The sequence below is a fragment of the Bradyrhizobium sp. WYCCWR 12699 genome, from assembly GCF_032144035.1.
Classification (GTDB): domain Bacteria; phylum Pseudomonadota; class Alphaproteobacteria; order Rhizobiales; family Xanthobacteraceae; genus Bradyrhizobium.
Genome location: NZ_JAVTJN010000006.1, coordinates 1 through 111,495, shown reverse-complemented (window position 1 = coordinate 111,495; position 111,495 = coordinate 1). Strand labels below are relative to the sequence as shown.

110 protein-coding genes and 1 tRNA gene (1 of these 111 only partly in view) are annotated in these 111,495 nt (G+C 65.0%); 52 read left to right on the top strand and 59 right to left on the bottom strand.

The genetic code is table 11. From position 1 onward, the window contains the following. The 6 genes from RPS27_RS07370 to RPS27_RS07345 all read right to left on the bottom strand — a co-directional run. Positions 1-544 carry the 5' portion of a CAP domain-containing protein gene (locus RPS27_RS07370; RefSeq protein WP_212068580.1) on the bottom strand. The gene continues 29 nt to the left of window position 1, outside the view, so the window shows 544 of its 573 coding nt (coding positions 1-544); the start codon lies at positions 542-544; the stop codon falls past the left edge of the window. Between the two features lie 83 nt (positions 545-627). Continuing rightward, entirely contained in the window at positions 628-1,722 is a 1,095-nt protein-coding gene (locus RPS27_RS07365) for a serine/threonine protein kinase (RefSeq protein WP_212068581.1), read from the bottom strand. 7 nt (positions 1,723-1,729) lie between these two features. Beyond that, positions 1,730-3,157, bottom strand: a complete 1,428-nt coding sequence (gene trmFO, locus RPS27_RS07360; protein ID WP_212068582.1) for a methylenetetrahydrofolate--tRNA-(uracil(54)-C(5))-methyltransferase (FADH(2)-oxidizing) TrmFO — start codon at positions 3,155-3,157, stop codon at positions 1,730-1,732. Between the two features lie 127 nt (positions 3,158-3,284). Beyond that, positions 3,285-3,437 carry a DUF1127 domain-containing protein gene (locus tag RPS27_RS07355; protein ID WP_007590701.1) on the bottom strand — a complete coding sequence of 51 codons (153 nt, stop codon included), beginning with the start codon at positions 3,435-3,437 and terminating at the stop codon, positions 3,285-3,287. 480 nt (positions 3,438-3,917) lie between these two features. After that, positions 3,918-4,742, bottom strand: coding sequence for a lytic transglycosylase domain-containing protein (locus RPS27_RS07350; protein ID WP_212068583.1), 825 nt, complete (start codon positions 4,740-4,742; stop codon positions 3,918-3,920). A gap of 131 nt (positions 4,743-4,873) precedes the next feature. Continuing rightward, positions 4,874-5,782: a DUF2189 domain-containing protein gene (locus tag RPS27_RS07345; RefSeq protein WP_212068584.1), complete on the bottom strand. Its 909-nt coding sequence runs from the start codon at positions 5,780-5,782 to the stop codon at positions 4,874-4,876. A gap of 334 nt (positions 5,783-6,116) precedes the next feature. Here RPS27_RS07345 and RPS27_RS07340 point away from each other — a divergent pair, with 334 nt between their 5' ends. After that, on the top strand, positions 6,117-6,509 hold the full coding sequence (locus tag RPS27_RS07340; protein WP_211416922.1) for a DUF3597 domain-containing protein: 393 nt from the start codon (positions 6,117-6,119) through the stop codon (positions 6,507-6,509). A 65-nt stretch (positions 6,510-6,574) separates the two neighbouring features. Here the strand turns inward: RPS27_RS07340 and RPS27_RS07335 are convergent, their stop codons facing one another. After that, positions 6,575-6,850 carry a GNAT family N-acetyltransferase gene (locus tag RPS27_RS07335; protein WP_211416923.1) on the bottom strand — a complete coding sequence of 92 codons (276 nt, stop codon included), beginning with the start codon at positions 6,848-6,850 and terminating at the stop codon, positions 6,575-6,577. A gap of 103 nt (positions 6,851-6,953) precedes the next feature. Here RPS27_RS07335 and RPS27_RS07330 point away from each other — a divergent pair, with 103 nt between their 5' ends. Both RPS27_RS07330 and RPS27_RS07325 read left to right on the top strand, forming a co-directional pair. Next, positions 6,954-7,883 (top strand): tetratricopeptide repeat protein, encoded by a 930-nt coding sequence (locus RPS27_RS07330; RefSeq protein WP_212068585.1) that lies wholly within the window; start codon positions 6,954-6,956, stop codon positions 7,881-7,883. 199 nt (positions 7,884-8,082) lie between these two features. Continuing rightward, positions 8,083-8,478, top strand: a complete 396-nt coding sequence (locus RPS27_RS07325) for an SPW repeat protein (protein ID WP_194408004.1) — start codon at positions 8,083-8,085, stop codon at positions 8,476-8,478. 48 nt (positions 8,479-8,526) lie between these two features. On the opposite strand, the gene RPS27_RS07320 is transcribed toward RPS27_RS07325, so the two are convergent. Together RPS27_RS07320 and RPS27_RS07315 are read right to left on the bottom strand one after the other, a co-directional pair. Beyond that, on the bottom strand, positions 8,527-8,802 hold the full coding sequence (locus RPS27_RS07320) for a GNAT family N-acetyltransferase (protein WP_212068587.1): 276 nt from the start codon (positions 8,800-8,802) through the stop codon (positions 8,527-8,529). A gap of 118 nt (positions 8,803-8,920) precedes the next feature. After that, positions 8,921-9,280 carry a hypothetical protein gene (locus RPS27_RS07315; RefSeq protein WP_212068588.1) on the bottom strand — a complete coding sequence of 120 codons (360 nt, stop codon included), beginning with the start codon at positions 9,278-9,280 and terminating at the stop codon, positions 8,921-8,923. 94 nt (positions 9,281-9,374) lie between these two features. Here RPS27_RS07315 and RPS27_RS07310 point away from each other — a divergent pair, with 94 nt between their 5' ends. The 6 genes from RPS27_RS07310 to RPS27_RS07285 all read left to right on the top strand — a co-directional run bounded on the left by RPS27_RS07310 (position 9,375) and on the right by RPS27_RS07285 (position 15,763). Next, the gene (locus RPS27_RS07310) at positions 9,375-9,872 is read left to right on the top strand and encodes a hypothetical protein (RefSeq protein ID WP_212068589.1); all 498 of its coding nucleotides are present in this window, start codon (positions 9,375-9,377) and stop codon (positions 9,870-9,872) included. 105 nt (positions 9,873-9,977) lie between these two features. Beyond that, complete coding sequence (locus RPS27_RS07305; protein ID WP_212068590.1) at positions 9,978-11,585, top strand: acyl-CoA synthetase; 1,608 nt, start codon at positions 9,978-9,980, stop codon at positions 11,583-11,585. 9 nt (positions 11,586-11,594) lie between these two features. Further along, positions 11,595-12,455: a PCC domain-containing protein gene (locus RPS27_RS07300; RefSeq protein WP_212068591.1), complete on the top strand. Its 861-nt coding sequence runs from the start codon at positions 11,595-11,597 to the stop codon at positions 12,453-12,455. A 107-nt stretch (positions 12,456-12,562) separates the two neighbouring features. Next, positions 12,563-13,330 (top strand): AAA family ATPase, encoded by a 768-nt coding sequence (locus tag RPS27_RS07295; RefSeq protein WP_212068592.1) that lies wholly within the window; start codon positions 12,563-12,565, stop codon positions 13,328-13,330. A gap of 910 nt (positions 13,331-14,240) precedes the next feature. Then, positions 14,241-14,807, top strand: a complete 567-nt coding sequence (locus RPS27_RS07290) for an SRPBCC family protein (protein WP_211416931.1) — start codon at positions 14,241-14,243, stop codon at positions 14,805-14,807. Between the two features lie 2 nt (positions 14,808-14,809). Then, on the top strand, positions 14,810-15,763 hold the full coding sequence (locus tag RPS27_RS07285; protein WP_212068593.1) for a cytochrome D1 domain-containing protein: 954 nt from the start codon (positions 14,810-14,812) through the stop codon (positions 15,761-15,763). A gap of 74 nt (positions 15,764-15,837) precedes the next feature. On the opposite strand, the gene RPS27_RS07280 is transcribed toward RPS27_RS07285, so the two are convergent. Next, positions 15,838-16,470 (bottom strand): HAD family hydrolase, encoded by a 633-nt coding sequence (locus tag RPS27_RS07280; RefSeq protein WP_212068594.1) that lies wholly within the window; start codon positions 16,468-16,470, stop codon positions 15,838-15,840. Positions 16,471-16,558: 88 nt separating this feature from the next. Here RPS27_RS07280 and RPS27_RS07275 point away from each other — a divergent pair, with 88 nt between their 5' ends. Next, positions 16,559-16,786 (top strand): DUF433 domain-containing protein, encoded by a 228-nt coding sequence (locus RPS27_RS07275; RefSeq protein ID WP_212068595.1) that lies wholly within the window; start codon positions 16,559-16,561, stop codon positions 16,784-16,786. A gap of 1 nt (position 16,787) precedes the next feature. Continuing rightward, entirely contained in the window at positions 16,788-17,123 is a 336-nt protein-coding gene (locus tag RPS27_RS07270) for a DUF5615 family PIN-like protein (protein WP_212068596.1), read from the top strand. A 12-nt stretch (positions 17,124-17,135) separates the two neighbouring features. Here the strand turns inward: RPS27_RS07270 and RPS27_RS07265 are convergent, their stop codons facing one another. From RPS27_RS07265 to RPS27_RS07255, 3 genes are all read right to left on the bottom strand, one after another. Then, a complete protein-coding gene (locus RPS27_RS07265; RefSeq protein ID WP_212068597.1) occupies positions 17,136-17,459 on the bottom strand; it encodes a hypothetical protein in 324 nt (107 codons plus the stop codon). Positions 17,460-17,505: 46 nt separating this feature from the next. After that, complete coding sequence (uvrA, locus tag RPS27_RS07260; protein ID WP_212068598.1) at positions 17,506-20,481, bottom strand: excinuclease ABC subunit UvrA; 2,976 nt, start codon at positions 20,479-20,481, stop codon at positions 17,506-17,508. A 302-nt stretch (positions 20,482-20,783) separates the two neighbouring features. Then, complete coding sequence (locus RPS27_RS07255; RefSeq protein WP_212068599.1) at positions 20,784-21,476, bottom strand: outer membrane protein; 693 nt, start codon at positions 21,474-21,476, stop codon at positions 20,784-20,786. 581 nt (positions 21,477-22,057) lie between these two features. Between RPS27_RS07255 and RPS27_RS07250 the strand changes: the two genes are divergently transcribed. After that, positions 22,058-22,555, top strand: coding sequence for a single-stranded DNA-binding protein (locus tag RPS27_RS07250; RefSeq protein WP_063194610.1), 498 nt, complete (start codon positions 22,058-22,060; stop codon positions 22,553-22,555). A gap of 356 nt (positions 22,556-22,911) precedes the next feature. Continuing rightward, entirely contained in the window at positions 22,912-25,644 is a 2,733-nt protein-coding gene (gyrA, locus tag RPS27_RS07245) for a DNA gyrase subunit A (protein WP_212068600.1), read from the top strand. Positions 25,645-25,700: 56 nt separating this feature from the next. Here the strand turns inward: gyrA and RPS27_RS07240 are convergent, their stop codons facing one another. Further along, on the bottom strand, positions 25,701-27,554 hold the full coding sequence (locus tag RPS27_RS07240; protein WP_211417490.1) for a potassium transporter Kup: 1,854 nt from the start codon (positions 27,552-27,554) through the stop codon (positions 25,701-25,703). A 180-nt stretch (positions 27,555-27,734) separates the two neighbouring features. Then, positions 27,735-27,992, bottom strand: a complete 258-nt coding sequence (locus RPS27_RS07235) for a hypothetical protein (RefSeq protein WP_212068601.1) — start codon at positions 27,990-27,992, stop codon at positions 27,735-27,737. A gap of 271 nt (positions 27,993-28,263) precedes the next feature. On the opposite strand from RPS27_RS07235, the gene coaD reads away from it, so the two are divergent. The 5 genes from coaD to queA all read left to right on the top strand — a co-directional run bounded on the left by coaD (position 28,264) and on the right by queA (position 31,459). Next, positions 28,264-28,761 (top strand): pantetheine-phosphate adenylyltransferase, encoded by a 498-nt coding sequence (gene coaD, locus RPS27_RS07230; RefSeq protein ID WP_194408021.1) that lies wholly within the window; start codon positions 28,264-28,266, stop codon positions 28,759-28,761. 35 nt (positions 28,762-28,796) lie between these two features. Then, the gene (locus RPS27_RS07225; RefSeq protein ID WP_212068602.1) at positions 28,797-29,360 is read left to right on the top strand and encodes a peptidylprolyl isomerase; all 564 of its coding nucleotides are present in this window, start codon (positions 28,797-28,799) and stop codon (positions 29,358-29,360) included. Between the two features lie 9 nt (positions 29,361-29,369). Then, positions 29,370-29,795, top strand: a complete 426-nt coding sequence (locus tag RPS27_RS07220; protein ID WP_313753947.1) for a hypothetical protein — start codon at positions 29,370-29,372, stop codon at positions 29,793-29,795. Further along, positions 29,792-30,256, top strand: coding sequence for a peptidylprolyl isomerase (locus RPS27_RS07215; protein WP_211416943.1), 465 nt, complete (start codon positions 29,792-29,794; stop codon positions 30,254-30,256). The genes RPS27_RS07220 and RPS27_RS07215 overlap by 4 nt, the downstream gene beginning before the upstream one ends. Before the next feature lie 129 nt (positions 30,257-30,385). Then, on the top strand, positions 30,386-31,459 hold the full coding sequence (gene queA, locus RPS27_RS07210) for a tRNA preQ1(34) S-adenosylmethionine ribosyltransferase-isomerase QueA (protein WP_212068603.1): 1,074 nt from the start codon (positions 30,386-30,388) through the stop codon (positions 31,457-31,459). Between the two features lie 163 nt (positions 31,460-31,622). On the opposite strand, the gene RPS27_RS07205 is transcribed toward queA, so the two are convergent. From RPS27_RS07205 to RPS27_RS07190, 4 genes are all read right to left on the bottom strand, one after another. Next, positions 31,623-32,660, bottom strand: coding sequence for an aspartate-semialdehyde dehydrogenase (locus tag RPS27_RS07205; protein WP_211416945.1), 1,038 nt, complete (start codon positions 32,658-32,660; stop codon positions 31,623-31,625). Between the two features lie 250 nt (positions 32,661-32,910). Then, positions 32,911-33,510, bottom strand: coding sequence for a PepSY domain-containing protein (locus RPS27_RS07200; protein WP_211416946.1), 600 nt, complete (start codon positions 33,508-33,510; stop codon positions 32,911-32,913). 252 nt (positions 33,511-33,762) lie between these two features. After that, entirely contained in the window at positions 33,763-34,506 is a 744-nt protein-coding gene (locus RPS27_RS07195) for a TetR/AcrR family transcriptional regulator (protein WP_211416947.1), read from the bottom strand. Between the two features lie 127 nt (positions 34,507-34,633). Next, entirely contained in the window at positions 34,634-35,818 is a 1,185-nt protein-coding gene (locus RPS27_RS07190) for a patatin-like phospholipase family protein (protein WP_211416948.1), read from the bottom strand. A 216-nt stretch (positions 35,819-36,034) separates the two neighbouring features. Here RPS27_RS07190 and tgt point away from each other — a divergent pair, with 216 nt between their 5' ends. After that, positions 36,035-37,180 (top strand): tRNA guanosine(34) transglycosylase Tgt, encoded by a 1,146-nt coding sequence (tgt, locus tag RPS27_RS07185; protein ID WP_211416949.1) that lies wholly within the window; start codon positions 36,035-36,037, stop codon positions 37,178-37,180. Between the two features lie 64 nt (positions 37,181-37,244). Here the strand turns inward: tgt and RPS27_RS07180 are convergent, their stop codons facing one another. Further along, a complete protein-coding gene (locus RPS27_RS07180; RefSeq protein WP_194408032.1) occupies positions 37,245-37,463 on the bottom strand; it encodes a hypothetical protein in 219 nt (72 codons plus the stop codon). 222 nt (positions 37,464-37,685) lie between these two features. On the opposite strand from RPS27_RS07180, the gene cysK reads away from it, so the two are divergent. Both cysK and RPS27_RS07170 read left to right on the top strand, forming a co-directional pair. Further along, positions 37,686-38,663, top strand: coding sequence for a cysteine synthase A (gene cysK / locus RPS27_RS07175; RefSeq protein WP_211416950.1), 978 nt, complete (start codon positions 37,686-37,688; stop codon positions 38,661-38,663). Positions 38,664-38,666: 3 nt separating this feature from the next. Continuing rightward, positions 38,667-38,909 carry a BrnA antitoxin family protein gene (locus RPS27_RS07170; protein ID WP_100174824.1) on the top strand — a complete coding sequence of 81 codons (243 nt, stop codon included), beginning with the start codon at positions 38,667-38,669 and terminating at the stop codon, positions 38,907-38,909. A gap of 85 nt (positions 38,910-38,994) precedes the next feature. On the opposite strand, the gene RPS27_RS07165 is transcribed toward RPS27_RS07170, so the two are convergent. Continuing rightward, a complete protein-coding gene (locus RPS27_RS07165) occupies positions 38,995-40,425 on the bottom strand; it encodes a caspase family protein (protein WP_211416951.1) in 1,431 nt (476 codons plus the stop codon). Between the two features lie 202 nt (positions 40,426-40,627). Next, positions 40,628-41,503 (bottom strand): DMT family transporter, encoded by an 876-nt coding sequence (locus RPS27_RS07160; protein ID WP_211416952.1) that lies wholly within the window; start codon positions 41,501-41,503, stop codon positions 40,628-40,630. A gap of 150 nt (positions 41,504-41,653) precedes the next feature. Here RPS27_RS07160 and RPS27_RS07155 point away from each other — a divergent pair, with 150 nt between their 5' ends. After that, positions 41,654-42,052 (top strand): RidA family protein, encoded by a 399-nt coding sequence (locus RPS27_RS07155; protein WP_211416953.1) that lies wholly within the window; start codon positions 41,654-41,656, stop codon positions 42,050-42,052. Between the two features lie 51 nt (positions 42,053-42,103). Here the strand turns inward: RPS27_RS07155 and RPS27_RS07150 are convergent, their stop codons facing one another. From RPS27_RS07150 to RPS27_RS07140, 3 genes are all read right to left on the bottom strand, one after another. After that, positions 42,104-42,649 (bottom strand): hypothetical protein, encoded by a 546-nt coding sequence (locus RPS27_RS07150; RefSeq protein ID WP_211416954.1) that lies wholly within the window; start codon positions 42,647-42,649, stop codon positions 42,104-42,106. Then, on the bottom strand, positions 42,594-42,944 hold the full coding sequence (locus RPS27_RS07145; RefSeq protein WP_211417491.1) for a hypothetical protein: 351 nt from the start codon (positions 42,942-42,944) through the stop codon (positions 42,594-42,596). Before RPS27_RS07145 ends, RPS27_RS07150 begins: the two co-directional genes overlap by 56 nt. A 209-nt stretch (positions 42,945-43,153) precedes the next feature. Next, the gene (locus RPS27_RS07140; protein WP_211416955.1) at positions 43,154-43,741 is read right to left on the bottom strand and encodes a formyltransferase family protein; all 588 of its coding nucleotides are present in this window, start codon (positions 43,739-43,741) and stop codon (positions 43,154-43,156) included. A 192-nt stretch (positions 43,742-43,933) separates the two neighbouring features. Between RPS27_RS07140 and RPS27_RS07135 the strand changes: the two genes are divergently transcribed. From RPS27_RS07135 to RPS27_RS07125, 3 genes are all read left to right on the top strand, one after another. Further along, positions 43,934-44,218, top strand: a complete 285-nt coding sequence (locus tag RPS27_RS07135) for a hypothetical protein (RefSeq protein ID WP_211416956.1) — start codon at positions 43,934-43,936, stop codon at positions 44,216-44,218. A gap of 336 nt (positions 44,219-44,554) precedes the next feature. Beyond that, positions 44,555-44,773 (top strand): hypothetical protein, encoded by a 219-nt coding sequence (locus RPS27_RS07130; protein WP_194408041.1) that lies wholly within the window; start codon positions 44,555-44,557, stop codon positions 44,771-44,773. A gap of 160 nt (positions 44,774-44,933) precedes the next feature. Further along, a complete protein-coding gene (locus RPS27_RS07125; RefSeq protein WP_211416957.1) occupies positions 44,934-45,353 on the top strand; it encodes a hypothetical protein in 420 nt (139 codons plus the stop codon). 27 nt (positions 45,354-45,380) lie between these two features. Here RPS27_RS07125 and RPS27_RS07120 read toward each other — a convergent pair whose 3' ends face one another. The 3 genes from RPS27_RS07120 to RPS27_RS07110 form a co-directional block, all read right to left on the bottom strand. Next, on the bottom strand, positions 45,381-45,683 hold the full coding sequence (locus tag RPS27_RS07120; RefSeq protein WP_018317940.1) for a hypothetical protein: 303 nt from the start codon (positions 45,681-45,683) through the stop codon (positions 45,381-45,383). A 146-nt stretch (positions 45,684-45,829) separates the two neighbouring features. Then, the gene (locus tag RPS27_RS07115; protein WP_028144530.1) at positions 45,830-46,057 is read right to left on the bottom strand and encodes a hypothetical protein; all 228 of its coding nucleotides are present in this window, start codon (positions 46,055-46,057) and stop codon (positions 45,830-45,832) included. Between the two features lie 166 nt (positions 46,058-46,223). Further along, complete coding sequence (locus RPS27_RS07110; protein WP_212068688.1) at positions 46,224-46,436, bottom strand: hypothetical protein; 213 nt, start codon at positions 46,434-46,436, stop codon at positions 46,224-46,226. Positions 46,437-46,580: 144 nt separating this feature from the next. Here RPS27_RS07110 and RPS27_RS07105 point away from each other — a divergent pair, with 144 nt between their 5' ends. Together RPS27_RS07105 and RPS27_RS07100 are read left to right on the top strand one after the other, a co-directional pair. Then, the gene (locus RPS27_RS07105) at positions 46,581-47,666 is read left to right on the top strand and encodes an AI-2E family transporter (protein ID WP_212068604.1); all 1,086 of its coding nucleotides are present in this window, start codon (positions 46,581-46,583) and stop codon (positions 47,664-47,666) included. A 142-nt stretch (positions 47,667-47,808) separates the two neighbouring features. Further along, on the top strand, positions 47,809-48,201 hold the full coding sequence (locus RPS27_RS07100) for an NUDIX hydrolase (RefSeq protein ID WP_211416959.1): 393 nt from the start codon (positions 47,809-47,811) through the stop codon (positions 48,199-48,201). 396 nt (positions 48,202-48,597) lie between these two features. Here RPS27_RS07100 and RPS27_RS07095 read toward each other — a convergent pair whose 3' ends face one another. Continuing rightward, positions 48,598-48,837, bottom strand: coding sequence for a hypothetical protein (locus tag RPS27_RS07095; RefSeq protein ID WP_212068605.1), 240 nt, complete (start codon positions 48,835-48,837; stop codon positions 48,598-48,600). Between the two features lie 645 nt (positions 48,838-49,482). Further along, entirely contained in the window at positions 49,483-49,761 is a 279-nt protein-coding gene (locus RPS27_RS07090) for a hypothetical protein (RefSeq protein ID WP_194408518.1), read from the bottom strand. Between RPS27_RS07090 and RPS27_RS07085 the strand changes: the two genes are divergently transcribed. Together RPS27_RS07085 and RPS27_RS07080 are read left to right on the top strand one after the other, a co-directional pair. Then, positions 49,658-52,762 (top strand): DEAD/DEAH box helicase, encoded by a 3,105-nt coding sequence (locus RPS27_RS07085; RefSeq protein ID WP_212068682.1) that lies wholly within the window; start codon positions 49,658-49,660, stop codon positions 52,760-52,762. The two genes, RPS27_RS07090 and RPS27_RS07085, sit on opposite strands and share 104 nt — an antisense overlap. Before the next feature lie 296 nt (positions 52,763-53,058). Beyond that, complete coding sequence (locus tag RPS27_RS07080; RefSeq protein ID WP_212068606.1) at positions 53,059-53,754, top strand: hypothetical protein; 696 nt, start codon at positions 53,059-53,061, stop codon at positions 53,752-53,754. A gap of 53 nt (positions 53,755-53,807) precedes the next feature. On the opposite strand, the gene RPS27_RS07075 is transcribed toward RPS27_RS07080, so the two are convergent. From RPS27_RS07075 to RPS27_RS07040, 8 genes are all read right to left on the bottom strand, one after another. Then, a complete protein-coding gene (locus tag RPS27_RS07075; protein WP_194408050.1) occupies positions 53,808-54,050 on the bottom strand; it encodes a hypothetical protein in 243 nt (80 codons plus the stop codon). 214 nt (positions 54,051-54,264) lie between these two features. Beyond that, on the bottom strand, positions 54,265-54,435 hold the full coding sequence (locus tag RPS27_RS07070; protein ID WP_194408051.1) for a hypothetical protein: 171 nt from the start codon (positions 54,433-54,435) through the stop codon (positions 54,265-54,267). A gap of 155 nt (positions 54,436-54,590) precedes the next feature. After that, entirely contained in the window at positions 54,591-54,953 is a 363-nt protein-coding gene (locus RPS27_RS07065) for a hypothetical protein (RefSeq protein ID WP_211417493.1), read from the bottom strand. 156 nt (positions 54,954-55,109) lie between these two features. Next, positions 55,110-55,463, bottom strand: coding sequence for a response regulator (locus tag RPS27_RS07060; protein ID WP_259209080.1), 354 nt, complete (start codon positions 55,461-55,463; stop codon positions 55,110-55,112). Positions 55,464-56,006: 543 nt separating this feature from the next. Beyond that, positions 56,007-56,420 carry a hypothetical protein gene (locus RPS27_RS07055; RefSeq protein ID WP_313753946.1) on the bottom strand — a complete coding sequence of 138 codons (414 nt, stop codon included), beginning with the start codon at positions 56,418-56,420 and terminating at the stop codon, positions 56,007-56,009. A gap of 408 nt (positions 56,421-56,828) precedes the next feature. Continuing rightward, positions 56,829-56,904 (bottom strand) — tRNA-Lys (locus tag RPS27_RS07050). A 316-nt stretch (positions 56,905-57,220) separates the two neighbouring features. After that, on the bottom strand, positions 57,221-59,887 hold the full coding sequence (locus tag RPS27_RS07045) for a glycosyltransferase (RefSeq protein ID WP_212068609.1): 2,667 nt from the start codon (positions 59,885-59,887) through the stop codon (positions 57,221-57,223). 251 nt (positions 59,888-60,138) lie between these two features. Then, on the bottom strand, positions 60,139-60,729 hold the full coding sequence (locus RPS27_RS07040; protein WP_211416966.1) for a beta-1-3, beta-1-6-glucan biosynthesis protein: 591 nt from the start codon (positions 60,727-60,729) through the stop codon (positions 60,139-60,141). A gap of 352 nt (positions 60,730-61,081) precedes the next feature. On the opposite strand from RPS27_RS07040, the gene RPS27_RS07035 reads away from it, so the two are divergent. Then, positions 61,082-62,641: a beta-(1-6) glucans synthase gene (locus RPS27_RS07035; RefSeq protein ID WP_211416967.1), complete on the top strand. Its 1,560-nt coding sequence runs from the start codon at positions 61,082-61,084 to the stop codon at positions 62,639-62,641. Here the strand turns inward: RPS27_RS07035 and RPS27_RS07030 are convergent. The 4 genes from RPS27_RS07030 to RPS27_RS07015 form a co-directional block, all read right to left on the bottom strand. Further along, the gene (locus RPS27_RS07030) at positions 62,601-62,981 is read right to left on the bottom strand and encodes a hypothetical protein (RefSeq protein ID WP_212068610.1); all 381 of its coding nucleotides are present in this window, start codon (positions 62,979-62,981) and stop codon (positions 62,601-62,603) included. The two genes, RPS27_RS07035 and RPS27_RS07030, sit on opposite strands and share 41 nt — an antisense overlap. Before the next feature lie 88 nt (positions 62,982-63,069). Then, complete coding sequence (locus RPS27_RS07025) at positions 63,070-63,225, bottom strand: hypothetical protein (RefSeq protein ID WP_194408058.1); 156 nt, start codon at positions 63,223-63,225, stop codon at positions 63,070-63,072. 101 nt (positions 63,226-63,326) lie between these two features. After that, on the bottom strand, positions 63,327-63,767 hold the full coding sequence (locus tag RPS27_RS07020; RefSeq protein ID WP_211416969.1) for an MgtC/SapB family protein: 441 nt from the start codon (positions 63,765-63,767) through the stop codon (positions 63,327-63,329). A gap of 137 nt (positions 63,768-63,904) precedes the next feature. Then, on the bottom strand, positions 63,905-65,314 hold the full coding sequence (locus RPS27_RS07015; RefSeq protein WP_212068611.1) for a hypothetical protein: 1,410 nt from the start codon (positions 65,312-65,314) through the stop codon (positions 63,905-63,907). A 169-nt stretch (positions 65,315-65,483) separates the two neighbouring features. Between RPS27_RS07015 and glmU the strand changes: the two genes are divergently transcribed. Together glmU and RPS27_RS07005 are read left to right on the top strand one after the other, a co-directional pair. Then, positions 65,484-66,839, top strand: coding sequence for a bifunctional UDP-N-acetylglucosamine diphosphorylase/glucosamine-1-phosphate N-acetyltransferase GlmU (gene glmU / locus RPS27_RS07010; protein WP_212068612.1), 1,356 nt, complete (start codon positions 65,484-65,486; stop codon positions 66,837-66,839). Positions 66,840-66,886: 47 nt separating this feature from the next. Further along, positions 66,887-67,072, top strand: coding sequence for a hypothetical protein (locus tag RPS27_RS07005; protein ID WP_212068613.1), 186 nt, complete (start codon positions 66,887-66,889; stop codon positions 67,070-67,072). 8 nt (positions 67,073-67,080) lie between these two features. Here the strand turns inward: RPS27_RS07005 and RPS27_RS07000 are convergent, their stop codons facing one another. Continuing rightward, positions 67,081-67,299 carry a hypothetical protein gene (locus RPS27_RS07000; RefSeq protein ID WP_194408063.1) on the bottom strand — a complete coding sequence of 73 codons (219 nt, stop codon included), beginning with the start codon at positions 67,297-67,299 and terminating at the stop codon, positions 67,081-67,083. Between the two features lie 221 nt (positions 67,300-67,520). Here RPS27_RS07000 and glmS point away from each other — a divergent pair, with 221 nt between their 5' ends. The 3 genes from glmS (at position 67,521) to RPS27_RS06985 (ending at position 71,163) form a co-directional block, all read left to right on the top strand. Beyond that, entirely contained in the window at positions 67,521-69,347 is a 1,827-nt protein-coding gene (gene glmS, locus RPS27_RS06995) for a glutamine--fructose-6-phosphate transaminase (isomerizing) (protein WP_211416973.1), read from the top strand. A gap of 84 nt (positions 69,348-69,431) precedes the next feature. Beyond that, the gene (locus RPS27_RS06990) at positions 69,432-70,202 is read left to right on the top strand and encodes a DUF502 domain-containing protein (RefSeq protein WP_211416974.1); all 771 of its coding nucleotides are present in this window, start codon (positions 69,432-69,434) and stop codon (positions 70,200-70,202) included. 103 nt (positions 70,203-70,305) lie between these two features. Next, entirely contained in the window at positions 70,306-71,163 is an 858-nt protein-coding gene (locus RPS27_RS06985) for an NAD(P)-dependent oxidoreductase (protein ID WP_212068614.1), read from the top strand. Positions 71,164-71,173: 10 nt separating this feature from the next. On the opposite strand, the gene RPS27_RS06980 is transcribed toward RPS27_RS06985, so the two are convergent. Continuing rightward, entirely contained in the window at positions 71,174-71,695 is a 522-nt protein-coding gene (locus tag RPS27_RS06980) for an AAA family ATPase (protein ID WP_212068615.1), read from the bottom strand. 136 nt (positions 71,696-71,831) lie between these two features. Between RPS27_RS06980 and panE the strand changes: the two genes are divergently transcribed. Further along, positions 71,832-72,761, top strand: a complete 930-nt coding sequence (panE, locus tag RPS27_RS06975) for a 2-dehydropantoate 2-reductase (RefSeq protein WP_211417494.1) — start codon at positions 71,832-71,834, stop codon at positions 72,759-72,761. On the opposite strand, the gene recG is transcribed toward panE, so the two are convergent. Further along, positions 72,758-74,866, bottom strand: a complete 2,109-nt coding sequence (gene recG, locus RPS27_RS06970; RefSeq protein ID WP_212068616.1) for an ATP-dependent DNA helicase RecG — start codon at positions 74,864-74,866, stop codon at positions 72,758-72,760. The two genes, panE and recG, sit on opposite strands and share 4 nt — an antisense overlap. Before the next feature lie 185 nt (positions 74,867-75,051). Between recG and RPS27_RS06965 the strand changes: the two genes are divergently transcribed. Next, positions 75,052-75,342: a succinate dehydrogenase assembly factor 2 gene (locus RPS27_RS06965; RefSeq protein ID WP_194408069.1), complete on the top strand. Its 291-nt coding sequence runs from the start codon at positions 75,052-75,054 to the stop codon at positions 75,340-75,342. Beyond that, positions 75,339-78,857, top strand: coding sequence for a transcription-repair coupling factor (gene mfd, locus RPS27_RS06960; protein WP_212068617.1), 3,519 nt, complete (start codon positions 75,339-75,341; stop codon positions 78,855-78,857). The genes RPS27_RS06965 and mfd overlap by 4 nt, the downstream gene beginning before the upstream one ends. A gap of 133 nt (positions 78,858-78,990) precedes the next feature. Here the strand turns inward: mfd and RPS27_RS06955 are convergent, their stop codons facing one another. The 3 genes from RPS27_RS06955 to RPS27_RS06945 all read right to left on the bottom strand — a co-directional run bounded on the left by RPS27_RS06955 (position 78,991) and on the right by RPS27_RS06945 (position 83,676). Beyond that, complete coding sequence (locus RPS27_RS06955; RefSeq protein ID WP_212068618.1) at positions 78,991-80,214, bottom strand: GGDEF domain-containing protein; 1,224 nt, start codon at positions 80,212-80,214, stop codon at positions 78,991-78,993. Positions 80,215-80,300: 86 nt separating this feature from the next. Next, complete coding sequence (locus RPS27_RS06950; RefSeq protein WP_211416980.1) at positions 80,301-81,803, bottom strand: class I adenylate-forming enzyme family protein; 1,503 nt, start codon at positions 81,801-81,803, stop codon at positions 80,301-80,303. A gap of 4 nt (positions 81,804-81,807) precedes the next feature. Continuing rightward, entirely contained in the window at positions 81,808-83,676 is a 1,869-nt protein-coding gene (locus tag RPS27_RS06945; protein WP_212068619.1) for an extracellular solute-binding protein, read from the bottom strand. A gap of 259 nt (positions 83,677-83,935) precedes the next feature. Between RPS27_RS06945 and RPS27_RS06940 the strand changes: the two genes are divergently transcribed. Beyond that, positions 83,936-84,754 carry an invasion associated locus B family protein gene (locus RPS27_RS06940; RefSeq protein ID WP_194408074.1) on the top strand — a complete coding sequence of 273 codons (819 nt, stop codon included), beginning with the start codon at positions 83,936-83,938 and terminating at the stop codon, positions 84,752-84,754. 76 nt (positions 84,755-84,830) lie between these two features. Here RPS27_RS06940 and hspQ read toward each other — a convergent pair whose 3' ends face one another. Then, positions 84,831-85,163, bottom strand: a complete 333-nt coding sequence (gene hspQ / locus RPS27_RS06935; protein WP_028136346.1) for a heat shock protein HspQ — start codon at positions 85,161-85,163, stop codon at positions 84,831-84,833. 106 nt (positions 85,164-85,269) lie between these two features. On the opposite strand from hspQ, the gene RPS27_RS06930 reads away from it, so the two are divergent. Next, on the top strand, positions 85,270-86,223 hold the full coding sequence (locus RPS27_RS06930; protein ID WP_211416983.1) for an AEC family transporter: 954 nt from the start codon (positions 85,270-85,272) through the stop codon (positions 86,221-86,223). Positions 86,224-86,244: 21 nt separating this feature from the next. On the opposite strand, the gene RPS27_RS06925 is transcribed toward RPS27_RS06930, so the two are convergent. Next, positions 86,245-87,429 (bottom strand): UbiH/UbiF family hydroxylase, encoded by a 1,185-nt coding sequence (locus tag RPS27_RS06925; RefSeq protein WP_313753945.1) that lies wholly within the window; start codon positions 87,427-87,429, stop codon positions 86,245-86,247. Positions 87,430-87,661: 232 nt separating this feature from the next. Here RPS27_RS06925 and pcsA point away from each other — a divergent pair, with 232 nt between their 5' ends. The 3 genes from pcsA to RPS27_RS06910 all read left to right on the top strand — a co-directional run bounded on the left by pcsA (position 87,662) and on the right by RPS27_RS06910 (position 90,234). Then, complete coding sequence (gene pcsA / locus RPS27_RS06920; protein WP_313753944.1) at positions 87,662-88,429, top strand: phosphatidylcholine synthase; 768 nt, start codon at positions 87,662-87,664, stop codon at positions 88,427-88,429. Beyond that, the gene (locus tag RPS27_RS06915) at positions 88,426-89,184 is read left to right on the top strand and encodes a TerC family protein (RefSeq protein ID WP_211416985.1); all 759 of its coding nucleotides are present in this window, start codon (positions 88,426-88,428) and stop codon (positions 89,182-89,184) included. Before pcsA ends, RPS27_RS06915 begins: the two co-directional genes overlap by 4 nt. 75 nt (positions 89,185-89,259) lie before the next feature. Next, entirely contained in the window at positions 89,260-90,234 is a 975-nt protein-coding gene (locus tag RPS27_RS06910; RefSeq protein WP_194408079.1) for a quinone oxidoreductase family protein, read from the top strand. A 67-nt stretch (positions 90,235-90,301) separates the two neighbouring features. On the opposite strand, the gene RPS27_RS06905 is transcribed toward RPS27_RS06910, so the two are convergent. Further along, positions 90,302-91,492: an acetylornithine transaminase gene (locus RPS27_RS06905; RefSeq protein ID WP_211416986.1), complete on the bottom strand. Its 1,191-nt coding sequence runs from the start codon at positions 91,490-91,492 to the stop codon at positions 90,302-90,304. Between the two features lie 432 nt (positions 91,493-91,924). Between RPS27_RS06905 and RPS27_RS06900 the strand changes: the two genes are divergently transcribed. Then, entirely contained in the window at positions 91,925-92,866 is a 942-nt protein-coding gene (locus RPS27_RS06900; RefSeq protein WP_212068622.1) for a hypothetical protein, read from the top strand. Positions 92,867-92,875: 9 nt separating this feature from the next. On the opposite strand, the gene rimO is transcribed toward RPS27_RS06900, so the two are convergent. Next, positions 92,876-94,201 (bottom strand): 30S ribosomal protein S12 methylthiotransferase RimO, encoded by a 1,326-nt coding sequence (rimO, locus tag RPS27_RS06895; protein WP_211416988.1) that lies wholly within the window; start codon positions 94,199-94,201, stop codon positions 92,876-92,878. A gap of 111 nt (positions 94,202-94,312) precedes the next feature. On the opposite strand from rimO, the gene RPS27_RS06890 reads away from it, so the two are divergent. The 5 genes from RPS27_RS06890 to RPS27_RS06870 all read left to right on the top strand — a co-directional run bounded on the left by RPS27_RS06890 (position 94,313) and on the right by RPS27_RS06870 (position 100,244). Continuing rightward, the gene (locus RPS27_RS06890; RefSeq protein WP_194408083.1) at positions 94,313-94,903 is read left to right on the top strand and encodes an ANTAR domain-containing response regulator; all 591 of its coding nucleotides are present in this window, start codon (positions 94,313-94,315) and stop codon (positions 94,901-94,903) included. Next, a complete protein-coding gene (locus RPS27_RS06885) occupies positions 94,900-96,063 on the top strand; it encodes a CmpA/NrtA family ABC transporter substrate-binding protein (RefSeq protein ID WP_313753943.1) in 1,164 nt (387 codons plus the stop codon). The genes RPS27_RS06890 and RPS27_RS06885 overlap by 4 nt, the downstream gene beginning before the upstream one ends. Before the next feature lie 337 nt (positions 96,064-96,400). Further along, positions 96,401-98,185 carry a NirA family protein gene (locus RPS27_RS06880; RefSeq protein WP_212068624.1) on the top strand — a complete coding sequence of 595 codons (1,785 nt, stop codon included), beginning with the start codon at positions 96,401-96,403 and terminating at the stop codon, positions 98,183-98,185. Next, positions 98,182-99,792: a sulfite reductase subunit alpha gene (locus RPS27_RS06875; protein WP_212068625.1), complete on the top strand. Its 1,611-nt coding sequence runs from the start codon at positions 98,182-98,184 to the stop codon at positions 99,790-99,792. Before RPS27_RS06880 ends, RPS27_RS06875 begins: the two co-directional genes overlap by 4 nt. A gap of 299 nt (positions 99,793-100,091) precedes the next feature. Beyond that, a complete protein-coding gene (locus RPS27_RS06870) occupies positions 100,092-100,244 on the top strand; it encodes a hypothetical protein (RefSeq protein ID WP_198172553.1) in 153 nt (50 codons plus the stop codon). 84 nt (positions 100,245-100,328) lie between these two features. On the opposite strand, the gene RPS27_RS06865 is transcribed toward RPS27_RS06870, so the two are convergent. The 3 genes from RPS27_RS06865 to pxpB are packed head-to-tail and all read right to left on the bottom strand — an operon-like array spanning position 100,329 to position 102,899. Beyond that, complete coding sequence (locus RPS27_RS06865; protein ID WP_212068626.1) at positions 100,329-101,099, bottom strand: LamB/YcsF family protein; 771 nt, start codon at positions 101,097-101,099, stop codon at positions 100,329-100,331. A 34-nt stretch (positions 101,100-101,133) separates the two neighbouring features. Further along, on the bottom strand, positions 101,134-102,171 hold the full coding sequence (locus tag RPS27_RS06860; RefSeq protein WP_212068627.1) for a biotin-dependent carboxyltransferase family protein: 1,038 nt from the start codon (positions 102,169-102,171) through the stop codon (positions 101,134-101,136). After that, on the bottom strand, positions 102,168-102,899 hold the full coding sequence (gene pxpB / locus RPS27_RS06855) for a 5-oxoprolinase subunit PxpB (protein WP_259209411.1): 732 nt from the start codon (positions 102,897-102,899) through the stop codon (positions 102,168-102,170). Before pxpB ends, RPS27_RS06860 begins: the two co-directional genes overlap by 4 nt. Before the next feature lie 256 nt (positions 102,900-103,155). On the opposite strand from pxpB, the gene RPS27_RS06850 reads away from it, so the two are divergent. The 3 genes from RPS27_RS06850 to RPS27_RS06840 all read left to right on the top strand — a co-directional run bounded on the left by RPS27_RS06850 (position 103,156) and on the right by RPS27_RS06840 (position 104,768). After that, complete coding sequence (locus tag RPS27_RS06850) at positions 103,156-103,854, top strand: ribonuclease activity regulator RraA (RefSeq protein ID WP_008564879.1); 699 nt, start codon at positions 103,156-103,158, stop codon at positions 103,852-103,854. A gap of 24 nt (positions 103,855-103,878) precedes the next feature. Beyond that, positions 103,879-104,283, top strand: coding sequence for a cupin domain-containing protein (locus RPS27_RS06845; RefSeq protein WP_028144578.1), 405 nt, complete (start codon positions 103,879-103,881; stop codon positions 104,281-104,283). A 68-nt stretch (positions 104,284-104,351) separates the two neighbouring features. Continuing rightward, the gene (locus RPS27_RS06840) at positions 104,352-104,768 is read left to right on the top strand and encodes a hypothetical protein (protein ID WP_313753942.1); all 417 of its coding nucleotides are present in this window, start codon (positions 104,352-104,354) and stop codon (positions 104,766-104,768) included. A gap of 159 nt (positions 104,769-104,927) precedes the next feature. On the opposite strand, the gene RPS27_RS06835 is transcribed toward RPS27_RS06840, so the two are convergent. The 4 genes from RPS27_RS06835 to RPS27_RS06820 all read right to left on the bottom strand — a co-directional run. Further along, positions 104,928-106,169: a hypothetical protein gene (locus RPS27_RS06835; protein ID WP_212068630.1), complete on the bottom strand. Its 1,242-nt coding sequence runs from the start codon at positions 106,167-106,169 to the stop codon at positions 104,928-104,930. Between the two features lie 23 nt (positions 106,170-106,192). Beyond that, entirely contained in the window at positions 106,193-107,770 is a 1,578-nt protein-coding gene (locus RPS27_RS06830) for a CHAT domain-containing protein (protein WP_212068631.1), read from the bottom strand. Further along, a complete protein-coding gene (locus RPS27_RS06825; RefSeq protein WP_212068632.1) occupies positions 107,767-110,622 on the bottom strand; it encodes a PAS domain-containing protein in 2,856 nt (951 codons plus the stop codon). Before RPS27_RS06825 ends, RPS27_RS06830 begins: the two co-directional genes overlap by 4 nt. Before the next feature lie 380 nt (positions 110,623-111,002). After that, the coding region (locus RPS27_RS06820) for a DUF2147 domain-containing protein (RefSeq protein WP_313753941.1) at positions 111,003-111,495 on the bottom strand (493 nt) is incomplete at its 5' end.

The window sequence follows — 111,495 nt, the reverse complement described above, 5'->3', positions numbered from 1 at the left end:
GGCAGCTGCTCGATTTGGGCTTGGACTCGGATTTGGGCTTGCTCGCGGGCGCGACCTCGCGTTTCACGGCAACGACGGGCTCTTTGTCTTTCTTCTTGCCCTTGCCCTTCGGCTCGTAATCGCCGGCGATCACCATCGCCCAATAAGTGCGCTTGCCGCTGGCGTTCCTGGCGCTGGCGATGCCGACGCGGGAGGCGTTGTGCAGCAGCAGGTTCTTGCGATGGCCGGACGAGTCGATCCACTGTCCGAGCGTCTTCTCGAAATTGTCGTAGCCGTAGGCGATGTTCTCGGCGGCGCGACCCGCACCGGCCGGCGCGACGCGGCGGTTGAACGGTCCGAGGGCGTCATGGCTGAGATCATCCTTCGCCGCCATCGCCTTCGCCTGGTCCATGGCGATGCGGTCCAGGGTGGCGTCGCGGACGACGCGGACTTCGCCGTGCTTGAGTCGGAAGCTGGAGATCAACTCGGCCGGAGAGTCGGCCATCGCGGGCGTGCCCGCAAGCAGCAGTAGGCCGGCGATCATTCCGCCAACCCCACGACGCATCATCGTCCCCCGAATGCCCATGATCCCGCCACGCCCGAATGATCCGACCGCTTCTCTATCGTCAATGTGGACGCTTCAAGGCGCTAGCTTGCCGGCAGATCCGCTTCGAAGTTGAAGCGGTCGCGCAGGTTTTTCCGCTGTTCCAGGATGTCCTTGAGGAAGGCGCGGTCCTGGTCGTTCTTCATCAACGGCTCGATCAGGTCGAGCTGGTTCATGGCAACCAGTTGCAGGATCTCGGTGCGCGGCTTGCCGCTGGTGTCGCGCGGCAGCGCGTGCACGACCTGAATGTGCTCCGGGGGCTTCGGCCCCTTCGCGGCCGTCAGCTCGTTCCGCAACTGGCCTTCGAGCGCGGCCTGGTCCGCCTCGACGAACGCATAGAGACCGACGCCGGAGCGGCGGTCGGCAAACGCGACGATGGCGGTATCGCGCACGGCCGGATTCTTGCGGATCAATGCCGTCAGCACCGGCGCATCATTGACCAGCCGGCGGCCGCCGCCTTCGCGGTCGGTGAAGTTGAACAGGCCGCGCGTGATGGCGCGGTAGACCTTCTTGCCGGTGGCAAGCCACAGGCTCGCGGCAAAGGACTTCTTCGCGAGAATCTTTCGCTCGCGCGGGGTCAGCGCCTCGGGCGCATAGGAGCGCTTGTGCTTGAGCAGATGCCGAAGATCTTCATAGGCGAGGAGGCGATAGAGCCGGCCGCGTCGGTCAAAGCAGGCCGCGAGCTGGAAGTCCGTCACATAGGCCCGGCCATCACGGCCGACCAGCCAGTTCTGCTCCTTGGCAAGATCGTTGTGGCAGATCCCGGCACGGCGCAGCCGGCGCAGTGCCGCCTTGGCGGAACGGAAATAGGCGAGGTCGCCGTGCGGCTTTGCCAGATGCAATGCGGCGCCGTCGACGAAGCCGCGCACCAGCGCCCGCTGTCCCGCCCAGAGCAACTCGGGGCCGATATCGAGGCCTTTGGCGCGCTCCAGAGCGTGCTTCTCGCGCGCGAACAGATGACGCGCCAGCAGGAATGACCACCACGGCACTTCGTCGAGCCGGCGCAGCACGGCGTCGACCTCGCCGCCGTCGCCGCGGAAGCGGCCGCGCTCGACGGTCGAGAACACATCGCGCTTGAGCAGCACGCCCTCGGTCCAGCGCGCCGAGAGCGCCGCGGCGTCGTCTTTGGGGAGGCTCATCTTGGACTCACGCGGCGGCGGCGATGCGCAGGTGATCGGCGATCCAGCGATCGAGATCGGCGAGCGCCCGCGCGCTCATCGCCTGCTTCTTGGCCACCGTCTTCTCGTTGCCGCGCAGGCGCGTGCCGTCGGGCTTCTTGGTCGGCACGGTCGCGAGCGGCGGGAACAGGCCGAAATTGATGTTCATCGGTTGGAACGAGCGCGTGCCCGGTTCGATGGTCTCGATATGGCCGCCGGTGATGTGGCCGAGCAGCGATCCGAGCGCGGTGGTGCCTGGCGGGCTGACCAGCGTCTCGCCGCGCGCATCCGCGGCCGCATAGAGACCGGCGATCAGGCCGACGCTGGCGGATTCCACATAGCCCTCGCAGCCCGTCATCTGGCCGGCAAAGCGCAGCCGCGGCTGGGCGCGCAGGCGCAACTGACTGTCGAGCAGCTTTGGCGAGTTCAGGAAGGTGTTGCGATGCAGGCCGCCGAGGCGGGCGAATTCGGCGTTCTCCAGCCCGGGAATGGTGCGGAAGATGCGCTGCTGCTCGCCGTATTTCAGCTTGGTCTGGAAGCCGACGATATTGTAGAGCGTGCCGAGCTTGTTGTCCTGGCGCAGCTGCACGATGGCATAGGCCTTCGTGGTGGGATCATGCGGGTTGGTGAGACCGACCGGCTTCATCGGGCCGTGACGCAGCGTCTCGGGGCCGCGCTCCGCCATCACCTCGATCGGCAGGCAGCCGTCGAAATAGGGCGTGTTGGTCTCCCATTCCTTGAACTGGGTCTTCTCGCCCGCGATCAGCGCGGCGACGAAGCCGTCATACTGCTCCTTGGTCATGGGGCAATTGATGTAGTCGGCGCCGGTGCCGCCAGGGCCGACCTTGTCGTAGCGCGACTGGAACCAGGCGATCGACATGTCGATGGATTCGCGGTGGACGATCGGCGCGATCGCATCGAAGAAGGCGAGCGCGTTCTCGTCGGTCAGCGCGCGGATGGCCTCGGCCAGCGGCGCGGAGGTGAGGGGCCCGGTGGCAACGATCACGTTGCTCCAATCGGCCGGCGGCAGGCCTGACACCTCGCCGCGGGCGATCTCGATCAGGGGATGGTCGTTGAGGGCCTTGGTGACGGCGGCGGAGAAACCGTCGCGATCGACCGCCAGCGCCCCGCCGGCGGGCACCTGGTTGGCATCGGCGGCGCGCATGATCAGCGAACCGAGCCGGCGCATCTCCGCATGCAGGAGGCCGACAGCGTTGTTGGCGGCGTCGTCCGATCGGAACGAATTGGAGCAGACGAGCTCGGCGAGCCCGTCGGTGCGGTGCGCCTCGGTCATGCGGTCCGGCCGCATCTCGTGCAGCACCACGGGCACGCCGGCTTTCGCCACCTGCCAGGCGGCTTCAGAGCCGGCGAGACCGGCGCCGATCACGTGCACGGGTTTGGATAGGAGGGCTGTCATGGGGCGGACAGGTAGCGCTTTTCGGCGGAGAGTGGAATCGCCGAGATCGAGTTTTCTGCCACCAGATACGACAACGCCCGCACGAGGCGGGCGCTATCGGTCCGTTCCGGTGAGGGCTGAGCGGATATCAGCCCTGATACTGACCGGCGGCAACGCGCGGGATGTCCGAGCGATCAAGGCCGATATCGGCCAGTTCGCGATCGCTGAGCTGGGACAACTCGGCAACATTGCGCTGATAGTCCCGGAAGGCCTGGATCATGCGGATGAGCGAGAGCAGCATAGGTATTCTCCTGTAGTTCGATTCAGCCCTTAGTCGGCCTCATCGTTGAAATGAATATAGAAGAGAGTATTGCAGTGCGGAAGTTCCGATGTTGCGATGCAGCTAAGCGAGCAGCGCATAACGAAGGTAACGGACGATTAACCGGAGGGCGCTCCCGCCTAAAACCTAGCCAGAGGCGTTCGGAAGCAGCTACAAATACCCGTAACATCACGGACTTAGGGGTGATCTTTTGATCTGGATCATAGCGGAAATATGCTGCCCCGGGCCGAGCGGAAGCGGACAAAACAGCGACTGGACCCAACTCTCGCCTGCGTGAGTCGCATAGGTAAAATCGTCTATAAATGAATATTAGTTCAGTTTATGGGGTCGATCGACGCGTGAAAATTCGATTTTCGTGAGATGACGCGCACGGGCCCTCGGCGAGCCAGTGCGTAGAGGGATGGCGCGCGGGGTGTCTGCGGGGCGTTCAGGCCGATGCGCTTAAGGCGCGCGTGCGAGCTGCGTGGCGAAATAGGCGACGGTCTTGGAATAGACCTCGCTCTTGTTCCACTGCTTGAGCACCTCGAAATTCGGGCTGCCCGGCTGCCAATCCTTGCCCTTCTGCCAGCCATAGCCGGCGAGATAATTGGCGGTGGAGGCGAGCACGTCGGGCGCGTTGTGCAAGAGGTCGCGCTTGCCGTTGCCGTCGAAATCGACGGCGTATTTCATCCAGGACGACGGCATGAACTGGGTCTGGCCGAGCTCGCCGGCCCAGGCGCCCTTCATCTCGGCTGGCGCGAGATCGCCGCGCTGGACGATGCGCAGCGCATCCATCAGCTCGGCGCGAAACTGCTCGGCGCGCCGGCAGTCATAGGCCAGCGTTGCCAGCGAGCGGATCGTGGCGAACTTGCCGGTGTTGACGCCGAAATCCGTTTCCAGGCCCCAGATCGCGACCAGGACCTCGCCGGGAACGCCGTAAGTCTGCTCGATGCGCGACAGCACCGAGCCGTACTGCTTCATCCTGTTGGAGCCACGCTCGAGGCGCGGCGGCACCATGCGACCGGAAAACTCCTCGAAGGTCTGGCTGAAGACCTTTTGCGAGCGGTCGCGGTTCAGCACGCTCTGATCCAGCGTCACGCCGGCGAGACCCGATGCGATGGCCTGTTGTGAGATGCCCTTGGCCGCAGCCTCGGTTTTGAACTCCGCAAGCCAGGCATCGAAATTACCCGAGCCGCAGGCGACAGCGGCGAGCGCCGGCTGGGCGGACAGGATGGATGCGGAGAGGGCGAAGGCTGCGAGAGCGAGACGAGAAATCGTCGAGGTCATTCGAGTCAATGAATTCCGTGAAGCGATCTGGCCGGCGGCGCGCAATCTCGGTCGGAACCGCGGCCAAAGCAAGGCGTGAGACAGGGTGCGATCCTGCCCGAGGCCGGGCAGGATCGCATGTCACGATATCGTCAGGCGTCCGTCCTGTTTCGCCAGGGGAAGAGGTTGGCGGGGAAGTCGGCCGCCGGCTTGCGCGGACGAGGCGGCGGGGGCGGCACCGGGCGTGCGCCGGGCTCCGAGACGATCACCTTGCGATAGAGATGCCAGGTGGCATGGCCGAGCAGGGGGATCACCACGGCAAGGCCGAGGAAGGCCGGAAGGGTGCCGAGCGCGAGCAGCACCGCGACGATCAGGCCCCAAGCTGCCATCGGCACCGGGTTCCTTGCGACGACGCGCAGTGAGGTGCTCATCGCCTCGAACGCGCCGGCATGACGGTCCAGCATCAGCGGGAACGACACGGCACTGAGGCAGAGCGCGGCGAGCGCGAAAAGAAAGCCGACGCCGCAGCCGACCACGATCAGCCACCAGCCTTGCTGCGTCGTCAGCACGCGGGTCATGAAGTCCGAGATGCCGCTTGCGCCCTCATAACCGAACGCCGCGACGTAGATCGCCTGCGCAGTTGCAACCCAGGTCACGAACAGAGCGAGCAACAGGGTGCCGAGGCCGAGCATCGCCCCGAACGAAGGCGAGCGAAGCACCTCCATGGCATCCCAGGCACTGGCTTCTTCATAGCGCTCGCGCCGGCTGGACAGCTCGTAGAGACCCAGCGCCGCGAACGGGCCGATCAACGCGAAGCCGGCGGCCAGCGGAAACAGCAGCGGCAGCACCGAATAGCCCATCACCACGCGGGCGAGCACGAGGCCGAGCACCGGATAGATCACGCAGAGGATGATGGCGTGGCTCGGAACGGCCTTGAAATCGTCCCAGCCGCGTCGGAGCGCATCGTGCAGATCGGAGAGTTGGATGGTTCGGATCACCGGTCCGGCCGCATCTCCGGTCCGGCCCATCGTGGGGACATTGCCCTGGTAAAGTGTGGCCATGGTCGCTAGCTCCCTTGCCGAGCGGCCGAATCCACGCCGGCAAACGGCGCGAGCGGCCGCCATTCTTGAGTTTCGCGAGTCCGACCAGACGCGAATTCCGGAAGGCATCGCGAGCTGAACGCAAAGCGTACGCCCATTTCCGAGTCCTGTCCCTCACGCTTGGGTGAAATTCGATGCCGCAGCGCAACTTTCGGCGGCGTCATTCGGTCGTCATTTCGCCGCAGATAAGCTGATGCTGCGTGTCGGTTCGCAGAACTTCGCGGGCGCAATGCAGTGACTTGGTCTATAAGTGCCACTCAAGGCCCTTCCAACGGATCCTTTTCGGGGAGCAGATATGAGCATTTTCGGTAAAATCATGAGCGCGATCTTCGGTAGCCAGCCGGCTTCCGCCGCGCCCGCCGGTGGCGCAGCTTCACCGGCCGGAGCCGCGCCGGGGGCGTCGGCGCCGGCTGCCGCGCCCATGGCAGCGGTCGACGTTGCCGCGATCGTCGACAAGGCGGTGGCCGCGCACAAGGGCGAGAAGCTCGAATGGCGGACCTCGATCGTCGACCTGATGAAGGCGCTCGACATCGATTCCAGCCTTGCCGCGCGCAAGGACCTCGCCAAGGAGCTCGGCTATACCGGCGACATGAACGACTCCGCCAGCATGAACGTCTGGCTGCACAAGCAGGTGATGTCCAAGCTCGCCGCCAATGGCGGCAAGCTGCCGCCCGAGATCAAGCACTGACCGCAAGCACTGACCGAACTCCGGTCGTGCCGGAAGGGCCCGCGATCTCGCGGGCCCTTTTGCTTTCAGGCGACGAGATCCGCGTCCTCCGGATGCCTGTCGAGATAGTCGACGACGAAGCCGCAGCCGGCGATCACCTTCCTGCCGTCGCGCCGGATCAGATCCAGCGCGCCCTTGACCAGCTCGGAGGCGATGCCGCGGCCGCGCAACGCCCGCGGCGTCTCGGTATGGGTGATGATGACCGCCGTCGGGGTCAGCCGGTAATTGGCGAAGGCGATGTCGTCGCCGACATCGAGCTCGAAGCGGCTCCTGTCCTTGTTGTCCCGTACCGATGCGGCCATGCAAGATCCTTCCGACGTGCTGCTTTACCCTGATCTAGGCGTCTGAACCGGCCCTTGCCAAGGTGCGACCAAGGATGGTTGCCGCAAGGGAGATATCCGTAAAATGCGTGTCCGGTTCAGTCTCATGGTCGTGCTTGCCACGCTCACCGTGACGGCGCCGGCTGCGGCCGAAGGCGGCCTGGCCTGGGATGCCTGCGTGGGGCTGACCAGCACGCCGGACCAGCGGGTCAAGGCCTGCTCCACCGTGATCGACACCAAGAGCGAGAGTGGCCGCAGGCTCGCCGGGGCCTATTGCAACCGCGGCCATGGTCTTACCGAGAAGCGCGGGCTCGACGCCGCGCTGTCCGATCTCGACGAAGCGATCAGGCTCGCTCCGGATTATGCCTGCCCCTACAACAATCGCGGCCGCGTCTATTCGTTCAAGCGCGACTACGACCGCGCCATTGCCGATTACGACCAGGCCATCAAGCTCGATCCTTCGTTGGCGCTAGCCTACAACAATCGTGGCGAGTCCCGCTTCAACAAGGGCGACCTCGACGGCGCCCTGACCGATTTCGATGCGGCGATCAAGCGCAACCCGAATTCCGCCATGGCCTATGGCAATCGCGGTCTCGTCTATTACCGCAAGCACGACACCGCACATGCGCTCGCCGACTACACGATGCGGATCAAGCTTGCGCCCGATCTGCTCGGCTATATCGATCGCGGCAACGTCTACCGGGACACCGAGCAGCTCGACCGTGCCGCTGCGGACTATGGCGAGGCCATCCGCCTCGCGCCGACCGACGCGCGCGGCTGGCGCAATCGCGGCATGATCCGCCTCTTCCAGGGTGACAACAAGGGCGGTGTTTCCGATTACGACAAGGCGTTGCAATACGATCCCACGGACGCGTTCTCGTGGAATAATCGCGGGCAGGCCCGTTTGCGGCTTGGCGACAAGCAGGGCGCGATCGTCGATTTTCGGAAGGCGCTGGAGTTGAAGCCCGGCCTGGCGAGCGCGCACGACTCGCTGCGGACGCTCGGAGCGCTATAGCCGCGGTGCGGTAGGAAAGTTATGACCCGCGTAGAGCGCGCGGCCGTCGAAATAATCCGTCATCCTGCTCTTGCGCAGCCGCCCGCGGTTCCCAAGTCTTTTGCAGGACATACGTCCGAATGCGGCCGGCAGGGTCGCGAGACATTCGGAAGTCGTGATCGCCAGCCGCCGACGTGTGCCTCTGTCATAGGAGGGTACGATGTCGGACTTTGGTTTTTTGAATACTCATCGAACGTGGGAAGACTGGTGCGGGATGCTGCTGGGCGCGGTGATCGTGGCCTCGCCATGGTTTCCCGTGCAGGATCCGGCGATTGCCGGACATCAGACGGTGATCCTGAACACGGTGGCAATCGGTCTGGTCGTCTTTGGCATCAGTCAGCTCGAATACGTTGCCCTGCAGCGCTGGCAGGAGGTGACGACGATCCTGATCGGACTGTGGCTCATCGCCTCGCCCTACGCCATGGGCTATTCCGGCGACGGCTTTCTCCGCGTCTATCACACGGGCCTCGGCGCCGTGCTCGTGCTGCTCGGCGTACTGCAGCTGTGGCAGGACTGGGACCTGACTGACCAGGACATGCTCAAGCACGGACAATAGCCGTAGATGTCGGCGAGCCCGCCGGCCGCAGGCGGCGGGTCTGTGTCCCTATCTCGCCACGAGATCCTGATAGTCCGCGTGCTTCTCGATCCACGCCTTCACGAACGGACATTGCGGGATCACCTTCAATCCGGCCGTGCGGACCTGGTCGAGCGCGCCTTGCACCAGCTTCGAGCCGACACCCTTGCCGCCGAGCTCCTTCGGCACGTCGGTGTGCTCGAAGGTGATCACATTGCCGTCGCGCTTGTAGTGCTCAGTCGCAATGTGGCCTTCGACCTCGAGCTCGAAGCGGTGATCGGCCTTGTTGTCGATGATTGCGCTCATGTCGTCTCCGCTCGGCTCTGCGGCGAGGCCGTCAGCATCTTGGGGATCGCCAGTCCTCGTGCGCGAAGTCGTAACGCGCGATCAGGTCGATGGGTTTCCATTGTAACTGCAGTTCGATTCAGTCGGCCGCTTTGGCGAGCCTGGAATCTTCGGGCTGCCGCTGTGGGCGCAAGCAGCCCTGGCAGATGACCAGGGAGCGGTTGACCCTTGCATCCTGCTCGGCCTCGCTGCCGTCCTGCGCCTGCCACCATTCCTTCGAAGGCGGCTGAAGCTCGGCCTGCGACCCGTCGCGCTCGGTTCGAGCCGCGGCGCGTGTTGGTTGCGAGACTGCATGCGGCCGATTGGGATCCTCGCCGGCGCCGTCCCAGGCATAACGCGCAGGCTTGAAGGCAGGATCGGGCGCCAGGCGCGCTTGAGGACCCACTACACATCCGGCGAGCGCCAGCGACAAAAGGAGGAGGGCGGGCGCTTTGACCATGATGGAACACTCTGTACGCGAGGACTGAGAGAGGGTGCGCCGATCATGTTTAAAATTCCCTGAACGATTGCGCTTGCGCCGGCGACCAACGCCCATGCGCCATCTGATGCTTCTGCTTGCCCTGATCGCCTCCGCCGCCCGCGCCGAGGATGCCAGGCCGTTCAATCCGTCCGACTATCCGCCCGGCGTGCAGACGGCACTGCGTTACGCCAACGAGGAATGCACCAGCCAGGACGGCGGCGAGGTGACTTTCGCGCGCGATACGGTGCGCAGGATCGACCTCACCGGCGACGGCCGCGACGACTACATCGTCGATTTCAGCGCGACCAAATGCGGGGACCGCGAGACCACTTATTGCGGAACCGGCGGCTGCGTCATGAAGATCCTGGTGACGCTGCCGGATGGCGGCGTGCGTGAGGTGTTCGACGGCTACGTCCTCCGCTACAGGGTCATCGCCTCGCCGGTGAAGCGCGGCGCCGCGCGCAGCATCCGCTTCGATTTGCATGGCAGCTTTTGCGGCGGCTTTGGTCCACAGGCCTGCATCAAGCAAAAGGTGATTTCAGCAACGCCGTTCGTGTTCAAGCAGCCGTAGGGCTGGTGTGCGGCCGGCGGCCTTGCGGGGGCGCGGGTGATGGCGATAAATGGGCTGCAATGAGCGGGTAGCCCAAGCGCCGTCCGCCCTCGAAGAGGAAGCCCGATGCCGCCCCTGCGCATGTCCCGCCGCGTCATGAATCTCGCTTACATGCTGACCCAGAATGCGCGGCGGCACGGTGCGCGTCCCGGCTTTGTCTGGGGTGACAGGTCCTGGACCTGGCGGCAGATCGATGCACAGGTCTCGGCGTTGGCCGCGGCGCTCGCTGCACGCGGCATCGCCAAGGGCGACCGCATCCTCGTTCATTCCAAGAACAGCGACGAGATGTTCTTCTCGATGTTCGCTTCATTCCGGCTCGGTGCAGTCTGGGTGCCCACCAATTTCCGCCTGATGCCGGATGAGGTCACCTATCTCGCAGAAGCCTCCGGGGCGAAGGCGTTTCTGTGCCATGTCGATTTCCCCGAGCATGCCGCGGCGGTGAAGGGCGGCGCGCTCGAGTTCACCTGGAGCCTCGACGGCAAGGGCACCTTCGGCGAGACCTCGGTTGCGGAGGCCATCGCGGCGCGCGCCGGCGAGCTGGTCGAGAACGTCGCCGTCGAGCACGACGATCCCTGCTGGTTCTTCTTCACCTCGGGCACGACTGGCCGTTCCAAGGCCGCCGTCTTGACCCATGGCCAGATGGGTTTCGTCGTCACCAACCATCTTGCCGATCTCACCCCTGGCGTCACCGAGCACGATGCCTCGCTGGTGGTGGCACCGCTGTCGCATGGCGCCGGCGTGCATCAGCTGGTGCAGACCGCGCGCGGCGTCTGCACCGTCCTGCTGCCGACCGAGAAGTTCGAGATCGACGAGGCGTTCCGCCTGATCGAGAAGCATCGGGTCGCCAATCTCTTCACGGTGCCGACGATTTTGAAGATGATGGTCGAGCATCCCGCCGCCGACAAATACGATCATTCCTCGCTGCGTCACGTGATCTATGCCGGTGCGCCGATGTACCGCGAGGACCAGAAGACCGCGCTGAAGAAGCTCGGCAAGGTCATCGTGCAGTATTTCGGCCTGGGCGAAGTCACCGGCAACATCACCGTGCTGCCGGCGGCGCTGCACGACTCCGAGGATAGTCCGCATGCCAGGATCGGCACCTGCGGCTTCGAACGCACCGCCATGCAGGTCTCGATCCAGGACGACGAGGGTCGCGAGCTCGCGGCGGGCCAAAGCGGCGAGATCTGCGTGATCGGGCCTGCCGTGCTCGCCGGCTATTACGACAATCCCGAAGCCAATGCGAAGGCGTTCCGCAACGGCTGGTTTCGCACCGGCGATCTCGGCCACATGGATGAGGAGGGCTTTGTCTACATCACGGGCCGGGCCTCCGACATGTACATCTCCGGCGGCTCCAACATCTATCCGCGCGAGATCGAGGAGAAGATCCTGACGCATCCCGCGATCGGCGAGGTCGCCGTGCTCGGCGTGCCCGATGCGACCTGGGGTGAGGTCGGCGTTGCCGTCTGCGTCGCGCGCGAGGGCGAGAAGCCGGTGAGCGAAGCGGAGATGGCCGCGTTTCTCTCGCCAAAAGTGCCGCGCTACAAGATGCCGAAGCGGTTCTTCTTCTGGGAGGCCTTGCCGAAATCCGGCTATGGCAAGGTGCCGAAACGCATGGTGCGCGACGAGCTCGAGGCCCGCGGCCTGCTCGATCTCGACAAGACGAAGGCAGGCTGAGTGCAGGCCATGCGGAGCATCATGCAGCCGGGCGCGCCCGTCGCAGAACGCATCCAATGGGTGGAGGCGAGGGGGCGCGCCTTCTCCTTCACGCTTCAAGCAGGTGTCCCGCTGTTGGAGGCCGCGCGGCGCGGCTTTGCGGCCGAAGGTTTTACGAGCGGCGTCCTCAGCTTCCGGCACGGCGTGCTCGGGCCGTTCGCCTATGTCATGCCGGCACTGTCGAAGACCGGCGAGAACGCGGCGTTCTATAGCGACACCTATCGGCCGGATGGGACGACGCACACGAAGCTCGGCAGCCTCACGCTCGGCACGCGCGACGGCGCACCGTTCTTTCATTGCCATGGGCTGTGGACGGAGGCGGACGGCAAGGCCGGCGGTGGCCACATGCTGCCGGACGAGACTGTCGTCGCCGATGCGTTCGAGGTCGAGGCCTTCGGCATCGACGGCGCGATGTTCACCGCCGAGCCTGATCCCGAGACCAATTTCAAGCTGTTCGGGCCGGTGCCCACTGAGCGCACGGGCGCGCGCACGACAAGCCGCGCATTCGCGCTACGGCTGCGGCCGAACCAGGACTTTGCGTCCTGCCTCGAAGAGTTCTGCCGCGCGCAGGGCATCGCGCGGGCGAAGATCCATGGCGGCGTCGGCTCGACCATCGGCGCGCGCTTCACGCACGGCGGGGCGACGGAGCCGTTCGCAACCGAGCTTGCGGTGACGGCCGGGACGATCGCGCCCGGGCAGTCCAGCGTGCTCGAAGCTGCGCTCGACGTCGCGCTGGTCGACTACACCGGCGGCCTGGCGGAGGGGCGCCTGGTCCGCGGCGACAATCCGGTGCTGATGACGATGGAGCTGGTGCTGGAGGTGCTGGATTAGGCTGCAGCCGGAGATTTCGCCAGCGTAGCCTGCCAGTTGCATGGATCTTATGTTCCCGATATGTTCTTTTTTGGGTGTGTGTAGCAGAACGGGCGGAGAGACGGACTATGAGCCGGAGAGGTCATCGCACCATCAACCTGCCGGCGCCGTATCTGAAGCGGGTCTGGCTGGACCCGTCGCGGGTGGGTGATCGCGAGGCCTATCCGTTTTGCCTTCCCATCTTGCCAGATGATTTCGAGCTCAATTTCGACACGGCCATCACGATCATCGTTGGAGAGAACGGCACCGGGAAGTCGACGATCCTCGAGGGCATCGCAGCGCTTGCCGGCTACGACGATGCCGGGGGCGGGAAGGGCTACATGCCGGTCGACCACTCCGAGGCGCGCGAGAGGATGGGCGGCCAACTCGCCAAGGCGCTGCGCGCGAGCTGGCTGCCGAAGATCACCAACGGCTGGTTTTTTCGCGCCGAGAGTTTTTTCTCGGTGGCGCGGTATCTCGACAAGGCCGCGCGCGATGCCGGTCAGGTCGGCCCCGATTTCCTGTCGCATTCCCACGGTGAAGGCTTCCTGCGCTTCTTCGAGGAGCGCTGTCAGCGCCAGGGCATCTTCATCTTCGACGAGCCGGAATCGGCGCTGTCGCCGGCGCGGCAGATTGAGTTCTTGAAGCTGTTGCGGCGCATGGAGGAGTCCCGGATCTGCCAGGTCGTCATGGCGACGCACGCGCCGATGCTGATGGCCTATCCCAACGCGCGGCTGCTGCGGCTCGGGAAATACGGCCTTGAGCCGGTGACGGTGGAGGAGACGGATCATTATCGCTTGATGCGCGAATTCTGTGACGACCCGCACGGCTTCGTGGAGGCGACGCTGGGGGAGTAGATGAGAGTCTTTGACGGTAGTTCTCTCCGCGGTCATTGGGAGGAGCCCTTGCGGCGAAGCAATCCAGAGTCTTTCCGCGGCGGCAGTCTGGATTGCTTCGCTGCGCTGTAATGACGGAGTGGAAGGCAATAGCGCACCCGGGGCAAGAGAGCGGAATTCATCGTCGTATTCGATTCTCAATTGCGCGCGCCGTCCCGTTCTCGCGGCCCTTCGTGCCCGAGCTTTGCGGTCGTTGTTGCCCTCAAAAGTGCCGAGGGCGCAGGGAAGGCCGGGTGCCGGCTGGCACCCGCGGTCCACTGTGCGAAGCGTGTGCTTAAGGAAGCTGCACAGCGGCATACAGGTGAAGCCAAACATCCGGCCTTCCCTGCGCAGTGGGTTGACGGCTTATGTCGTGCTCTCCCCGGGGAGCGTTGCACTATTGCCCCCGTCGCCTTGCGGCTGATCGATGTGCGCACCGGTTGGCCGCCACATCACCGCAAAGCTTGACGCCAGAACCCCGGGCGCCAGGACCACACGATTTTGCCGTACACGGGCTGCGCCTGTCGTATGCGCTCGTTGCCTGCTCACGGAGTGACCCGCCCTGCAAACCGACTGCGCGCGACGCGGCTCGCGTCCACCACCTCTCATCCCGCGTTCGTGACGATCGCGATCCGCCCCTCGGCCCGGGTTGAGGTGGCCAAGACATGCTACATTTCCGAATTCGCGTAAAGCGAATTGTTTTTGGCTGGAAGCATTGACCTCCCGGTGGGGTGTTTTGCCCGACGGGCAGCGCAACAGGTGGTGGGGGTGTGCCGCGCCCCGCCGCAACGGCGCCACGAACCGGTCTCCCCTCGGCCCCAAAATGCGCTAGGATGACCGCAGCGCGCAGTCGAAGTCGCGCATGATCAACGGGACGTATGAGGAAACGAGAATGAGGGTGACGATTGGACGGCGCACGGCCGTGGCTGCGGCGCTGGCTGTCATGGGGGCGGCAGGCTTGACGGCAACCTTTGGCCCGGCCTGGGCCCACGGGCCGACCCGGCAGAAGGTGCGGGAATCCATCGAGATCAATGCGCCGCAAGACAAGGTCTGGGCTGCGATCCGCAATTTCCAGGACATGAGCTGGCTTCCGCCAGTCACCAAGACCACGGGCGAAAAGGGCAACGAGGTCGGCGCGACGCGGACGCTGACTCTGCAGGGCGGTGCGACCGTCGAGGAGGAGCTCTACAAATACGAGCCCGACATGCTGAGCTATTCGTACCGGATCACCAAGGTCGACGTGAAGGTGCTGCCGGTGACCAATTATTCCTCGACCTTGACGGTTTCGCCGGCTTCCGACGGCAAGTCGAAGCTGGAATGGGCCGGCGCGTTCTACCGCGGCTTTCCCAACAACGATCCGCCGCCGGAACTCAACGATGAAGCCGCCAAGTCCGCGGTCAGCGGGCTCTACAAGACCGGGCTCGAGGCGTTGAAGAAGAAGATCGAGAGCGGCAGCTGACCGTGCGCATTCTGGTCCTGGCGGCGCTTGCCGCTAGCCTTTGCCATGCCAGCCTCGGCAGCGCAGCTGCCGAGGAGGCGTTCGTCACCAACCAGCTCAGCGACGATCTGATGGTCGTGGATCTCGCCTCCGCACGCGCGGTGGCAACCATTCCCATCGGCGGCAAGCCGGCGGGCGTGGCGGTCAGCGCGGACGGGCGCTTCGCCTATGTCACGAGCCCCGACGCCAAGGCGGTGACGGTGGTGGACGCCGCGACGCGCCAAGTGGCAGGCCGGATCGAGGTCGGCGGCGGACCGCTTGGCATTGCGGTCGCCCCCGATGGCAAGACCGTCTATGTCGCGGACTGGTATGCGGCGGCGGTGCGGGTGATCGATACGGCCTCGCGCAGCATCGCCGCCAGCATCGCGGTCGGCGCCTCGCCATCGGGCCTTGCAGTGACGCCTGACAGCAAGCTGCTGCTCTCGGCGGACCGCGACGACGACAGCGTCTCGGTCGTCGACACCGCAACACGCCAGCGCAAGGCGATGATCAAGGTCGGCACCCGTCCGTTCGGCGTTACCATAGATGCCGAGGGCAAGCGCGCCTACACCGCCAATGTCGGCTCCGACGACGTCTCCGTGATCGACATTGCAGAAGGTCGCGAGATCGGCCGTGTGAAGGTCGGCATGCGCCCCTATGCGGTGGCGCTGACGCAAGGCCGCGGCTTTGTCACGGACCAATATGGCGGCACCGTCAGCGTGTTCGACCTTGCGAGCCTGAAGCCGGTCAAGCGCATCAATGTCGGCGACTACCCCGAAGGGATTGCCGCGACCGCCGACGGCAAGCGCGTCATCGTCGCGTGCTGGGAAAGCAACACGCTTGTGGTCATCGACGCGACTGATCTGAAGGTGATCGGCGAGATCAAGACCGGCGACGGACCAAGGGCGTTCGGGGTGTTTTTGCGGAGGACGGAGTAGGGGCGCTTGTAGCCCGCATGGAGCGAAGCGAAATGCGGGGACACTGTCCCGGATTGCGCTTCGCTCCATCCGGGCTACGGCACCGTGCATAGCGTCGCCGCAATCTCATCCATCCGCTCGAACACGTGATCCGGCCCCAGCGCCCGCAGCGCCGCCGGCGCAGCATAACCCCAGCCCACCGCACCGCAGGCAATTCCCACGGTTCGCGCCGCCTCGATGTCGCGGACCTCGTCGCCGATCGCGATCACCTGGCTCGGCTCGACGCCCGCGCGCCGGATCACCCGGCGGAATTTCGCGGGCTTGCCGAACAGCGATGCCGCGCAGTCGAAATGCGAAAATAGCACCGCGGCTTCCCCGAGCTTCTCGCGCGCATTGGCCTCGCTGTCGGACGTCACCAGCGCGAGCTGCACGCCGTTCTCTGTCAGCGTCCGCAGCATCGTCTCGACGCCGGCGAACAGTGCGATCTCGGAAGCCGCCTCCGCCTTCAGCCGCCGCGCATGCCGCGCGATCGTTGGCATCTTCCAAAGCGGCACCTCGAGGCGGGCGAGGATCTCACGCGTCGAGGCATGCCGCAGGTCCTCGACGTCCTCATCGGCGACACGGCGAAAATTGAAGCGATCGGCGATGTCGTTGATGACGCGCAGGAACCACGGGAAGCTGTCGGCCAGCGTGCCGTCGAGGTCGAAGATGGCGAGGGCGTAGGGCATGGCGGAGGGAGAAGTGCGGGCGTCGCGCCCGCTGGCGAGGCGCTGACAATGCTATCGGAGATGCTATGTTACCTTCGAGAGGTGGCAGATGTCGGAGCTACTGGCAAGGATTACCGTCGATCCGCAGCGTATGCATGGACGCCCCTGCATTCGCGATCTGCGCATGACGGTCGCCGACGTCTTGGGACTGCTCTCCGCGGGACAGTCGCGCGAGAGCATCTTGGAAGATTATCCGTATTTGGAAGAAGCCGATATCGACGCGTCTCTCGCCTATGCCGCCCGTCAGGTCGATCACCCGATCATAGCGGCGAAATAGCTTGCCTTACCTGGTCGATGCTCAGCTTCCACCAGCACTGGCGGAGGCCATGCGTCGCGCTGGATACGATGCGGCCCATGTTGCCGAGTTCGGGATGGCAAACGCGACCGATGGCGCGATCTGGGATGAAGCCGTTGCAAGATCGGCCGTTCTCGTCACCAAGAATCGCGATTTCTCGCTTCTCCGTGCCGCAAAGCGGCAGGGGCCTATCGTGCTTTGGGTGCGTGTGGGCAACATCGACAATCGCGCGCTGATCCGTCAGCGTGTGAGCGCCATGCCGCGAATCGCCGAAGCCGTCGCGCGGGGTGAAGCGGTCATTGAATTCGTCGGCCAGTAGACTAATGAGCGCTCACCGCAACTTGCGTACGTCAACATTGATGTCGATATCGATGTTCTTGACGCAAGTCTGAGTGCTCCGATGCGAGCTGCCCTCGTGCCAGCGGCCGTCGCGCGCCCGGGCGTTGCTGACATTGGCCAGCTTCAGGCATCGCCATTGTGGCAGCGGTCCGCTGCTTTCGCCGGCGAACTGCCAGGTCAGCACGGCTTCCTCACCGGCCTTGTTGGTGCCGATGATGTGCGGACATAGCTCGCGATGGCGGCCCTCGTAGACACAGGTCACCTGCTGCTCGGCGAGGATCGCGTTGCGGAAGAGCGCGTAGGTTCGGCTCGGCATGGAGAATTTTCCCGGCAGCTTGAGCCGGCCGCTCGAGCGGGTGGCGCTACTCCGCCGCCTCGCTCGTGCTCCGCCGCTTCGGCTTGCGCGCCTTCTTCAGCACCGGCTCCAGGAATTTTCCGGTATAGCTCCGCGGCGCCTTGGCGATGTCTTCCGGCGGGCCCCAGGCGACGATCTCGCCGCCGCCGTCGCCGCCTTCGGGGCCGAGGTCGATGACCCAGTCTGCGGTCTTGATGACTTCGAGATTGTGCTCGATGACGACGACCGTGTTGCCCTGCGCGACCAGCTCGTGCAGCACCTCCAAGAGCTTCTTGACGTCGTGGAAGTGTAGGCCGGTGGTCGGCTCGTCCAGGATGTAGAGCGTGCGGCCGGTGGCGCGTTTTGACAGCTCCTTGGCGAGCTTGACGCGCTGGGCTTCGCCGCCCGACAGGGTCGTCGCCTGCTGGCCGACATGGATGTAGTCGAGGCCCACGCGGTGCAGGGTCTGGAAGGTTTCGCGCACGCGCGGCACCGCCTTGAAGAATTCGGCGGCTTCTTCGACGGTCATGTCGAGCACGTCGGCGATGCTCTTGCCCTTGAACAGGACTTCGAGCGTCTCGCGATTGTAGCGCTTGCCTTTGCAGACGTCGCAGGTGACGTAGACGTCGGGCAAAAAGTGCATCTCGATCTTGATGACGCCGTCGCCCTGGCAGGCCTCGCAGCGGCCGCCCTTGACGTTGAAGGAGAAGCGGCCGGGCTCGTAGCCGCGCGCCTTGGACTCGGGCAGGCCGGCAAACCATTCGCGGATCGGCGTGAAGGCGCCGGTATAGGTCGCGGGGTTCGAGCGCGGCGTGCGGCCGATCGGCGACTGGTCGATGTCGATGATCTTGTCGATGTGCTCGAGGCCCTCGATGCGATCGTGCGGGGCGGCGCCCTCGCTGGCATTGTTCAGCTTGCGGGCGATGGCGCGGTACAGCGTGTCGATCAACAGCGTCGACTTGCCGCCGCCGGAGACGCCGGTGACGCAGGTGAACAGGCCGAGCGGGATTTCGGCGGTGACGTTCTTGAGGTTATTGCCGCGCGCGTTGACCACCTTGATGGTGCGGCGATGGTTCGGCGGGCGCCGCTCCGGCACCTCGACCTCGAGCTCGCCGGTCAGGTACTTGCCGGTCAGCGATTTCGGGTTGCGCATGATCTCGGCGGGCGTGCCCTCGGCGACAATGTGGCCGCCATGCATGCCGGCGCCGGGGCCGATGTCGAGCACGTAGTCGGCGAGGCGAATGGCGTCCTCGTCATGCTCGACCACGACCACGGTGTTGCCGAGGTCGCGCAGCCGCTTGAGGGTGTCGAGCAGGCGAGCGTTGTCGCGCTGGTGCAAGCCGATCGAGGGCTCGTCCAGCACATAGAGCACGCCGGTCAGGCCCGAGCCGATCTGCGAGGCCAAGCGGATGCGCTGGCTCTCGCCGCCGGACAGCGTGCCGGAGGAGCGGGACAAAGTGAGGTAGTTGAGGCCGACGTCGAGCAGGAAGGTGAGGCGCTCGCGGATCTCCTTCAGGATGCGGCCGGCGATCTCGTTCTGCTGCGCGTTGAGCGCGTCGGGCACGGTCTCGAACCATTCGCCGGCCTTCTTGACCGACAGCTCCGAGATCTCGCCGATATGCTTGGCTCCGATCTTGACGCAGAGCGCCTCGGGCTTGAGCCGGAAACCCTTGCATCCCTCGCAGGGCACGTCGTGGAAGTATTTCGCCAGCTCCTCGCGCGCCCACTCGCTTTCGGTTTCGCGGTAGCGGCGGTTGATGTTGGTGATGACGCCCTCGAACGGCTTCTTGGTGTCGTAGGAGCGCACCCCGTCCTCATAGGAGAACTTGATCTCGTCCTCGCCGGAGCCGTGCAGGATCGCGTTCTGCGTCTTCTTGGGCAGGTCCTTCCATTTGGTGGTCAGCGTGAACTTGTAGTGCTTGCCGAGCGCGGTCAGGGTCTGGATGTAATAGGGCGAGGACGATTTGGCCCATGGCGCGATCGCGCCCTTGCCGATGGCGAGCTCCTTGTCGGGAATGACGAGGTCCTCGTCGACATGCTGCTCGACGCCGAGGCCGCCGCAGGCCGGGCAGGCGCCATAGGGATTGTTGAAGGAGAACAGTCTGGGCTCGACCTCTGGAATCGTGAAGCCGGAGACCGGGCAGGCGAACTTTTCCGAGAAGAGCATGCGCTCGGGCCCACTCTTGTCGTGGATCTTGGCGGTCTTCTTTTTCTCTTCGGTGGGGGCCGCCGTGGGGGCGTCGGCGAACTCGACGACGGCAAGGCCCTCGGCGAGCTTCAGCGCGGTCTCAAAGCTCTCGGCGAGGCGCTGGCCGATGTCGGCGCGCACGACGATGCGGTCGACGACGACGTCGATGTCGTGCGGGAATTTCTTGTCCAGCGTCGGCGCTTCCGCAAGCTCATGGAAGGTGCCGTCGATCTTGACGCGCTGAAAACCCTTCTTGAGCCATTCGGCGAGCTCCTTGCGGTACTCGCCCTTGCGGCCGCGCACGACGGGCGCGAGCAGATAGAGGCGGGTGCCCTCGGGCAGCGCCAGCACGCGGTCGACCATCTGCGAGACGGTCTGGCTCTCGATCGGCAGGCCGGTGGCCGGCGAATAGGGCACGCCGACGCGCGCCCACAGCAGGCGCATATAGTCGTAGATCTCGGTGACGGTGCCGACGGTCGAGCGCGGGTTCTTCGATGTCGTCTTCTGCTCGATCGAGATCGCGGGCGACAGGCCGTCGATCTGGTCGACGTCGGGCTTCTGCATCATCTCCAGGAATTGGCGCGCATAGGCCGAGAGCGATTCGACGTAGCGGCGCTGGCCCTCGGCGTAGATGGTGTCGAAGGCGAGCGAGGATTTGCCGGAGCCGGAGAGGCCGGTGAACACCACCAGCTTGTCGCGGGGAATTTCGGCATCGATGTTCTTGAGGTTGTGCTCGCGCGCGCCACGGATCGTAATTGCGCGCAGGCTGGAGCCCGCGTTCTGTTGTTGGCGCTTCGCCTTGATCACTTCATCCATCCCGCTGGTCCTCAAGGAATCCAAAGACGCGCGATCGCGCCAATGATGAAGGCGCGCTTCGCCCGGAACCGGGATCGGCGCCGATGGGGTTATCAGCGAACGTAGGAAGAACGCGCGCGGATTTCCAGAGGGAGTTGCGAATCGTCAACGGAATGTTGGCGCGCTGGCGGCATCTGGCAGCAGGCGGGCGCGGAACTGTAGAACGCGGCAGGCGAACGAGCGGGCAAACAACGAGCAAGGGCAAACAAAAAGGCCGGCACAAGGCCGGCCTTTCGTAACGCGGGTAGCGTTTAAGTCGAAGCTCAGTACTTGGCGACGACCGGGGCGCCGAAGTGATAGTTCACGCCGACCTGCACGGTGTGGAAGTTGAGCGTGCCGGTGGGCAGGGCGCCCGAGAAGTAGGTCTCGCCGCCGAGGCTGCGATAGAGGTACTCGCCCTTGACGGTCCAGTTCGGAGCGAAGAACGCTTCGACGCCCGCACCGACGGTCCAGCCGGAGTGGAACTTGCTGTCGGAGATGGTCACGCCGAGAGCGCTGGCGCTCAGCTTGTTGTCGATCCAGGCATAGCCACCCGTGCCGTAGAACAGCACGTTGTTGACGGCCCAGCCGATACGGCCGCGAACGGTGCCCATCGCATCCGTCTTCGAGCTCAGGGTCGCCGTGGCAACACCGAAGCCGGGGACGAGGACCGGACCGGTGACCGACGCGCTGACGTCAGCCCACGCAGCATCGGCCTCGAGGCCGAACACGACGTTGCCGGTCTGCCAGTTGTAGCCGGCGGTGCCGCCGACAAAGCCGCCCTTCATCTTCGGGTCGCCCGAAGCGTTTTCCCAAGCGCCGCCACCGACGGCACCGAGATAGAAGCCGGTCCAGTTGTAGACCGAAGCCATCGGAGCGACCGGAGCCTTGGTGTAGGGGCGCGCCGCGAGATCAGCAGCCGAAGCGGGGGCCGCCAGAGCGAACAAACAGGCCGAAGCCAACAAAACCTTTTTCATTTTCAACTAATCCCAGTCCCAGTTTCTGTTGTTGCCTTCCGCGGACGGAAGGGCAGCGGACTCAACGGCCCAACTGATGCCGTGCTTACACCACTGAAGCCGCAAGTTGTGTATCCGAAAAGCCACAGTGGTCGGAAAGGTGATGGTTACTGACTTATTTAACCCCTGAATCCCGCCCTGCCTGAAGAGGAGGGCGCGAGCTAGATCGTTCAATCATCCAAGGATATCAGAGAGATATTCGTTCTTGACGAGTGGCAGGCCGCCCAGGGTCATTCGGGCTGATCATGCCGATGTCGCAATTCCGGCGATGCGCTTAGAACGTGTGAGGCTCCAGGCAGAGCGGCCGGGAGGTTCCCGAGCCGGTGAAAGTTAGAGTGCGCGTGGCGCTCTGTTCGGTGCCCGGCCAGAAAGAACAAATCTGGAACGTGGCGAAGGTCGGTGCTATATGTGGGGATAACCTTGGGGGTGGTGGGCTGAGCGGCGCCCGCAAGCGTATAGGGTCGCCTCAACAGGGCGCAGAGGAACGCGGGCAGCGTGCTCGGCCTTTTGAAATCAGGTGGCATTCGGAGTGGAGAGCGGCGATGGCGGGAAGCGTCAACAAGGTCATTCTGGTTGGAAATCTCGGCAAGGATCCTGAGATCCGCCGCACCCAGGACGGGCGGCCGATTGCGAATTTGAGCATCGCCACCTCGGAGACCTGGCGCGACAAGAATACTGGCGAACGCAAGGAGAAGACCGAGTGGCATCGCGTCGTGATCTTCTCGGAGCCGCTTTGCAAAATCGTCGAACAGTATCTGAAGAAGGGCGCCAAGGTTTACATCGAGGGCGCGCTTCAGACCCGCAAGTACACCGACCAGAGCGGTGTCGAGAAGTATTCGACCGAGGTCGTGCTCCAGGGCTTCAACTCGACGCTGACGATGCTCGACGGCCGCAGCGGCGGCGGTGGAGGCGGTAGCTTCGGCGACGAACCGGGTGGTGATTTCGGCTCGTCAGGACCCGTCAGCAGCGCGCCGCGCCGTCCCGTGGCCGCCGGCGGCGGTGGCCGCAACAGCGACATGGACGACGATATCCCATTCTGAGGACGGTCTGACGATAGGGGGGGGCGCCGGCAGGTTGGGCCGCGCCTGCCACGTCGTGTCAGCAAACCCTACTAATCGACAGAGCGGGCTCGGGATTTCCGGGCCCGCTTCATGTTTGGGTTGAACTCTGACCGCGCCGGGCAACCAGACCGAAGAGGTGCGCGCCACCGCGCGATCATTGAGGTGGCCGAAGTGATTTCGAAGGGCCTGGCCATGCCCATCCGAGACACTCGTTGCAAGGCCGTAAGCTATTGGAAAAATAAGCGGAAAAAGCGCTTCCCTCGAGCCCGCAAGGGTGGCTATCAGGGCCCCGATGCGCTATATGATTCCCAGATAAAACCTCACCGGATTTCCCCTTGGCTGACGACGACGACAAGCCCGGCGACCAGCCGGCGCAACCCTCGGATATTCGCCCCGTCTCCATCTTCGAGGAGATGAAGAAGTCCTATCTCGACTACGCCATGAGCGTGATCGTGGCGCGGGCGCTGCCTGATGCCCGCGACGGCCTGAAGCCGGTGCACCGCCGCATCCTGTTCTCGATGAACGAGCAGGGGCACACGCCCGACAAGAAGTACGTGAAGTCCGCCCGCGTGGTCGGTGACGTCATCGGTAAATATCATCCGCATGGCGACCAGTCGATCTACGACGCCATGGTCCGGATGGCGCAGGACTTCTCCATGCGCGTGCCGCTGATCGACGGCCAGGGCAATTTCGGCTCGGTCGACGGCGATCCCGCGGCCGCCTATCGTTACACCGAAGCGCGCCTGACCAAGGCGGCGCTGGCCCTGCTGGCCGACATCGACAAGGACACCGTCGACTTCCAGCCGAACTACGACAACAACGAGACCGAACCGTCGGTCTTGCCGGCCAAGTTCCCGAACCTCCTCGTCAACGGCGCCGGCGGCATCGCGGTCGGCATGGCGACCAACATCCCGCCGCACAATCTCGGCGAGGTCATCGACGCCTGCATCGCGCTGATCGACAACCCCGCGCTGACCATCGACGAACTCATCAACATCGTGCCGGGACCGGATTTTCCGACCGGCGGCGTCATCCTTGGGCGGCAAGGCATCCGCTCGGCCTATCACCTCGGCCGCGGCTCGATCGTGATGCGTGGCAAGGTCGCGATCGAGACCATCCGCAAGGAGCGCGAGGCGATCATCGTCACCGAGATTCCCTACCAGGTGAACAAGGCGACGATGGTCGAGCGCATCGCCGAACTGGTCAAGGAAAAGAAGATCGAGGGCATCGGCGACCTGCGCGACGAATCCGACCGCGAAGGCTACCGCGTGGTCATCGAGTTGAAGCGCGACGCCGTGCCGGACGTGGTGCTGAACCAGCTGTACAGGTTCACGCCGCTGCAGACCAGCTTCGGCGTCAACATGGTGGCGCTCGACAGCGGCCGTCCGCGGATCATGCATCTGAAGGACCTGCTGGCCATCTTCGTCGACTTCCGCGAGCGGGTCGTCACGCGGCGCACCAAGTACCTGCTGGCCAAGGCGCGTGATCGCGCCCATATCCTCGTTGGTCTCGCGATCGCGGTCGCCAATATCGACGAGATGATCCGCGTGATCCGGACCTCGCCCGACCCGACCACCGCCCGCGACACCCTGATGTCGCGTGACTGGCCGGCCAAGGACGTCGAGGACATGCTGACGCTGATCGACGATCCGCGCCACCGCATCAGCGCGGATGGCACGATCCGGCTGTCGATGGAGCAGGCGAGGGCCATTCTCGACCTGCGCCTTCAGCGCCTGACCGCCCTCGGCCGTGACGAGATCCGCGACGAGCTCGACAAGCTCGCGGGCGAGATCGCCGATTATCTCGACATCCTGCGCTCCCGTGCCCGCGTGCTCGAGATCATCAAGACCGAGCTCGCCGAGGTGAAGGCCGAGTTCGCAACGCCCCGCCGCACCGTCATCATCGAGCAGGAAGGCGAGGTCGAGGACGAGGACCTGATCCAGCGCGAGGATATGGTCGTCACCGTGTCCCACGCCGGCTACGTCAAGCGCGTGCCGCTGTCGGCCTATCGGGCGCAGCGCCGCGGGGGCAAGGGCCGCGCCGGCATGCAGACCCGTGACGAGGATTTCGTCTCGCGCCTGTTCGTGGCCTCCACGCACACGCCGGTGCTGTTCTTCTCCTCGCGCGGCCAGGTCTACAAGGAGAAGGTCTGGCGCCTGCCGATGGCCGCGCCGAACGCCCGCGGCAAGGCGCTGATCAACATCCTGCCGCTGGAGCAGGGCGAGCGCATCACCACTATCATGCCGCTGCCGGAGGACGAGTCCACCTGGGGCAACCTCGACGTGATGTTCGCGACCACAGGCGGCAACGTCCGGCGCAACAAGCTGTCGGACTTCGTCGACGTCCGCCGCTCCGGCATCATCGCGATGAAGCTCGACGACAATGAAGCGATCGTCGACGTGCAGATCTGCACTGAGCGTGACGACGTGCTGCTGACCGCCGCCGGCGGCCAGTGCATCCGCTTCCCCGTCACCGACGTGCGCGTGTTCACCGGGCGCACCTCGATGGGCGTGCGTGGCATCGCGCTCGGCGAGGGCGACAAGGTGATTTCGCTGGCGATCCTGCGCCACGTCGAGACCACCTCGGACGAGCGCTCGGCGTATCTGAAGATGCGCCGCGCGGTCGCCGGCGAATCCGGGGCCGAAGAGGCGCAAGTGGACGCCGAGGCCGAGGAGACATCCGGCAGCTTCCAGCTCGCGCAGGAGCGTTATGCCGAGATGTCGGCGCAGGAGCAGGTTGTGCTCACCGTGTCGGTGAACGGCTATGGCAAGCGGACCTCGTCCTACGAGTACCGCACGACGGGCCGCGGCGGCAAAGGCATCGTCGCCATGAGCGTCAACAACCGCAACGGTAATCTGGTTGCCTCGTTCCCGGTCGAGGATGCAGATCAGATCATGCTGGTCACCGACAAGGGCCAGTTGATCCGCTGCCCGGTCGAAGGCATCCGCGTCGCCGGCCGCTCGACACAAGGCGTGATCGTGTTCGACACCGCCGAGGACGAGCACGTGGTCTCAGTCGAGCACATCACGGAAGAGGCGGAGAGCGGCAACGGGGCGAATGGCGAATAGCGAGTGGCGAATGGGGGGCTTCCCTATTCGCTATTCGCCACCCACCATTTGCGCAGTCAAATCTCCAGCTCCGTGCCGAACTCCACGACCTGCTTGGTCGGCACGCCGAAGAACGCGGCCGAGCGTTCGGCGTTGCGCTGGAGGAAGGCGAACACGCTTTCGCGCCAGACCCACATGCCCGGCACGTCTTCGCGCGGGATGATGGTCTCGCGGCCGACGTAATAGGTGATTTCGGAGAGATCGATGCCGGCCAGCTTGCCCTGGCGGCAGACCAGCTTCAGCCCTTCATAGATCGTCGGATTCTGCATGAAGCCGTAATGCAGAACCACGCGGGTGATGCCGGGGATGATCTCGATCACCTCAGCGCGTTCCTCGTCCGCGATGTGCGGCAATTCCTCGATCAGCACGGTGACCAGCAGCACGCGCTCGTGCAGCACGCGGTTGTGCCTGACGAACTGGGTGAGCGCGAGCGGCACGCCGCGCGGCGCGGAGGCCAGGTACACGGCGGTCCCGGGCAGTCGCGCATGGCATTTGTTGACCGCGGTCTCGATCAGGTCCTCCTCGGGCTGGCGCAGCCGGGCGCGTGCCGCCTCGACCAGCCTCACGCCGGCCCGCCAGGTCAGCATCAGGAAGGCGACGAGGCCGGCGAGCAGCAACGGAAACCAGCCGCCCTCGAACAGCTTGATCGAGTTGGCCGAGAAGAAGATCAGATCGATGACGAAGAAGAAGCCGTTCACGGCAACGACCAGCCAGGGCGAAAAGCCCCACTGGATCGCGACCAGCGCGGCGAGCAGCGTGGTGATCGCCATCAGCAGCGAGACCGCAATGCCATAGGCGCCGGCGAGGGCGTCCGAGGAGCCGAAGCTCAGGACGGCGCCCAGCGTTGCAGCCGCAAGCAGCCAGTTCACCAGCGGCACGTAGATCTGGCCGATCGCATCGCTCGTGGTGTGGCGGATCTGCATGCGCGGCAGGAAGCCGAGCTGGATCGATTGCTGCGTCAGCGAGAACACGCCGGAGATGATCGCTTGCGAGGCGATCACGGTCGCGATCGCGGAGAATGCGACGAGCAGGTAGTGCAGGGCGTCGGGGCAGAGCTGGAAGAACGGGTTCTCGATCATCGTGGGATCGGTGATCAGCAGCGCGGCCTGGCCGAAATAGTTCAGCACCAGGGCGGGCAGGCAGATCGCGAACCAGGCCAGCCGGATCGGCAGGCGACCGAAATGTCCCATGTCGGCATACATGGCCTCGCCGCCGGTCACCGCGAGAAAAGCCGCGCCGAGGATTCCGAACGAGACGTGGAAGTCCTGGTGGATCAGGAAATTGAACGCATAGAACGGGCTGAGCGCCGCCAGCACCGCCGGCGCCTTGACGATGCCGTGGATGCCGAGCGCGGCGAGCACGACGAACCAGGCCAGCATCACCGGCCCGAAGATGCGGCCGATGAAGCCGGTGCCCTGCTTCTGCATCATGAACAGGCCGATCAGGATGACGACGGTCACGGGCACCACGGCGGGCGCGAGCGAGGGGGCATCGACCTTGAGGCCCTCGATGGCGCTGAGCACCGAGATGGCCGGCGTGATAGCGCCATCGCCATACAGCAGGGCGGCTCCGATCAGGCCGACCACCAGGAGATGGGCACGCCAGGTGCCGGGCTGGGCGTGGCGGGCATGCAGCAGCGCCAGAAGCGCGACGATGCCGCCTTCGCCGCGGTTGTCCGCACGCAGGATCAACAGCGCATATTTGAGCGAGATGATCAGCAGCAGCGCCCAGAGGATCAGCGAGGCGACGCCGAGGACAGCGTCGTGACTGAGCGTGCCGCCATGGGCGGCCGCCTTGGCGGCTTCCTTCAGGGCGTAGAGGGGGCTGGTGCCGATATCGCCATAGACGACGCCGAGGGCGCCCATGGTCATGGCGAGCGGCAGCGGGTCAGGATGGTGGCCGGAAGCGACTGCGGGCGTACTGGACAAGGGCGGCCCCCCAATGGGATCGCGCCCGACGGGCCATTCCGCCGGGCGCGAGCATCACGCAGTCTGCGATGGGGCGTCGCAAAATTCCATCAGGATTATATGACGCGAAGCTGACAGACCCGACTACGGGGTCCGGTTGGCGGTCACGAGGCGGGCCTCGCGGATGGTCGCCTTGGTGCCGGCACGGCGCAGGCAGGACGCCTCGAAGTTCGGCCAGGCCTGCTGGGAGCAGTCCTTTCCGACGGTGCGGATATCGAGCCGGTCGCTCTTGGCCAGCGGCTGCGGCACGCTGGCTTCGACGGTCGGGGCAAAGCCGGGCAGCAGGGTGAGGGCTGCGGCAACACATGCAGAGAGAGCGATCGCTGAAAGAGCCTTGATCATTTGACAGTCCCCTGTGATGCGGCCGCCTACGCCCAGTGTGCGGCCCGTCATTCGTTGGCCGGATTAGTAACCATGGCCAGTTTCCGGACGTCTTCGCCGGCGCGGGAAATGGTTTCGTGTCCCCGCCGGTTTGTTTCGTGGCTGCTCTCAGGACGAAACAAACCGGCCGTCGCCGACACGGCCGCCGGGATATTCTGCCGGAAACGGCCAAGGAGAGGCCGAGGAACCCGCCCGGCTTGCCGGCCCGGGCCGGGCGCGGTAGGAGGGGGCCATGCCGCGTATTGCCTTCTATCCGGGTTCCTTCGACCCCATCACCAACGGTCATCTGGACGTGGTCCGGCACAGCGTATCGCTGTGCGACAGGCTCGTCGTCGCGATCGGGGTCCACCCCGGCAAGAAGCCGCTGTTCTCGACCGAGGAGCGGCTCAAGATGCTCCATGACGTCTGCGGGCCGGTGGCGGCCAAGGCCGGCTGCGTGCTCGAAGCCGTGACGTTCGACGACCTGTCGGTGACCGCGGCGCGCAAGCACGGTGCGACCATCATGATTCGGGGCCTGCGCGACGGCAGCGACCTCGATTACGAGATGCAGCTCGCCGGCATGAACGAGGCGATGGCGCCGGAAGTGCATACCGTCTTCCTGCCGGCCTCTCCCATGGTTCGCCCGATCACCGCCACTTTGGTGCGCCAGATCGCCGGCATGGGCGGGGACGTCTCGACCTTCGTCCCGCCGATTGTTGCGGCCCAGCTCAAGGTAAAATTCGCCGGATAACGGCGCGCTTCCTCTTTCTCTGATCCGGAGTTGTCATGATCCGAATTCTCGCAGTTCTTGCCGCGCTCGTGTTCGCGGTGCCCGCGGTGGCGCAGCAATTGCCGGCCAACCTCGACAAGGCCAACGCCATCGTCATCGACAGCACCAAGGGCCGCATCGTCATCAAGCTGCGCACCGACATCGCGCCCCAGCATGCCGAGCGCATCAAGCAGCTCGCGCGCGAGGGCTATTACAACAACGTGCCGTTCCATCGTGTCATGGACGGCTTCATGGCGCAGACCGGCGACGGCGAGAAATTCAACGGCACCGGTGGATCGAAATATCCGAACCTGAAGCAGGAATTCTCCAAGGTGCATTTTGCCCGCGGCATCGTCGGCATGGCCCGGCGCGGCGACAGCGTCGACAGCGCCAACTCGCAATTCTTCATCATGTTCGCCGACGGCGGCAGCCTCGACAACCAGTACACCGTGGTCGGTGAGGTCGTGCAGGGCATGGACGTCGTCGACAAGCTGAAGAAGGCGCCGCCCGGCTCCCCCAGCGGCGCCGTGACCGATCCCGACAAGATGGTGAAGGTGCAGGTCGCCTCCGACATCAAATGAGAGGTGGCGATGGCGCGCCGTGGCAAAAAGCTCATCGTAGCTGCCGCGGCGCTCCTGCTTGGCCTCTCCGGCGCGGCCGCCGAGGACGCGAAGGTCAACACCATCCAGGACGTCTTCCAGCATCTGCGCACCTGTTGGAAACCGCCGCCGCCCGCCAGGGCCCGCCCACTCGACATCACCGTCGTCGTGAGCTTTAACCGGGCCGGAAACATTCTGGGCCATCCGAGGATTACCTATGAATCCGCGGAGGCCTCCGACAACGACCGGCTGCAATACCGGATCGCGGTGATGGAGGCGTTGCAACGCTGCACACCGATGCCATTTACCGATGCAATGGCCGGCGCCGCCGCGGGACGTCCATTCGCGATCCAGTTCCGTAACCGCAAAACGTCGCCTGACAAGACTTCACCCCCAACGCAAGAGAGACGAGCATGAGCGTCACCGAAAACACCCTGATCCTCGAGACCACGCAGGGCCCCGTCACCATCGAGATGCGGCCTGATCTGGCGCCCGGCCACGTCGCGCGCATCAAGGAACTGGTCCGCGAAGGCTTCTACGACGGCATCGTGTTCCACCGCGTGATCGACGGCTTCATGGCGCAGACCGGCTGCCCGCAGGGCACCGGCACCGGCGGCTCCGGCAAGAAGCTCAAGGCCGAGTTCAACAAGGAGCCGCATGTGCGCGGCACCACCTCGATGGCGCGCGCCGCCAATCCCGATTCCGGCGACAGCCAGTTCTTCATCTGCTTCGACGACGCCCGCTTCCTCGACAACCAGTACACGGTGTGGGGCAAGGTGACCGAGGGCATGGAGAACGTCGACAAGATCAAGCGCGGCGAGCCCGTCCAGAATCCCGACAAGATCGTCAAGGCGCGGATGGCGGCGGACGCCGCCTGATAGCGGTCATTCCGGGGCGCGCCTAAGCGTGAACCAGGGTGCGCAATTGCGCACCTGAGAATCTCGAGATTCCGGGTTCGATGCTGCGCATCGTCCCGGAATGACGCGAACCAAGGCGCGACAGCGCTCATGCGCACCGATCTCTTCGATTTCGACCTGCCCGCCGAGCGCATCGCATTGCGCCCGGCGAGCCCGCGCGACTCCGCGAAGATGCTGGCCGTGGAGAACGGTGTGCTGCGCGATCAGGTGATTGCCGACCTGCCGCAATGGCTGAAGCCGGGCGACCAGCTCGTCGTCAACGACACCAAGGTGATCGCGGCGCAGCTGAAGGGCCGGCGCATCGGCCGCGAGACGGAGCCCAGGATCGAGGCAACGCTGATCAAGCGGCTCGACGGCTCGCGCTGGCAGGCGCTGGTGAAGCCCGCCAAGAAGCTCGTCGCCGGCGACCGGGTCCGCTTCGGCAATGAAGGCAAGGTCTGCCTGCTCGGCCATCTCGACGCCGAGGTCGAGTCCAAGGGCCTTGAGGGCGAGGTGACGCTGTCGTTCTCGTTCCACGGCCCGGCGCTGGACCAGGCCATCGCCGATCTCGGCAGCCCGCCGCTGCCGCCCTACATCGCCTCCAAGCGCACGCCCGACGATCAGGACCTCGCCGACTACCAGACCATGTTCGCGGCGAACGAAGGCGCCGTCGCCGCGCCGACGGCGGGCCTGCATTTCACCCCGGCACTGGAGCAGGCGCTGCGCGCGCGCGACGTGGGCGTCAACAGGGTCACGCTGCATGTCGGGGCAGGGACGTTCCTGCCGGTGAAGGTCGAGGACACCGAAGCCCACAGGATGCACGCCGAGTGGGGCACAATCTCGGCCGGGACGGCAGAGCGTCTCAACACGGCGCGAAAGAATGGCGGCCGTATCGTCGCGGTCGGCACCACGTCATTGCGGCTGCTTGAGAGCGCCGCACGCGAGGATGGCACCATCCAGCCCTTCGCGGCGGAGACGTCGATCTTCATCACTCCTGGCTATCGCTTCCGCGCCGTCGATATCCTGATGACCAATTTCCATTTGCCGAAGTCGACGCTGTTCATGCTGGTGTCGGCCTTCTCGGGGCTCGAGACGATGAAGGCGGCGTATGCGCACGCCATCGCGAACGGGTATCGGTTTTATTCGTACGGGGATGCGTGTTTGCTGTTTCGAGCGAACGACTGACGTTACGCCGCAGGGTGGGCAAAGCGAAGCGTGCCCACGTCTTTTCTGGATGCGGAGAGGGATGGCGGGCATAGCACCATGCCCACCATCTTTTCATGATCGAGACAGTTGGTGGGCACGCTGCGCTCCGCCCGCCCTACGATACCGGTTGCTACGACATCGACTATGCCATCACGCGCTGCGGCAGCAACTCGGCGATCTGCACCGCGTTCAGCGCTGCGCCCTTGAGCAGCTGATCGGCCGCGATGAACATCGAGATCGAATGGCCGCTGGGGTCACTCAGATCCTTGCGGATGCGGCCGACCAGGACGTCGTCCTGGCCCGAGGCGTCGATCGGCATCGGGAAGTAGTTCCTGGCGCGGTCGTCGACGACCTTGACGCCGGGAGCCTGCGCCATGATGGCGCGGACCTGGTCCTCGCTGATCGGCTTCTCGCATTCGAAGGTGATGGCCTCGCAATGTGCGCGCAGCACCGGCACGCGCACGCAGGTGACGCCGATCGCGATTGTCTCGTCTTCGAAGATCTTGCGGGTCTCCTTGATGACCTTGGTCTCCTCGTCGTTGTAGCCGGTCTCGGGATCGACCGCGGTATTGTGGTTGAAGAGATTGAAGGCGTAGGGGTGCGGCATCACCTTCGGCGTATAGACCTGCCCGTTGAGATTGGCGCGGGTGGATTCGACCAGCTCCTCCATCGCGGCGGCGCCGGCGCCGCTTGCGGCCTGGTAGGTCGAGATGATCACGCGCTTGATGCGGTTCTTCTGGTGGATCGGCCACAATGGCACCAGCGCGGTGATCGCCGCGCAGTTCGGGTTGGCGATGATGCCCTTGTGATCCCTGATGCGGTTCGCGTTGATCTCGGGGATCACCAGCGGCACGTTCGGGTCCATGCGGAAAGCGGAGGAGTTGTCGACCACGACCGCGCCGGACTTGACGGCGATCGGCGCATACTTCTTCGAAATGCTGCCGCCGGCGGAGAACAGGGCGATGTCGACACCCTCGAAGGACCGCTCGGTCAGCTCCTCGATCACGATCGGCTGACCGCGGAACGACACCGTCTTGCCGGCCGAGCGGGCGCTGGCGAGCGCCTTGAGCTTGCCGACGCGGAAGCCGCGCTTGTCCATGGTGGCGATGAATTCGGCGCCCACCGCACCGGTGACGCCGACAATCGCGACGACGGGATCGTTACTCACTTTGTCCTCCATTGAGATTTGCGAACAAGACAACAAAAAAGCCCCGGTCCATCGAGGGCGGGGCTTGCCGTAGAGCTGATGCGTTTAAGTCGACGACTTACGTGCGCACGCCTCCCCGGGCCCCTGAGGCCGTGGTGGTTTTGGTCGTGCGTTTGGTGGTCGTGAACATGGCGGCGACTTATGCGGGAGAGTCTTGCGGCCGTCAATGGCTTTTCGTTCCCGGCCGATGCCGGGGGCGAAGCCTGCCGCTATCTAGCAGCCGCTATTTCCTGGCGCCCGGGGGCTCCAGGATGACCTCCTTGAGGTCGTCGCCGCTGATCACGACGATCGCGAAATTGAGCCGGCCGCGTTCGCGCACGAGGCCACCGCTGATCGCCTTGCCCGAGGCCGCGCGCTCGGCAACACGCACGGCATCCGCGAGACGGTGCCTGATCGCACCGAGGGCCGCAAGGTTGCTGCGATCGTCGTTGTCGAGCTCGGCGAGGGGGAGGGCAGCTTCTCCGCCGACGAGTTCGCCCGTCGCTGCATTGATGGTGTGGCGCCAGATCCGGTCGTTGTGCAGGGTCTTCACGCGATACACCGGCACGCCGGCGGCTCCGTCAAAACTCACATCCGCCGTGGTGGCGCCGGCGTGACGGGCTTCGGCGATCGCCATGGCCTGGCTGATCGAGATCGACGAGCTGCGGAAACGCTCGATCTCGCGGCTGACGGCTTGGCGGTCGGCCTCGGCATCACCATCTGCATCGCTGTGAAGGGCAGTCGGCGTGCCCGCGGTCACGATCGCCCGGGCGGGCGCGGCGAGGAGCAGGGCGGACAGGCCGATCGCCAGCAGTCCTGAAGTCCATCGTTCGGCTGTCGTCATGCTCGAAACCCTCGACCAGCGAGTGTGCCGGATGATCGTAAAGAATTCGCGGCCGGCCTTGGGCGTCGGCCGGCCGCGGAGCGACGCACCGGGCTGTACCCGGCACGGCGATCTCAGCGGTACGGGCCACCTTTGGGGCTGGTGAAAAAAGCGGTCCGTATCGCTTATAACTAAACCATACCGTATCGTTTTATTTGGGTCAACGGCTCGTTCCGTGTCGCCATGGGGATAGATCGTGCGTTCACGGAAATGTCAGCGTGAGGGGCGGCGGCGTGGCGCGGCTTTGGTGTTCTGGACGCGGTCCGCAGGTCCGAGCGCGCCGGCCAGGAACAGCTTGATCGCGACGCGCATCCGCTTCTCGGCGGCCTTCATCTCGAGGGCCGTTCCGAAGGTCGCCAAGCGATGGGTGTGACCAACGACCACGTCGAGGAATACCTCGGCCGCAATGGTGGTATCCTCGACATCGAGCGCGCCTTGCGCCACCAGGTTGTCGAAGAAGCGCGCGGTGGTGGCGACCGCCTTGAGCCAGCCTTCCTCCTTGCCGAGCTTGGCGACATCAGGGAAATTGATCGCCTGCGACGTCATCATGCGACTGAAGGCGACGGCGTCCGGACCGCAGGTGAACGTCAGCATCTCGCGTCCGATCTCGATCAGCCGTTGCTCGACCGGGATGTCCGAGGCGCTGGAGAGCTGCGTCTCGGCGGCTGCCGACAACGGCGCGAGCCAGCGCGCGATCTCGCGCCTCAGCACGGCGGCGAACAGGCCGCGCTTGTCGCCGTAGCGGGAATAGACGGTGGGCTTGCTCACCCGCGCCGCTTCCGCGACCGCGTCGAGCGAGGTTGCGTCGAAGCCGCGATCCAGGAACAGGCGGGTGGCGACCTCGATCAGCCGCTGGTCGCGCTCGATCGCGGCGGTCTTCGTCGGCCGGCCGCCGCGCGACTTCGGCACCTCGCGCCGCGGCGCAGCCGCTCTCGTCCTGGTCGCAGTCAATCCCATGCCCAATGATTCCTGCGCGTTTCTGACAGTCGTCATTCGCTCTATATCGCGCAGGAGTCGATGCGTCATCGCGAATCTGGCCGAATTGGCCATATCGTCAACGGTTTCGGCAGGGCGGCGTTCCGTCTCACGGCACCGTCGAGCTCCAGGCCTGACCCGAAGCGGCCTTGTCATATCCATATTGATAGAGCGCCCGCATATAGGCGGTGTCGAAGCCTTCCGACGGCGGTGGCGGATAGTCGCGCGCGATGTAGGAGAGATGAAAGCCGAGACGGTTGCGCTTGGCGAAGTCATAGGTCGAGAAGATGATCGAGCGCGTCTGTGACTGGGTGATCGCCGACAGGCTGCGCGAGGCGACATCGATGGTGCCGTTGGAGACGAGCTCGAAATTGCGTTCGATCTTCTTGTTGACGAGGATGTAGATGTCCATCCTCGCGCTGCCCGGCAGTCGGTTGCCCTGGAATAGCAGCGCTTCCGGCAACGTCAGCACCGGCGCGGTCACGCCACCGTCGACATGCATCTCCTGAAACTTGCGGCCCTGGCCCTCGGCGTCGATCATGATGGGCGGAAAGACCAGGGGAATGCTGGCGGAGGCCGCCATCACGTCGCGAAACAGCTTGACCGCTTCGGGCGTGCCGACCGCGGCGATCTTGCCCATGTCCCAGATCGCGGTGCGCTGGGTGTCGAGATCGGTCGTCACCACCAACAGCTTCCGGCCCTTGGCGTTTTCGCGCGCGACTTGCGCCACGATCTCCGGCCCGACATAGCGCGCCACGAGCTCGCGCAGCCGCGTGTTGCCGAACAGGCCGGATCCGAACAGCACGCGCATGATGCTGGGATCGCTGAGCAGGCTTTCCGCGATGCCGCTGGTGTAGACCTCTCTCAGCGTGTCGTCGTATTGCGAGCCGAGGAACGCGAACGGCGCGATCAGGCCCCCGGTGCTCACGCCCGAGACGACGGAGAAAGTGGGGCGGGTTCTCGCCGCGGTCCAGCCGTTGAGCACGCCGACGCCGTAGGCGCCATCAGCGCCGCCGCCGGAGAGCGCCAGATAGGACTTCGTCGCGTAGCTGGTGTCTTTCTCGAAGCTGAATTTGGTAACGGGGTCGTCGGCGTAGCGCCTGAGGCCGTCGATATCGAGCACGCGCGAGGTGCTGGCTTCTGCGGCCGTATAGGGCGTGCGGGGCAGGGAGGTGCAGGCGGCGAGCGCCAGGCTGCACGTCAGGACCAGGACTCCGATCAGGCGGCGGCCTGCCTGCCTGATCCGGTCACGGGAACGGCCAGGGACATCAGTCGAACACGAAGCAAGGGGCATTGTCGGTGGCTGGCGATCACACGTTTGACGCCGTCGGCGCGTTTAGCCGCAGCATCTCGTCCAGCCCCGTGGTAAAACTACACGGTATCGTTTTGTTTAACAAGACTGGCGGGGTGAATATTCGCGGCGATTGTGTCCCAGTCTGAGGCACCGACTGGCCGCTGCGCAGGTCTATGCGGGTTGATCGGCTTCCTCCGACACGCAATAAGCACGGCCATGAATCCCGACAATGACCTTCCCAATCACTTTGAGTTGCTCGCCACCGATGGCGCCGCGCGCACCGGACGCCTGACCACGCCGCACGGCGTGGTGCGGACGCCGGCCTTCATGCCGGTCGGTACCGCGGGTGCCATGAAGGGCATGCACTGGCGCGAGGTCCGCGATGCCGGCGCCGACATCGTGCTCGGCAACACCTATCATTTGATGCTGCGTCCGAGCGCCGAGCGGATCGCGGCACTCGGCGGCTTGCAGCGGTTCACCGGCTGGAACGGTCCGATGCTGACGGATTCCGGCGGCTTCCAGGTGATGTCGCTGGCGGACCTGCGCAAGATCAGCGAGCACGCCGTCACCTTCCGCTCGCATATCGACGGTGCCAAGGTCGAGCTGTCGCCGGAGCGCTCGATCGAAGTGCAGCGCCTGCTCGGCTCGGACATCGCCATGCAGATGGACGAGTGCGTGCGGCTGCCGGCCGAGCACGCCGACATCGAGCGCGCGATGCAATTGTCGCTGCGCTGGGCCGAGCGCTCGAAGCGCGCCTTCGAGAGCGCTCCCGATGGCTACATGCTGTTCGGCATCGTGCAGGGCGGCGACGTGCCGCAACTGCGGCATGCGAGTGCGCAAAGCCTGACCGCGATCGGCTTCCATGGCTATGCGATCGGTGGCCTTGCCGTCGGCGAGCCGCAGGCAGTGATGCTGGCGATGATCGACGAGACCGCGCCGGTGCTGCCGAAAGAGCGTCCGCGCTATCTGATGGGCGTCGGCACGCCCGACGACATCCTCGAAGCCGTGAAGCGCGGCATCGACATGTTCGATTGTGTGATGCCGACGCGCAATGGCCGGCACGGCGTCGCCTTCACCCGCTTCGGCCAGGTGAACCTCCGCAACGCGCGCCACGCCGACGATCCGCGCCCGCTGGATGAGGAGAGCTCATGGCCGTCGACGCGCAACTGCGCGCGCGCCTATCTGCACCATCTCGTCAAGGCGGGCGAGACGCTCGGGGCGATGCTGTTGTCCGAAATCAATATCGCTTACTACCAGTTCCTGATGCTGGGCATCAGGGACGCGATCGCACAGGGAAAATTCGAGGAGTTCTATCAGCGTACGCGCGAGGACTGGGCGAAGGGCGACATCGCCCCGCGCTAGGGCAAAGCATGATCCGGAAAAGTGTGAAGCGGTTTTCCGACGAGATCATGCTCGGGCAATGACGCTAGTTGCACACGAACCGGGTCTTGACGGCATGCTTGGTGACGAAGCCATAGCCGCAATTATCGCAGGTCCAGAGATAGCTGATCATTTGGTCCGAGACGTAGGCGGATGCTTCGGCGGCGACCATGGAATCGGCGCAGACGGGACAGGTGGGCAACTCGCTGCAACGCGGATCGCGGTTCGGCGCGACGGTCGACAACACTTCAGCAACTGCTGACATCGTGGTGACCTCCCTGCTTTGAGACATAAGTCTAACATAAGCAGAAGCTGTTGACGAGGTCGCAACACAAATGCGTTGGTTTTCTGATGTTTGCAGCTCACGCGATTTTGCGATGCAGCGTATTTAACATGTGCCGCATTGCCGCTTGCGCGTCGCCGCAAGCTGTCTGTAACTGCGCAAGAGCGCGATAGAACTGCAAATCGTCGCCATAGGGAGTTCATCATGGACGCATCGTCCAACACGGGTGCAGCGCACCAACCCGGCCGTGGCCGGATCTATGACTCGATCGTCGAGGCCTTCGGCAACACGCCGATCGTGCGCTTGCGTCGGCTGCCCGGAATGCACGGCGTGAATGCGACGATTTTGGCTAAACTTGAATATTTCAATCCAGCCGCAAGCGTGAAGGACCGCATCGGCGCGGCCATGATCATCGCGATGGAGAAGGCCGGCATCGTCAAGCCCGACACCGTGCTGATCGAGCCGACCTCCGGCAATACCGGCATTGCGCTGGCCTTCGTGGCGGCGTCGCGCGGCTACCGCCTCAAGCTGGTGATGCCGGAATCGATGTCGATCGAGCGGCGCAAGATGCTGGCCTTTCTCGGGGCCGAACTGGTGTTGACGCCGGCCGCGCAAGGCATGAAGGGCGCGATCGCCGCCGCCGAGGAGCTGTTGAAGACGACGCCGAATTCGGTGATGCCGCAGCAGTTCAAGAACCTCGCCAATCCCGAGGTGCACCGCCGCACCACCGCGGAGGAGATCTGGAACGACACCGCCGGCAATATCGACTTCTTCGTCGCCGGTGTCGGCACCGGCGGCACGATCACCGGCGTCGGCCAGGTGCTCAAGCCGCGCAAGGCCTCACTTCGCGTCGTCGCGGTCGAGCCGGAGGAGAGCCCGGTGCTGTCGGGCGGGCAGCATACGCCGCACAAGATCCAGGGCATCGGCGCCGGCTTCGTCCCTGACATCCTCGACCGCGCGGTGATCGACGAGATCGTGAAGATCAACTCGACGACGGCGATCGAGACCGCCCGCGCGCTGGCGCGGCATGAAGGCATTCCGGGCGGCATCTCGTCTGGAGCTGCGATTGCGGCTGCGCTTGAGATTGGCAAGCGGCCGGAAGCCGCCGGCAAGACCATCCTGGCGATCGTGCCGTCCTTCTCCGAGCGGTATCTTTCGACAGCCTTGTTTGAGGGGATCTAGGACATGGCGGACCAACCACCGCGGCGGCCGCGCACGCTCGGCGATGCCAGGACTGAAGCTGAGGCAGCGTTCAAGAAGGTGACGGCCAAGGTCGCCGCGGCGCCGCCCAAGCAGAACGTCGCTCCCGGCATCAAGGAGCAGGTCACGCTGCGCATCGACCAGGACGTGCTGGAGTTCTTCCAGGAAGGCGGCCCCGGCTGGCAGGACCGCATCAACGAGGCGCTGCGAAAGGCCGCGGGGAAGTAGAGCGCCAGCTCTCACGTGCGAGAACGGTCAACGAAAAAGCCCGGCGCGAGCCGGGCTTCTGTGGTTCTTGGATCGGCATCTCGCCTCAGCGACGGAACATGCCGCCCATCATGCCGCCGACGACGCCGCCGACGAAGGCCGCTCCGGCGGCATCGCCGGGATTGCTACGATGGGGCGCCGGTGCCGGCGCGCTGCTCTGGGCCGGGGCGCTGGCGGCGCGCCGGCCGGGCTTCTGGCTGGTGTCGCTCGCGGTCGCCGGGGCAGCCACGATCTCCGAGAGCAGGGCCTTGTGCTGGAGCTTGTTGAGGTAGCCCGATGCGGGATAGCCGCGCGCCGTCTGCCAGCGCTTGAGCACGGATCGCGTCTCGTCATCGAACACGCCGGTCGGCTTGGTGTCGAAGCCGAGCGCCGTCAGTCGACGCTGCACGTCGCGGCGCTTGTTCTTGTCGAGGCCGGCCTGGTCCTCCGTGACCTGCGTGGCCTCGTCGGTGAAGGTTGCGGGATCGACACCGGCGTTGAGCGTGCGCGTCGCGGTCGAGGGGCCGCTCTTGATGGCGGCGAGGCGCGCCAGCGCCAGCGCCTTGAACTGACCGTTCGGATAGGCGGAGAGGTAGGCGTTGAGCTCCTCAGGCTTGTTGGACTCCTTCACCGAGCGCCAATATTCGAGCTCGACGCCGTCCGAGCCGCCAGCCGCAGCCGGCATCATGCCGGAAGCGGTCGGGGCCGCATTGGCGACCTGCGTGGTCGGGGCCTGGTTGAGATAGACCGAGCCGGTCAGGTTGGTGTGGCCCCAGGGCAGCTGACCCTTGCGGGTCTCTTCATTGACCTGGGCGCGCACGGACGTCATCGCCTGCTGGATCTCGACCCCGGGCTTGGTGATGTTGTCGATCAGCGCACGCGTGAACGGGCTGTTGTTGCCCTCCTGACCGTCGAGCGCGGTCTGGCCGGGGCCGGTGGCGAATGCGATCAGGGTGCCTTCACCGGATTTCATCTCGGCAAGACCGCTCTGCACGTTGACGCTGCGGGTCGCGGAGTTCGACTTGATCTTGGCGGCGAACGGATTGTCGCGGCAGGCATCGAGGAAGACGAGCTTGACCTTGGCATCGCCCATGGTCTGCTCGAGCGTCAGGTCGATGTTGATGGCAGCGCCCAGCTTGACGTCCATCTCCGACTTGATGTCGGCGTCGACGGGCAGCAGGTAGTTCGTGCCGCTCACGGCGATACCGTGGCCGGCATAATAGAACAGCGCGATGTCGGAGCCTTGCGCCTTGCGCCCGAAATCGAGCAGCTTTTCCGTCATCTGGTCGCGGCTGAGATTGGAGCCTTCGATCACCTCGAAGCCGACATTGCGCAGCGTCGATGCCATCGCCTTGGCGTCGATCGGCGGGTTCGGCAATTGCGCGACGTTCTTGTAGGAGCCGTTGCCGACGACGAAGGCAACGCGGCGGTCAGCTTTCGCGGCACTGACCGACAACGCCATGCACATCAGCGAAGCGAGGAGGGTGAGATAGCGCATTCTGAAATCCCCAGAATCGAATTGCAGGCAGCAACGAATTGGCAACGAACCTACACGAAGTGCCCGACCTCGCGCCACCCAAAGGGCAGGGACGTTCTGTTCAACCCGCTGCTGTGTGGCCGAATGTGCACGGTGGAGCGCCGCTCCAACGTGATCCAAATCACATGGCCACTTGATTTTGTCGCACGAGGCGGCGCGAGGTTCATTGCGCGCGGGCGGAAACCGCCGGCACCGACTTCAAATTCAGGAGGTTGCCACACAGGATCAACGCGGCGCCGAGCACGGTCCAGCCGTCGAGCCGCTCGGAATAGAGCAGCCAGCCGGCCGTCGCAGTCAGTGGAACCCGCAGGAAGTCCATGGGAACCACGATCGTCGCATCCGCATACCGGAGCGCACTGGCGAGGCAATAGTGCGAGAAAGTGCCGCAGACTCCAATGACGAACAACCAACCCCACAAACGAGGCGACGGCCAGATCCACACGGCAAGCGTCGGCAGCAAGCCCACGACGGCCTGCACCACGATCATCCAGAACAGGATCGACAATGCGGTTTCGGTCCGGGTCAGCGACTTCGCCAAGATCATGGAAATGCTGAAGCCGATCGCAGCCCCGAGCGCGATCAATTGACCCGGATTGATCTCGCTGGTGGCGGGCCGCACGATCATGACGACGCCGACGATGCCGAGCGCGACGGCGGCGATCTTCCAGAGCGTCATGCGTTCAGACAGGAACGTCGCGGCCAGCACGGCGGTCCAGATCGGCATGGTGAATTCAATCGCGACGACCTGTCCGATTCCGATCAGCGTCAGTGCATAGAACCAGCCGAGCTGGGCAAAGTAGTGGACCCCATTGCGCGCGAGGTGCTGCGGCAGGCGCTTGGTCGCGACCGCCTTGAAGCCACCGGCGCGGTAGATGATCGGGAGGAGGAGCGTGAACCCGATCACCGAGCGCACTTCCATGATCTGGAAGACGTTCAGCTCGCGCGTGGTCTCGCGCCCGGCAACCGCCATGACCAGCATCAGCGACAGCCAGCCGGCCATCCACAGTGCAGCCATCGTTTTGGACGGTGTCGTGCTCATCGGCGCTGATTGCAGGAGAATGGAATGTGAAAGGACGGCCGGTATCGGCGACATCGCTGCCGTTTGCAACGTCCAAATCTGCGGATGCAGCGATGCAGGAGGTCGTGCTAGGCATCATCGAACAACGACAAAATCGGGAGAGCTTCGCTCATGCGCATCTTGCAGCCGGCCGAATGGAAGAAACCGCGTGGCTTTTCCCATGGCGTCGTGGTCGAGGGGCCGGGTCGCTGGGTGGTCCTGGCGGGCCAGACCGGTGGCGACGACACCGGCAATTATGCGCCCGACATGGCGGCGCAGGTCGAAGGTGCGCTGAGGCGGATCATCAAGCTTCTGGGTGAGGCCGGCGCAGGACCCGAGCACATCGTCCGCCTGACCTGGTACCTGACCAGCCGCAGCGAATATGAAGCAGCCGGTGCCGGCATTAGCGCTGCCTGGAAGGAAACGCTCGGGCGCAATTTCCCGCCCTCGACGCTGCTCTATATCGGCGGTCTCGTGGACGAGCGGGCCAAGGTCGAGATCGAGGTCACGGCGTTCGTGCCGGACGCATAAAAAAATCGATCCGGCGCAGGGGCCGGATCGATTGTCAGATCAACTGCCGTGCTATTTCGACAGCGAGATATTGGCGCCGCGGAACTGGCTGTCCGCGCGCATGGTGACGGTCTGCCTGTTGCCGCTCGTCTTCAGCCCTATATTGGCATTGAAGCCGGCGGCCGAGGCGACCACTTCGAAGTTCCCGCCGCCGCCGCGGCCCTGGAGCGAGCCGGAGATATTGCGGCTAGCCTCCGACCAGCTGCCGGTGATGGCGCTGCCTTCAGCCTTGACGCTGGCTGCGAGGTTGAACTTGTAAGCGTCGCTGGCGCAGGTCAGCGACATCTCCATGGTCGGACCGATCGGGGCGTATTTGGCCCGGCAGCGGATTCGTTCGGTCGAACCGTCGTCCAGGGTCACGGTGCCGGTGCCGCTCCAGCTGCCTGCCATCGGGGCGAAAGGGCCGGACTGGGCATTGCTTTCGGAGGTGACAATTCCCGCCGCAAACAAAACGGCGGCCGCCATCAGCAGCCGCCGGTTCCGGCCGTGAGCCTCGATTGGTTTATTGGCGCGACGCTTCCCATCGCCCGCTGCACGGTATGCCTGCAGATGCTCCATTCCACTTCCCCGATCCGGCGTTGCCGCTGAGTTGACCGTTAGCATATGCACCATTGATCGAAACCTTCACAAGTCCCCCACTGCCGATGGTGCCGGAAACGTTAGCGCCGGGGGCAGTGATCCTGCCGTCAGCAACCGTCAGCATGGAGCTCGCAGTCGGCTCGCAGGAGCCGCTCTTGGTCACGATCGTGACCTGCCAATTGCCGTCATAGGGGGTCTGGGCAAAGGCGGAAGCGGCGAGGGTGCCGGTGAAAACTGAAGCGGCACAGAACACCGCAATGCGAGCAAAACGCATAAAATTCCGTCCTTCAATGTGTCTGATATGCTGCCGCTTATCTGGACCAAATGTGACGGAAATTTGTTGCAATGCCCAATCGAAAATTGTTCCTGCGGAAACAATGGTTTATTTGCGTTTCCTGGTTCGATTTTCCAAGCAGAATCAACGCGGCTTCACGTTAAGGGTAAACGTCGGGCAGAGAGCTTCAGGACAGGATTCGAAAGGCTTCACTGGAGGCTTGGCGCGGAGGTCGCGAACTGCTCGTCCTGAGTCTTGGCGGGCAGCGCCTTGTGGACCTTGGCGTAGTCGATCACATCGGCCAGCAGCTTGAGGCCGAGCGGCGCCAGCGCGCGCTCCCAGAGCTCCCGCGCCGTCTCACCCTTCTTGACGAAGCACCAATCCTGGGCGGCGATGGCACCGGCGTCCATGCGGTCGGCGAGATGGTAGATCGTGCCGCCGGCGATTGGATCACCTTCCTTGATGGTCCATTCCACCGCAGCCTTGCCGCGATGCCGCGGCAGCAGCGAGGGGTGATAGCCGATCCCGCCGAGCTTGGCGGCGGCGAGCGCGTCCTTGCCGATTCGAGCGTGGCTGTGCGCCGTGATGATCAGGTCGGTATCGGGGGCAATCTCGGAAGCGACCACCAGCTTCGGATTGGCCTGTACCACGACCTCGATGCCGGCCGCACTGGCGGTCGCAGCGAGGCGATCCTCGGCATCGGCCACCACGACCCGAACGATTGAGACGCCGTGCTCCCGGAGCATGTTCAGGGTGGTCACGCCGAAATGGCGGGAGCCGACGAGGGTAATGCGCATGGGTTTCCGATCCGGTCTCGCAACTGCGTCGTCCCCCGATAACACGTCCGGCCGCCCTGTCACCACCCGCGCAGCGTTAGCAGGGGTTATCAACAATGCGCCGGGGTGCGGGCTGCGACGAACACCATGATTGCGCAGCGAGCCGTTCCGGTGCTTCCATGGCGGGCATAGCACCGGGTTAGGAGCGAGCTCATGCGAAGCGCCTGGTTTTTCCTTCTCGCGGCATTGCTCTCGGTCATGCCCGCCCATGCAGGCGGGCCGTACCCGGCCGTGCCGCCGGAGACCGGGATCGCGCCATTCGTGGGGCCGACCTGGGACAGCTATCGTTGCGCGAGAGGTCCGGTGACCAATTTCTATCATCGCGCCTATTACGGCGAGGAGCCGCCGGCGCTCTATCGCGGCTACGCGTACCGGCCGTACTACCGCTACAGCGCCTACCGCAGATTGCCGCGCACGTACTTCTGCGTCACCGATTAGCGGTGCCGCGCGGCCCCGGTCGGCGGAAAGCAGCCGATAAGTCGGTTCCTGTGTTTCGTTTTTAACCGAGCCGAGCTGGGCGGGCTGTTAAGAGTGCGTCCACCGGGGCTGGCGACATTTCAACCCGCATTCGTTTTCGAACCCGGCTTGGGCCGCTGACGCAATCGTCAGCGGCCTTTTCATGCCGCAAACCGCGAAATCATCGAATGGTAACGCGATCTCAATCAGCCCGGCGTATCGACGAATCCGTCGCGGATTTGTATTGCGTACCGCGACATCGAAAATGTCCCGCCGGCGTGGGTGCGCCGCGCGGGCCTTTTCGTCGGGACAAATTTCATGCCGCGCGCCATTGAGCAGATCGTCGACAGCTATGTCCGGCTGAAGAACCGGCGTGGCCTCGATGAGTTGATGATGCACAGGCAGCGGCTCGCGGTGGAACTGAAGAGCAAATCCGGCTACGATTTCAGCCTGCCGATCGGCCAGATCGACGAGGAGATCGCGATCATCGAGGCAGGCCTCAGCCGGCTCAAGTCCGAGAATTCCACGGAGATCTAGCGCAGCCTGCGAGGCAGGCTCACGCGAGAGTCGAGGGACGCATCGTCGCAGTGCGGCGGCCGGTTCATGCATGGTTCAGGCCGGCCGTGTCTCAATGCTCAAGTCGTTTCGTGGGACACGAATCCTGCTAGGCTGGTCCCCGTGATTTGGAGGAGACGTCATGATCGAGCTCGCGCTGGCTGGCCTGATTGCTTTTGCAACCGTGCCGGCGGCATCGCCGGCGCCCATGGTGGAGCAAGTTCAGTTCAGAGGGGGGCCTGGCGGACAATGTCCGGACGGCTATGATTTCAACCACTCGAACGGCCGCTGCTATCCCAACAATTATCATGCGCCGGGCGTCTACACCGGGAATTCCGGACAAGGCTATGGACGCCGCGCCGGCCAGTGCCCGCACGGCTACGACTACAATTACTCGACCGGCGAATGCTATCCGAACGGTGCGCATGCGCCCGGAGCCTACGCACGCCCCGAGCCCTACGGACGCCGCGGCGGCCTCTGCCCGCACGGCTACGATTACAATTATTCGCAGGGACAGTGCTATCCGAACGGCGCACGCGCGCCCGGCATGTACCAGCGCTAGCTGATCGCGGACCGGCGCGCTTGTCGCTCAATCGCGCCGGCCGCCGTCGATCACAGTGAACAGCGGCCGCGCCGGGGTCGGCTCGACCAGCAATTCCTCCACCAGCGCGGTTGCCGCGTCGACATATTTGCGTGTCGGCTTGTCGAGTGGGCGCTTGGCCTCGTCGTCGAGCGCGATCTTTGCGGCTTCGACCAGCTTGCGCATGCGCGCCGCATGGTCGTCGCCCGCCGTCAGCGTCGCGCGCGCCAGCGAGCGCAGCACGAACAGCTCACCTTCGAGGCGAAGCAGGCGGTCATTGAGCCTGGTAAGGACGGCGTTGAGGTCGGCCATGATTGCGGGTTCAGCGCGAGGATCCGTTCTGATCTAGCGGCGATCGGTGAACGGAATCCAAACGGCGCCGGTGCAATTGGGCCCATCCTGCGGTCCGTCTCGGACGACCGTGCGCCGCAATCCGAGATGCGCGCGGGACGGACAGCCTACCATTCGACGTCAGCCCAGCGCCTCCCGAACACGGGTGGCCGCGTCTTCACGGCTTGCCAGCCGAAGAAATGATGCTTGCCGGACCAGGCGTGCACCACGCCGCTGCAGATGCTGCACTTGAAACTGCCGGTATGGGCTTCGCTGTGTTCTTCCCTGGTCGCGGTGTAGTTCATGCCGCAACCCGCACAGGTGAATTCTTCGATCGTCCAGATGCTGTTGGCCATTGCACGCAATGCTTTTGGTGACCCCGATGGCACGGTAGTCACGGGCGTTTGCAGCGGCGTAAACCGGTGCGGGAAAATCCGGTTAATGGGCGTTAGCCAAGGCCGCGTGACGTCGGATGCAGCCGCAGTCGCGGGGCCTGCGCGATCGGCGCGGCCTTCACCCGGATCAGTCGCCGCTTCGCATGTCCCGGTCGATGCGCATTTGCACGCGCCTGATCGCGAGCAGCGCCAGCCTTCCTTGCACCCGCCCGGAGTGGACCTTGCCGCCGATCGCATAGGCATAGCGCCAATAGCCGGGCGCGGCATTCGGCCTCAGCGAATAGCGGATACCGCGGTGCATGCCGGCGCATGCATCGGACTGTCCGGGAGGGCGTGTCATCGTCTTTCGAATGCGGAATGGCCCCGATGCGTTCCTAATCGTGGGCCCGTCCGGTTCCCGTCGGCTTGACGCCGGATGCGTTGCTGGCAATAACGGCTGGGCCTCGCAAGCACCGGAAGTTGCGTTCATGCCGCAAGGAAAGCTGTGCCCGTGAAAAGTCTCCGTCAGCTCCTGACGGGAGAGGACGTCATCCAGCTCGTGATCCGGCTCGGCCTGCTCGCCCTGCTGATCATCTGGACCTTCCTGATCATCCGCCCGTTCGTGCCGATCCTGGCCTGGAGCGGCGTGCTCGCGGTTGCGTTCTATCCGGCCTTCAGTTGGGTCGCCAAGGCCCTGGGCGGCCGGCCCAAGACAGCAGCACTGATCTTGACGCTGATCACGCTCGGCATCGTCATCGGTCCGGCGACCTGGCTCGGCATCAGCGCGGTGGACGGGGTGCGCGAGCTGGCGCATCAGCTTGGCACCGGCGACCTGGCGCTTCAGGCCGCGCCCGAGCAGCTCAAGACGTGGCCGCTCGTCGGTCCCTGGCTCTACGAACTCTGGGACCAGGCCTACACCAACGTCCGCGCTGTGGTGCGCGAGGTGGCGCCGTATCTCCAGCCGCTGGCGGGCCCGTTGCTTTCGCTTGCCGGCGATGCCGGCGTCGGCACGCTCCAGTTCCTGGTCTCGGTGTTCGTGGCCGGCTTCCTGTTTCCGCATGGGCCGCGGCTGGTCGCGGCCGGACGCGGCTTCCTGTTCCGTATCGTCCCCGAGCAGAGCGAGCATTTCCTGTCGCTCGCGGGCGCGACCATCCGCGCCGTGGCGCAGGGCGTGATCGGCGTGGCGATCGTGCAGGCGCTGCTCGCCGGCATCGGATTCAAGCTCGCCGCCGTGCCGAGCGCCGGCCTGCTCGCCTTCATCGTGCTGCTGCTCTCGATCGTGCAGATCGGCGCGTTCCTCGTGCTGCTGCCGGTCATCATCTGGATCTGGACCGCCAAGGACGTCACCACGGCGCTGCTGCTCACCGTGTTTCTCGTCCTCGTCGGTTTCATCGACACCATGTTAAAGCCGCTCGTCATGGGGCGCGGGCTGACCACGCCGACCATCGTGATCTTCGTCGGCGTGATCGGCGGCACGCTCGCCCACGGCATCGTCGGCCTGTTCATCGGACCGATCATCCTGTCGGTGGCGTGGGAAATGATGATGGCCTGGATCAGGACCGAGGACCGGGCAGGGGCGGGCACGGACTGATCTTTCCGCCATCGACGCAATCTGCCCGCGGTACCGTATCAGGACCCGAGGCCTCGCAGCCTGTGATCAAAGCGTGCCGCGAACTTGTCTGTTCGACTAGACAAGTTACGATCGGGACGATTCTGTTTCAACGACGGCAGCAATGGCGAAGTCTTCCAAGCTGGTTGCCGCGAGGCGCGGCAAGGTATTGTTGGTCCGACGCCGGTCGGACGGCCTGTGGATGTTTCCGGGCGGCCGCAAGCGTGCGCGCGAGTCCGCGAAGGATTGCCTGCGGCGGGAGATCAGGGAGGAGCTTCCCAAGCTGAAGCTCGGCAGGATCAGTCTCTGGAAAGAAGTGAAAGCCAGGAACAAGCGCTCCGGCCGCAAGATGAGCGACGCGATCTTCATTGCCAAGACGGCCAAAGGCAGGCTGTCGATCGGCGACAAGAAGGAGATCGACCGCGCGGCCTGGCAGAAGCCGCGCGGCATCCGCCTGACCGCGACCTCGCGCTACATCCGCGACCGCCTGTTTCCGAGGAAGCAGAGGCGGAGGTGAGCTAGTCCTCGCGTCCCGCCGATCGCGTCCGTCCGGCGAACCTCCTCGACTGCGTCGGGCTTTGCGTGCATTGCGCATCGCGCGCTTGATGAAGGGATGCTGGGAATCCTCGGCGAAGAACAGCACCACTTCGCAACTCGGACATTGCCTGGAATAGCCGTCCTGCAACCGCCCCGCGCGATCGCGAAACACGTTCTTGCACCGCGTGCACTGAATCTGGACCGAACTCATGCGCGGACAACAATGACTTCTGAAAATGGATATTCAGCTGATCCCAAATGTCTGAAGAAAGCTTGAATGCCGCGGGGCTGGATGTCGCAGAGCGCGCGCGGCCAAGCGCCGTCGGCCGGCCGCAGCCGGCATCGGAAGAATCCGGTTCGACGAGGCCGCCGGCTGTTATTGCTTGGCCGCTATCGTCTCCAGGCAGTGGTTGAGAAAGGCGGTGCGATCCCTCGGCAGCACCTTCTCGAGATCCGCCTTCAGCGCGCATTCGCGCTGGCGCAGCTGCTCGGCCCGGCGCTTCTCGGCGGCCTCGCGATATTCGGGAGCGACTTTGTTGGGATCGACCAGCGCCTGCGTGCGGGCCGGTGCCGTCGCAAGGACTGCGATGGCGGCGATGAAAAGGAATTGTTTCAAATGAGCCTCCGTAAAAGCGGCATGGTAGCGCGCCGCGCGGGCGCGCTCAAATCAGCGGCGCGGTATCCCGCTCCGGCCCGATTGCACGGGGCGAGCGGGCCGGCGGTCCGAAGAGCCTTTCGCCGGCTTTGGAACGACTTGGCGTGACAGGCGTCGAATCCGCGCTCTCGGCCCAGCCCCAAGCCCCCCTAAAGCCTCGGGCCGCGAGAAAACCTTCCCCACAAAGGTTGGCGACCTCAGGGGCCCCCGCGCTGAGGTCGTTTGTTTTGCTGCGAGGTGTGTGAACCAGTTCACACGCGCGCGGTGAAATCGCTGCTATGAAGACGTCATTGCTTGACCAGTTCATTTTGCTCGAAACGCCCCAGCGTGGCTCCAAGCGCTGGGGTTTTTCGTTTCTCTCCGGGCGCAGAATGTTTACAATCGCGCCAAGCGTCGCATCGACAGACGCAGCTCCCGCACCGCGCTAGTTCCGTTCCAAGAGCTCGATCGACCAGCCCTTGTGCCGGGATCGTTGCGCCGTGCCGAACGTTGCCGCCACAGGGGTGCGTTCACGGGGCAAATCTCATATGCATGGCGCGAAGTCGCCGAATCGAAAACGAAGGCGGCTGGCGTTCAGTTGACGACGGTTTACGACCAGAAACGGATTCAAGTGAGGCTTACCAAGAAGGCGCGGGTGGCCAAGAAGTCGCCGAACAAGAGGTCGCCGAAGAAGACGTTGCCGAACAGGACGTCGACAAGCAAGGCGCAGCCAATCAGGACGTCGCCAAGGACGAGCAAGGCGGTGCAGCGCGCCTCGATCTCGTCGTCGTCGCCGCTCGGGGTGCTGGCTCTGCATCTGCTTGCCCAATGGAAGCAGTCCGGACGCAGCGGCATCGTTTTTCTCGCCGAAAACGAGAACAGGGCGGAGCGGCTGGGCAGCGTCATTCACGCCCTCGACCCCTCCTGCGAAGTCCTGGTGTTTCCGCGCTTGAACACCTTGCCGTTCGACCAGCTCGAGCCGTCGCACGAGCTCGCGGGGCGCAGAGCCTCCGTCCTGGGGCGCCTCGCGAAATCCAAGAAGCCGCTCTTTCTGGTCTCGACTGCGGAAGCCGTGATGGAGCGCCTGCCGCCGCCGGCGAGCCTGTCGCGCCTCAGCGTGAGCTTGAAGGTGGGCGGCACCTTCTCCGAGCGCGAGCTCGAGACGCGTCTTGAATCCCTCGGATACGATCTCGACGACGAGCCGGATTATCCGGGCGGCGCGCTGTTCCACGGCCAGACCTTCGAGATATTCCCCGCGGGCGCGCTGGGGCCGTTCCGGATCGAGCATTCCGATCGCGCGATCAAGCGCATCGTGGCGTTCGATCCGAATGAACACAGGATCATCTTCGAGACCAAGGAGCTTCTCGTCGATCCCATGTCGGAGCGGCTTGGCCTTGCCGGGAAACGCGGCAAGCGTGCGACGCTCTTCGACTATTGCGGGCGTGCCAAATGGATCGCCGACGCCGGGGTTCCCGCGCATGCCGACGTTTGGCTCGATACCATCGAGGAGGCCGCGCCGCGCGCCGAGCGTGAGCGCGAATATCTCGGACGGCGCGATTGGAAGCAGCTTTCCAGGGGCATGAAGGTGCTGCCGCGCGCAGCGTCCTTCCAGACCATCCCGGAATTTTCGAAGCTGACATCCGCCAGGAAGGCGCTGCGTGCGTTCGTCGAGGAGACGCGGCGGGCAGGTTCGCGCCTTCTCCTCGTCGCTGCGCAGGAGGACGATCTGCGCGTGATGGAGCGCATGAGCGGCCTCAAGGCGCCGCGCTGCGACGACTGGGAGGAGGCGGCGAGCGGACGGAACGGCGAGGCGGCGCTGCTGGCCGATCTCGATGCGGGCTTCATCGTGCCGGGCAAGAAGCCTCTCGTCGTCGTGACGGCCTCCGACGTGCTCGGCAGCCGGGCGCATCATCCGCAGCCGATGGCGCGCGCCTGGAGCACGGCCTTCGACCATGCCGATGTGCCCGAGCAGGGCACGGTGGTCATCCATCTGCAGCGCGGCCTCGGCGTGCTCGACGGCCTGCAGACCGTGAACACCGGCGGTGGCGCGCTGCGCGAGATGATCCGCCTGAAGTTCGCCGGCGACAATGCGGTGCTCGTGCCGCCGCCCGATCTTGCCCTGATGTGGCCCTACGCGGCCGAGCTCGGCAAGCTGGCCCTCGACAAGGCGGACGGCAGTACATGGTGGGCCCGCCGCACCGCGGCCGAGCGCGAAATCCAGGTCGCCGGCAAGGCGCTCGCCAAGCACATCAGCCAGCGCCGCCGGAGGCGCGGCGAAAAGCTGGTCCCGCCGGGATCGGCCTATGAGAAGTTCGTCGCGCGTTTCCCTTACTTCACGACGACCGACCAAGCCAAGGCGATCGCCGACGTGCTGGACGATCTCGCCTCCGGTCATCCCATGGACCGGGTGATCTGCGGCGACGTCGGCTTCGGCAAGACCGAGGTGGCGCTGCGGGCGGCGGCGGCCGTGGTGCTGTCGGGCAAGCAGGTCGCGATCGCCGTGCCGACGACGGTGCTGGCGCGCCAGCATGTCGCAACCTTCCAGAAGCGCTTTGCGCCGTTCGGGATCGAGGTCGGCAATCTGTCGCGGGCAACCTCGGGCGCGGAGCTGCGGGAGACCAGGGAGGGCCTGCGCAGCGGCCGGATCAAGGTCGTGATCGGCACGCAGGCGCTCACCGGCAAGGACGTCAAGTTCAGCGATCTCGGCCTCGTCATCATCGACGAGGAGCAGCACTTTGGCGCGGCGGAGAAGGCCAAGCTCGCCGGCCTTGCCAAGAACGTCCATGTGCTGATGATGAGCGCGACGCCGATCCCGCGCACGCTCGCCGCGGGTCTTGCCGGCTTCCGCGACCTCAGCGTGATCGCCTCGCCGCCGGTGCACCGGCTGCCGGTCGCGACCCGGATCGCGCCGCTGTCGGATGCCGCCATCGCCTCGGCGCTGCTGCGCGAGCAGCGGCGCCATGGCCAGAGCTTCCTGATCTGCCCACGCATCCAGGATCTCGATCCGATGCTGGCGCGGGTGCAGGCGGTGGCGCCCGACCTGCGCATCGTCTGCCTGCACGGCAGATTGGCGGCGGACGAGATCGACGACCGCATGATGAGCTTCGTCGAGGGCAGGGCCGACGTGCTGCTCGCGACCAACATCGTCGAGAGCGGCCTCGACATTCCCCGCGCGAACACCATCGTGGTCTGCTGGCCGGAGAAATTCGGCCTCGCCCAGCTGCATCAGCTGCGCGGGCGCGTCGGCCGAAGCGGTATCCGCGCCTTCGCTCATCTCCTGACCGAGACGGCGTCCGGACAATCCGAGAAGCGGCTGGCCGTGCTCGAGGAGTTCAGCCGCCCCGGCGCGGGCTTTGCCATCAGCGAGCGCGACCTCGATCTCAGAGGCGCGGGCGATTTGTTTTCGGAGCAGCAATCGGGTCACGTCCAGGTGTTCGGGCCGGTGCTCTACAGCCACTTGCTGAAGATGGCCTCGGAGAAGCTCGACGAAGGGCAGGCGGTGTGGGTGCCGGACCTGAACCTGCCGGTCGCGGACATGCTGCCGGAGACCTATGTGCAGTCCGAGCCGGTGCGGCTCGAGCTCTATGCGCGCGCCGCACGTTGCACGGATGAGGACGACCTCGAAGACCTCGAGGAGGAAACCGCCCGCCGCTTCGGACCCTTGCCGAAGGTCGCGCGCGACTTCTTCGCTGCAGGAAGGCTCAGGATCGAATGCAAGCGCAGAGGCATCATCCGCCTCGATGTCGGCCCTGAAGCCGCGGCCGCGACGTTCCTGCCCGGACGCCTGCGGAAGTCCCGAGGCAAGTCGCTGCAGCGCGACGGCGATCGCGTCGTCTATCACGCCAAGATGCAGGACGCGCCGTTCGAGCGGGTGCAGGAGCTGCTCGAGCTGCTGGACGAAGGCTAGGCGCCAGGCAAAATTGCGAAAACAACCCCATGCACAGTAGCTAAGTAGCGCTGGCACAAGGCTTTTTGAATCGGGCGGGAAGGGGGCGTTTGCTCCGTCGGGCAAAACAGGATGCTCGCCAGGCCCCGTACTCGAACGGGGACGCCGCGCACGTCAGCCGGCCCAGCCGCTAACGTGGAATTAATTCAAAATGCTCACAATTTTAGGCAGTTGTGTAAGGGTGCTGCGTACAAGGACTCGTCGTAAGGGCGTTCCAAGGGCGGCTGCCTGTTGCTCGCTCATTGGGGTCCACGCACGTGACCACGACATTCGAAACGGCAAGCTTCGTCGAAGAGCTCGACGCTGTCGCCTTGGCCGACGCGGCCTCAACGCATGAATCCGAAATTCCCGAAGCTCCGGCGCCGGTCAAGCGATCCAGCCGCAAATCGATCCTGGCCTTCTCGGTATGCGCGCTGGCCATCAACGGCGCGGCGGCCATCTATACCTCGCCAACTGACTTTTCATCGCTGAACGTCAGCCGATTGGCCGAACTGTTCCCGCGCCGCGAAGCGTCCGAGCCAAAGCCGGATCCGGTCGTCGCGGCCCTGAAGGACATTCAGGCGGCCCAGCAGCAACACACGGCGTTGCTGCAGCAGAACAATCAGGCAGCGGATCAGAACTCGGTGATGCTGCAACAGGATTCAATGCTGCTGCTGTCGCTGCGCCAGAGCATCACGGACGAACGGGTCGATGTCAGGAAGATATCGTCGCAGCTGTCCATGCTGATGGCGAAGATCGATACACTGCAAAGCACGATGACGATGTCGGACGTCACGTCCTCCATTCGAAAAGCGCATGCGCGCTACGGACTGTCCGCCGCGATGCGCAAGCGGATGGTTCGGGAGCCCAAACCCGTAGGGCCTGTAGGGCCTGTAGCGCCTCTGGGGCCCGTGGGGCCGGTCTCGGTCGGAGGCGCTCCGCTGAGTGTGCCGGCCGCGACGCCTGAGAGCTGAAGCCAACGTCAAGCTGATCGGCTACGGACGACGTCCGCGGCGGATCGGCGCCGTCACTTCAGGGCGTGATCGATCTTGTGCGCCAAATGCCCGGTGTCGTGATCGCGGCGCAGCTGGCTCAGCGACGTCTCGTTCAACTGGGTCAGGATTTCGCTGAGCTGCGTCGCATCGGGATACCCCGCCGCAAAACTCTTTCCATAGATCTTGCGCAACGTGCCGACCAGCGTGTTGCCGTGCTTCTTGCTGATCGAGCCGTCCTTGTCGCGGTGGCGGCCGTCCAGCCCCGGTTCCTTCATGGGTCTCTCCCGTACGGCGTCTGAAGCGCCTGGAGAGAGCCTGCGCTCAAACCGGTGAACTGGCAATGGCACGGCGCGTCCAGCGCGGTTCGGCCACTACCACGCGAAGAGCGCGCTTAACCTGACTGCTAAGCCGTTAAGCAATACAGCGCTGGCTGGACAATGCCTCGTCGAATCTCGGCCGAGCCGGACAACGGGAGGAGATCGCTTGGGATCAGGCGGCCTGCTCTTCGAACGAGGTGTAGACCCGGCCGGCGGGATCGACGACCTGAACGTCCCAGCAACCGTCCTCGACTAGCTCCCTGGCTTTCTTGAGGGCGGCGGCGAGTGAAGGCCGCTTGAGGCTGACGATACCCGCCGTGTCGAAACCGTTGATTTCAAACATGCCGCTCCTCCGGTTTGGGTGCGAATCCTACACGTTTCGGGCGGGTTGTCAGCGGGTTTTTGGTGGGGACGAGTGGCCCCGCTCGGAACCTCCGTGCGAGACATCTGGCACTCCTGCCAAAGGTTTGCGGAAGGCCCTTCGTTCCCGGGATCGCGTCAGGCGGCCCCGCGCAAGGGCAGCGCCAGCTGGAAACCGAATGGACGTGACGAATTGGCGCGGATGAAGGCCTCAAGCGCAGGCGATAAGTCGATACCGTCTTGGACCGCGCGATCAGCCAGCGCGTTGGCGATGTCTTCGGTGGCGTCGCGCGACCAGCCCTCGATGGCGTTGAAGGTGACGATCTTGAGGGGGTAAGCGTATTGCCCGGAGAGCAAGTCCCGCAGCACCGTTTCGCGGTCGGTATCCTGCTCGTCCGTCTCTCGCCAGGCGCAACCGGCACGCGCGCCGAAGTCCTCTAGAACGAGGTAGATATCGCGGTCCAGGCGATCCAGCGGCACGATCGACGGTGAATGACGCATACGCAACTCCTACTCTCAGGTAAGGAAATTGCTGCGGCAGGCTATCGTTCCGCGATCGACTGCGGGCGCGGGCCTTTTTCGAGGCCGGCTTGGCGCAATTGACGGCCGGCAATTGTCAATCGGCGCGCATCGACGGCGGCCGGCTGGGGCCTGCGACTACTTGCCGGTGAGCGACGTCATCGCATCCAAAAGACGTTCTAGTCTGAACGGCTTCTGCAGCATGATGCTGCCTGACACCGGCCGCGGAGCGGAGTGCGTGTACCCGGTGGCGTAGATGACCGGCATGCGCGGATTGGATTGCCTACACTGGATGGCAACGTCCCAGCCCGTCAGCGAACCTGCCAGCTTGATGTCAGTAAACAATAGATCGGGCGCCGCTTCGGCGCAGAGCTGAAGCGCGCGCTCGCCGCTATCAGCTTCCATGACCTCGTGCCCATGCGTCTCTAGGATGTCGACCACCACATCCCGGATCAGGTCTTCGTCTTCGGCTACAAGAACGCGCAAAATCATCCTCCGTCGCGCTCTTCGTCCACGACGTGAGGACCTATGCGCAGAAAACGCGGTCCCGGCGAGTGGGGCCGCTTCCTCCGGCTCGGCCGACGAGCCAGCGAGATTTAAGCCAGGGTAAGGGCCTTTGTTCCTGTCTAACTGCTGAGCCGTCTAGTCGACCGATCGATTCCGAGTAGGTCGGAACGGCGCCGATTACAGGCCATCGTGGCTGCGGACACCCAAGCTGCTCTGCAGAGCCTAGGTGAGCGGGATGGTATCCACCCGCAGGCAGGGACGGCACTGGTAGGCGTGCACCGCGGGAAGCGTGAAGATGGCCGGCAGTGTCGCCAAAAACGTCATCGGCCGTCTGCACTTGGAGCAGATCAGAACGGGCGGACTGTCTTTCGCTACGCAGATCATCGCCAAAATGCCCAAGGAAGGAGGGCACATTAGGCGCATGCTGCGGGGAGTTCATCTCGGGGTGACTACTGGAGTCTATCGGAATCTGGCGCGGTTATTTGCGCACGAGGCAAAACCTGTCCTGCGCGCTGCCTGGACAGGTCGTCAACTGCCCTTGGCGCCTGACGATGGCTTGTAGCGAGCTTCCAACTCCGGGAACGGCTCATAGGGAGGATAGCCACATTGGAGTTTTGCGTTGACCGAAAGAATGGCCGGCGGCGTGCCATCATCATAGATAGCGATCAGATGATGCTGGAGGATCAATCCGTCGCCGAATCTAAATTTGGAGCCAATCCGGACGCAGACACTCCACCTGCCTATGCCCGGGCGGGGTGGAGTGATGGCTGCGCTTATGATTTCGTCGGCGTTCCAAAACGTATTCTTCACCGCGAGGATCGCTGCCTTCGCATCCGGCGGGCGCGGCTCGCTTGCAGTCACCTGCGAGCCGGCCGGTTGATGACTGGTCGTCTGGCAGGCAGATAATGCAGGAAGTGCAACGAGTGTGGCTGCGGCTAGCATTCTCGCAATATGCAACTGAAACTCCCACGAGCGAGCGCATGCCCACATTGCATTAAACATCTGGCGACGTATTGAGGTTGAACAACACGCCGCAGTAGAGCGCAAGATCTAGCTTTTGGTCGTCACTTTGGCGCCTGCCGAAGTCTGATTGGCACCCATAGGGCAACGTCAGTACGGCGTGGAGGATTGCGCGCGAGTCGGCGCGAGTTCAGGCTGAAGGCTTCTACCGCCATAGCGACCAGCCCGGGATCGGCACCATCGCGATCGCGGCCAGAGTAACGGTCGGTCCGCTCGGTTCAGTTTCGGACGTGCCGCCATAGACCTTGGGCCGGTCCCGACGAGTGTTACCTTGACGTACCCGGATGCGACGAGGAGGTCGTCCTTCGCTGCTAAGTCAATGATCAGGCTTGGTGAGCGCGCTGGGGCTCGAACCCAGGACCCCGTGATTAAAAGTCACGTGCTCTACCGGCTGAGCTACGCGCTCCCATGGCCGCTGATGGCTTTGACGAAGGTCGCCATCGTGTTCGGACATTCGAGAAGCATGTCTTGCCGCTACGCGCGATTTGCGTCGCGGGGAAAAACCGGCTGTTTCCGGATCATGCTTTCGGCCTGCGCTGTGTAGGGGGAGTGGCTGCGCAGGTCAATAGTGCGGGGCGCTGCCGAAACTCATGGCAGCAGCGGGGATTTGCTCGCAGTCTCCGCAGCTTAGGCCGGAATTCTCAACCCGATTGGCGGGCCACCATTCACGTCGAAGAGCTCGTGACTTTTAATCACGAGGTGTCAACCGGCCGGGACGCCCGTCAGTTGGTCTCCCGCCGCACTTCGTTCGGCACTGCCTGCGGCGCGCCGACGGGGGGCAGTGCGACGGGGCGGAGGCCGATCAGCTCGGCGGTGCGGATCGCGCTGTCGCGCCAGAACTGGAACGAGTTGATGCGGCTGAGCTCGAGGATGGCGATGGCGACGGCGGCCAGGAACGGCAGGCTCTGCAGCACCAGCACGCCGGCGAAGATGTAGATCTCGGTGATCTGCCGGAAACTGTTGGAGGCGATCAGGACGCCGGCGCCGACCAGGAGCAGGGTGCCTATCACGGCCTCCCAGAACGCCTGAAACTCGATCGACATGCGGCTGAGACCGCCCTTGGAGGTGCGGGCGAAGGCGATGTGCTCTGTGATGAGGCCCTGCGCCACCGCGCGCGACACCGTCCACTGCACGCTCATCGCCGCGATCATGGCGCCCAGCATCTGGCCGGGCTTGATGGCGACGCGGGCGCGGTACATCGACAGGAAGTGCACCAGCGAGACGATGAAGGCGCCGATGATCGGCAGCGTCAGGATCTTGTCGGGAATGGCGATGTCGGCGAAGGCGACGATCGGCACCCAGACGAGATTGAGCAGAGCCACCACAACGCCGAGGCTTTCGGCACCCAGCCAGTTCAGCCAGCCGAGGCCGTATTCGCGCTTCTGGTCGGCGGTCAGCCGGCTCGCGCCGGGCAGGAAGCGGCGCCAGTGCTTCTTGACGATCTGCAGGCCGCCATAGGCCCAGCGGTGGCGCTGCTTCTTGAAGGCCTCGTAGGTGTCCGGCAACAGGCCCGCGCCGTAGCGGGTGTTAGTGTAGTGGGTGGTCCAGCCGAGCTCCTGGATCGCGAGGCCAAGATCGCTGTCCTCGCAGATCGTGTCGGACGACCAGCCACCCGCCATGTCCATCGCGGCGCGGCGGATCAGGCACATCGTGCCGTGCACGATGACGGCGTTGAGCTCGTTGCGCTGGACCATGCCGATGTCGAAGAATCCGGCATATTCGCCGTTCATGATGTAGTGCATGATCGACAGATCGCCGTCGCGGTGCTCCTGCGGCGCCTGCACGAGGCCGACGCGCGGATCGGCGAAGGCGGGCACGAGGTCCTTCAACCAGTCGGGCTCGACCACATAGTCGGCATCGAGGATGCCGATGATCTCGGCATCCGCGGCAGTGCGCTCCATCGCGATGCGCAGCGCGCCGGCCTTGAAGCCCTGCACCTTCTCGGCGTTGATGAACTTGAAGCGTTCACCAAGCGCGCGGCAGTGATCCTGGATCGGCTGCCAGAACGCGGGATCCGGCGTGTTGTTGATGATGACGACGCATTCGTAGTTCGGATAGTTCAGCCGCGACAGCGCATCCAGCGTCTGCTTCAGCATGTCGACCGGCTCGTAATAGGCCGGAATGTGGATCGAGACTTTCGGGCAATATCCTTCGGGCACGTTCTCGACCGGCTTGTCCCTGGTGATCAGCCGTTGCGGCGGCCGGCCGAAGGCGACCGCGGCGATCTCGTCGATGCGCGCCATCGCGATGAGGACGAGAGGAACAAGCAGGATCATGCCGAGCGTCAGCGCGAAGGCCGAGCCGAAGATGAAATAATGCCCGTTCCAGAACGCGAACACGGTCGCCGCCCAGGCGCCGACGCCGTTGGCTGTCGCCGACAGCAGGAACGCCTGTTTCGCGGTCGGCTTTTCAATCCGCAGGATCGGCAGCGACAGGAGGATGCCGACCAGCAGCGCGATGCCCATCAGCTTCCAATAGTCGGGGTTCTCGACCGGGCCGGTCCAGGCGAATTTCGGCTCGCGGCTGGCGTTGAGGATGCCCCAATACGGACCGACGCCGCCTTCGAAATACTTCCAGGGCTGATCGATGGCTTCGACGATGTTGTAGTCCATGCCAAGCGCGTCGGCGCGGCTGACGAAGTTGCGCAGTGTCAGGGCTTGCTGGAACGGACCAGGGTCCGCGTTGCGCAAATTATAACCCGCGCTCGGCCAGCCGAATTCGGCGATGACGATGCGCTTGCCCGGAAACTGATTGCGCAAAAGATTGTAGCGATCCACAGCCTGGTCGACCGCTTGGTCCGAGCGGAAATTTTCCCAATAAGGCAGGACGTGCGCGGCGATGAAATCGACGTTGGAGCCGAGCTCGGGATTGTCGCGCCAGATGTTCCAGATCTCACCGGTGGTCACGGGCACGCGGACCGCGGCCTTGACCTGCTTGATCATCTCGATGAGGTCTTCGACCTTCTGCTCGCCGCGATAGATCACCTCGTTGCCGACAACGACGCCGTTGACGTTGCTGTTCTTGCGGGCGAGGGCGATCGCGGCCTCGATCTCGCGCTTGTTGCGATCCTTGTCCTTGTCGATCCAGGCGCCGACCGTGACCTTGAGGCCGAACTCGGCCGCGATCGGCGGCACCAGTTCCACACCGCCCGTGGACGAATAGAGACGGATCGCGCGCGTCATGGTCGACAGCGTCTTGAGGTCGGCGCGGATTTTCTCGACGGTCGGGATGTTGTCGATGTCGGGGTGGGCCGAGCCCTCGAACGGCGCGTAGGACACGCTCGGCAGCAGGCCCTTGAAATCGGGCGCGGGTTCCTTGTCGCGCAGGACCCCCCATAGTCCAGCGTGAAGCGCAGACACAAGCAACAAAACGGCGGCGACAACGCGCATCGCGGCTAAACCAAAAGGGGCTGAGGGGGCAGGGAAGCGGATCCGACCCCGAGATCCGACCAAGTCCGCGGCAAAGGGAGCATATCTCCGCCGCGCGGTTTCACAACTGTCATGGCCTCATGTCCTTATGAGGGCATGGCCTTTTTCGAACGACGCGCGGCAGTGCCAACCGCGTCTATGGCCGATCGTTCCTGAACGAGAGCTGAAACGACCGAGTCTATTTAGGATCCAAGTCCGTTCGAGATCTTGGGCTATTTCGGGGGCGCCGGCGACGGGCTTGCCGCAGGCGAGGGGCTCGCGGCCGGCTGCGGCTGCGCATTGTTGGCGGCCGGAGCCGCCGGCTGGGCGGCCGAGGCCGCCGCCTGCTGCGGCTGGGCCGCCGGGTTGATCCAGCAGGCGTGCACGCGGCTGTCCAAGGTCTCGGCGACCTTGGGGTCGATCTGGCCGCCGAACCGGGTCAGGCAGCGGAACGCGGCCTGGATATGGCCGCCGGGGCAGCCGAAGCGGTCGTAGAGGTCGAGATGGCGGAACGCGGTATCGAGGTCATCCCGCCACATCAGCCGCACCACGCGCCGGCCGAGCCAGACGCATTCGGGATTGCCGCCCGGACCGTTGATGACCTGGGCGGCTTCCGCGAACTCGTCGGTGCGGCGCTGGTTCTGGGCGGCATCCTTGGCGGCGTCGGCAGGCTGGGCGGCGGCCTTGCCCTGATCCGGGGCCGGCGTGCCGCTCTGGGCGGAGGCGCCACCGAGACCGGCGAAAACGAGAAGGCAGGAGACGGCCAAGGTGGCGGCGAACTGCCGCAGGACCGCATTTCGTGACTCGAACACCCGTTGCCGCATGAAATCCCCAATGTATGCGCTGGCCGTCCGCGTCAGGATCCCGCGGACGCGTCGGTGATGGCGTCCAAATGGGTCTCCAATGCGGCGGAAAAGTCTTTCGGAGTCCATGACCTGTATTTGGAATTTTGTCCAGCAAAGTCACGATGCTAGGCCTTGGTCGAACGGCCGCAGCCCGAATCCTTGGAGGAGAATCGGAACGCTCGAATGGATTGGCATCTGGGCACCCGCTTGGACCCCCCTTGGCAGACGGCGTGCAAGCAGGTAATCGACGGACCCTTCGCGGAGGACGGAACCGATTTCTCTTCGTACGCCACTGGCGCTTCTGCTCGTTTCACTGGGTGCGATTGCTGCCGTGTGGTGGTGGTTGGCGACGCCGATCACGCTCGCGCGCGCCCCGATCGATCCCGCGGACAAGGTCCAATGCGTCTCCTACGCGCCGTTCCGCGGCGAGCAGACGCCGCTGGAGGCGTGGACCCATATCGACGCCGAGCAGATCGAGCAGGATTTGCGCCAGCTCAAGGAGATCACCGACTGCGTCCGCACCTATTCACTGGAGAACGGGCTCGACCAGGTGCCGGCCATCGCCGCCAAGGTCGGCGGACTGAAGGTGCTGCAGGGCATCTGGCTCTCCAGCAACCGCACCAAGAATTATGAGCAGGCCGGGCTCGCCATCCGCCTCACCAAGGAATTCCCCGGCATCATCACGGCGGTCATCGTCGGCAACGAGGTGCTGCTACGCGGCGAGATGACGATGGCGGACCTCGTCTCCATCATCCGTCTGGTGAAGACGCAGGTCAGCGTGCCCGTCACCTATGCCGACGTCTGGGAGTACTGGCTGAAGAACCGCGAGGTCTATGACGCCGTCGACTTCGTCACGATTCACATCCTGCCCTATTGGGAAGATTTCCCGATCAAGGCGAAATTCGCCTCGGCCCATGTCGAACAGATCCGTGAGCGGATGGCGGTGGCGTTTCCCGGCAAGGAAATCCTGATCGGCGAGACCGGCTGGCCGAGCGAGGGTCGCATGCGCGACGGCGCGCTGCCGTCACGCGCCAACCAGGCGCGGGTGGTCTCGGAAATCCTGGCCCTGGCGAAGGCGCAGAAGTTCCGCGTCAATCTGATCGAGTCCTACGACCAGCCGTGGAAGCGCAAGCTGGAAGGCACCGTCGGCGGCTATTGGGGCCTGTACGACTCGGTGCGCCGGAGCCTGAAATATCCGCCGGGCGAGCCGATCAGCAATTTCCCCTACTGGAAATGGTACATGGGCGCGGGCATGGGCCTGTCCGTGCTGGTGTTCGCGGTCGCCCTCATTACGCTGCGCCGGCGGCCGTGGACGCCGCGCTTCTCGGCCTGGCTCGGGGTCGCGATCTCGGCGACGACGGCGGGGAGCCTGCTCGGCATCGGCGCCGACAAGATGTATTACGAGAGCTACGGCATTGGCGGCTGGCTGCTCTGGGGCGCGCTGCTGCTCGCCGGCATCCTGTCGCCGATCTTCTGCGCGCAGGCCATGGTGATCGGCCGCAGCCTGCCGACCTTCCTCGACCTGCTCGGTCCGCGCGAGGGGCGGAAATGGTCGAAGCTCACCGCCGTGCTGGGCCTGACGCTCGCGGTGGCGGCGGTGATCGCGGCCGCGACCGCGCTCGGCTTCGTTTTCGACCCGCGCTACAAGGATTTTCCCTACGCCGCGCTGACGATGGCGGTGGTGCCGTTTGCGCTTCTGATGCTGAACCGGCCGCAGACCGGCCAGCGTCCGATCGCGGAATCGGTGTTTGCGGGCGTGCTGGCGCTGTCGGCGGTCTTCGTGCTCTTCAACGAAGGCCGCGACAATTGGCAGTCGCTGTGGACCTGCGCGATCTATCTGCTGTTCGCGCTCACGCTGTGGCGGGCGCGGGCCGAGCAAATCCAAGAATGAACAGGCCGATTGCAAGGCCCGACAGCACGACATTGTAGAGCACGATGCCGAGGCCGGCCGCGATGATGCCGACCGTCAGCAGCACGATCGACGGCCGCATTAGGTTCAGCATCGCAACCACCAGCGCAACGATGCCGAACACCGAATTCTTGAACAGCACGGTCGAGACTGAGCGCCCCTTGCAGATCAGCGTCTGAAGCCCGGCGTCGCAGGCGAGTGCGACCTGCGACAGCTCGATCGCGAGGTAACGCAGATAAAGTGCATAGCCGACGGATGCGAAGCCGACGACGATCAGGAACTGCACCTGGTAGGGCGTGAGGCGGAAGGGCTTTTTTGTCATGGCGGCAATATGGTCGGGATGGCGGGGGCAGGCAACAGGGCAGGTGACGTTTCTTGTCCGGCTGGCTTAGGGCGTGTGCGATGAGCCGTCAGAGCCGGCTTTGCGTCCGGCTCTGTTCCGCCAGCCGGCGCTCGTATTTTTCAGCCAATGCGAGCAGTCGCTTCCGGATATGGGGATCCGCCCGGTCCGCCAGCTCTCGGATCAACGCCAGCTGCTCCCGCAGGAAATTCGCGTCCGCCGTCATCTCCGCTCCGAATCAAATCCGTCGCGGATCATGCCGGGTTACGTCGGCTTCGTTCGTATCATTTGGTACGCTCGCCCGACCGGCGCGCGCCGGCGGCCAGGCTATTTCAATCCCAACCGGCGCTCGATCCAGCCGAGAACGAACAGCACGAGCAACGTGACCGTGATCGCAGCGCCGACGAGGAGCCAGGCTCCCAGCGCGCATGCAATTCCGAGCCCCGCCGCGATCCAGACGGTCGCCGCCGTCGTGAGGCCGTGAACGGTCTTCGCCTTGGCATCGTGCAGGATGACGCCTGCGCCAATGAAGCCGACGCCGGTCAGCACCCCGGCGACGACGCCCTGAATGACCCGGGAGATCGCATCCGGATGGTCGCGCAGATTCTGAAACTCGATCACGGAGATCGACACGAGCGCGGAGCCGAGCGCCACGAGCGAGAGCGTCCGCATTCCCACCGGCTTGTCGTTCATGTCGCGGTCGATGCCGATCAGCAGGCCCGTACCCGCCGCAACGAGAAGTCTCAGCACATCGTCAAGTTCGTTCATGGGATTCCGCGAGTTTGGAAGGAGACGCGACGCGTGGAGCGCGCCGTGAATGAACGCAAATCCGCGGCAAATGGGCAGCGCGGATCGCAGCGTCCGATCGCCGCATGCAAGCGGTTGCCGTCGAGATGGGCGGCGTCCTACCGCCTGAAGAAGGATGTCAGTGTCGATGCCGCCGACGCGGTCTCCGGCTTGGCCGGTGCTGGCGGCGCTGCGGGCGGTGGCGCGGGCTCCTCGCGCTTCGACGATCGCTTTGAAGAATAGCCACGGCGGCGCTGCGGCTTTTCGGGCTTGGCGCTGGGCGCGGGCGCGGTTTCGGCTTGCGGGGCCGCGTCCTGGTTTTTCTCCGTGTTCTTCTCTTGAACCCTGTCCTGAGACTTTTCCTGTCCCTTCTCCGCCTTTTCCGAGCCGCGCATCGACAGGCGCTGGCCGTCGAACACGGTGGTCTCGCAATGACGGTTGCTCTCAGCGAGGCTCGCGCAGAATTTCGCGGCGGCGGCGGCGTTGACCAGGGGGCCGGCGCCCAAGCGGAGCTGCATTCCGAGCCCGGTATTGCCTTCCTTGATCATGATGATCGGTCGCAGCGCCGCGATTTCCGGATTGGATTTGGTCACGCCGCGCCAGAGCGCGCGCAGGCCGTCCACCGAATTGGCACCGCCGAGATCAATCGCGAAGCGCGTCTGCTGAACCGCGATCGCGGGGGACTCGCTCTCGGTTGCTTCTGCTGGCTTGGCGGCTGCCACGACGGCTTCGGTCGGACCGGGTGTCGGCTCGATCTTCTTCTCGGAAACCTTCTCGTTCGTCTCCGGCTGCATCAATTTCGATGCGGCCGGATCGGGCGGCGCCATGATCGACTTGGACGGTACCAGCGAGACGGCCGGCAAAGCTGAAGTCATGGAAGGCGACTGCTGGACTAGCGAGGCGGCAGCGGCAGTCTGCGGCGGCGGGCTCGGCGGCTCCTTTGCAACTTCCTTCAGCGTGTCCCTGGATGCTTCCTTGGAAGTATCTCTGGACGTGTCCTTGGAGGTGTCTTTGGACGTCTCCTTGGCAGCCTCGGTCCGAGGCTTGTCGGCGGCGGCAGCAGGCGTCGAGGCTACCGGTGCGACGCTCGGGGCTGCGGGCCCGGCATCCTGTGCCTTACCGGCCTGCGGTGCCGCAGTGGTCTGCTTGGCGATGGCGCCGGTGACGGAATCGAGCCCTTGCTCCAGCACGGTGACGCGCGAATACAGCCGGTCGCGATCGGTATTCAGCGTCTCGATGGCGGCAGTGAGCCGGCGAGCCTCGTTCTGGCTCTCCCTGGTGAGCAGCTGGAGCCGGTCGGCCTGGCGCGCCAGATCGGCGGACGCAACCTGGTCGCGCCGCCAGCCGAGCTGAGCCTGATTGGCCATGACCGCGATGGTGACGGCGGCAACGGCCGCCACGCCCCACGAGCCGAGCCGCCACATCATGCGGCGGTCGAATGCGCCTTCCTCAGCCACAAGTCCGGAGAATAGCCCGCCGGTCTCCTTGGTGCCGAAGGCATCCGCCAATGGGTCGGAATCCTTTGCCATGAACGTTAAGTGCCCAGCCCCGAAGCTTCCCCGAATCAATCAGGGAACATTAACAGGAAAACCCCGTCGCACTTGAATTCCGGGCGTTTGCGGGGGTAGCAAGGCGAGACCCTTTGCGGGTGGCCCGCCCGTCGCGCCAAATGATTCGGCCGTATCTGACAGGATTTCGATGACCGCCCGTTCCAGCCTCACGATCGTGCTCGCCGCCGGCGAAGGCACGCGCATGCGATCGAGCCTGCCGAAAGTGCTGCATCCGGTCGCTCACCAGACGCTGCTGGCCCATGTGCTCGGCGCGGCGCCCAAGGGAATCGGCAGCTCGCTCGCGGTCGTGATCGGTCCCGACCACCAGGCGGTCGCGGACGAGGCCAAGCGCATCAGGCCCGACGCACTCACCTTCGTGCAGGCCGAGCGGCTCGGCACCGCGCATGCGGTGCTGGCGGCGCGCGAGGCGATCGCGCGAGGCGCGGACGATCTTCTGATCGCCTTCGGCGATACGCCGCTGATTTCGGCCAAGACCTTTGCACGGCTGCGCGCGCCGCTCGCCAAGGGCGCTGCGATCGCCGCGCTCGGTTTTCGCGCAGCCGATCCCACGGGTTACGGCCGCTTCATCGTCGAAGGCGACCGCCTGGTCGCGATCCGCGAGCAGGCCGACGCCAGCGAAGCCGAACGCAAGATCGATCTGTGCAATGCCGGCGTGATGGCGATCGACGGCCGCCGGGCGCTTCAAATCCTCGGGCAGATCGGCAATGCCAATTCTAAGGGTGAATATTATCTGACCGACGCGGTCGAAATCGTCCGCAAGCAGGGATGGGAGTCCGTGGTGATCGAGACCAGCGAGGACGAGGTGCGCGGCATCAATACCAAGGCGCAGCTTGCGGAAGCAGAGGGCGTGATGCAGGCGCGGCTGCGCAAGGCGGCGATGGAAGCCGGCGTCACGCTGATCGCGCCGGAGACGGTTTATCTCGCCGCCGACACCGTGTTCGGCAAGGACGTCACCATCGAGCCGTTCGTGGTGATCGGCCCCGGCGTGTCGATCGCCGACGGCACCGTGATCCATTCCTTCTCGCACATCGTGCAGACGACGCTCGGCAAGAACGTTTCGATCGGCCCCTATGCGCGGCTGCGGCCCGGCACCTCGCTCGGCGACGGCGCGCGGATCGGCAATTTCGTGGAGACCAAGGCGGCGACGCTGGAGGCGGGCGTCAAGGTCAATCACCTTTCCTATATCGGCGATGCCACCGTGGGCGCCAACTCCAACATCGGCGCCGGCACCATCACCTGCAACTACGACGGCTTCAAGAAGCACAAGACGGTGATCGGGCAGGGCGCCTTCGTCGGCACCAATTCCTCGCTGGTCGCCCCCGTCAAGATCGGCAACGGCGCCTATATCGGCTCGGGCTCGGTGATCACACGCGACGTGCCCGACGATGCCATGGCGCTGGAGCGCAACCAGCAGACCATCCGCGAGGGCGGCGCGGCGCGCTACCGCGAGATGAAGACGGGCGGCAAGAAGCCGGAGAAGTAGGCGGCCGCGTGCCGATTGCTGTTCGGTGTTGCCAAGGCGACGCGCTCATGGATGAGGACTTCGTCGACGATACGATCGCATTCCTCGTCAAGCACGTCGTCATGCCGCCCGGACGATGGGTGTTGGAACAGTTCGGCGAGCGCGACCCGACCGAGGTCGCATCCCTGGTCACCGGGCTGACGTTCTGGGCGTTCGTCGTTTTCCTCGTGTTCGCCCTGGTTCTCGGGTGGTGAGGCGTCCGCTATTCGTCGTCGGCGAATTCGGAGAAGATCGCGCGGGTCAGGCGCCAGCCGCGCGGCTTGGCGCGCTTGACCGGCTCACCTTCCGGATGCTTCAGGAAGACCGGCTTGCTTTCCTTGCCGCGCTGGGGCGGCGGCCAATGCGCAAGGTGCGTGCCCGTGGTCTCACTGGCGCGCACGGACATCGATGACAGACCTTTGCGGTCGGACGAGCCTTTCATGGCTTTGCTCTCCTGCACCGGAATCGTTGGTCAAACATGTTGACAACAAGTTAACGCACGCGGTTTAAGGCCGGCCAATTCGACGCAGGCGAAGCTCGGGTCGCGGTCCAGGCTGTCTCAATCAGCAATAATTATTGAGTATATGGTTCCCTGGGAATTTCGCTAAAAACCGGGCGCGTCGTTTAGGCGATTTTTCGACGATTTGGGGGATAGTGATCCGCATGTGCGGGATTGTCGGCATTCTCGGGCGCGAGCCGGTTGCAGAGCAGCTGGTGGATTCGCTCAAACGTCTCGAATATCGCGGTTACGATTCGGCGGGCGTTGCCACGCTCGAAGGCAAGCATCTCGAGCGCCGCCGCGCCGAGGGCAAGCTGAAGAACCTGGAGAAGCGGCTCCAAGCCGAGCCGCTCAAGGGCACGACCGGCATCGGCCACACCCGCTGGGCCACCCACGGCAAGCCGACCGTCAACAACGCCCATCCGCACGCGACCGAGCGCGTCGCCGTGGTCCACAACGGCATCATCGAGAATTTCCGCGAGCTGCGCGAGGAGCTCGAGAAGAAGGGCACGGTGTTCCACACCGAGACCGACACCGAGATCGTGCTGCACCTCGTCGACGATCTGCTCGCGCGCGGCAACAAGCCGGTGGAGGCGGTGAAGCTGGCGCTGGGGCGCCTGCGCGGCGCCTTCGCGCTCGGCTTCATCTTCGCCGGCGACGACGATCTCATGATCGGCGCCCGCAACGGCCCACCGCTTGCGATCGGCTATGGCGACGGCGAGATGTATCTCGGCTCCGACGCCATCGCGCTCGGCCCGTTCACCGACACGATCAGCTATCTCGAGGATGGCGACTGGGTCGTGCTGACACGCAAGAGCGCTGATATCTTCGACAAGGACGGCAACGCCGTCCAGCGCGACAAGATCAAGCACGCCGCCTCGACGTCGCTGGTCGACAAGGCCAATTACCGTCACTTCATGGCCAAGGAAATCCACGAGCAGCCGGAAGTGGTCGGCCACACGCTGGCGCGCTACGTCGACATGGCGACGGAGCGGGTCTCGCTGCCGGTCAAGCTGCCCTTCGACTTCAAGACCATCCAGCGCATCAACATCACGGCGTGCGGCACCGCGAGCTATGCCGGCTTCGTCGCAAAATACTGGTTCGAGCGCTTTGCGCGCCTGCCGGTCGAGGTGGATGTCGCCTCCGAATTCCGCTACCGCGAAGCGCCGCTGCGCAAGGGCGATCTCGCCATCTTCATCTCGCAGTCGGGCGAGACCGCCGACACGCTGGCGGCACTGCGCTACGCCAAGGCCGAGGGCGTGCACACGGTCGCCGTCGTCAACGTGCCGACCTCGACGATCGCCCGCGAGAGCGAGACCGTGCTGCAGACGCTGGCCGGTCCCGAGATCGGCGTCGCATCGACCAAGGCCTTCACCTGTCAGCTCATGGTGCTGGCCAATCTTGCGATCGCCGCCGGCAAGGCGCGCGGCGAACTCTCCGACGAGGACGAGACCAAGCTGGTCCACGGTCTCGTCGAGGTCCCGCGCCTGATGGCGGACGCGCTCACCACCGAGCTCCAGATCGAGAAGCTCGCGCACCGGATCGCCAAGTCGCGCGACGTGCTCTATCTCGGCCGCGGCACCAGCTTCCCGCTGGCGCTGGAAGGCGCGCTGAAGCTGAAGGAAATCTCCTACATCCACGCCGAGGGCTATGCCGCCGGCGAGCTCAAGCATGGACCGATCGCGCTGATCGACGAGACCATGCCCGTCGTCGTCATCGCGCCCTACGATCGGGTGTTCGAAAAGACGGTCTCCAATATGCAGGAGGTCGCCGCCCGCGGCGGCAACATCATCCTGATGACCGACGCCAAGGGTGCGGAAGAGGCGACGGTCGAGTCCCTCGTCACCATCGTCATGCCCGACATGGCGGCGGCTTTCACGCCGATGGTCTACGCCGTCCCCGTGCAGCTGCTCGCCTATCACACGGCTGTCGTGATGGGCACCGATGTCGACCAGCCGCGTAATCTCGCGAAATCGGTGACTGTGGAATAGGCAGACGGGATATCAGTCGGTCGCGGTCTTCCAAAACCTGCTAGAAGACCCTAGCTTGTATGCTGCGACCGACCTGGAACCCGAATGACCCCCCGCGACGACGCGCCTGCGCCTCTTGATCCCCTGCCGGAACCGCATACCGGCCTGATGGGCCGCTTCCGCAATTACTTTCTGACCGGCCTCGTCGTCACAGGGCCGATCGCCATCACGCTGTATCTGGTGTGGTGGTTCGTCACCTGGGTCGACGGCGTGGTGCGGCCATTCGTGCCGCTGGCCTACCGGCCGGAAACGTATCTGCCCTACGTCATTCCCGGCTGGGGACTGGTTGTCGCATTCTTCACGCTCACACTGGTCGGTTTCCTCGCGGCTAACCTGATCGGCCGCACGCTCGTTGACGTCGGCGAAACGTTTCTTGGCCGGATCCCGGCCGTGCGCGCCATCTACCGTGGCCTGAAACAGGTGTTCGAGACGCTGTTCTCGGGCAAGGGCTCGAGCTTCCGGAAAGTGGGCCTGGTCGAGTTTCCCTCGCCGGGCATGTGGTCGATCGTGCTGATCTCGCAATCGCCGAATGAAGAGGTCGCGCGTAGCCTGCCGGGGCAGGAGGAGCACGTCTCGGTGTTCCTGCCGTGCTCGCCGAACCCGACCACCGGGTTCTTCTTCTATGTGCCCAAGAGCAAGATCGTCGAGGTCGATATGAGCACGGAGGATGCCGCGACGCTGATCATGTCGGCCGGCGTGGTGCAGCCCGGCTCGGCACCAGATCCGAAGAAGGCCGCGGCGCTTGCCGGCATGGCGAATGCCGCGCGCATCGCCAATGCGTCGGCGATTCGGCCCGAGCCTGCGAAGGTGGAGTAGGGCCATTCCCGCGCGGGATGGCCGCCGGTCACGCTGCCTTCGCATCCTCTGCTATTCTCCGGTGACCTGAGCGCCTCGCTCGGAATTCGATCTGGAGTGCATGATGTCCAAAACCATCGCGATCCTCGCGCCCGGCGCCATGGGCAGCGCCGTCGCCCGCCGTCTCAGCGAGCATGGCGCGCGGGTGTTGACGTCCTTGAAGGGGCGGAGCGAGGCGACGAAAAAGCGCGCAGCAGACGCCGGCATGATCGGCGCCGAGGACGAGGCGATTGCGGACGCCGACATCATTCTTTCGATCGTGCCGCCGGGTGAAGCCGTCGCGCTGGCCGAGCGGCTGGCGGCGCTGATCGTCAGGCGTGAGAACAAGCCCATCGTCGTCGATTGCAACGCCGTCAACGTCGACACCGTGCAACGGATTGAGGAGATCATCGGCTCGGCGCAGGCGCCCTTCGTCGATGGCGGGATCATCGGCTTTCCGCCGCAGCCGGGCGGCAAGAGTCCTGCGTTCTACGTGTCCGGGGAGCACGCCAAGGACGTCGCGGTGCTCAAGGATTTCGGTCTCGACGTGCGGATCGTCGAAGGCCCGGTCGGCGCGGCGTCCGCTTTGAAAATGTCCTATGCCGGCATCGTCAAGGGCCTCGCCGGCATCGGCTCAGCCATGGTGGTCGCGGCCACCAAAGCGGGCGCGGCCGATGCGCTGCGCGACGAGCTGGCACTGAGCCAACCCGCGATCCTGGCCCGGCTTGAGGTCGCGCTGCCGGACATGATTCCGAAAGCCTATCGCTGGGTCGCGGAGATGCGGGAGATCTCCGGTTTCCTCGGGCCCGACCATCCGGCCAGCCAGATCTACGAGGGCTTTGCGCGCTGGTTCGAGCATCTGGCGGAAGACGCGAAGGGCGAGGCGGTGGATGCCGAACTGATGAAGGCATTTGCCGCGGGGATCGCGCGGAAGAAAACCTGATCGGATGGACTCACTCACCATTCACTGAAACCGAGTCCAGAAAGCCCTGAATGTCCCGGTCGCGCCTCAGGCGGACCACGGGGACATCGGGGCCGTGCTGCAAGCGCTCGGCCTCGATGACGGGCACGCGCTCGGTGTCGTAGCGCCATGCCTCCTGCATCACCTTCCAGTCGAACTGTTCCGGGCATCCCTCCGGCAGATCGGGCCGCCTCGTATCGCGATTGAACGCCGAGCGCCAGAGGATGCGCCACTGGCAGAGCCAGCGCGGACGGTCGATGACAACGAGAATATCGGCGCGTGCGATCGTGAGATCGAAGGCCAGATCCGAGAAGCTGCCGTCGACGATCCAGGCGTCGCCGGCGATGGCTTCAGTGACATTTGCCCGAAAGCTCGCCTTGTCCGATGGCTTCCAGCCCGGCCGCCAATAGAGCACGTCGAGATGCACCACGGGCAGGCCGAGCTTGCGCCCGAGACTCAGGGCGAGGCTCGTCTTTCCGCTGCCCTGGGAGCCAACGACAATGATCCGGCGCATCGCGAGAAGGTTTCACGAAAGCGGCCGCGGCGGAAGGGGCGGTCTGCTACAACAGCTTTATCCAAGCCGTCACGGAGGAGACGCTGCGGAGCGCATCTGCTATTGTCTTTGCGGTTCCTCTGCAACGGGAGTTCGAATGAGAGTGCTGGTGATCGGCGCTGGCGCGCTCGGCGGCTATTATGGAGCTTGCTTGGTTCGAGCAGGCCGCGACGTGACCTTCCTGGTGCGCGGGACGCGGGCCGAACAACTGCGCCTGAACGGACTACAGGTCGTGAGTCCACACGGCGATTTTGCCGTGCAGCCGAGGATCGTTCTGACGAAGGACCTCAAGGAGCCATTTGACGTCGTGCTCGTCGGGGTGAAGGCCTACTCGCTCGATGACGCGATGACCCAATTTGCGCCCGCGGTCGGCCCGAGCACGCTGATCTTGCCGATCCTGAACGGGCTGAAACATGTCGACGCTCTCGCCGCACGTTTCGGCGCCGCGCGCGTCCTCGGTGGTCTCGCGAACGTCAGCGCCGGGCTAGATGCGGATGGCAGGGTGGTTCAGTTCATGGCCAACCAGACCATCGTTTTCGGCGAGGTCGAGGGAGCGCTGAGCGAGCGCGCGCTCGCATTGGAGGGGCTGCTCGACGTTCCCGGCATCGACGTGCGTGCCAGCGAAGCGATCATGCAGGACATGTGGGAGAAGTTCGTTCAGCTCTCGACGCTCGCCGGCATCACCTGCCTGATGCGCGCCAGCATCGGAGATATTCTGGCCGTGCCGAACGGCGAGCAGTCCATTTTCCGCTTGTTCGCCGAATGCTGCGCCGTTGCGACGGCGTCGGGTTTCGAGCCGCGCGCTCCCTTCATCGAGTTCGACCGCAAGCTCTTCACGACGCTGGATTCGCCGCTGAAGGCCTCGATGCTGCGCGACATCGAGCGTGGTTCGGTCACCGAATCCGAGCACATCCTTGGCGATATGGCGAACCGCGCCCGAGCGCTCGGCATCGAGACGCCGCTGCTGGATCTGGCCCGCGCGCATGTGTCGGCCTATGAAGTGGGGCGCCGAAGAGCCGCGAGCTAACCTGCTCCGATCAGCGGGATCGCCTCGTCGCGCTCGTAAAGATACAGCAGGCAGCGCAACGCCTCGCCGCGCTCGCCCTTCAGCTTCGGATCGTCTTTCAGGATGCGCAGCGCCTCGTCTCTCGCCTGGGTGATGAGCTGGCCGTGGACCTCCGAGCGCGCGATGCGGTAGCCGGGCAGGCCGCTCTGGCGCACGCCCAGCACGTCGCCTTCACCGCGCAGCTTCAGGTCCTCCTCGGCGATGCGAAAACCGTCGGTGGTCTCGCGGATCACCTTGAGCCGGGCCTTGGACATCTCGCCGAGCGGCTCGCTATAGAGCAGGATGCAGGTCGAGGCCTCCGAGCCGCGGCCGATGCGGCCGCGCAACTGGTGCAGCTGGGCGAGGCCGAAACGCTCCGCGTTCTCGATCACCATGATGGTGGCCGCCGGCACGTCGACGCCGACCTCGACCACGGTGGTGGCAACCAGAAGGCCGATCTCGTGGGCGGCGAACTGGCCCATCACGCGGTCTTTGTCGGTGCCCTTCATCTGGCCGTGAACGAGGCCGACACGATCACCAAAACGCTTTTGCAGGCTCTCGAAACGCTTGGTCGCGTTGGTGAGGTGCTCGGTGCCCTCGGCCTCGGATTCCTCCACCAGCGGGCAAATCCAGTAGACCAGCTTGCCCGTGTCGAGCGCGCGTCCGACGCCGTCCATGACCTCGCCGAGCCGGCTCATGGCGACGGCGCGGGTGTCGATCGGCTGACGACCTGCGGGCTTCTCGCGCAGCTCGGAGATGTCCATGTCACCGAAATAGGTCAGCACCAGCGTGCGCGGAATCGGTGTGGCGCTGAGCACCAGCACGTCGACGGCTTGCCCCTTCGACGTCAGCGCCAGGCGCTCGCGCACGCCAAAACGGTGCTGCTCGTCGACGATGGCGAGCGCGAGGTCTTTGAAGATCACGTCGTCCTGGATCAGGGCGTGGGTGCCGACGAGCAGATCGATCTCGCCTGCTTCGAGCTGCGTGATGATCTCGCGCCGCTCCTTGCCTTTCTCGCGGCCGGTGAGGATCGCGACGCGCATGCCGGCCCGTTCGGCGAGCGGGGCGATGGTCTTGATGTGCTGGCGCGCCAAAATTTCGGTCGGCGCCATCAGTGCGGCCTGCTTGCCGACCTCGGCGACGGCGGCGGCCGCGAGCAGCGCCACGACCGTCTTGCCCGAGCCGACGTCGCCCTGCAGCAGGCGCAGCATGCGCACCGGCTGCTGCAGGTCCTCGGCGATCGCCGCTGCGGCGCTGCGCTGGGAGGGCGTCAGCGCATAGGGCAGGGCGTCGATGATCTTGTTGCGGAGGTGATCGTCGCCGGCATTGCGCACGCCGGCGGGGCGGCGGAGTTGCGCGCGGATCAGGGCGAGCGCGAGCTGCCCGGCCAGGAGTTCGTCGAAGGCGAGGCGCGACCAGAATGGTTGGTCGGGCAGGATGTCCGTCAGCTCGACAGGCTGATGCACCCGATTGAGCGCTTCGGCTATCGGCGGAAAATGACAGCGTCGCATCACCTCCGGGCTGATCCATTCCGGCAGCGCCGGCAGCTTCTGCAGGGCCTGCGCGATCGCGCGGCGCAGCGAGCCGAGCGCGAGGCCTTCCGTCAGCGGATAGACCGGATCGATGCCGGAGAGTTTCGAGATCGCTTCCTCGTCCAGCACGCGGTCGGGATGCACGATCTGCGGGATGCCGTCGTACATCTGAAGCGTGCCGGAGACGTAGCGCTTCTCGCCGACCGGCAGCAGCTTCTCGACATAGCCCGGCTTGGCGCGAAAGAAGGTCAGCACGACGTCGCCGGTATCGTCGCTGGCGTAGACCAGATACGGCGCGCGCGAATTGCGCGGCGGGGGCGGGCGGTGACGGTCGACGGTGACCTCCAGCGTCACCATGGTTCCCTGCACGGCGTCGCGGATCTTCGGCCGCGCCCGGCGGTCGATCACCTGGCTCGGCAGATGCAGCAGGAGATCGACCAGCCGCGGCGTCTCGTTGCGGCTGAGCAGGTACTGCAGCAGCTTGTCCTGCTTCGGACCGACGCCGGGCAGGCTGGTCACGGCAGCAAACAGCGGATTGAGCAGGCTTGGGCGCATGGATGCGAATCTAGGATCGTTTCGGCCCGTCTTGCCCGGCTTTGTGCGGGGCATCCACGTCTTTTTTCGTACCCTGCGCTGGCCGCTGGGCCATGCCAAATCGAGGGCTGACACGGCCCGGTCGAATGGCTATATCAACCCCGCCCGGCACGTCCGGGCTTTCTGCGTTTGACTGGATTTGAGACATGACGGGAACGACACGATCGAGCAGCGGGCTGGACGATCGCCGCAAGCGGCTTTTGTTCCGCTGCTGGCACCGCGGCACGCGCGAGATGGATCTGATCCTCGGCCGCTTCGCCGATGCCGAGATCGGCCACCTGTCGGATGACGAGTTGACCCAGCTCGAGGCGCTGCTCGAGGTCAACGATCCCGATCTCTATGCCGCCATCACCGGCGACAAGGTGCTGCCGGCTGACGTCACCGGCGCATTGTTTGCCCGCATCAAGGCCTATCCGATCGCGGACGGCGGCGTATGAAACAGGGCATGAAATCGCCGGCCGAGCTGCTTGCGCCCGGCCGAGCGCTGACGCTTGCCAATGTCGCGGAAGGCGCCGAGGGGCTCGTCGTCTCCGATCTCGCGCGCGCCATTGCGGCGCGGCCGAAGAAGCCGGCCGTCAGCCTGGCGGTGATCTGCCGCGACGGTCCGCGCATGCAGCAGCTCGAACGCGCGCTGCAATTCTTCGCGCCCGATCTGCCGGTGCTGACCTTTCCGGCCTGGGACTGCCAGCCCTATGACCGCGTCTCGCCGCATGGCGGCATCCTGGCGCAACGCCTGACGACGCTGGCGCGGCTTGCGTCCCTGACCGGCAGCGACAAGCCGCTGATCGTGCTGACCACGGTGAACGCCGTCGTGCAGCGCGTGCCCGCGCGCGAGCTCGTCGCGGCGCAGGCGCTGTCGGTTGCCCCCGGCAATGTCGTGCCGATGGACACCATCGTCGCCTGGCTGGAGCACAACGGCTACAACCGCTCCTCGACCGTGCGCGAGCCCGGCGAATATGCCGTGCGCGGCGGCATCCTGGACCTGTTTCCGGCGGGCCTCGACCAGCCCGTGCGCTTCGACTTCTTCGGCGACAGCCTGGAATCGATCCGCAGCTTCGATGCCGAGACCCAGCGCACGCTGCTCGACATGCGCTCGCTCGACCTCGTGCCGGTCTCCGAATTCCAGCTCGTCACCGACACCATCCGGCGTTTCCGCATGGGCTATGTCGCCGAGTTCGGCGCGCCCGAGCGTGACGATGCGCTGTACGAGGCCGTCAGCGAGGGCCGCCGCCATCCCGGCATGGAGCACTGGCTGCCACTGTTCCAGGACCGGATGGACACGCTGTTCGACTATCTGCAAGGCGCTCCGATCGCGATCGAGCCGCAGGCCGAGGACGCCGTCCGCGAGCGCTTCAAGCAGATCCAGGACTATTACGAGGCCCGCCGCGATGCGATGGAGCATCCCGGCGGCGGCGCGATCTACAAGCCGCTGCCGCCCGATCGGCTCTATCTCACCGGCGAGGAATGGACCAAGCGCGAGAGCGAGATGCCGCTGGTGCGGCTGACGCAGTTCTCGGTTCCGGCCGATGGGACTGGCGTCGTCGACGCCGGTGCGCGCAAGGGCCGCGACTTCGCGCCGGAGCGCAACGACACCACGGTCAACGTGTTCGAGGCCGTCGTCAGCCACGTCATGGCGCTGCACGCCCAGCGCAAGAAGGTCGTGATCGCGCTGTGGAGCGAAGGCTCGCGCGACCGCATGACCTCCATGCTGCGCGACCACAAGCTGACCCATACCACCAGCGTCAACTCCTGGCGCACGGTGCAGGCGACCCCGCGCAACGAGACCATGCTCGCCGTGCTCGGCCTCGAGAGCGGTTTCGAGACCGACGAGATCGCCCTCATCAGCGAGCAGGACATCCTCGGCGACCGCCTGGTGCGGCCGCGCAAGGCCAGCCGCAAGCTCGACAATTTCATCTCGGAGGTGACGAGCCTTGCCGCCGGCGACATCGTCGTCCACGTCGATCACGGCATCGGCCGCTTCGTCGGCCTGCAGACGCTGGACGTAGCCGGCGCGCCACACGACTGCCTCGAGCTGCATTATGCCGCCGAGACAAAACTGTTTTTGCCGGTCGAGAACATCGAGCTGCTGTCGCGCTACGGCTCCGACCAGACAGGTGTCGAACTGGATCGCCTGGGCGGCGGCGGCTGGCAGACCCGCAAGGCGAAGCTCAAGAACCGAATCCGCGAGATCGCCGGCGAATTGATCAAGATCGCGGCCGCGCGCCATTTGCACGAGGCGCCCAAGCTCCCGGTGCAGCCCGGCCTCTACGACGAATTCTGCGCACGCTTCCCCTATGACGAGACCGAGGACCAGCTGGGGGCCATCGAATCCACGCTGAAGGACCTCGAGCTCGGCCGCCCGATGGACCGGCTGATCTGCGGCGACGTCGGTTTCGGCAAGACCGAGGTGGCCCTGCGCGCAGCGTTTGCCGTGGCGCTCGAGGGCAAGCAGGTCGCGGTCGTGGTGCCGACCACGCTGCTCGCGCGCCAGCACGCAAAGACCTTTACCGAGCGCTTCAAGGGCTTTCCCGTGAACGTGGCGCAGGCTTCGCGCCTGATCGCGACCAAGGAGCTCAACCTCGTCAAGAAGGGTATCGCCGACGGCTCGGTCGATATCGTCGTCGGTACTCACGCGCTGCTCGGCAAGGCCATCAAATTCCGCGACCTCGGCCTCGTGATCGTCGACGAGGAGCAGCATTTCGGCGTCACTCACAAGGAGCGTCTGAAGGCGCTGCGCTCCGAGGTGCACGTGCTGACACTGTCGGCAACGCCGATCCCGCGCACGCTGCAACTCGCGCTGACCGGCGTCCGCGAGCTCTCGATCATCGCTTCTCCGCCCGTGGACCGCCTTGCGGTGCGCACCTTCGTCGCTCCGCACGACCCGCTGATGATCCGCGAGGCATTGCTGCGCGAGCGCTATCGCGGCGGCCAGGCGTTCTACGTGGTGCCGCGCATCGACGACCTCGCCGAGGTCAAGGATTTCCTCGACAAGAACGTGCCCGAGATGAAGGTCGCGGTCGCACACGGGCAGATGCCGCCCGCCGTGATCGAGGACATCATGACCGCGTTCTACGACGGCAAGTTCGACATCCTGTTGTCGACCACGATCGTCGAGTCCGGCCTCGACATCCCCAACGCCAACACGCTGATCGTGCACCGCGCCGACATGTTCGGCCTCGCCCAGCTCTATCAGCTGCGCGGCCGGGTCGGCCGCTCGAAGCTGCGTGCCTATGCGCTGTTCACGCTGCCGGCGCAGCAGAAGATCACCGCGCAGGCCGAGCGCCGGCTCACCGTGCTGCAATCGCTGGAGACGTTGGGCGCCGGCTTCCAGCTCGCTTCCCACGACCTCGACATCCGCGGCGCCGGCAATCTGCTCGGCGAGGAGCAGTCCGGCCACATCAAGGAGGTCGGCTTCGAGCTTTATCAATCGATGCTGGAGGAGGCGATCGTCAACCTCAAGGCCGGCGTGTCCGAGCCCGCCGCCGACCGCTGGTCGCCACAGATCACCATCGGGATGCCCGTGCTCATTCCCGAGGACTATGTCGGCGATCTCTCGGTGCGGCTGTCGCTGTACCGGCGGCTTGCCGATCTCGACACCGAGGAGGAGATCGAGAACTTTGGCGCCGAGATGCGCGATCGCTTCGGCGTTCTGCCCGACGAGGTGCGCTACCTGTTCAAGGTCGCCGCGATCAAGGCGTTCTGCCGCAGGGCCAATGTCGAGAAGATCGACGCCGGCCCGAAGGGCGCCGTCATCGTCTTCCGCGACAATTCCTTCGCCCATCCCGATCGCCTGGTGAGCTTCATCCGCAGCTACGGCCAGGCCGCCAAGGTGCGCCCCGACATGAAGGTGGTGTTTTTGCAGGACTGGGAGACACCGGAGGAGCGGCTTGCCGGCACGACGGAGATCATGCGGCAGCTGGCGCAGCTCGCGGAGAGCAAGAAGGCGGCGTGAGGCTCTTTGTGTCCCGGACAAGCGCAGCGAAGCGGAGCGCAGAGCCGGGACCCGGTTTTTGGAGGCAATGGTGGGCCCCGGTTCTGCAGCGCACCGCGAAGAGCGCTGCGCTGTGCCCGGGGCACGAGAGCCGTTACGACGCCGCCCGTGACGCGTCCGCCGACAGCCGGGCCAGCAGCGACCGTGCCGTATCCGACGGCGACAGCGAGTCCACGCTGACGACGGGCTCGCTGCGCATCTCGTGCTTGCCGTTCGAGGTATGCCGCATCACCGCCGACAAACGCCGCGCGATCATATGCGCGGTGCGGAAGTCGGTCTCCGCGAACACGACGATCACCGAGCCGTCCTTCTGCGCCACGCCGAAATCCATCTGCCGCATCAGGCGGCTTAAAATACGCGCGGCGTCGAGTTGGGCGCGGGAATTGCCGGGGTCGAAGGCGAAGCGTGCGACCGAGAGGCCGCCTCCGCGCGCCAGTGTCTGCTCGACCGCCTTGGCGAAATCGCGGGCGAAGGCTTCCGCCGTCAGCAGGCCGCTGCGCGGATCGAGCCAGCCGCCGGCATCGATCGAGCGCAGTGTGCGGCTCAATTGGGCTTCCATCGCGTGCTGGCGGATCAGCGGCAGCGCATTGGCCGCGACCCTGGCCGGCTCGCCGGGGATCAATTCGAGATTGGGCAGATCGTAGGTCTGCGTCAGCTGGTGCGCGGTGACGACCACGGGCAGGCTGCGAAAGCGGGTGTCCTCGGCAAGCACCGTCAGAAAGGCGTCGGTGACGCGCGCGGTAAAGCCCTCGGCAAGGACGACGCCGTCGAGGTCACGGGTGTTGAGGTGTTTCGCGGCGGCCTCGATCGAGAGCGCGCCGACGACGCCGACGCGTTCGCCGAGCGCGACGGAGAGTGCGGGGTAGGCCGCGCCGCGGCCGATCAGCAGCACGGTGGCATCGCGTGCGGGGTCACCCTCCGGCAGCGCGACTTTCACTTCGGGCAGACGGCGCAGCACCGTGGCGTGCAACGTGCGCACGCGTAGCGCAGCGCGAAGCCGTGCGATCAGGCGGTCGGGATGGCCGCCGCGCGAGGAAAAAGGCAGGGCGTTGTGAGGCAGCGTGCCCGCCGCATCCACGGCGACGAAAGGAAGGTAGGGCGATTGCTCGGCGATCTTCCTTGCGAGCGATGCCATATGCGGCTCGTGTCCGCCCGACATCATGGCGAGAATCGCGGCCGGCTGCACCTCTTCGACCGCGAGTGCCGCGCTGGCCCAATCGATATCGACCACGGGAAACAGCCGGGCCTCGTCCAGCGCCCCGACGAATGGCGGCCGATCGGCATTGGACACAAAGAGGATCGGGCCCGCCTGGGACATTCGACAAACTCTGATCACGCGACAGATGCCGCGCAATCTAGTTTGGCCGCCTTAATGCGGCGTCAACGTTCCAGGCGAAACTGCGCCTAGATCGGCCCGGAGCGGTCGCGAAAAGCTTCGACCATCAAAGGGTTAAGCCCGAGCTCGCTGAGCGCCTCGCGGGCGCGCGCATTGTCCTGGGCGCGCCCGGCCAGCCTGTGGCCGGACAACCGGTCGGGCAGCGCGGTGAGCAGCGCGCCCTGGCCGAGCCGGCGTGCCCATTCCTGCAAATCGTTCGAGAGGAAGCGGTAGCCGCCGACGGCCATGATGCCGGATGGTGGCGCGGTGATGCAGATCGCGCCGCTCGGGCGGTCGAGCCGTGCGGCATAGCCGGTGTCGACATAGTCGCGCGGCGGTTGCGCCGTCAGGGTGTCGCCGACCGGCTGGGGTGGGGCATAGGCTGCGATCGGCACCATCGCGCCGCGCAGGCCGAGGGTACCCTTCGGCGTCAGCAGGATCTCGCCGGCAATGGACGAGCCGGACTGCTCGCGCGGAGCACCGTGCGGTCCGGGCATCACCGCGACCGGCATGCCGTCCTCGCCGCGGCGGGCACCGAACAGGCCGGCTTCACCGAACAGATAGACGTCGGTCAGCGGCGCATGGGGCGCGATCCATGCTTCGCTCGCCGCCACTTGCTCGGGCGCGCGCCACAGGCCGATGACGTTGCGCAAGGAAGGCATCCGCGCCGCCAGGTCGGAATCGCCGAGCCGCAGCGCGAGCTGCGCCGGCGCGATCAGCACCTCGCATTCATGCTCGTTGATCTGCTGCTCCAGCACCTCGTTCTCGAAGGGATGATGCAGCGCCAGCGCGCCGCCCGACAGCAGCCACACCGCGAGCGAGGAGGCGAGGCCGGCGAACGACATCGGCGCGAAGGCCGCCATCACCGTCGCGCCCTGCCTGATGTCGGCTTCGAGCGACATCGCGAGCCCGCCGGCGATCAGGCTGAAATGCGGCCGCGGGACCGGACGAAAGCCTTCCGCGGTGACGTCGAAGGAGATCATCGCCGCCTTGCGGCCGTCCTGGATCACGGTGCGCGTGGTGCCGGGTGGGCGGGCCAGCACGTCGTCGAGCGACGCCATGCCTTCGGGCAGATCGGTCCCGAAGCCGCAGACGTAGCGGATCGAGAAGGCCTCGGCCGCCGCATGCATCGCGAGGTCGGCATAGCTGACGCCGTCGACCTTGCTCATGGTGACGATGGCGCGAGCCGCCGTCCGGTTGAGCGCGGCGGTCAGTTCCGCATGGCGCCACAGCAGCGGCAGCACGGCGACGACGAGGCCGGCACGATGGGCGGCGAGCACCGTCAGCACGAACTCGACGGTGTTGGGCAGCTGGATCGCGATGACGGAATTGGCCGGCAGGCCCGATTCGACGAAATGGGCCGACAGCGCCTCGATGGCCGTGTCTGCCTCGGCGTAGCTCATTCGCCGCGGCTGGTGCCCGGTCACGCGTGCCTTGTTGAGGGGATCGAGCAAAGCGGCCGCGTGCGGCTGCCGGGTCAGCGTGCGCTGAAACAGCGTGTCGAGCGTCGGCGATGCGGCTGGCTGGTTCACGGCGTCACTTTGCTTGAGTGGCTTGCGGCTGCCCCTTCGACCACCAGGTCTCCGGCAAATAGCCTGAGAGCGAGGTGGCCTTGGGCCGTTCTATCCGATTCCAGCGCGCGATCCATTGTTCGGATACGTTAAACAGGGGGATTGTGTAGAAGCCCGCGATCAGAGCCCGGTCGAGCGCCCGCACCGACGAGACGAACTCCGTATGTTCACGGGCCTCGAGCAGGGCGGCGATCATGGCATCGACCGCCGGATCCCTGGCGCCCATGTAGTTGCGAGTCCCCGGATTGTCCGCGGCCGCGCTGCCCCAGTAGAAAGACTGCTCGTTGCCGGGCGACAGCGACTGGTCCCAGCGGTTCTGGATCATGTCGAATTCGTAAGCCAAACGGCGCTGGTCGAACTGCACGGGGTCGACCGACCGCACGCTCGGCTCGATGCCTGCGCGCTTGAGGTCGCGCTGGAACGCGAGCGCGATGCGCTCCTGGTCGCGGGTCGTGACCAGTATCTCGAAGCTGAAGGGCGCCTTGGTCGCGCGGTTGCGCAGCACCGTGCCGTCGAGATCGTAGCCGGCCTCGGACAACAGTTTCAGCGCCGCGCGCAACGTGGTGCGGTCGCGTCCCGATCCGTCGGTCACGGGAAGGCGGTAGCTGCCGTCCATGATGTCGGGTGGAATTCGAGCGGCGAACGGCTTGAGAAGCTCACGCTCGCGCGCGTCCGCTGGCCGGCCATAGGCCGACAGGTCGGATCCGGCGAAATAGCCGGCAACACGCGAATAGAGCCCGAAAAAGTAGTTGCGGTTGACCAGTTCGAAGTCGAACAGCAGCGTCAGCGCCTGGCGCACGCGGATGTCGGCGAAGATCGGCCGGCGCGTGTTGAACACCAGGAATTCGGATGGCTGCGGCAGGCCCGGCTTGACGGTGTCGCGGATCACTTCGCCGCTTTTTGCGGCGGGAAAATCGTAGCCGTCGTGCCAGCGCAGCGGCTCGTGCTCGACGCGGAAATCGTAGAGGCCGCGCTTGAAAGCTTCGAACTGGCCGTTGGCCTCGCGAAAATAGTCCAGCCGGATCTCGTCGAAATTGAAGAGCCCGCGGTTGATTGCGAGGTCGCGGCCCCAATAGTCGGGATTGCGAGTGAGCGTCACGCTGGCGCCGGGTCTCACGGCCGTGACACGATAGGGGCCGGAGCCAATCGGGCTCGTCAGCGTCGTTTCCTCGAAGGTCGCGACATCGACCGCGTGCTTGGGCAGGATCGGCATCAGGCCGAGGATCAGCGGCAGCTCGCGATCATTCGCGCCGGTGAGGTCGAAGCGGACGGTGAGTGGATCGGTCGCCTCGGCCTTGGCGACCTTGGCGTAATACTGCCGGTGGTTCGGCCGGCCGTGGTCGCGCAGCAGCTGCCAGGAGAACAGCACGTCCTCCGCAAGCACAGGCTTGCCGTCGGAGAAGCGGGCGCGCGGATCGAGACGGAACGTGACGAAGCTGCGCTCGTCGTCGGTCTCGATGCTCCTGGCGAGCAGGCCGTAAAGCGTGAACGGCTCGTCATTGCCGCGGGCCAGCAGGCTTTCGACCACGTAGCTCCGCATCTGCTGCACGGCCAATCCCTTGACGATGAAGGGATTGAGGCTGTCGAAGGTGCCGAGAACGCCCCAGGTCAGGCGGCCGCCCTTGGGAGCATCGGGGTTGGCGTAGGGCATATGGCTGAAATCGGCAGGCATCGCCGGCTTGCCGTGCATGGCGATGGCATGGGCCTCCTCGGCGCGTGCGGCGCCTGTCGACGGTCCACTGACAAGGGCCAAGCCAAATACCGAGGCCATCACCAGGGCCAGGACGCAAAGGCGGACACCGGGGCCCTCGAAGCGGCGTTGGAACATGAACATCAGCACACGTTGATTCGAAGACCCGCGGGTCTGAATCCTATCACAGGGAATTCACTGGGCTGAGCTTGCGGCGTGGCCAAAGGCGCTTGTCGGCATTGATCTTTTCGTCGGCCACGTTAAGAAGGCACCCAATCGCGCAAGAGCGTCGAGCCCGTCACTTATCCGCCTCAATTGACGGGGAGAGAGCCGCGCCCAAGGCGGCCAGGTTCGGCGCTTCGGAGCGGTTCGGGCACTTCCCGTTCAGAAAGGGTTTTCCGCAATGAATTTCCGTTACTTGGCCGCGTCCGTCCGGCCGCGCGGGCGACTTCTCGCCTTGTTGACGGCGACGGCGTTGGCCGTCCCGTTTGCCGCCGAGGCCCAAACCCCGGCACCGGCCCCCGGCGCGCCCAAGGCGACTCCGGCCCCGAAAGCGGCTCCCAAGGCTGCCCCCAAGGCTCCGGCGCCGGCCGCTCAGGCCCCGGCCCAGCAGGCTCCGGCCCAGGGCGCTCCGGCGCAGCAGGGCGCGGCCCAGCCGGCCGACCAGCAGATCCAGCTGATCTACGCTCCCTGGACCAAGTTCTGCCTGAAGGGCCAGGACGCCAATGCCAAGCAGGTCTGCTTCACCGGCAAGGACGGCCGCATCGAGTCGGGCCAGCCGGTCATCGCCGCCGTCATCATCGAGCCGGAAGGCGAGCCCAAGAAGATCCTGCGCGTGACGCTGCCGCTCGGCATGCAGCTCGTGCACGGCACCCGCATCATCGTGGACAGCAACGCGCCGCTGCAGCAGCCCTATGTGATCTGCTTCCAGAACGGCTGCATGTCGGACTACGAAGCGACGCCCGAGCTCATCAACAACATGAAGAAGGGCCAGAATCTCGTTGTCCAGGCGATCAATGCCAACGGCGCGCCGCTGACCCTGCCGCTGCCGCTCGCCGGCGAATTCCAGAAGGCTTATGACGGTCCGCCGACGGACCCGAAGGTGTTCGAGGAAACCCAGAAGAAGCTGCAGGAAGAGCTGCAGAAGAAGGCTGACGAGCAGCGCAAGAAGCTCGAGCAGCAGGGCACGCCTCCGGGTGCACCGCCCGCGGGTCAGAAGTAATCGGACCCAATCCCGGACATGAAAAAGGCGCTCGTTTCGAGCGCCTTTTTTGCTGGCCGCTGTCGGCGGAGAAATCCTAGTTCAGCGAGGGATTGCGCGGGCGATAGCCGCCATCCTTGTTCTTGATGAAGATCTCGGCCACCTGGGAATGCCGGACCGGCTCGCCAGATTCATCCGGCAGCAGGTTCTGCTCGGAGACGTAGGCGACGTATTCGGACTCCGCGTTCTCCGCGAGCAGGTGGTAGAACGGCTGGTCCTTGTGGGGCCGCACCTCCTCGGGGATCGACAGCCACCACTCCTCGGTGTTGTTGAATTCCGGATCGATGTCGAAGATGACGCCCCGGAACGAGAAGATCCGGTGGCGCACGACCTGTCCGATCTGGAATTTGGCGGTCCGCGCTTTAATCATTCCCCGTCGATAGACCAGGATTGTGGCCGATGCTAGTGGCCTCATCTGGAATTAGCGTTCACTGAAGGGGCGGATAGCCCCCAATTCTTCAGAAAACACTTCATCAATGGTCGATATCCTCAATCTCGCGCTACCTTATTTCGGCCTGATCTTCGTCGGTTTCGCCTGCGGCAAGGTCAAATCCCTGCCGGAATCAGGCCTCGCCTGGATGAACTTCTTCCTGCTCTACGTGTCGCTGCCGGCGCTGCTGTTTGCGATCATGTCCAAGACGCCGTTCTCGGAATTGAACAACCCGCCGTTCCTGGTCGCGACCACGCTGTCCACCGTCGCCGCCTTCACCCTGGCGCTGGTCGTGGGCAAGGTTTTCGGCCGGCTGACATTGCGCGAGGCGACGCTTGCGGGTCTCTCCGGCGGCTACGGCAATATCGGCTATATGGGGCCGGGGCTGGCGCTCGCCGTGCTGGGGACCAAGGCCGCGGCGCCGACCGCGCTGATCTTCTGCTGCGACAGCATCTTCCTGTTCACCATCGTGCCGCTGCTGATCGAGCTCTCCGACCGCGACCATCCCTCGATCGTGCACGCCTTCGGCGTCGTGCTGAAGCAGATCGTGCTCAACCCGCTGATCATGTCCGCTTGTTTCGGCGCGGCCTTCGCATCGCTGCATCTCGAGATGCCGGTCGCGCTCGATCGCACGATCACCTTCCTGCAGAACGCGGCGGCCCCGACCGCGCTGTTCGTGCTCGGCGTGACCGTGGCGCTGCGCCCATTCGACCGCGTGCCCTGGGAGGTGCCGGGCGTGATCGCCATCAAGCTGCTGTTCCACCCGCTCGCGGCATTCGGCTTGATGCTTGCGTTCGGGCCGTTCGCGCAGCCCTGGGCCGCGACCGCCGTGCTGATGGCCTCGCTGCCACCGGCGCTGAACGTGTTCGTGATCGCCCGGCAGAACGATGCCTGGATCGAATCCGCCTCCGTCGCGGTGCTGCTCGGCACCTTTGCATCCGTGGTCACGCTGACCAGCGTGATGTGGCTGCTCCAGACAGGACGGCTGGCATTTCCGTGAGCGGGCTTAGCGGCGCCAGAACTACCTTCGCCAGGTCGGCGTCAGGCCCTCGCGCATCGCAAGACGGCGGAGCGGGCCGATGGCGCCGAGCAGGTGCATGCCGACGGCACGGACCGGCTGCAGCGGCAGGAAATCGTTGAGCAGGGAGCGGTTGGCGATGTCGATCGCAAAGGTCCGGCTCAGAATGTCCGGGCGCCGTGCGCGGTCGTAACGCTTGAGCACCTCGTCCGCGCCGGGATCCTGTCCCGCAATGACGGCTTCGCCGGCGAGCCGGGCGATGTCGGCGGCGTCGCGCAGGCCGAGATTGAGGCCCTGGGCGCCGATCGGGGGAACCACATGGGCGGCTTCGCCGACCAGCGCGATGCGGTCGCGGCCAAAGGATTTGGGGCGTTCGATCGCCAGCGGGAACAGGTTGCGCCCGGGCTCCACACTCATGCGTCCCAGGATCGAATGCGACTGCTTCTCGACCGCGGCGGATAGCTCCGCATCATCGAGGCTCCGCAGCCGCTCGGCCTCGGCAGGAGCCGAGACCCAGACGACGCTGGAGCGGTCGCCGGGCAGGGGCACGAACACGCAGGGACCGTGCGGCGTGTGGAACTCGGTCGAGACGTTGCGATGCGGCCTGACGTGGCCGACGTTGAAGGTCAGCGCGGTCTGGGACAGCTCGCGCCGCGTCACCGCGATGCCGGCGGCCTCGAGGCACAGCGAATGCCGGCCGTCGGCGCCGACCACGAGGCGGGCGACGAGAAACTGCGCGGAGGCCGTGCGGATTGCGACGTCGTCGGCTTCGATCACGACGCTTTCGGCCTCGTCGTCGAACCGGACGAGATTGGGCAGCTCCGCCGCGCGCTCTTCCAACGCCAGCATCAGCGAGCGGTTGTCGATGTTGTAGCCGAAGGCGTCGAGCGCGATTTCGTGACAGGAGAACCGGACCTCGGGGCTGCGGAACAGCCGGCCGGTGTCGTCGACGAGGCGCATGACCTCGAGGGCGGCCGCCTTGTCCCTGCAGCGCGACCAGACGTCGAGCGTCTCCAGGAAGTCGACGGAGGCACCCAGTAACGCGGTGGTGCGGTTGTCGGCATAGGGAACGCGCCGCGCCACCAATGCGGTCCGGGCACCCGCCTGCGCCAGGGCGATCGCCGCGGCAAGTCCCGCCGGCCCGCCGCCGATCACGGCGGCGTCATGAAGTGTCGATGCGTCTATCATGGAACGACAATTGACACGCCCGGCGGCAAATTCAAGCCCGACTATCTCCGCCGTCATTCCGGGGCGCGCCGTTGGCGCGAGCCCGGAATCCATCGGGCCGCAGAGACGGTTGAAGAATGGATTCCGGGCTCGACGCTTCGCGTCGCCCCGGAATGACGATGGGGGTACAGCGAGTTCGCGCTCCTGAGGATTTTGCCTCGTTTTATGGCCAATTGTGCGACGGCGCGCCGCAATGGCGGATGTGCAAATCGGCCTCATTCTGATAGCAGAAGCCATGGATAGCCAAGAGGATTCCCTGAAGCCCACGCCCGCGATCCGCGCCGCGGCTTTCTCGGTGCACATCTTCACCGCGTTCGGCGCGGCAATCGCGCTGCTCGCGATGCTGGAAGCCGTGCGCGAGCACTGGGCGGCGATGTTTCAATGGCTGGGCGTCGCGCTGATCATCGACGCGATCGACGGTCCGATCGCGCGCCGGCTCGACGTCAAGAACGTGCAGCCGAACTGGTCGGGCGACGTGCTCGATCTCGTGGTCGATTTCGTCACCTATGTTTTCGTGCCGGCCTATGCGATCGTGGCCAGCGGCCTGCTGCTGCCGGTCGCAGCGCCCTTGCTCGGCGTCGCCATCATCGTCACCAGCGCATTATACTTCGCCGACCTGCGCATGAAGGCGGACGACAATCACTTCCGCGGCTTCCCGGCGCTGTGGAATGCGGCGGCGTTCTATCTGTTCCTGCTGCACTGGCCGCCGCTATGGTCGACGCTGCTGGTGACCGCGCTCGTCGTGCTGACCTTCGTGCCGTTCCACGTGCTGCATCCGGTCCGTGTCGTGCGGCTGCGCTGGCTGACGATGTCGCTGATCGCGATCTGGGCGGTGCTCTGCCTCTACGTGCTGGAGATGGATTTTCGGGTCGGCGCCGGCGTCACCATCGTGCTTTGCGCCATCGCGCTCTGGATCAGCTTCAGCGACGCCTTGATCCGCCTCGTCAGATCCTTCGCATGATGCACCTCATCACCAGCCCCGAGGCCTGGGCCGCGCTGCTGACATTGACCGCGCTCGAGATCGTGCTCGGCATCGACAACGTCATTTTCATCTCGGTGATCGTCTCGCGCATCCCGGAGAAGCAGGCGCATCGCGCCCGCCAGATCGGGCTGACGCTGGCGCTGGTGTTTCGCCTCATCCTGCTCAGCCTGCTGGTCTGGCTGATCGGCCTGACCGCGCCGGTGTTCTCGGTTGCCAATCAGGACTTCTCCTGGCGTGACCTCATCCTGATCGGCGGCGGCCTGTTCCTGATCGCCAAGGCGACGCACGAGATCCACGCCGAGGTCGAGGCCGATGACGACAGTAGCGACCAGAAATCCGGCGGCAGCGCGTTCTTCTGGGTGATCGTCCAGATCATCATCATCGACATCGTGTTCTCGCTGGACTCGATCATCACCGCGATCGGCATGGCGCAGGACATCGAGATCATGATCGCGGCGGTCGTGATCGCCTGCCTGATCATGTACATCTCGTCGGGTCCGGTGGCGCGATTCGTCGCAGAGCATCCGACCACGAAAATGCTCGCGCTGGCCTTCCTCGTGCTGATCGGCGTCGCGCTGGTCGCGGACGGATTCCAATTCCATATTCCGCGCGGCTACGTCTATTTCGCCATTGCGTTCTCGGCGGCGGTTGAATTCTTCAACGTGCTGGCCAAGCGCAATCGCAGGAAGACCGGCAAGAAAACCGGGAAGAAAACCGGCGAGCCGTCCGCGTAGCCGTTCCAGCTGCCATCGAGTTGACAAGGCGGGCGCGATGTCTTTCGCTGGCCCTGGAGAAGAGGAGGTCAGGTGATGACCAAAGCGGTCCGTGTGCACAAGGTCGGAGGCCCCGAAGCCCTGGTCTATGAGAGCGTCGACGTGCCAGCGCCTGGTCCCGGCGAGGTGCGGATCCGCCAGCATGCGGTCGGCCTGAATTTCATCGACGTCTATTACCGCACCGGTCTCTACAAGGCCCCGGGACTGCCCTTCATCGCCGGCAACGAGGCCTCGGGCGAGGTGGTCGCGGTCGGGCCCGGTGTGACGCATTTCCATCCCGGCGATCGCGTCGCCTACTACCACAATCTCGGGGCCTATACCGGCGAGCGCAACATTCCCTGGGAGAAGCTGGTCAAGCTGCCCGACCACATCACCCACGAGCAGGGTGCCGTGCTGATGCTGAAGGGGCTGACCGTCTGGTATCTGCTGCACAAGACCTTCAAGGTCGAGCCGCACCACCGCGTGCTGATCCATGCCGCCGCCGGCGGCATCGGCCTTCTAGCCTGCCAATGGGCGAGGGCGCTCGGGGCGCACGTCATCGGCACCGTCGGCTCGCGCGAGAAGGCCGAGCTCGCCGAAGCCAATGGCTGCGACCACGTCATCCTCTACAACGAGGAGGACTTCGTCGCCCGCGTCAAGCAGATCAGCCGCAACGAGGGCTGCGACGTCGTTTATGACGGCGTCGGCAAGGCGACCTTCCCGGGCTCGCTGTCCTGCCTGAAGCCGCGCGGGATGTTCGTTTCCTTCGGCAATGCCTCGGGTCCGGTGCCGCCGTTCTCGATCGCCGAGCTCAACAATCACGGCTCGCTGTTCGCGACGCGGCCGAAGCTCAACGACTATGTCGGCACGCGCAAGGAGCTCCTGGAAGGCGCCGACACGCTGTTCGCCGCGGTCATCAACGGCAAGCTGCACGTGCCGATCAACCACGCCTACGCCCTCAAGGACGCGGCGAAAGCGCATATCGATCTGGAAAGCCGCAAGACCACGGGCGCGTCGATCTTGAAGCCTTAGTGTCGTGTCCCGGCTCAGCAGCGCACCGCCGAAGAGGCGCTGCGCTGCGTCCGGGGCACAAGCGGCTCTACGCCACCCGCCGTGCCGCGCCGGCCTTGGTCAAGATCCCGTCGAGACAATCGATCATCTCGGCGATCTCCGCCTTCGCGACGTTCAGCGCCGGCATGAAGCGCAGGGTGTCGACCTGCGGGGCGTTGAGCAGCACGCCTTGCTCGAAGGCCTGCGCGACGATGCCGGGTGCGATCGGCAGCTTGAGGTCGAGCGCGAGCAACAGGCCGCGTCCCCGCACGCCGCCGAGGCCGTGCCGGGCCGAGACCTTCTGCAGCTCGCTTTCCAGCAAGAGGCCGGTCTCGGTGACCTGTTTCAGGAAGTCCGGCTGGCCGACCTCCTCGAGCACTGCGAGGCCCGCGGCGCACATGATCGGATTGCCGTTGAACGTGCCGCCCTGATCGCCATGCTCGAAGCAGGAGGCGCGCTCGGTCGCGAGCAGGGCTGCGAGCGGGACGCCGCCGCCGATGCCCTTGCCGAGCGTCATGATGTCGGGCGAGATGCCCGTGTGCTCATAGTGGAAGAGTTTCCCGGTGCGGCCCATGCCGGTCTGGATCTCGTCGAAAATGAGCAGCAAGCCGTGCGCCTCGGTCAGCGCGCGGAGCTGCTGCAGGAACGCATCGGTGGCGGGCCACACGCCTGATTCACCCTGGATCGGCTCGAGCATCACGGCGACGGTGTTGTCATTGATCAGCGCTTCGACCGAGGCGATGTCGTTGAGCTTGGCCTTCTTGAAGCCCGCGACCTTCGGCTCGAACAGCGGCTCGAACGCCTTCTTGCCCGAAGCCGACATCGTCGCCAGCGTCCGGCCGTGGAAGCCGCCTTCGAAACTGATGATCTCGAACGCGCCGCCCTTGTGCAGGCTGCCATATTTGCGCGCGAGCTTGATCGCGCCTTCGTTGGCTTCCGCGCCGGAATTGGCGAAGAACACCTGGTCGAAGGCGCTGCCGGCGACCAGCGCCTGCGCCAGCTTCAGGCTCGGCTCGTTGTAGAAGGCCGGGCTCGGCGTCAGGAGCCGCTTCGCCTGGGCGCCAAGCGCGTCGGCGACCACCGCTGGGGAATGGCCGAGGCAGTTGACGGCCCAGCCCTGCACGAAGTCGAGATAGCGCTTGCGGCTGTCGTCCCAGAGGTAGGAGCCCGCGCCGCGGACGAACACGGCCTTCGGCCGTGCGGTGATGTCCATCAGCGCGTCGTACGGATGCGTCGTCATGTCGAACTCCTCTGGAGGCGGGTGGAAAAGGGGCGCAAAAAGCAGAAAGGCCGCACCTTGCGGGTGCGGCCTTCTCGAAAAACTCGGCTGAATTCAGTGGTTCAGCGGCGTCCTCGGACATGGCGCACCCTCTCGTCGTCGCGGGAGCGACGGCGGAGCATCTCGGTGCGCAGGTTGGTCCGGGCGTTGATCATGGGGCGCGGCAATACATGCGGAGGGCAGGGCTTGTCAAGCGGTCGTTTTGCGGATGCTCGCCGAGCGTGTGCGGTTGCACGCGGTTCATGCGAGAGGGATTTCGCGCGCAGTTCGTCGATAGTCGTGAGAAACCATCCCGTCGCTGGCGCGTTTGTGATCGAAGGATGCGACTTGGTTCGAACCGAACGTAATTCGGCTCAGACCAAGATTGGCGGGACCAACGAGACAGTTTCAGCCTTGTCCGATACGCCTTATCCAATCGACCTCGACAGCATTCGCGGCGCATTTCCGCCGGGCATCGAAGCGCCCCCGCTGCTGGTCGACTTTGCCACGTGGCTCGACGGACGCCCATGGGGCAGCGTCGGCCGCTTTGCGCTGCAAGGCCAGTTCTCCGATCATGCGCCGATCGTCGACGGCAGTCCCTTGCGCGATCGGTTTTCGTTGTTCATGCGGCTGCCGGATGGTTCGGCCGTCGGCGGCTGGTACGGCGCAGGTCTCGACCGCGACAACCCGCCGATCGTGGGGCTGGGGTCGGACGGCGATTACGAATTGCTGGCGCCGAGTCTCGATGGTCTGCTCGCCAAACTGACGTCGCAACAATTCGACAATGCCTGGAGCGATCTCAAGCCGCATGACGAAGTCGAGTGCCAGACGGTCGAGCTCGCACAGTGGCTCGCCGGACGGCCGCATGGCGAGCCGACAACGCCCGAGGAGACGTCATCGGAGCTGCCCGATTTCCGCGGCTTCGTGGAGAAGTGGAGCCGGGATCGCGAAGACTATTGGGCCAATCATCGGCTGATGGCCGAGCTCGGCTGGCGGCTGGCCGCCCATTTGCCGAAGGGCAAGAACCCCTGGGACAAGACCCGTTTCGAGGTCGCGATCGTCGGCAAGCAGTACCAGGCGCGCGTGCTGTCGCGCGGGCCCCAGCCGTTCGCGGAAGCCGCTTCAATCGAATCCCTGCTGCGCGATCTGCGCGAGGAGATGCGCCGCGCGCAGCCCGAGCTTGGGCTGTGGTACGCGATGAATTTCGGCCTCTATGCGGACGGCCGCGTCATGCCCAGCTTCGAATACGATGTCCGCCCGACGATCGAGGGCGAACCGGCGCTGCTTGCTGAAGCCAAGGCCGATCTCGCCCGCGCCCCGCGCCCGGAGCGCTGGGTGCCGAAATGGCTGGCGTGACGGAGTGCGTCAGAAACCCGCGACGCTGCCGTGCAGATCGTATTGATCGGCGCGCTCGATCTTGGCGGTGACGATCTCGCCGACGCGCAACGGACGGCGGCTCGTGAGGTACACCGCGCCGTCGATCTCCGGCGCATCGGCCTTGGAGCGGCCCTTGGCGACAGTCGGTCCGACCTCGTCGATGATGATCTGCTGGCGCGTGCCGACCTTGCGCTTCAGCCGGCGCGCGGAGATCTTCTGCTGGCGGGCCATCAGCGCGTTGTAGCGCTCCTGCTTGACCTCTTCCGGCACCGGGTTCTCGATCGCGTTCGAGGTCGCGCCGGCAACGGGCTCGTATTTGAAGCAGCCGAGGCGATCGATCTCGGCCTCATCGAGCCAGTCGAGCAGATAGGCGAAGTCGGCATCGGTCTCGCCGGGGAAGCCGACGATGAAGGTCGAGCGAAGTGCGAGATCGGGGCATTCCTCGCGCCAGCGCTTGATCCGCGCCAGCGTCTTGTCCTGCGCGGCCGGGCGCTTCATCGCCTTCAGCACGTCGGGGCTCGCATGCTGGAACGGGATGTCGAGATAGGGCAGCACCTTGCCCTCGTTCATCAGCGCGATGACCTCGTCGACATGCGGGTAGGGGTAGACATATTGCAGGCGGACCCAGGCGCCGAGCTCGCCGAGCTCGCGCGCAAGGTCCAAAAATCTGGCGCGGACCTGGCGATCCTTCCACGGGCTCTCGGCATATTTGAGATCGACGCCGTAGGCCGAGGTGTCCTGCGAGATCACCAAGAGCTCCTTGACGCCTGCGCCGACGAGGCGCTCGGCCTCGCGCAGCACGTCGTTGGCGGGGCGCGAGACCAGATCGCCGCGCAGCTTCGGAATGATGCAGAACGTGCAGCGGTTGTTGCAGCCTTCGGAGATCTTCAAATAGGCGTAGTGGCGCGGCGTCAGCTTGATGCCCTGCGGCGGCACCAGATCGACGTGAGGGTTGTGGGCCGGCGGCAGCGCGCGATGCACCGCGTCCAGCACGCTCTCATATTGCTGCGGCCCGGTGATGGAGAGCACGCCGGGATAGGCCTGCTCGATTTGCTCGGGCTCCGCGCCCATGCAGCCGGTCACGATCACCTTGCCGTTCTCGGCCATGGCCTCGCCGATCGCCGAGAGCGATTCCTGCTTCGCGCTGTCGAGAAAGCCGCAGGTATTGACGATGACGATGTCGGCTCCGTCATGCTTGCGGGCGAGCTCATAACCCTCCGCGCGCAGGCGCGTGATGATGCGCTCGGAGTCCACCAATGCCTTGGGACACCCGAGCGACACGAAGCTGACCTTGGGCGCAGCCGTCTGATCCATATCCAAATCTGCCTGATTGACCGGCCTGAGCTAGTCCCAATTGCCCACAATTACAACCCTTTGCAGGACGTTCCGGCGTGCTATGGATGAATCACCTGCCGTGAGTGAGCCATGAGCGCCGACCAGTCGCCCAAAATCGTGATCGTCGACGAAAGCCCGATCCGGGCTGCGATCCTGGAGGACGGGTTGCGGGAGGCCGGATTCACTGAGGTCGTCCATATCCGCGAGATGCAGAGCTTGCTGGCCCGTATTTATGCGGTGGATCCCGACATCATCCTGATCGATCTGGAGAACCCCAGCCGCGACGTGCTGGAGGCGATGTTCCAGGTCAGCCGCGCCGTGAAGCGGCCGATCGCGATGTTCGTCGACCAGAGCGATTCCGCCTCGATCCAGGCCTCGGTCGAGGCGGGGGTATCCGCCTACATTGTCGACGGGTTGAAGAAGGAGCGCATCAAGCCGATCCTCGACCTCTGCGTGTCCCGCTTCAATGCCTTCGCCAAGCTGCAGGAGGAGCTGGAGCGCACCAAGTCGCAGCTCGAGGACCGCAAGATCATCGAGAAGGCCAAGGGCATCCTGATGAAGGTGAAGGGACTGACCGAGGACGAGGCCTACGTGCTGCTGCGCTCCACCGCGATGCGCGAGAAGAAGAAAATCGGCGAGATCGCCCAGTCGATCATCACCGCGTCGGAGATGCTGAAATGACCGCCCCCCTGCGCATCGGGTTCATTCCGCTGGTTGATGCCGCCGCGCTGATTGTCGCCGTCGACAAGGGATTTGCCGTTGCCGAAGGGCTCGACGTCGAGCTGGTCCGCGAGGTCTCCTGGTCCAACGTCCGCGACAAGCTCAATATCGGCCTGTTCGACGCCGCGCATCTCCTGGCGCCCGTGGCGATCGCGTCCTCGCACGGGCTCGGCCACGTGAAGGTGCCGATCGCCGCGCCCTTCAACCTCGGTATCAATGGCAATGCGATCACGGTGTCGCCGGCGCTCCACGCCGCGTTGATGGAGGAGATCGACGGAGACCGTTTCGATCCGATGGCTACGGCGAAAGCGCTCGCAAAGGTGGTGGCCGAGCGGCGCAAGGCAGGTGCCGAGCCGCTGACCTTCGGCATGACCTTCCCGTTCTCGACCCACAATTACCAATTGCGGTTCTGGATGGCTGCGGCCGGCGTCGATCCCGACGAGGACGTGCGCCTCGTGGTGCTACCGCCGCCCTACATGGTCGACAGCCTCAAGAGCGGCCATGTCGATGCGTTCTGCGTCGGTGCGCCCTGGAATTCGATCGCCGTCGATCTCGGCATCGGGCATATCCTGCATTTCGTCTCCGACATCCTCGACCGTGCAGCGGAGAAGGTCTTGGCAGTGCGCCAGGTCTGGGCCGACAAGCATCCGGACGTGGTCGCGCGCCTGGTGCGTGCGGCGGTGAAGGGGGCCGAGTTCATCGAAAATCCTGCGAACCTCGCCGAGGCAGCGCATATCCTGGCGCAGCCCGAGCGGATCGGTGTCGATGCCGAAGTGGTCCAGCGCACACTGACTGGACGCCTGAAGATTTCCCCTGACGGTACCTTCCGCGAGAGCGGCCGCTACCTCCTGGTGGGGCGGGAGGAGGCGGGGCGCCCCGATCCGGTTCAGGCCGCCTGGCTCTATGCACAGATGGTGCGGTGGGGGCAGACGGCGCTCACGCCGGAGGGCGTCAAGACGGCCATGGCCGTGTTCAGGCCCGACCTCTACGATGCTGCCCTCGGTCGCCGGCCGCCTGAGCAGGCTCCCGCGGCGTTCGGCGCATTCGCCGGCCCGGTCTTTGATCCCGGCAACATCCGGGGGCATCTCGAGGCCTTCGAGGTCGGGCGTTGGAAGGCTTGATTCGGGGTTGCCTATTTTTTGCGCTGATGAGCACATCGGCTAAATTTTGAGCCGCGTGCTCGAATTTCGTGAGCCGCGCGGCCACCGGGATGTTCCCGACCCTCGCGTAATCATCTGAAATCACTGAGCTTCCGTTTTGCTCCAAGCTGGCACGCAACTTGAATGTTGCAGTGCGGCCAGCTTGTCACAGGTGCCTGCTGAGCCAAGTCCCGCAGCAACGAAGCTGATCGGACCGCTGGGGTGGCGAAGCCGGCTCTTGGAGCCAGCCTAGGTCCTCGCGGGTCGCGCAATGTCCGTCGATGCCACCCAGGTGGCCGCAGGAGCTTCGTTACCGACCATGAAAATCGATACGCTCGCAGTCGACTTTACCGACGAGCAGAAACGTTATCTCGAAGGTTTCACGACCGGTCTGCAGATCAGCCGGGTCGGGCGCGGCCTGGGTGGAGGCGGCGGCGGCAAGGCGAATGCCGAGCCTGTTGGCCCCGATGCCGTGCACATCAAGGCGCAGGACAAGGTGATCGCGTCGGGCAAGAAGCTCGCCGACCAGGAGAAGTTCAAGCGCGACGAGCATCCCTTCGATGCCTATCCGCGGCTGCGCCAGCAGGCACTCGACAATGCGCCGCCGAGCCCGGCGGACAATTTCCGCTGGCGCTATTACGGCATCTTCTACGTCGCGCCGACGCAGGACTCCTACATGAGCCGGCTGCGGATTCCGAACGGCATCATGAAGCACTGGCAGCTGTCGGGCCTTGCCGATCTCGCCGACGAGTTGTGCGGCCCCTATAGCCACGTCACGACGCGCGCCAATCTCCAGCTTCGCGAGATCCCGCCGAAGCATGCGATCAGGCTGCTCGAGGGCATCCAGGATCTCGGCCTGTGCTCGCGCGGCTCCGGCGCCGACAACATTCGCAACGTCACGGGGACGCCGACGGCCGGCGTCGATCCTCAGGAAATCATCGACACGCGCCCCTATGCGCGCGAGTGGCACCACCACATCCTCAACGACCGTTCGCTGTACGGCCTGCCGCGCAAGTTCAACGTCGCCTTCGACGGGGCCGGCAGGATCGCGGTGCTGGAGGAGACCAACGACATCGCGTTTACGGCGTATGAGGTGAAGGACGGTTTCGGCGTCGAGCCGGGCGTCTGGTTCCGGCTCGGCCTCGGCGGCATCACCGGGCACAAGGATTTTGCGAAATATTCCGGCATCATCGTCAAGCCGGAGCAGGCGACCGCCGTTGCCGACGCCATCGTGCGCGTGTTCATCGAACATGGCGACCGCACCAACCGCAACAAGGCGCGGCTGAAATACGTGCTCGACGCCATGGGCCATGACGGCTTCCTTGGGCTGGTCGAGGAGCGGCTGAAGACGCCGTTCACGCGCGTGCCGGAGGAGGCATTTGCGCCGCGACCGGCCGCCGACCGCATGGCCCATGTCGGCGTGCACAAGCAGAAGCAGGATGGCCTCAACTGGATCGGCGTGTCGCTGACGCTCGGCAAGCTCAGCTGCGACCAGATGCGGGGCCTCGCCAAGATTTCGCACGACCTCGGCGACGGCGAGATCCGCCTGACCGTCTGGCAGAACCTGCTGATTTCAGGGGTGCGCGATGAGAACGTCGAACTCGCCATTGCAGCGATCAAGCAGATCGGGCTCGCGGTCGAGGCCTCGCACATCCGCGCCGGCCTGATCGCCTGCACCGGCAATGCCGGCTGCCGCTTCGCTGCCGCCAACACCAAGCGCCATGCCGCCGAGATCGGCGACTGGTGCGAGCCGCGCGTTGCGATGGACAAGCCGCTCAACATCCACGTCACCGGCTGCCACCATTCCTGCGCGCAGCATTACATCAGCGACATCGGTCTGATCGGTGCGCGCGTGCCGGTGAATGAGGACGACACGGTCGAGGGCTATCACCTGTTCACCGGTGGCGGGTTCGGCCCCGACGCCGACGTCGGGCAGGAGGTCTATCACGACCTCAAGGCCGAGGACGCGCCGAAGACGGTCGAAAAACTGCTCAAGGCCTATATCGCCCATCGCTCGTCGCCTGACGAAACCTTCCTCTCCTTTGCGCGCCGCCATGACGGCGAAACACTGCGCAAGCTTGCTGATGCCGAGGTGTCCTCATGAACCAGATCACGCCTCCGCCCAGGCTCGATATCATTCCCGCCAGCGCACCGTTCTCCGATGCGCAGCGCTCCTGGCTGAACGGCTTCTTTGCCGGGCTGCTGTCGCCTGACGTCGCCGCGCCGCTGTCGGCCGAGCAGGGCGCAGCCGTCATGCAGGGCGCAGCCGGTGACGGCGACGACGGCGAAGCGCCCTGGCACGACCAGACCATGCCGATCGCCGACCGCATGAAGCTTGCGGAAGGGCGCCCCGTCCGCCGCAAGATGATGGCGGCGATGGCGCAGCAGGATTGCGGCCAGTGCGGCTACAATTGCCACGACTATTCGGAAGCGATCGCCAGTCGCAGCGAAGCACGGCTCAATCTCTGCGTCCCCGGCGGCAAGGAAACCGCGCGGATGCTGAAGTCGCTGTACGAGGAGCTCGACAAGGCCCCGGCAGCCAAAGCGGCGGACAAGCCTGACGCTCCGGCGCCGGCCGTGACGGTCACGATCGCAGAACCCGGCCGCTCGCGCGACAACCCTGTGGCCGCGACCTTCCTGTCGCGCCGCTTGCTCAACAAGGGCAAGTCGGAGAAGGAAACCTATCACATCGAGTTCGATCTCTCCGCGAGCAAGCTCGACTACATCGTCGGCGACAGTTTCGGCGTGTTTGCGCGCAACGATGTCGGCCTCGTCGACCAGATCATCGCGCTGCTTGGCGCCTCCCACACCACCAAGGTCAACGGCAAGACGCTGCGCGAGGTCTTGATCGACGACGTCTCGCTGTCGCCGGCACCCGACACGCTGTTCGAGCTGATCTCCTTCATCACCGGCGGCGCGGCGCGCGAGAAGGCGCGTGCGCTGGCACAGGGTGAGGATCCCGATGGCGATGCCGCGACGCTCGACGTGATGGCGGCGCTGCAGAAGTTCTCCGGCACGCGGCCGCATCCGGAGGCCTTCGTCGAGGCGCTGGAGCCGCTGCAGCCGCGGCTCTATTCGATCTCGTCCTCGCACAATGCGACGCCCGGAAAGCTGTCATTGACCGTCGATTCCGTGCGCTACATCGTCGGCAAGCGCAAGCGGCTCGGCGTTGCCTCGACCTTCCTCGGCGAGCGCATCAATGAGGGCGAAGAGCTCAAGGTCTATGTGCAGAAGGCGCACGGCTTCGGCCTGCCGCAGGATCCGAAGACGCCGATCATCATGGTCGGCCCGGGCACCGGCATCGCCCCGTTCCGCGCCTTCCTGCTCGACCGCAAGGCGACCGGCGCGCCCGGCAAGAACTGGCTGTTCTTCGGCCACCAGCGCAGCGATTGCGACTTCTTCTACCAGGAGGAGCTCAATGCGATGAAGACCTCGGGTCTGCTGACGCGCATGTCGCTGGCCTGGTCGCGCGACGGCGAAAAGAAGTTCTACGTTCAGGACCGCATGCGCGAGGTCGGCCGCGAGGTGTGGACCTGGCTCGCCGAAGGCGCGCATCTCTACATCTGCGGCGATGCCAAGCGCATGGCCAAGGACGTCGAGCGTGCACTGGTCGACATCGTCGCCCAGTTCGGCGCGCGTTCGACCGACGAGGCCGTCAGCTTCGTCGCCGAGCTGAAGAAGACGGGTCGTTTCCAGGCGGATGTCTATTAGGGACGACTTCGTGGGGTGGGTTAGGCGTAGCCCACCTCTTCTGCCACGGCCGATGCAGAAGTGGTGGATGACGCCTTCGGCTGATCCTCCCACCGAAAGCTGTCATCCCGCCGCCATCGATCTCGGTTCCAGCTCGGTCGGATCTTAACGAAAAAGATTCTTGGAACCGGCGCTTGGAAAGAATTTGCACCTGCAAGAGGGCTTTTGGAGAGAACCCTCATCGCTATTTGCTCGGAAGTCTTGCCTGATACCCCGGTTGATCCCTCATAATCCCGCAAATGGGGCGTTGGAGATCGACCATGCGCGAACTATCGGCGGAAGCCAGGTTGCACTTTTACGCGCGCTCGCTCTCGCGGCAGACCAGAGCGAACGCCCATCATCTGGCGCTTTACAGCGCGTTTGCGGTAATCGCGGCCATCGTGCTCGGGTCGTTGTCGGTGCACCCGTTTTAGGATGTCGTTCCGGGGCGGCGAAGCCGGACCCCGAACCTCGAGATTCCGGATCTGATGCTGCGCATCATCCCGGAATGACCATCATCACGCCCCGCGCTTGAACGGCGCGACCTCGATCCCCGCATCCTTCAACGCCTGACGCAGGGTTCGCGCGATCTCGACGGCGCCGTGGGTGTCGCCGTGGATGCACACCGTGTCCGTGCGCATCTTGATCACCTTGCCCGTCACCGAGACCACTGCGCCGTTCTGCACCATGCGCACCACGCGCTCGGCAATCGCCTTGGCATCATGCAGCACCGCGCCGGGCTTCTTGCGCGCGACGAGGTTGCCGTCGTCCTCATAGGCGCGGTCGGCGAACACCTCGTGCACCATCGGCAAATTGGCGTCCTCGCCGGCCTTCACCAGCTTGGAATTGGCGAGCACGACGAAGATCAGGCTGGGGTCGACCGCTTTGATCCCCGCGGCGATCGCCTTCGCGGTCATGTCGTCCTCGCAGGCGACGTTGGAGAGCGCGCCATGCGCCTTGACATGCGTGACCTTGTGCCCGGCCGCGGTCGCGATCGCCTGCAGCGCGCCGATCTGGTAGGCGACGAGGTTCTCGATCTCGGAGGCTTTGAGGCCCGCGATCGGATGCCGGCCGAACCCATGCAGGTCGCGATAGCCGGGATGGGCGCCGACCGAGACGCCGCGCGCCTTCGCAAGCTCAACCGTCCGCCGCATGATGTCGGGATCGCCGGCGTGGAAGCCGCAGGCGACGTTGACCGAGCTTGCGAGCTCGATCATCGCGGCGTCGTTGCCCATCTCCCACGCGCCAAAACCTTCCCCGAGGTCGCAGTTGAGATCGATCGTCTTCATGGGTGCTCTCCGCCTTCCGGTCTTGATGTTACGCTTAAGGCTCCGCGGTGACCTGCCAGGTGCCGGCATCGATCGCGTTCACCGCATGGCCGGCAACGTTGGCATCGCTGAGCGCCTCGATATTGAGCGCGACGCTGTCGGAGGAGCGCAGGCGATCGGGCAGGGCGCGGATCAATTGCGCGAACTTCTTCGCCTCGTCCTGTGCCTCGGCCATGCTGACGGCCTTGAAACGAAACGCCGTTCCTGCCGAGGTCTGTGCGAGGCGGCCGACATCGGCCGTGATGATGGTTGCGATCTTCGGATAGCCGCCGGAGGTGCCGCGGTCCATCATCAGCGCGATCGGTGCGCCGTTGCCGGGGACCTGGATGCTGCCGTTGACGGTGCCGTCGGAGACGATGTTGTGGCCGTGCAGATGCTTGATGGCGGGGCCTTCGAGCCGGTAGCCCATGCGATCGGAGGTCGCCGATATCTTCCACTCGCTGTCCAGGAACAGCGCCTTGTTGGCGTCGTCGAACTCGTCGTCCTGCGGCCCCAGCAGAACACGGATCGGGCCGCTCACGGGCTTCGGCGATTCGATGCGCATCTCGCCCGCGCCGCTCGCGGCATGGACGTTGAATTCGTCGCCGGCCTGGAGCGGGCGCGGGTAGGGGCTGCCGAGGCCGGCGCGGGCATTCACCGCGAGACTGCCGAACACCAGTTCGCCCGTGATGGCGCCTTCGATCGCCAGATAAGTGAAGGCGCCGCCGCGGGCAAAGCCCAGCGTCAGCGTCTCGCCGTCCTTCAGCGTCACCGAACTGTCCATGGCAACGGGGTTTCCGGCGACATCCGCGTTGCGCGGCGCGCCTGAAATGGCGACGCGCACGGCGCCGTCGCGGGCGGTGAAGGCGGCGCCGAACGGTCCGATCTCGACGGCGGCCGCGAACGGTTCGTTGCCGACGAGCGTGTTCGCCGCAGCCAGCGACAGCCGATCCATCGCGCCGCTGACTGTCAAGCCATAGCGCTGCGCGCCGAAGCGGCCGCCGTCCTGGACGGAGCTTGCCGGGCCGATGCTGGCGACGACGAGCCGGCTCATGCGACCACCTGCTCGGCGACGAGCTCGCCGGCCTCCGCGGCGCGATCCAGCTCCTCGAAGGTCTTGTGGTCGATGGCGAAGAACGTCACGCGATCGCCGGGTTCGGTCAGGAAGGTCGGGTTGCGATGGAGCTGATAGGTTCGCACCGGTGTGCGGCCGAGCAGATGCCAGCCGCTGGGGGCGGCGAGGCACTGGATGCCGGCCTGGACGCCGCCGATCGAGATCGTGCCGGCAGGCGTCAGCAGCCGCGGATTTTGCCGCCGCGACATGTGCAGCGATTTGTCGAGGCCGCTGAGATAGGACCAGCCCGGCGTGAAGCCGATCATGGCCACCTTGTAGTCGCCGCCGGCATGCCGGGCGACGATGTCGTCAGGCGTGGTGCTCAGCGCCTTGGCGACATCCTCGAGGTCGATGCCGTGCTCGCCGCCATAGGCGACGGGAATGCGCCAGCGGCGCGCCTTGGTCGCCGGCGGCGGCGGCTGGATTGCAATTGGCAGCAGCTTCTCGCCGAGCGCATCGAAACCGATCTTGCAGGGGTCGTAATGCACCAGCAGCGAGCGATAGGTCGGCACGGTCTCGGTGATGCCGTCGATGGGGCTTGCAGCCAGCGCCTTGTCCAGCGCCAGCACGCGCTGGTTCGCATCCTCGTCGATGGTGCGGCTGAACTCGACCGTGACGGCGCTGTCGCCACTGGGCAGAAGGCGGGGCGGGGGAAGCGTCGCGGCCATTGGGCTGTCGAAGAGCTGTCGAAATCGGGCTGGAAAGCGCGGGCTCGACCTTGAGTTCCGCGTCACCCCTGCTTCGCGTAAATGCGCCCGCAAGTCCAATAAATTAATGCAGGGGGAGGCGATAAAGCCTTGTTATCGCGTCGCATAAAGGCCCATCGGCCCTGCGTAATTGCTAGCCTCTTGGCCCTTGACGCAAGGGCTGCGGCTCGCAAGATGCGCGCGTTCTTTCCCGCACCTCCGGAGCTCTGCTGTTTCCATGTCGCTGTCCCCCGAAGCCCGCAAGACCCTCGCCGGCATCACCACTGCCACCATCACCACGGTCCTGCTGAAGAAGGGCCTGCGCAATGTGTGGATGCGCGGCGCGCGGCCGCTGCGCCCCGGGCTGCCGCGGCTGGTGGGACCGGCCTTCACGCTGCGCTTCGTACCGGCGCGCGAGGACCTGGCGACGCCGGAATCCTGGTCCTCGCCGATCTCCACCCGCACCGCGATCGAGGCGATGCCCGACGGCTGCATCGCCGTGGTCGACGCCATGGGCATCACCGATGCCGGCATCTTCGGCGACATCCTCTGCGCCCGCATGGTCAAGCGCGGCGTCACTGCGCTCGTCACCGACGGCGTGGTGCGTGACGTCGAGGGCGTGCTCGGCACCAATCTGCCGGTGTGGTGCGACGGCTATGCCGCGCCGCCGTCAGTTGCGGGCCTGACTTTCGTCGGCTGGGGCGAGCCGATCGGCTGCGGCGGCGTTGCCGTGTTTCCCAACGACATCGTGGTCGCCGACCAGGACGGCTGCGTGCTGATCCCGCAGGCAATGCTCGACCACGTGCTCAACGAGGGCGTCGAGCAGGAGCGCATGGAAGCCTGGATCGTCAACGAGGTGAACAACGGCGCGGTGCTGCCGGGCCTCTATCCCATGAACGCCGAGACCAAGGCGCGCTACGCCGCCAGCAAGAAGTAACCGTGAAGCAAGCGAGGTAATCCCATGGAGATCACTGTTGCAGGCACGCGGCCGACCCGCCGCGCGCCCAAGGAAAACTTCACCGGCACCGTATGGCAGGACCCCGTGATCATGGCGCCCGCGCCGGCACGGCTGAACTGCTCGCGCGTTGCGTTCGAGCCGGGCGCCCGCACCAATTGGCACCATCATCCGCTGGGGCAGACGCTCTACGTGATTTCGGGCGTCGGCCGCGTCCAGACCAAGGGCGGTCCGGTCAGGGAGATCCGCCCCGGCGACACCGTCTGGATTCCGCCGGGCGAATTGCACTGGCACGGCGCCTCGCCGACCAACGGCATGTGCCACATTGCCATGCAGGAAGCGCTCGACGGCGTGTACTCGACCTGGCTGGAGCCTGTCACCGACGCGGAGTATGGCGCGGCGCTGGGCTAATTCGGGTGCCCCGGACAAGACGCATCGCCCGAAGGCGATGCGTCGCTGAGCCGGGCCCAGAGATTTTAGTGACCAAGATGCTGGGTCCCGGCTCTGCGCAGCAGCGCCAACGCGCTGAAGCACGTCCGGGACGCAGCGACTACATCCTCTCCGCCGTCCACGTGCCCGTGCACAGCGCGCCGCGCCACGTGCCGGAGCCCGAGGTGCCGCTGAGGCGGCCGAAGCCGACGGCGCGCTTGATGCCCGTGCTCAAGGTGACGTTGATGCTGCCGGCATCGGCCACGCGGCCCGATGCCGTCACCGCCGCGCTCGTCGATGCGATCTGCCCATTGTTGATACCGATCGCGACGGTGGCGCCGTTGCCGCAGGTCTCGCTCGAGGACGAGATCCGCACATTCCAGGCGCCGTCGAAGCTGGTCGATGCCGCATTCGCTTGGCCGCAGAGCAGGGGGACGGCGCAGATCGTGGCGAAGATACCCTTGTAGAGATGTCTCATGACACGCCCCATTGGCTGAACCTGCCGGGCATCGTGTCACGACACGGAAGGGACCGATGTGAGGGGGGTCACGCATGCGGACGGTGCCAGCGCCCGCGTCCGGACGCCGTCTCATCGGCCAGGCAGAGCCTCGAAAGGCTCGTGCACCTCACTGTCTTGCTGTCACGGCACGATTGATCACGCGCGCCAGTGAGATGGCGGAGTCCGTACCGACCGGGGCGGCCTTGCCGACCGTCTTTCGCAGTGCGAAGGCCTCGGACGCAAACAGCCTGTCCGGGTCCTCCGGGGCGTCCTTGATGCCGGTCAGCAGGCGGATCTGCATGCCCTTCAGAAGCTCCGTCACGGCCGGTTTGGCGGTCGCCTTGTCGGCTGCGTCGGCCAGAAGAGCCTCCTGCCAGCCGCGGTGGGCATTCTTCGGCGTCACGCGCTCCACGAGCTTGTCGTAGCTGGTCTGGTAGGCGCCGATGGCGACGAGACGATCGTTCTCGGCAAGTTCCGGCGATGTGATCACCTCGGAGCGCAGAGCCAGCATCTGCTCGTCCGCATGCTCCAACTCACGCTTCATGATGCTGCTTGCAACACCTTGCCAGTGTCGATGAAATCCGAGCTGGGTGAGGGGATTGATCGTATCAGGCCCCTCGGGCAGCAGGCTGGCCGTGAACTCGATGGCCAGGAGGCAATAGTCCAATCCGGAGACACGTTGGCCGTCGAGCAGCAACCTGTCGTCGGTCACCACCAGCCGCTTGGCAACCGCCTCGTCGAGATCCGAGCCGGCAACCAGGAGATAGCCGCTGCGGCCGAGCGCATTGCCGTCGGCATACGAGAACAAGGGCGTGACGATGTTGAGCGCGAACAGGCCGGCGACTCGGTCGTAGATCTTTTCAGCCACGCGCAACCCCTCGGAAACCCCAGGCGCGAGCCCGGTCTGCGTGGTCAGGTCGGCGGCCAATTGCAGGACCTGCTGAGCGACGTCGTGAAAGGGAAGGCGGAACAGGCCGACGAACAGCGACAGATTGTCCTGCTTCATGGGCGCGCGCCTGACGGCGTAGATGTTCTTGAAATCGACATAGCCAGGAGCGGCGCCGGCCGCCTTCAGCTGGGCGGCGATCTCGTCATTGCTCAAGATCGTGGGCCGGCGCTGGCGCCCGTCGCCGAAGCTGAACTCGGTGAGCACGACGCCGAGCGGAAGGAACGAGCTGAAGAACTTGCCGCCTTCCCGCAAGCCCATTTCGACCATGCGCACCCCGAAGTAACTCGCTTCGGGCACGAAGGTCTGTCCAGCCGTCATTGCATTGCCGCCGCCCGAAGCGACGTAGCCGACATAGGGGCGCCGCAGCTCGCGGCTCGCCCAATGCTCCACGACGTTCTTGAGTGTGGTCCAGACGGTCATGACAATCATCCACTACGAGCGGTTCACAGGCAGCGTGCTGCCCAATCGGTCGACTGCGCCAGCAGGATCGGCGAGAGCCAGATCGGGCTTTCCTCGTCGTAGTTCAGGCTTTCCCACGATGCGCGGCACGCCTTCCGGAACGCGACGCAAACCGACCGCGTCTTGTGGAGTTCGTCATAGAACTCCTTGGCGAACTGCGGCGCGCGTTCGTCCTCGACATTCCATCGAAAGCCCAACGCATAGGGGATTCCGTTCATCACCAATTGCTGAACGCAGCCCTTCGAGATGCCACGGCAGGCCGAGAGGTAGACCAGCGTCGTCGCTGACAGGCCGTCGGAGGCCGCCACCCTATCGAGTTTCAGGCCGATCGCCTGCTCCGGCTGCATCCCGGGAAGGACCAGGGTCGCGGTCTGCTGGCCATCGCTGAAGGCGTGACCGGCATAGTGCAGAATGGTCGGCCGGAATGCGTCGAGCTGCTTCAGCAAATAGGCGGCCGCCTCGCCCGGAGGGGCATCCGACAGGTTGACGACCTTCAAATCGAAGCAGCCCGCGGCGCCCAGCTCTTCCACGTGCTTCAGCTCGATGTCGATATTGCCGAGCTTGTCGAATCTCTTGCCGGCGCAAATCGCGCTGTCGAGTTTCATATCGGGATGCTCGCCGATCTGCGAACGCACGAACATCAGTTTTGCGCCCGGCTTGATCCGCGCTCGCTCGCTGGCCCTTCCACGGACGAACGAGGGAATGCGCCGGACAATCGGCGCATAGAGAAGCACGAATGGTCCGTTTTCCTCCGAAAGATATCGGACGCTCGCCTCGAAGGGCACCGGGTAGAAGCCTGCGTCGCTGATGACAAATCGGAACGACAATCCCACCAGTCCACCCGCGGACTTCTCGATCTGCGAGAACAGATGTTCGCCGATCGCTTTGACGACGAAGCTCTTGAACAGGCGTGTTCCGACGTCGCGCGTCTGGCCGAGCCAATTGTTCGGCGGCATCTCATCGCGCGCATAGGCCAGAGCTGCAGACTTGAGGTCATCGAGATCGCTGATGGTGTTCCAGCGAAGCATCGAGCAGCCGTCCTCACCCGTTCCGAGCCGGCATTCCACCTTGGCGCTGTGGATTTCGATCTCGACCACCCGGAATGCGCCCGGAATGGCGTTCGTCTCGTCGGGGTGACCAGTGAGCATCGCAATGAACGGGCGCAGGATCCGGTGCCGGTGCAGCTGCAGCGCGTCCATCGGCAGGATCAACGCATTGCCGGCGGCTCTGCACTCTTCCTCCAGGTCCGCGCAGGTCCCGAACGAGGGGGCGACCACCAGCACGGAGGTGTGCGGGTCCTGTGCCAAAACCACGGTGTTGAGCAAGTGCTTTGCACCGAGAGTCGTGCGGGTGTCGTAGCCTGCGCTCGGGTCGATCGGCAACCGGGCATCGAGCACGAGCAGTTCGGTCTCGTTCGCGATGAGCCACTCGCTCGTCTGCGCCGGGGTCATCAAGGGCTTGTCGTACAAGTCCTCCGGGGCCACGCCTGCCGCGAGCAGATGTCCCCGCAGGGTTTCGAACATGTTTGGCTCGGCGGTGGCGATCGCAATCTTGGCTGTCATACCGGTGCCTCCTGCGCGCACAATGGCAGTTCGAACTCGAATCCCGTGCCGTCCAGCTCAGCCAGGGTGCCGTCGTGCTGCTCGACGGTCTTGCGTATCGCCTCGACTGCGATGCTGGCCATCTGCCGTGCCCGGTGCTGGCTCTGCTCGATCGGGTCCACAGCCGACGGAGCGACGGTGTCGGCAATCGTCGCGGGCAAGCGCATGGATACCGAGAGGCGATGCGGCTGCCGTTCTGAGATCGTGACGGTCAGCTTGTCGTTCGGCGTGATGCGCAACGACAAGAGGGAGCTGAGGGCGGAGCGAAACGCAAAGCTCAACCGCTTCGTCCAGCCCCTGACCAATAGGGCGCGTCGGATCGCAATCTCGTCGACGAGGTGGATGGCCTCACGATCCTCGACGGGAAGGCCCTCGACCTCGTGATAGAGGACTTCCAGGACGTCGAACTGTTCGGGCGCTTCCTGCGGGGTCTGCTGAACGACAAGACGCTCGGCCAGGCGCTCGAAGGTCAGATCGGCCCGAAGCAAATGGTTGGCCGCCTGCTCGAGCAGACCGGAGCAGTTTCTCATGAGGTCCGGCTTGCCGAGGAGCGAGGCGGCGCTGCGCAGCAGGCCATCGGCCATCAACAGCGGAGCGCGGGTCTCGCGCGCGACAGCCGTGACGGTTTCCTCCAGATAGCCCCAGTCGCTCTCCCGGCTTTGGTCGGCGAGGCTGGTGAATAGCCAGAGCTGATGACCATAGTCGTCGTTCAACGGCTCGCGATTGGCGAGAACCGTCAGCTCGGTGCGCGGCGCATCTCCGATCGCCAAATGGACCCGCAGCCGGTGCTGGATGCCGGTTTCCGCCAGTTGGACGGAGTCTTCGTCCCGAGCGCCAAATGACGAGAGCTTCTTGTCACGTGCCTGGCCGAAGATGTTCGCCGCGGCACCATTCATGTGGCAGATCGTGCCGACGGCATCCACGATGACGGCTGCCTGCTCGATCCTGTTCATGAGCGCATACTCGATCGCTTCGTGCCAGCGAGCCGCAAAGATCTGTTCGCAGTCGGCGGCAAGCCCGCTTGCCGCGTCCCGATCAGGTCCGCGGAACGCGTTCAGCTCCGACGATTCCATGTCCAGAATGAGCTCGATTTTGCCGTTCACGAACAGAGGCACCGTCATGGCCGATCGTTGATCGGGGGCGGTCTGGATGAAGCCGTAATTCCGCTCGGTGTCGCTGATATCAGGAACGACGAGAATGTCCCGCGCGGTCAGGCAGCTGCCGAGCATGCCGCTGGACAGTTCCTGAGTGTATTCGGCCTTGCGGTCGGCCGCTTTCACCAAAAGGTTTCTGTCGTTCTTGACGTGCTCGGAAACCAGCACGAACCTGCTGCGCAGGCGATCGACCCGGAACACGCCGACATATTCCCAGCCCAGGCATTTCGTGGTGCCGGTGGCCAGCAGTTCGGCGATGGCACGCGCACTCGGCGCCTTGTTCAAGTCATCCTTGAGCTTGCGCAAGGCGTGCGCCTGAGCATGTTCCATGGCAGCGTTTGCGGCCTGCAAGATCTCCTCGACGCCGAGATTTTGCAGCGTGCGCAGGTCCGCGGCGGTGTATTTGTGCTTGCGGGACAGCAGAGCCAGCGAGCTTCCGAACCGGCCTCCCGCCTTGCGTATCGGCAGCACGAGCATCGACTCGAACTTGTCGTCGATGATGGCCTTGCTCACCGGATTGTCTTTTTCCTCCGGATTGCGGCTCTCGACGAACCCGGCCAGATCATTGTCCCACGTCTTGCCCTGCTCGAGCCACTCGATCACGCCAGGCGGCACCTTGAACCAACGCGTGCTCCACTCCCAGCTGGGTCGTGGAGAGACAGTGACGGCTCGCCAATAATCGTTGAGATCGTTGTAGACCCCGAACGTGCACATTTCGAATGGGATGACCTTGCCGATCGCCTGAAGCGTCGCCTCGATGATCTCTTGCGGATCATCGTGCCCGGCGAGAATCGTCTTGAGCTCATGACGCGCGCGATCCTCGGCAAGAGGAGCGAACAGCACCAACAACCCTGCCGAGCTGTTGGGTGCTTCCATGTAGGGCGTTCCGCTGACCCTTGCCAGAACGGAACGACCGTCTTTTGGACGGAGCCGGACGAAGCTGGAGAAGCCGGTCTGCTTGGTGAACCATTCGGCGAACAGGTTTGTCGTTCCGTCGTCGTCTGGCCCGAACACGTGAGAGAGCGACATCTCCTTGAGCTCTGATTCCGAGAACCCCAGGACCTGCGCGGCTCGCTCGTTCGCGAACCGGATCTTGCCGGTCAGGTCGGTGCGCAGCACGCCATCCTGCAAGGCATCGAGGCGGCTCTGTTCCGCGCTCTGATCGAGCAGGAGGGCGTAATTGCCCGGCTTGCCGTCTTCGTCGCGCAACGGGCCGATCTCGACTCTAACCTGACGAACCGTTTCGCCGGTCTGGATGTCGGCCCGCAAGCTCGTGTTGTGATTTGCCCGGAGCGCCATGTACACATCGGCCGCACGGGATCCGAACAAGCCGGAGAAGGGAGCGCCGCGTTTGCCGGGAATGAGCTTGTCGAATGCCGCATTGGAATAGACGATGCGACCGTCATTCGCCAGTTCGACGAAGGGAATCTCGCTGTAATGCGCGGCTTCATCAAGCGCGTCATACCGCTCCGACAATACGTTCAGCACGGTGTTTTGCGATTGCAGGATTTTGCCGACGGTGTGAGCGTCGAAGCCGAATTCCGAGACGAGCATTCGGGCTTGCTCGTTGACCAGAGGCTGCAGCGCGGTGGTCAGGCTGGTCTGCCGATTTCGGAGCGCGCCGATGACATGGCGCCTGATGACTTCCTCCGACGTCAATGAGCGAGGGCCCCAGTCACCTGAGACTAGCGATGGCGTCGCACGGAGTTCCTCCATAACAACCTCGCTCGCTTACGCATACCGGCGCCGACAGAGCGTCGAGAAACGGCTCTTTTCGGTCTACTCATCTCGGCGAAACGGTGCCTACTGCGTAGTATGAAAGTCGCAAATAGTCTGGCTATCAATTCAGACTAGAAGCAACGACCGCGTGCGGAGTATGAAATGGTTCACAATGGAGCCCTTGAATCGAGCAAGCGCACGACATCGGGCTCCGGCTCATGGGCGGGAGATCGCGACTGACATCTGACAGTCGCGTCATCCATTGCAGCGAGAATCGAAAGAAGGTCAGCCGAGCTGTGCCATATTGACTTCGGCGCCGCCTAGTTGACCCGTGTCCAGGTCTGGCCGCCGCAGAACATGCCGCCGAAGGCGCAGCCCTGCACGCGCAGGCGATCGGTGCCTTTCATCGCGATCGTCGAATCATAGGTCGAGCCGGAGTTCGGATCGAGGATGCGCCCGGACCACTTCTGGTCCTTGCCGGGCTTCATGTTGATCAGAACCTGCTCGCCGTTCTGGTTCGATTTGCCGTCGACCGAATAGCCGCACAGATTGGTGCCGCATTGCTCGATGCGGACCTTGCCTTCCTTCTCCTCGGTGAGCCAGACGCCGAGCGGTGAATTGAGATCGCGCGTGGGGGCGGCTGCTGGAGCGGGCGGGGCGACGGCAGCGGCCTGAACGGGGGCAGGGGCCGGCGCGGGCGGAGCCGGTGGCGCCGCAGCAACTGCCGGGGCCGGCGGCGGCGCGGCGGGCGCTGCCTGCTGCTCGACTGGCGCAGGTGCCGGAGGAGGCGCGGCCGGCGGCATCACGGCGGCA

Coding starts and splice junctions, on each gene's coding strand:
- RPS27_RS07365 (WP_212068581.1), bottom strand. CDS start 1,722: ATGAGCCTCCCCAAAGACGACGCCGCGGCGCTCTCGGCGCGCTGGACC.
- trmFO (WP_212068582.1), bottom strand. CDS start 3,157: ATGACAGCCCTCCTATCCAAACCCGTGCACGTGATCGGCGCCGGTCTC.
- RPS27_RS07355 (WP_007590701.1), bottom strand. CDS start 3,437: ATGCTGCTCTCGCTCATCCGCATGATCCAGGCCTTCCGGGACTATCAG.
- RPS27_RS07350 (WP_212068583.1), bottom strand. CDS start 4,742: ATGACCTCGACGATTTCTCGTCTCGCTCTCGCAGCCTTCGCCCTCTCC.
- RPS27_RS07345 (WP_212068584.1), bottom strand. CDS start 5,782: ATGGCCACACTTTACCAGGGCAATGTCCCCACGATGGGCCGGACCGGA.
- RPS27_RS07340 (WP_211416922.1), top strand. CDS start 6,117: ATGAGCATTTTCGGTAAAATCATGAGCGCGATCTTCGGTAGCCAGCCG.
- RPS27_RS07335 (WP_211416923.1), bottom strand. CDS start 6,850: ATGGCCGCATCGGTACGGGACAACAAGGACAGGAGCCGCTTCGAGCTC.
- RPS27_RS07330 (WP_212068585.1), top strand. CDS start 6,954: ATGCGTGTCCGGTTCAGTCTCATGGTCGTGCTTGCCACGCTCACCGTG.
- RPS27_RS07325 (WP_194408004.1), top strand. CDS start 8,083: ATGTCGGACTTTGGTTTTTTGAATACTCATCGAACGTGGGAAGACTGG.
- RPS27_RS07320 (WP_212068587.1), bottom strand. CDS start 8,802: ATGAGCGCAATCATCGACAACAAGGCCGATCACCGCTTCGAGCTCGAG.
- RPS27_RS07315 (WP_212068588.1), bottom strand. CDS start 9,280: ATGGTCAAAGCGCCCGCCCTCCTCCTTTTGTCGCTGGCGCTCGCCGGA.
- RPS27_RS07310 (WP_212068589.1), top strand. CDS start 9,375: ATGCGCCATCTGATGCTTCTGCTTGCCCTGATCGCCTCCGCCGCCCGC.
- RPS27_RS07305 (WP_212068590.1), top strand. CDS start 9,978: ATGCCGCCCCTGCGCATGTCCCGCCGCGTCATGAATCTCGCTTACATG.
- RPS27_RS07300 (WP_212068591.1), top strand. CDS start 11,595: ATGCGGAGCATCATGCAGCCGGGCGCGCCCGTCGCAGAACGCATCCAA.
- RPS27_RS07295 (WP_212068592.1), top strand. CDS start 12,563: ATGAGCCGGAGAGGTCATCGCACCATCAACCTGCCGGCGCCGTATCTG.
- RPS27_RS07290 (WP_211416931.1), top strand. CDS start 14,241: ATGAGGGTGACGATTGGACGGCGCACGGCCGTGGCTGCGGCGCTGGCT.
- RPS27_RS07280 (WP_212068594.1), bottom strand. CDS start 16,470: ATGCCCTACGCCCTCGCCATCTTCGACCTCGACGGCACGCTGGCCGAC.
- RPS27_RS07275 (WP_212068595.1), top strand. CDS start 16,559: ATGTCGGAGCTACTGGCAAGGATTACCGTCGATCCGCAGCGTATGCAT.
- RPS27_RS07265 (WP_212068597.1), bottom strand. CDS start 17,459: ATGCCGAGCCGAACCTACGCGCTCTTCCGCAACGCGATCCTCGCCGAG.
- uvrA (WP_212068598.1), bottom strand. CDS start 20,481: ATGGATGAAGTGATCAAGGCGAAGCGCCAACAACAGAACGCGGGCTCC.
- RPS27_RS07255 (WP_212068599.1), bottom strand. CDS start 21,476: ATGAAAAAGGTTTTGTTGGCTTCGGCCTGTTTGTTCGCTCTGGCGGCC.
- RPS27_RS07250 (WP_063194610.1), top strand. CDS start 22,058: ATGGCGGGAAGCGTCAACAAGGTCATTCTGGTTGGAAATCTCGGCAAG.
- RPS27_RS07240 (WP_211417490.1), bottom strand. CDS start 27,554: ATGACCATGGGCGCCCTCGGCGTCGTCTATGGCGATATCGGCACCAGC.
- RPS27_RS07235 (WP_212068601.1), bottom strand. CDS start 27,992: ATGATCAAGGCTCTTTCAGCGATCGCTCTCTCTGCATGTGTTGCCGCA.
- coaD (WP_194408021.1), top strand. CDS start 28,264: ATGCCGCGTATTGCCTTCTATCCGGGTTCCTTCGACCCCATCACCAAC.
- RPS27_RS07225 (WP_212068602.1), top strand. CDS start 28,797: ATGATCCGAATTCTCGCAGTTCTTGCCGCGCTCGTGTTCGCGGTGCCC.
- RPS27_RS07220 (WP_313753947.1), top strand. CDS start 29,370: ATGGCGCGCCGTGGCAAAAAGCTCATCGTAGCTGCCGCGGCGCTCCTG.
- RPS27_RS07215 (WP_211416943.1), top strand. CDS start 29,792: ATGAGCGTCACCGAAAACACCCTGATCCTCGAGACCACGCAGGGCCCC.
- queA (WP_212068603.1), top strand. CDS start 30,386: ATGCGCACCGATCTCTTCGATTTCGACCTGCCCGCCGAGCGCATCGCA.
- RPS27_RS07205 (WP_211416945.1), bottom strand. CDS start 32,660: ATGGAGGACAAAGTGAGTAACGATCCCGTCGTCGCGATTGTCGGCGTC.
- RPS27_RS07200 (WP_211416946.1), bottom strand. CDS start 33,510: ATGACGACAGCCGAACGATGGACTTCAGGACTGCTGGCGATCGGCCTG.
- RPS27_RS07195 (WP_211416947.1), bottom strand. CDS start 34,506: ATGGGATTGACTGCGACCAGGACGAGAGCGGCTGCGCCGCGGCGCGAG.
- RPS27_RS07190 (WP_211416948.1), bottom strand. CDS start 35,818: ATGCCCCTTGCTTCGTGTTCGACTGATGTCCCTGGCCGTTCCCGTGAC.
- tgt (WP_211416949.1), top strand. CDS start 36,035: ATGAATCCCGACAATGACCTTCCCAATCACTTTGAGTTGCTCGCCACC.
- RPS27_RS07180 (WP_194408032.1), bottom strand. CDS start 37,463: ATGTCAGCAGTTGCTGAAGTGTTGTCGACCGTCGCGCCGAACCGCGAT.
- cysK (WP_211416950.1), top strand. CDS start 37,686: ATGGACGCATCGTCCAACACGGGTGCAGCGCACCAACCCGGCCGTGGC.
- RPS27_RS07170 (WP_100174824.1), top strand. CDS start 38,667: ATGGCGGACCAACCACCGCGGCGGCCGCGCACGCTCGGCGATGCCAGG.
- RPS27_RS07165 (WP_211416951.1), bottom strand. CDS start 40,425: ATGCGCTATCTCACCCTCCTCGCTTCGCTGATGTGCATGGCGTTGTCG.
- RPS27_RS07160 (WP_211416952.1), bottom strand. CDS start 41,503: ATGAGCACGACACCGTCCAAAACGATGGCTGCACTGTGGATGGCCGGC.
- RPS27_RS07155 (WP_211416953.1), top strand. CDS start 41,654: ATGCGCATCTTGCAGCCGGCCGAATGGAAGAAACCGCGTGGCTTTTCC.
- RPS27_RS07150 (WP_211416954.1), bottom strand. CDS start 42,649: ATGGAGCATCTGCAGGCATACCGTGCAGCGGGCGATGGGAAGCGTCGC.
- RPS27_RS07145 (WP_211417491.1), bottom strand. CDS start 42,944: ATGCGTTTTGCTCGCATTGCGGTGTTCTGTGCCGCTTCAGTTTTCACC.
- RPS27_RS07140 (WP_211416955.1), bottom strand. CDS start 43,741: ATGCGCATTACCCTCGTCGGCTCCCGCCATTTCGGCGTGACCACCCTG.
- RPS27_RS07135 (WP_211416956.1), top strand. CDS start 43,934: ATGCGAAGCGCCTGGTTTTTCCTTCTCGCGGCATTGCTCTCGGTCATG.
- RPS27_RS07130 (WP_194408041.1), top strand. CDS start 44,555: ATGCCGCGCGCCATTGAGCAGATCGTCGACAGCTATGTCCGGCTGAAG.
- RPS27_RS07125 (WP_211416957.1), top strand. CDS start 44,934: ATGATCGAGCTCGCGCTGGCTGGCCTGATTGCTTTTGCAACCGTGCCG.
- RPS27_RS07120 (WP_018317940.1), bottom strand. CDS start 45,683: ATGGCCGACCTCAACGCCGTCCTTACCAGGCTCAATGACCGCCTGCTT.
- RPS27_RS07115 (WP_028144530.1), bottom strand. CDS start 46,057: ATGGCCAACAGCATCTGGACGATCGAAGAATTCACCTGTGCGGGTTGC.
- RPS27_RS07110 (WP_212068688.1), bottom strand. CDS start 46,436: ATGACACGCCCTCCCGGACAGTCCGATGCATGCGCCGGCATGCACCGC.
- RPS27_RS07100 (WP_211416959.1), top strand. CDS start 47,809: ATGGCGAAGTCTTCCAAGCTGGTTGCCGCGAGGCGCGGCAAGGTATTG.
- RPS27_RS07090 (WP_194408518.1), bottom strand. CDS start 49,761: ATGACGCTGCCCAGCCGCTCCGCCCTGTTCTCGTTTTCGGCGAGAAAA.
- RPS27_RS07075 (WP_194408050.1), bottom strand. CDS start 54,050: ATGAAGGAACCGGGGCTGGACGGCCGCCACCGCGACAAGGACGGCTCG.
- RPS27_RS07070 (WP_194408051.1), bottom strand. CDS start 54,435: ATGTTTGAAATCAACGGTTTCGACACGGCGGGTATCGTCAGCCTCAAG.
- RPS27_RS07065 (WP_211417493.1), bottom strand. CDS start 54,953: ATGCGTCATTCACCGTCGATCGTGCCGCTGGATCGCCTGGACCGCGAT.
- RPS27_RS07060 (WP_259209080.1), bottom strand. CDS start 55,463: ATGATTTTGCGCGTTCTTGTAGCCGAAGACGAAGACCTGATCCGGGAT.
- RPS27_RS07055 (WP_313753946.1), bottom strand. CDS start 56,420: ATGCTAGCCGCAGCCACACTCGTTGCACTTCCTGCATTATCTGCCTGC.
- RPS27_RS07045 (WP_212068609.1), bottom strand. CDS start 59,887: ATGCGCGTTGTCGCCGCCGTTTTGTTGCTTGTGTCTGCGCTTCACGCT.
- RPS27_RS07040 (WP_211416966.1), bottom strand. CDS start 60,729: ATGCGGCAACGGGTGTTCGAGTCACGAAATGCGGTCCTGCGGCAGTTC.
- RPS27_RS07030 (WP_212068610.1), bottom strand. CDS start 62,981: ATGACAAAAAAGCCCTTCCGCCTCACGCCCTACCAGGTGCAGTTCCTG.
- RPS27_RS07025 (WP_194408058.1), bottom strand. CDS start 63,225: ATGACGGCGGACGCGAATTTCCTGCGGGAGCAGCTGGCGTTGATCCGA.
- RPS27_RS07020 (WP_211416969.1), bottom strand. CDS start 63,767: ATGAACGAACTTGACGATGTGCTGAGACTTCTCGTTGCGGCGGGTACG.
- RPS27_RS07015 (WP_212068611.1), bottom strand. CDS start 65,314: ATGGCAAAGGATTCCGACCCATTGGCGGATGCCTTCGGCACCAAGGAG.
- glmU (WP_212068612.1), top strand. CDS start 65,484: ATGACCGCCCGTTCCAGCCTCACGATCGTGCTCGCCGCCGGCGAAGGC.
- RPS27_RS07005 (WP_212068613.1), top strand. CDS start 66,887: ATGGATGAGGACTTCGTCGACGATACGATCGCATTCCTCGTCAAGCAC.
- RPS27_RS07000 (WP_194408063.1), bottom strand. CDS start 67,299: ATGAAAGGCTCGTCCGACCGCAAAGGTCTGTCATCGATGTCCGTGCGC.
- glmS (WP_211416973.1), top strand. CDS start 67,521: ATGTGCGGGATTGTCGGCATTCTCGGGCGCGAGCCGGTTGCAGAGCAG.
- RPS27_RS06990 (WP_211416974.1), top strand. CDS start 69,432: ATGACCCCCCGCGACGACGCGCCTGCGCCTCTTGATCCCCTGCCGGAA.
- RPS27_RS06985 (WP_212068614.1), top strand. CDS start 70,306: ATGTCCAAAACCATCGCGATCCTCGCGCCCGGCGCCATGGGCAGCGCC.
- RPS27_RS06980 (WP_212068615.1), bottom strand. CDS start 71,695: ATGCGCCGGATCATTGTCGTTGGCTCCCAGGGCAGCGGAAAGACGAGC.
- panE (WP_211417494.1), top strand. CDS start 71,832: ATGAGAGTGCTGGTGATCGGCGCTGGCGCGCTCGGCGGCTATTATGGA.
- recG (WP_212068616.1), bottom strand. CDS start 74,866: ATGCGCCCAAGCCTGCTCAATCCGCTGTTTGCTGCCGTGACCAGCCTG.
- RPS27_RS06965 (WP_194408069.1), top strand. CDS start 75,052: ATGACGGGAACGACACGATCGAGCAGCGGGCTGGACGATCGCCGCAAG.
- mfd (WP_212068617.1), top strand. CDS start 75,339: ATGAAACAGGGCATGAAATCGCCGGCCGAGCTGCTTGCGCCCGGCCGA.
- RPS27_RS06955 (WP_212068618.1), bottom strand. CDS start 80,214: ATGTCCCAGGCGGGCCCGATCCTCTTTGTGTCCAATGCCGATCGGCCG.
- RPS27_RS06945 (WP_212068619.1), bottom strand. CDS start 83,676: ATGTTCATGTTCCAACGCCGCTTCGAGGGCCCCGGTGTCCGCCTTTGC.
- RPS27_RS06940 (WP_194408074.1), top strand. CDS start 83,936: ATGAATTTCCGTTACTTGGCCGCGTCCGTCCGGCCGCGCGGGCGACTT.
- hspQ (WP_028136346.1), bottom strand. CDS start 85,163: ATGATTAAAGCGCGGACCGCCAAATTCCAGATCGGACAGGTCGTGCGC.
- RPS27_RS06930 (WP_211416983.1), top strand. CDS start 85,270: ATGGTCGATATCCTCAATCTCGCGCTACCTTATTTCGGCCTGATCTTC.
- RPS27_RS06925 (WP_313753945.1), bottom strand. CDS start 87,429: ATGATAGACGCATCGACACTTCATGACGCCGCCGTGATCGGCGGCGGG.
- pcsA (WP_313753944.1), top strand. CDS start 87,662: ATGGCGGATGTGCAAATCGGCCTCATTCTGATAGCAGAAGCCATGGAT.
- RPS27_RS06915 (WP_211416985.1), top strand. CDS start 88,426: ATGATGCACCTCATCACCAGCCCCGAGGCCTGGGCCGCGCTGCTGACA.
- RPS27_RS06910 (WP_194408079.1), top strand. CDS start 89,260: ATGACCAAAGCGGTCCGTGTGCACAAGGTCGGAGGCCCCGAAGCCCTG.
- RPS27_RS06905 (WP_211416986.1), bottom strand. CDS start 91,492: ATGACGACGCATCCGTACGACGCGCTGATGGACATCACCGCACGGCCG.
- rimO (WP_211416988.1), bottom strand. CDS start 94,201: ATGGATCAGACGGCTGCGCCCAAGGTCAGCTTCGTGTCGCTCGGGTGT.
- RPS27_RS06890 (WP_194408083.1), top strand. CDS start 94,313: ATGAGCGCCGACCAGTCGCCCAAAATCGTGATCGTCGACGAAAGCCCG.
- RPS27_RS06885 (WP_313753943.1), top strand. CDS start 94,900: ATGACCGCCCCCCTGCGCATCGGGTTCATTCCGCTGGTTGATGCCGCC.
- RPS27_RS06880 (WP_212068624.1), top strand. CDS start 96,401: ATGAAAATCGATACGCTCGCAGTCGACTTTACCGACGAGCAGAAACGT.
- RPS27_RS06875 (WP_212068625.1), top strand. CDS start 98,182: ATGAACCAGATCACGCCTCCGCCCAGGCTCGATATCATTCCCGCCAGC.
- RPS27_RS06870 (WP_198172553.1), top strand. CDS start 100,092: ATGCGCGAACTATCGGCGGAAGCCAGGTTGCACTTTTACGCGCGCTCG.
- RPS27_RS06865 (WP_212068626.1), bottom strand. CDS start 101,099: ATGAAGACGATCGATCTCAACTGCGACCTCGGGGAAGGTTTTGGCGCG.
- RPS27_RS06860 (WP_212068627.1), bottom strand. CDS start 102,171: ATGAGCCGGCTCGTCGTCGCCAGCATCGGCCCGGCAAGCTCCGTCCAG.
- pxpB (WP_259209411.1), bottom strand. CDS start 102,899: ATGGCCGCGACGCTTCCCCCGCCCCGCCTTCTGCCCAGTGGCGACAGC.
- RPS27_RS06850 (WP_008564879.1), top strand. CDS start 103,156: ATGTCGCTGTCCCCCGAAGCCCGCAAGACCCTCGCCGGCATCACCACT.
- RPS27_RS06845 (WP_028144578.1), top strand. CDS start 103,879: ATGGAGATCACTGTTGCAGGCACGCGGCCGACCCGCCGCGCGCCCAAG.
- RPS27_RS06835 (WP_212068630.1), bottom strand. CDS start 106,169: ATGACCGTCTGGACCACACTCAAGAACGTCGTGGAGCATTGGGCGAGC.
- RPS27_RS06830 (WP_212068631.1), bottom strand. CDS start 107,770: ATGACAGCCAAGATTGCGATCGCCACCGCCGAGCCAAACATGTTCGAA.